This window comes from Streptomyces sp. NPDC052023 (genome assembly GCF_044548465.1).
Lineage (GTDB): Bacteria > Actinomycetota > Actinomycetes > Streptomycetales > Streptomycetaceae > Streptomyces.
Window position 1 is genome coordinate 112,218 of the sequence record NZ_JBIUBW010000007.1, and the last position, 85,923, is coordinate 198,140.

71 protein-coding genes, 1 tRNA gene and 5 pseudogenes are annotated in these 85,923 nt (G+C 72.1%); 47 read left to right on the forward strand and 30 right to left on the reverse strand.

From position 1 onward, the window contains the following. Positions 1-206: 206 nt before the first annotated feature. The 12 genes and pseudogenes from ACIHCM_RS17145 to ACIHCM_RS17200 form a co-directional block, all read left to right on the forward strand. Positions 207-847, forward strand: a pseudogene (locus ACIHCM_RS17145) (carbohydrate ABC transporter permease); the annotation flags it as partial. Beyond that, positions 848-1,473, forward strand: a pseudogene (locus ACIHCM_RS17150) (carbohydrate ABC transporter permease); the annotation flags it as partial. Between the two features lie 646 nt (positions 1,474-2,119). After that, a complete protein-coding gene (locus ACIHCM_RS17155; protein ID WP_399895892.1) occupies positions 2,120-4,024 on the forward strand; it encodes a BTAD domain-containing putative transcriptional regulator in 1,905 nt (634 codons plus the stop codon). Between the two features lie 99 nt (positions 4,025-4,123). Next, positions 4,124-6,328: a TOMM precursor leader peptide-binding protein gene (locus tag ACIHCM_RS17160; RefSeq protein ID WP_399895896.1), complete on the forward strand. Its 2,205-nt coding sequence runs from the start codon at positions 4,124-4,126 to the stop codon at positions 6,326-6,328. Then, positions 6,318-8,255, forward strand: a complete 1,938-nt coding sequence (locus tag ACIHCM_RS17165) for a TOMM precursor leader peptide-binding protein (RefSeq protein WP_399895899.1) — start codon at positions 6,318-6,320, stop codon at positions 8,253-8,255. Before ACIHCM_RS17160 ends, ACIHCM_RS17165 begins: the two co-directional genes overlap by 11 nt. A gap of 53 nt (positions 8,256-8,308) precedes the next feature. After that, entirely contained in the window at positions 8,309-9,898 is a 1,590-nt protein-coding gene (locus tag ACIHCM_RS17170; protein WP_399895902.1) for a nitroreductase family protein, read from the forward strand. A gap of 12 nt (positions 9,899-9,910) precedes the next feature. Continuing rightward, positions 9,911-12,631, forward strand: coding sequence for a lantibiotic dehydratase (locus ACIHCM_RS17175; RefSeq protein WP_399895905.1), 2,721 nt, complete (start codon positions 9,911-9,913; stop codon positions 12,629-12,631). Between the two features lie 26 nt (positions 12,632-12,657). Beyond that, a complete protein-coding gene (locus ACIHCM_RS17180; RefSeq protein ID WP_399896414.1) occupies positions 12,658-13,674 on the forward strand; it encodes a lantibiotic dehydratase C-terminal domain-containing protein in 1,017 nt (338 codons plus the stop codon). Continuing rightward, positions 13,671-14,783 (forward strand): peptidase M50, encoded by a 1,113-nt coding sequence (locus ACIHCM_RS17185; protein WP_399895908.1) that lies wholly within the window; start codon positions 13,671-13,673, stop codon positions 14,781-14,783. The genes ACIHCM_RS17180 and ACIHCM_RS17185 overlap by 4 nt, the downstream gene beginning before the upstream one ends. Before the next feature lie 24 nt (positions 14,784-14,807). Next, positions 14,808-15,827, forward strand: a complete 1,020-nt coding sequence (locus ACIHCM_RS17190) for an ABC transporter ATP-binding protein (protein ID WP_399895912.1) — start codon at positions 14,808-14,810, stop codon at positions 15,825-15,827. Next, the gene (locus tag ACIHCM_RS17195) at positions 15,824-16,579 is read left to right on the forward strand and encodes an ABC transporter permease (protein WP_399895914.1); all 756 of its coding nucleotides are present in this window, start codon (positions 15,824-15,826) and stop codon (positions 16,577-16,579) included. The genes ACIHCM_RS17190 and ACIHCM_RS17195 overlap by 4 nt, the downstream gene beginning before the upstream one ends. Next, positions 16,576-18,507 carry a TOMM precursor leader peptide-binding protein gene (locus ACIHCM_RS17200; protein WP_399895917.1) on the forward strand — a complete coding sequence of 644 codons (1,932 nt, stop codon included), beginning with the start codon at positions 16,576-16,578 and terminating at the stop codon, positions 18,505-18,507. Before ACIHCM_RS17195 ends, ACIHCM_RS17200 begins: the two co-directional genes overlap by 4 nt. A 113-nt stretch (positions 18,508-18,620) precedes the next feature. Here ACIHCM_RS17200 and ACIHCM_RS17205 read toward each other — a convergent pair whose 3' ends face one another. Then, complete coding sequence (locus tag ACIHCM_RS17205; protein ID WP_053760578.1) at positions 18,621-18,797, reverse strand: thiazolylpeptide-type bacteriocin; 177 nt, start codon at positions 18,795-18,797, stop codon at positions 18,621-18,623. Between the two features lie 167 nt (positions 18,798-18,964). Here ACIHCM_RS17205 and ACIHCM_RS17210 point away from each other — a divergent pair, with 167 nt between their 5' ends. Both ACIHCM_RS17210 and ACIHCM_RS17215 read left to right on the forward strand, forming a co-directional pair. Then, positions 18,965-20,278, forward strand: a complete 1,314-nt coding sequence (locus tag ACIHCM_RS17210; protein ID WP_399895922.1) for an amidohydrolase — start codon at positions 18,965-18,967, stop codon at positions 20,276-20,278. A gap of 311 nt (positions 20,279-20,589) precedes the next feature. Continuing rightward, positions 20,590-21,435 (forward strand): RNA polymerase sigma factor SigF, encoded by an 846-nt coding sequence (locus ACIHCM_RS17215; RefSeq protein WP_399896418.1) that lies wholly within the window; start codon positions 20,590-20,592, stop codon positions 21,433-21,435. A gap of 38 nt (positions 21,436-21,473) precedes the next feature. Here the strand turns inward: ACIHCM_RS17215 and ACIHCM_RS17220 are convergent, their stop codons facing one another. Both ACIHCM_RS17220 and ACIHCM_RS17225 read right to left on the reverse strand, forming a co-directional pair. Beyond that, positions 21,474-22,661 carry a phosphatidylserine/phosphatidylglycerophosphate/cardiolipin synthase family protein gene (locus ACIHCM_RS17220; protein WP_399895925.1) on the reverse strand — a complete coding sequence of 396 codons (1,188 nt, stop codon included), beginning with the start codon at positions 22,659-22,661 and terminating at the stop codon, positions 21,474-21,476. A 206-nt stretch (positions 22,662-22,867) separates the two neighbouring features. Next, positions 22,868-24,003 (reverse strand): annotated as a pseudogene (locus ACIHCM_RS17225) (FAD-dependent monooxygenase). 436 nt (positions 24,004-24,439) lie between these two features. Here ACIHCM_RS17225 and ACIHCM_RS17230 point away from each other — a divergent pair. From ACIHCM_RS17230 to ACIHCM_RS17240, 3 genes are all read left to right on the forward strand, one after another. Beyond that, positions 24,440-24,976: a hypothetical protein gene (locus ACIHCM_RS17230; RefSeq protein WP_399895928.1), complete on the forward strand. Its 537-nt coding sequence runs from the start codon at positions 24,440-24,442 to the stop codon at positions 24,974-24,976. A 110-nt stretch (positions 24,977-25,086) separates the two neighbouring features. Next, complete coding sequence (locus ACIHCM_RS17235) at positions 25,087-25,755, forward strand: class F sortase (protein ID WP_399895931.1); 669 nt, start codon at positions 25,087-25,089, stop codon at positions 25,753-25,755. A 216-nt stretch (positions 25,756-25,971) separates the two neighbouring features. Further along, complete coding sequence (locus ACIHCM_RS17240; protein WP_399895934.1) at positions 25,972-26,529, forward strand: snapalysin family zinc-dependent metalloprotease; 558 nt, start codon at positions 25,972-25,974, stop codon at positions 26,527-26,529. Positions 26,530-26,646: 117 nt separating this feature from the next. On the opposite strand, the gene ACIHCM_RS17245 is transcribed toward ACIHCM_RS17240, so the two are convergent. Then, positions 26,647-27,114 carry a winged helix-turn-helix transcriptional regulator gene (locus ACIHCM_RS17245; protein ID WP_399895937.1) on the reverse strand — a complete coding sequence of 156 codons (468 nt, stop codon included), beginning with the start codon at positions 27,112-27,114 and terminating at the stop codon, positions 26,647-26,649. A 111-nt stretch (positions 27,115-27,225) separates the two neighbouring features. Here ACIHCM_RS17245 and ACIHCM_RS17250 point away from each other — a divergent pair, with 111 nt between their 5' ends. Beyond that, on the forward strand, positions 27,226-27,720 hold the full coding sequence (locus ACIHCM_RS17250) for a PaaI family thioesterase (protein WP_399895940.1): 495 nt from the start codon (positions 27,226-27,228) through the stop codon (positions 27,718-27,720). A 79-nt stretch (positions 27,721-27,799) separates the two neighbouring features. Then, the gene (locus ACIHCM_RS17255; RefSeq protein WP_399895943.1) at positions 27,800-29,518 is read left to right on the forward strand and encodes an immunity 49 family protein; all 1,719 of its coding nucleotides are present in this window, start codon (positions 27,800-27,802) and stop codon (positions 29,516-29,518) included. Between the two features lie 68 nt (positions 29,519-29,586). Here ACIHCM_RS17255 and ACIHCM_RS17260 read toward each other — a convergent pair whose 3' ends face one another. After that, a complete protein-coding gene (locus tag ACIHCM_RS17260) occupies positions 29,587-30,594 on the reverse strand; it encodes a zinc-dependent alcohol dehydrogenase family protein (RefSeq protein WP_399895946.1) in 1,008 nt (335 codons plus the stop codon). 158 nt (positions 30,595-30,752) lie between these two features. Continuing rightward, positions 30,753-31,103: an ArsR/SmtB family transcription factor gene (locus tag ACIHCM_RS17265; RefSeq protein WP_399895949.1), complete on the reverse strand. Its 351-nt coding sequence runs from the start codon at positions 31,101-31,103 to the stop codon at positions 30,753-30,755. A gap of 230 nt (positions 31,104-31,333) precedes the next feature. Between ACIHCM_RS17265 and ACIHCM_RS17270 the strand changes: the two genes are divergently transcribed. Next, positions 31,334-32,743, forward strand: coding sequence for an MFS transporter (locus ACIHCM_RS17270; RefSeq protein WP_399895952.1), 1,410 nt, complete (start codon positions 31,334-31,336; stop codon positions 32,741-32,743). Here the strand turns inward: ACIHCM_RS17270 and ACIHCM_RS17275 are convergent, their stop codons facing one another. Both ACIHCM_RS17275 and ACIHCM_RS17280 read right to left on the reverse strand, forming a co-directional pair. Further along, positions 32,744-34,117 carry an APC family permease gene (locus ACIHCM_RS17275; protein WP_399895955.1) on the reverse strand — a complete coding sequence of 458 codons (1,374 nt, stop codon included), beginning with the start codon at positions 34,115-34,117 and terminating at the stop codon, positions 32,744-32,746. 128 nt (positions 34,118-34,245) lie between these two features. Beyond that, positions 34,246-34,986 (reverse strand): GntR family transcriptional regulator, encoded by a 741-nt coding sequence (locus ACIHCM_RS17280; protein ID WP_399895958.1) that lies wholly within the window; start codon positions 34,984-34,986, stop codon positions 34,246-34,248. A 247-nt stretch (positions 34,987-35,233) separates the two neighbouring features. Between ACIHCM_RS17280 and ACIHCM_RS17285 the strand changes: the two genes are divergently transcribed. From ACIHCM_RS17285 to ACIHCM_RS17305, 5 genes are read left to right on the forward strand one after another with little or no spacing between them, the layout of a single operon-like run. Continuing rightward, positions 35,234-36,391, forward strand: a complete 1,158-nt coding sequence (locus tag ACIHCM_RS17285) for an ABC transporter substrate-binding protein (RefSeq protein ID WP_399895961.1) — start codon at positions 35,234-35,236, stop codon at positions 36,389-36,391. After that, complete coding sequence (locus ACIHCM_RS17290) at positions 36,388-37,284, forward strand: ABC transporter permease (RefSeq protein WP_399895964.1); 897 nt, start codon at positions 36,388-36,390, stop codon at positions 37,282-37,284. The genes ACIHCM_RS17285 and ACIHCM_RS17290 overlap by 4 nt, the downstream gene beginning before the upstream one ends. After that, complete coding sequence (locus tag ACIHCM_RS17295; protein ID WP_399895967.1) at positions 37,272-38,120, forward strand: ABC transporter permease; 849 nt, start codon at positions 37,272-37,274, stop codon at positions 38,118-38,120. Before ACIHCM_RS17290 ends, ACIHCM_RS17295 begins: the two co-directional genes overlap by 13 nt. A gap of 3 nt (positions 38,121-38,123) precedes the next feature. Then, positions 38,124-39,218: an ABC transporter ATP-binding protein gene (locus ACIHCM_RS17300; RefSeq protein ID WP_399895970.1), complete on the forward strand. Its 1,095-nt coding sequence runs from the start codon at positions 38,124-38,126 to the stop codon at positions 39,216-39,218. 46 nt (positions 39,219-39,264) lie between these two features. Then, positions 39,265-40,926: an HAD-IA family hydrolase gene (locus ACIHCM_RS17305; protein WP_399895973.1), complete on the forward strand. Its 1,662-nt coding sequence runs from the start codon at positions 39,265-39,267 to the stop codon at positions 40,924-40,926. Positions 40,927-40,995: 69 nt separating this feature from the next. Here ACIHCM_RS17305 and ACIHCM_RS17310 read toward each other — a convergent pair whose 3' ends face one another. The 3 genes from ACIHCM_RS17310 to ACIHCM_RS17320 all read right to left on the reverse strand — a co-directional run bounded on the left by ACIHCM_RS17310 (position 40,996) and on the right by ACIHCM_RS17320 (position 42,278). After that, positions 40,996-41,208, reverse strand: coding sequence for a hypothetical protein (locus ACIHCM_RS17310; protein WP_399895976.1), 213 nt, complete (start codon positions 41,206-41,208; stop codon positions 40,996-40,998). 118 nt (positions 41,209-41,326) lie between these two features. Beyond that, positions 41,327-41,542: a hypothetical protein gene (locus ACIHCM_RS17315; RefSeq protein WP_399895979.1), complete on the reverse strand. Its 216-nt coding sequence runs from the start codon at positions 41,540-41,542 to the stop codon at positions 41,327-41,329. A 199-nt stretch (positions 41,543-41,741) separates the two neighbouring features. Further along, complete coding sequence (locus ACIHCM_RS17320) at positions 41,742-42,278, reverse strand: DUF2269 domain-containing protein (protein ID WP_399895982.1); 537 nt, start codon at positions 42,276-42,278, stop codon at positions 41,742-41,744. Between the two features lie 561 nt (positions 42,279-42,839). Here ACIHCM_RS17320 and ACIHCM_RS17325 point away from each other — a divergent pair. Next, positions 42,840-44,567, forward strand: coding sequence for an ATP-binding cassette domain-containing protein (locus ACIHCM_RS17325; RefSeq protein WP_399896420.1), 1,728 nt, complete (start codon positions 42,840-42,842; stop codon positions 44,565-44,567). A gap of 105 nt (positions 44,568-44,672) precedes the next feature. Here the strand turns inward: ACIHCM_RS17325 and ACIHCM_RS17330 are convergent, their stop codons facing one another. Further along, entirely contained in the window at positions 44,673-46,655 is a 1,983-nt protein-coding gene (locus tag ACIHCM_RS17330; RefSeq protein ID WP_399896424.1) for a DUF1996 domain-containing protein, read from the reverse strand. Between the two features lie 291 nt (positions 46,656-46,946). Here ACIHCM_RS17330 and ACIHCM_RS17335 point away from each other — a divergent pair, with 291 nt between their 5' ends. The 7 genes from ACIHCM_RS17335 (at position 46,947) to fdh (ending at position 56,486) form a co-directional block, all read left to right on the forward strand. Continuing rightward, the gene (locus ACIHCM_RS17335) at positions 46,947-47,828 is read left to right on the forward strand and encodes an SDR family oxidoreductase (protein WP_399895985.1); all 882 of its coding nucleotides are present in this window, start codon (positions 46,947-46,949) and stop codon (positions 47,826-47,828) included. 97 nt (positions 47,829-47,925) lie between these two features. Continuing rightward, the gene (locus tag ACIHCM_RS17340) at positions 47,926-48,387 is read left to right on the forward strand and encodes an MSMEG_6728 family protein (RefSeq protein ID WP_399895988.1); all 462 of its coding nucleotides are present in this window, start codon (positions 47,926-47,928) and stop codon (positions 48,385-48,387) included. A 346-nt stretch (positions 48,388-48,733) separates the two neighbouring features. Next, positions 48,734-49,591 carry an ANTAR domain-containing protein gene (locus ACIHCM_RS17345; protein ID WP_399895991.1) on the forward strand — a complete coding sequence of 286 codons (858 nt, stop codon included), beginning with the start codon at positions 48,734-48,736 and terminating at the stop codon, positions 49,589-49,591. 128 nt (positions 49,592-49,719) lie between these two features. Continuing rightward, positions 49,720-50,691, forward strand: coding sequence for an SDR family NAD(P)-dependent oxidoreductase (locus ACIHCM_RS17350; RefSeq protein WP_399895994.1), 972 nt, complete (start codon positions 49,720-49,722; stop codon positions 50,689-50,691). A gap of 291 nt (positions 50,692-50,982) precedes the next feature. Next, a complete protein-coding gene (locus ACIHCM_RS17355; protein WP_399895997.1) occupies positions 50,983-52,011 on the forward strand; it encodes a 4Fe-4S dicluster domain-containing protein in 1,029 nt (342 codons plus the stop codon). Positions 52,012-52,033: 22 nt separating this feature from the next. Next, on the forward strand, positions 52,034-53,077 hold the full coding sequence (gene nrfD, locus ACIHCM_RS17360) for an NrfD/PsrC family molybdoenzyme membrane anchor subunit (RefSeq protein ID WP_399896000.1): 1,044 nt from the start codon (positions 52,034-52,036) through the stop codon (positions 53,075-53,077). Positions 53,078-53,225: 148 nt separating this feature from the next. Continuing rightward, positions 53,226-56,486, forward strand: coding sequence for a formate dehydrogenase (gene fdh / locus ACIHCM_RS17365; RefSeq protein WP_399896003.1), 3,261 nt, complete (start codon positions 53,226-53,228; stop codon positions 56,484-56,486). 7 nt (positions 56,487-56,493) lie between these two features. Here fdh and selD read toward each other — a convergent pair whose 3' ends face one another. Beyond that, a complete protein-coding gene (gene selD / locus ACIHCM_RS17370; RefSeq protein WP_399896006.1) occupies positions 56,494-57,519 on the reverse strand; it encodes a selenide, water dikinase SelD in 1,026 nt (341 codons plus the stop codon). A gap of 52 nt (positions 57,520-57,571) precedes the next feature. On the opposite strand from selD, the gene ACIHCM_RS17375 reads away from it, so the two are divergent. Further along, a tRNA-Sec gene (locus ACIHCM_RS17375) sits at positions 57,572-57,664 on the forward strand. Between the two features lie 83 nt (positions 57,665-57,747). On the opposite strand, the pseudogene ACIHCM_RS17380 reads toward ACIHCM_RS17375, so the two are convergent. The 5 genes and pseudogenes from ACIHCM_RS17380 to ACIHCM_RS17400 all read right to left on the reverse strand — a co-directional run. Beyond that, positions 57,748-59,460, reverse strand: a pseudogene (locus ACIHCM_RS17380) (GTP-binding protein); the annotation flags it as partial. A 4-nt stretch (positions 59,461-59,464) separates the two neighbouring features. Continuing rightward, positions 59,465-60,730 carry an L-seryl-tRNA(Sec) selenium transferase gene (gene selA, locus ACIHCM_RS17385; protein ID WP_399896009.1) on the reverse strand — a complete coding sequence of 422 codons (1,266 nt, stop codon included), beginning with the start codon at positions 60,728-60,730 and terminating at the stop codon, positions 59,465-59,467. A gap of 250 nt (positions 60,731-60,980) precedes the next feature. After that, on the reverse strand, positions 60,981-61,583 hold the full coding sequence (locus ACIHCM_RS17390) for a DM13 domain-containing protein (RefSeq protein ID WP_399896013.1): 603 nt from the start codon (positions 61,581-61,583) through the stop codon (positions 60,981-60,983). A 139-nt stretch (positions 61,584-61,722) separates the two neighbouring features. Further along, positions 61,723-62,460 carry a flavodoxin family protein gene (locus ACIHCM_RS17395; RefSeq protein ID WP_399896016.1) on the reverse strand — a complete coding sequence of 246 codons (738 nt, stop codon included), beginning with the start codon at positions 62,458-62,460 and terminating at the stop codon, positions 61,723-61,725. Positions 62,461-62,871: 411 nt separating this feature from the next. Beyond that, positions 62,872-63,165, reverse strand: coding sequence for a DUF3040 domain-containing protein (locus tag ACIHCM_RS17400; protein ID WP_399896019.1), 294 nt, complete (start codon positions 63,163-63,165; stop codon positions 62,872-62,874). 226 nt (positions 63,166-63,391) lie between these two features. On the opposite strand from ACIHCM_RS17400, the pseudogene ACIHCM_RS17405 reads away from it, so the two are divergent. Then, positions 63,392-63,688: pseudogene (locus tag ACIHCM_RS17405) on the forward strand (LuxR C-terminal-related transcriptional regulator); the annotation flags it as partial. Positions 63,689-64,047: 359 nt separating this feature from the next. On the opposite strand, the gene trxB reads toward ACIHCM_RS17405, so the two are convergent. Continuing rightward, entirely contained in the window at positions 64,048-65,043 is a 996-nt protein-coding gene (gene trxB / locus ACIHCM_RS17410) for a thioredoxin-disulfide reductase (protein ID WP_399896023.1), read from the reverse strand. A 293-nt stretch (positions 65,044-65,336) separates the two neighbouring features. Here trxB and msrA point away from each other — a divergent pair, with 293 nt between their 5' ends. Continuing rightward, positions 65,337-65,849, forward strand: coding sequence for a peptide-methionine (S)-S-oxide reductase MsrA (gene msrA, locus ACIHCM_RS17415; protein ID WP_399896026.1), 513 nt, complete (start codon positions 65,337-65,339; stop codon positions 65,847-65,849). An 80-nt stretch (positions 65,850-65,929) separates the two neighbouring features. On the opposite strand, the gene ACIHCM_RS17420 is transcribed toward msrA, so the two are convergent. Then, positions 65,930-66,835, reverse strand: coding sequence for an NmrA family NAD(P)-binding protein (locus ACIHCM_RS17420; protein ID WP_399896029.1), 906 nt, complete (start codon positions 66,833-66,835; stop codon positions 65,930-65,932). A gap of 131 nt (positions 66,836-66,966) precedes the next feature. On the opposite strand from ACIHCM_RS17420, the gene ACIHCM_RS17425 reads away from it, so the two are divergent. Continuing rightward, complete coding sequence (locus tag ACIHCM_RS17425) at positions 66,967-67,419, forward strand: MarR family winged helix-turn-helix transcriptional regulator (RefSeq protein ID WP_399896032.1); 453 nt, start codon at positions 66,967-66,969, stop codon at positions 67,417-67,419. Positions 67,420-67,563: 144 nt separating this feature from the next. Here ACIHCM_RS17425 and ACIHCM_RS17430 read toward each other — a convergent pair whose 3' ends face one another. Beyond that, positions 67,564-68,037: a VOC family protein gene (locus ACIHCM_RS17430; RefSeq protein ID WP_399896035.1), complete on the reverse strand. Its 474-nt coding sequence runs from the start codon at positions 68,035-68,037 to the stop codon at positions 67,564-67,566. Positions 68,038-68,378: 341 nt separating this feature from the next. Between ACIHCM_RS17430 and ACIHCM_RS17435 the strand changes: the two genes are divergently transcribed. Further along, on the forward strand, positions 68,379-69,296 hold the full coding sequence (locus ACIHCM_RS17435) for an NADP-dependent oxidoreductase (protein WP_399896038.1): 918 nt from the start codon (positions 68,379-68,381) through the stop codon (positions 69,294-69,296). A gap of 76 nt (positions 69,297-69,372) precedes the next feature. Here the strand turns inward: ACIHCM_RS17435 and ACIHCM_RS17440 are convergent, their stop codons facing one another. From ACIHCM_RS17440 to ACIHCM_RS17455, 4 genes are all read right to left on the reverse strand, one after another. After that, entirely contained in the window at positions 69,373-70,032 is a 660-nt protein-coding gene (locus ACIHCM_RS17440) for an RraA family protein (RefSeq protein WP_399896041.1), read from the reverse strand. Between the two features lie 44 nt (positions 70,033-70,076). After that, on the reverse strand, positions 70,077-70,349 hold the full coding sequence (locus ACIHCM_RS17445; RefSeq protein WP_399896045.1) for a DUF6510 family protein: 273 nt from the start codon (positions 70,347-70,349) through the stop codon (positions 70,077-70,079). A 68-nt stretch (positions 70,350-70,417) separates the two neighbouring features. Continuing rightward, on the reverse strand, positions 70,418-71,170 hold the full coding sequence (locus tag ACIHCM_RS17450) for a ferredoxin reductase (protein ID WP_399896048.1): 753 nt from the start codon (positions 71,168-71,170) through the stop codon (positions 70,418-70,420). Then, positions 71,140-71,739 (reverse strand): sulfite oxidase-like oxidoreductase, encoded by a 600-nt coding sequence (locus tag ACIHCM_RS17455; RefSeq protein WP_399896051.1) that lies wholly within the window; start codon positions 71,737-71,739, stop codon positions 71,140-71,142. The genes ACIHCM_RS17450 and ACIHCM_RS17455 overlap by 31 nt, the downstream gene beginning before the upstream one ends. 165 nt (positions 71,740-71,904) lie before the next feature. On the opposite strand from ACIHCM_RS17455, the gene ACIHCM_RS17460 reads away from it, so the two are divergent. From ACIHCM_RS17460 to ACIHCM_RS17480, 5 genes are all read left to right on the forward strand, one after another. Next, positions 71,905-72,705: an alpha/beta fold hydrolase gene (locus ACIHCM_RS17460; protein WP_399896053.1), complete on the forward strand. Its 801-nt coding sequence runs from the start codon at positions 71,905-71,907 to the stop codon at positions 72,703-72,705. After that, entirely contained in the window at positions 72,705-74,045 is a 1,341-nt protein-coding gene (locus ACIHCM_RS17465; protein WP_399896056.1) for a PP2C family protein-serine/threonine phosphatase, read from the forward strand. Before ACIHCM_RS17460 ends, ACIHCM_RS17465 begins: the two co-directional genes overlap by 1 nt. Further along, positions 74,042-74,359: an STAS domain-containing protein gene (locus ACIHCM_RS17470; RefSeq protein ID WP_399896059.1), complete on the forward strand. Its 318-nt coding sequence runs from the start codon at positions 74,042-74,044 to the stop codon at positions 74,357-74,359. Before ACIHCM_RS17465 ends, ACIHCM_RS17470 begins: the two co-directional genes overlap by 4 nt. A 77-nt stretch (positions 74,360-74,436) precedes the next feature. Next, positions 74,437-75,327, forward strand: a complete 891-nt coding sequence (sigJ, locus tag ACIHCM_RS17475; RefSeq protein ID WP_399896062.1) for an RNA polymerase sigma factor SigJ — start codon at positions 74,437-74,439, stop codon at positions 75,325-75,327. 123 nt (positions 75,328-75,450) lie between these two features. Next, positions 75,451-75,909 (forward strand): carboxymuconolactone decarboxylase family protein, encoded by a 459-nt coding sequence (locus tag ACIHCM_RS17480; RefSeq protein ID WP_399896065.1) that lies wholly within the window; start codon positions 75,451-75,453, stop codon positions 75,907-75,909. 34 nt (positions 75,910-75,943) lie between these two features. Here the strand turns inward: ACIHCM_RS17480 and ACIHCM_RS17485 are convergent, their stop codons facing one another. The 4 genes from ACIHCM_RS17485 to ACIHCM_RS17500 all read right to left on the reverse strand — a co-directional run bounded on the left by ACIHCM_RS17485 (position 75,944) and on the right by ACIHCM_RS17500 (position 80,243). After that, positions 75,944-77,383, reverse strand: a complete 1,440-nt coding sequence (locus tag ACIHCM_RS17485; RefSeq protein WP_399896069.1) for a dihydrolipoyl dehydrogenase family protein — start codon at positions 77,381-77,383, stop codon at positions 75,944-75,946. A gap of 123 nt (positions 77,384-77,506) precedes the next feature. Then, the gene (locus ACIHCM_RS17490; protein ID WP_399896073.1) at positions 77,507-77,950 is read right to left on the reverse strand and encodes a VOC family protein; all 444 of its coding nucleotides are present in this window, start codon (positions 77,948-77,950) and stop codon (positions 77,507-77,509) included. 115 nt (positions 77,951-78,065) lie between these two features. Beyond that, positions 78,066-78,437, reverse strand: coding sequence for a RidA family protein (locus ACIHCM_RS17495; RefSeq protein ID WP_399896076.1), 372 nt, complete (start codon positions 78,435-78,437; stop codon positions 78,066-78,068). A 174-nt stretch (positions 78,438-78,611) separates the two neighbouring features. Continuing rightward, positions 78,612-80,243, reverse strand: a complete 1,632-nt coding sequence (locus ACIHCM_RS17500) for an FAD-binding oxidoreductase (RefSeq protein ID WP_399896080.1) — start codon at positions 80,241-80,243, stop codon at positions 78,612-78,614. Positions 80,244-80,302: 59 nt separating this feature from the next. On the opposite strand from ACIHCM_RS17500, the gene ACIHCM_RS17505 reads away from it, so the two are divergent. Then, positions 80,303-80,974, forward strand: a complete 672-nt coding sequence (locus ACIHCM_RS17505) for a TetR/AcrR family transcriptional regulator (RefSeq protein ID WP_399896083.1) — start codon at positions 80,303-80,305, stop codon at positions 80,972-80,974. Between the two features lie 150 nt (positions 80,975-81,124). Continuing rightward, positions 81,125-81,685, forward strand: coding sequence for a DinB family protein (locus ACIHCM_RS17510; protein WP_399896086.1), 561 nt, complete (start codon positions 81,125-81,127; stop codon positions 81,683-81,685). Between the two features lie 145 nt (positions 81,686-81,830). Here the strand turns inward: ACIHCM_RS17510 and ACIHCM_RS17515 are convergent, their stop codons facing one another. Continuing rightward, positions 81,831-83,021 (reverse strand): MFS transporter, encoded by a 1,191-nt coding sequence (locus ACIHCM_RS17515; protein WP_399896089.1) that lies wholly within the window; start codon positions 83,019-83,021, stop codon positions 81,831-81,833. A gap of 240 nt (positions 83,022-83,261) precedes the next feature. On the opposite strand from ACIHCM_RS17515, the gene ACIHCM_RS17520 reads away from it, so the two are divergent. Together ACIHCM_RS17520 and ACIHCM_RS17525 are read left to right on the forward strand one after the other, a co-directional pair. Beyond that, positions 83,262-83,600 (forward strand): hypothetical protein, encoded by a 339-nt coding sequence (locus ACIHCM_RS17520; protein ID WP_399896092.1) that lies wholly within the window; start codon positions 83,262-83,264, stop codon positions 83,598-83,600. Further along, the coding region (locus tag ACIHCM_RS17525) for an FUSC family protein (RefSeq protein WP_399896095.1) at positions 83,597-85,923 on the forward strand (2,327 nt) is incomplete at its 3' end. The genes ACIHCM_RS17520 and ACIHCM_RS17525, both read left to right, overlap by 4 nt.

An 85,923-nucleotide genomic window follows, 5' to 3' on the forward strand; every position in this document is an offset into this window, starting at 1 on the left:
ACACCGGCGCCCGTACCCGCCCCTCCCCCGCCAGACCCGCCGCCCGGACAAGGAGACGCCGTGTCGACCGCCCGCGCGCGGACCGCACCCCGCTCCACCACGCATCGCCCGGCCGGGCGGCGTAGCTCCGGGGCCCCCGGCCCGGCAGCGCCCCTCACGGGCCGACCCCCACCCACCGGCGCGACCGCGGCTCCCCCTGGACCTACCTGCTGATCGCGCGCCGGCTCATCCTCGGAGACGCCCAGTTCGTGGGGCTGCGCAACTACCGCACGCTGCTCGCCGACCCGGTTCTGGGAGGCCGTACGCCGCACCTTCGTGTTCATGGCGGTCGGCGTCGTCGCGATCATGGTCATCTCGACGCTGGTCGCGCTCGTGATCGAACGTCTGCAGGATCGGCCGGACCGCGGTCCTCGGCTCGCTGGTGCTGGTCCGGGCGGTGCCGGTGGTGGCCGCCACCACCGTCTTCCAGTGGCTGTTCCACTCCGAGTTCGGCATCGTCGACGAGGCGCTGACCGGCCTCGGCCTGCACTCCTTCGAGGGCTATCCCTGGTTCGCCCACGGCGGCGCCGCGTTCACCATCGTCGTCGTGCTCGTCGTCTGGCAGTCCGTACCCTTCGCGGCCATCACGCTGTACTCGGCTCTCACCACGGTGCCGGTGGAGCTGTACGAGTCGGCCCGCATGTACGGCGCCGGCACGGCCCGCGTCTTCGGCCCCGTGACCTTTCCTCTCCTCCGGCCGATCTTGATGCTCGTCCTGTCCCTGGAGGTCATCTGGACCTTCAAGGCCTTCGTCCAGCTCTGGGTGATGACCCGCGGCGGGCCCGGTGACGCCACCACCGTCCTGCCCTGGCGCAACAGCATCCTGGTCACCCTCAGCGCGGTCCTGCTCGCCCTGTCGTCGCCCTCGGCGCCGCCTACGCGGTGGCGCGGCTGCGATGGCGCGGCCGCCGGCAGTTCATGCTGGCGGTGTTCATCGCACAGATGGCTCCTTGGGAGTCGCTGATCATCCCCGTGTACCTCATCTCCCGCGACACCGGCATGCCCGACCGGCTGCCGACGCTCACCCTCGTCTACTTCATGATCACGCTGCCGTTCACCGTCGTGGTGCTGCGCGGGTTCATCGCCGGCATCCCCCCGGAGCTGGAGGAGGCCGCGCAGGTCGACGGCTGCACCCGGGTCGGCGCGTTTCGCAGGGTGGCGTTCCCGCTGCTGGCGCCCGGCCTGATGGCCACCTCGCTGTTCGGATTCATCACCGCCTGGAACGAGTTCACCTACGCCAACTTCCAGATCATCAAGCAGCAGGACAGCCGCACCCTGCCCGTCTGGCTCTCCTCCTTCCGGTCGACCTTCGGCACCGACTGGGGCGCCACGATGGCCGCCGCCACGCTCTTCGCCCTGCCCGCGCTGATCGTCTGCCTCGCGCTCCAGCGCCACGTCACCTCCGGCCTCGCCTCCGGAGGAGTGAAGGGGTGACACGTCCGCGCGCCGCACCGCGTCCTTTCCGACGCCCGCGCGACCGAAGGAATTAACGTCTCCTCCGCGACTCGTTCGCCGAAACAGGTAATAGCGTGAAACCATCACCGCGCCGGGCCAGCTTTGCTACTCCAAGTAACCCGCAAGGAATTCCTTCAGCGCAATGGCGCGGTACGAGCGAAGCGGCAATAAAGCAGAGACATATTCAGCTTCCCACCCCCCTGAGCCCTCGGGGCCGGCGCGATCCGCGACGGTCGGCAGGCGGGCCGGCACCCGGAACTCCCCACTCCAGCAAGGGACTTCACGACCACCGCGACAGGGTGGACAAACAGACCAAGTGCAGCATTCGAGGAATGCGACATAAATCCGGCGCCCGCTCAATTTTCCTGAACCGGGGATCGACGTAGCTCCTGGACATCACTTAAGGTACTCGCTGGCACCTGCACGAAAGACACCCCCCAAAAGGGGACCGGATGGCCGCTGCCACAGAGTCACCCCCGTTCCGCGTTTCCTTTCGGATCATCGAGCGTCAAAAAGCCGTCAGCACCCCCGGACCCTTTGCACTCGTATTCCTGTCGGTCCCGGCAGCGAGCTGGATCAGCCGCCCGCCGGTACCGTCAGCAGACAAGACGGAGCGAAAAACAGGATGCGGTTCCAGCTGTTAGGGCTGCTCAGCATCGCCGATGGCGAGCACGCCGCCGTGTTGCAGCCGTCCAAGCCGACGAGTCTGCTGGCGGCCCTGCTCATCCACTCCGGCGCGGCCGTGTCGACCGAGTACCTGGTGCGGGCCGTCTGGGACACCGAGCCCCCCGCCACCGCGCGGGCCGCCCTGCAGAGCTGCGTGCTGCGGCTGCGGCGGATCTTCGCGAAGTACGGGATCGCGAACGACGCGATCGAGGCCGTCCCGGGTGGATACCGGATGCGCATGGACCGCGAGACCCTCGATCTCGTCCGCTTTCGTGAACTGGTCCGCTCGGCGGACTCCGCCGGCGACGCCGAGACCGAGTCCCACGTACTCAGGGAGGCGCTCGCACTGTGGCACGGGCCGGTGCTGGCCAACGTGGCGTCGCACATGCTCCACCGCGACGAGGCGCCCCGGCTGACCGAGGAGCGCCTGCGGGCGCTGGAACGGCTCTGCGACATCGAGCTGGCACGCGGCCGATGTCGCGAGGTGCTCTCGGAAGTCTGGGACGCGGCCAGACGCCACCCGGAGAGGGAGCGGTTCTCCGAGCAGTTGATCGAGGCGCTCTGCCGAACCGGCCGCCAGACGGAGGCCCTTGCGGAGATCCGAGCCGTCAAGGAACGCCTCAAGGAGGAGTTCGGGATCGACCCGGGCGCCCCCCTGCAGCGCCTGGAGCTGATGATTCTTCGCGGTGAGGATCTCGGCGCCCCGCAGGCCCGCAGCATCGCCGCGATCGAGGCAGGGACCGCCTCCCTGCCGGCGCTCCCGTCGGGCACATCCGGCACGTCGCACACCACGTCGCCGCACCCCACGTCGCCGCACCCCACGTCGCCGGACGACGACCTGCTCCCGGTACCGCCCGCCGCGCCGGTACCACCCTCCGCTCCCCCTGCGCAGGCCCCTGTTACTCCCCCGGTCCCGGCGGTCCCGTCCACGATCGCCCCGGTGGCCCCCGTTCCCTGTTTCACCGGCCGTACCGCTCAACTCGCTTCTCTTCACAGCGCGTTGACCACCGGCGGTCCGGCAACCCGGCCGGTGGTGATCTCCGGAGCCCCGGGGATCGGCAAGACGGCTCTCGCCCTCCAGGCCGCCCACCTGGCTCAGGAGGCCTTTCCCGGCGGCTGTTTCACGGTCCGGATGACCCGTGCGGACGGCAGTCCGCTCGACGCCGCCGAGGCCCGGGCCCAGCTTCCGCCCCTGAACGAATGTGGACGTCGTCTGCTCGTCCTCGACGACGCGGTGAGCGCGGAGCAGATACGCCCCCTGCTCCCCTCCCCCGCCGAGGGCGTCGCCGTGGTGACCAGCCGGCGCGGCCTGGCCGGTCTGATCGCCACCCATGGCGGGGTCGTGCACCGCCTCGACACACTCGACCCGGAGGAGTCGCACCACCTGCTGATCAGCACGCTGGGCGCCGAACGGGTCGCAGCGGAACCCGAAGCCGCCCGTGAACTGGCCCGGATCTGCGGTCACTTCCCACTGAGCCTGCGGATCGCCGCTGCCCGGCTGCTCACGCGTCCCGGCCTCGGCATCGGCGACTGCGCCGGCTGGCTGGCCGCGGATCTGCCTGCCCGGCTCTCGCTGGCGGACGAGCCGCTCATGTCGGTGCCCGGCGTGTTCGGGGCGGCGCTGCGCCGGCTCAGTCCGGAGTTGCGGGAGGCGTTTGTGCTGCTGGCCACGGAGCGCGGGCACTCCCGCAGGACGCCCCCGGACGTGTCCGACGAGGTCCTCGAACGGCTGGCGGACGCCGGATTCGTCGAGGAAGGCCCGCCCAGGCCGTACCGCATCCACGAACTGCTCAAAATCTACGCGCGTCGGCACGAGACGGCCCCACCACGGCTGCGCATCGGTACCACGGCGACCCCCGGCTGACACAGCGACCACCCGCCGGCCGAGCTCTCACCCGGCCCCCTTCCGGGCGACCGCCCGGCCACCCCTCCCACCCGGCCCCCATCCAGAGGTGACATCAGCATGCCTTCCGCACGGTACGAAGCCGTCGCAGCGTCCCGCCCCCGCATCCGGCGCGACGTCCTGTTCACCGAGACCCCCGACGGTGTCCTCTTCCACAACGCCGACGGCGGCTTCCGCCTGACGGCCAAGTCGGCATACCGCTTTGCCACGCTGCTCGTGCCCCACCTCAACGGCGAACACACCGTCGCCGAGATCTGCACGGGGTTCGGCGACCGGCAGCGCGCGATGGTCGGTGAACTCGTCGGCACCCTGTACGAACGGGGCTTCGCCCGGTCCGTCCCGCCCAGACCCTCGCCGGAGGCCTTCGACGGGCCCGAACCGTCCGACGACGTGGCGCGTCGCTACGCCGCCCAGATCGCGTACGCCGACCACTACGCCGACGACGCCGCGCGGCGCTTCCAGCGCTTCCGCGACACTCGGGTGGCCGTCGTCGGCAGCGACCTGGTGGCGCGCTGGTGCGTCCTGAGCCTGCTCCGCAACGGCAGCGCCGCCATCGGCGTGCTGCCCGGGCTCGACCTGGACGGGATCACCGACGAGGCGACGGCCGCCGGCTCCGACGGCTGCCCCGTCGACATCCACGAACTCGACGCCTCCGCCCCGCTCACCTGGGCCGCCGTCGAGGGGTACGACGTCGTCGTCGTGACGGGCGGACCCGAGGCGCCGCGCGTCGTGTTCCCGCTGCTGCGCGCCGGAGTGCCCGCGGGCCGCACTCTCCTGCCGGCCTGGTCGTTCGGCCGGCACGCGGTGGTCGGTCCGTCGATGTCGGCGCAGACGACGGGATGCTGGGCGTGCGCCCTGCTGCGCCTGGGGGCGGGCGAGGGCGCGGCGCGTGCCGCCGACGTGTGGACTTCCCTCGCACTGGACCTGCCGGCCACCACGCAGGGCCCCGGCGCCCACCCCGGGCGGCCCCTTGCCGCGATGCTCGGCAACATGCTCGGCTACGAGGTGTTCAAGACGGCCACGGGGGCGCTGCCCGCCGAGACGGCGGGACAGCTGGTCATCCAGGACATGGAGTCGCTCGACGTCACCTCGGAGCCGCTGCTGCCCCACCCGCGGTGTCCCTGGTGCGCGGAGGACACGGAGGCGGAGTCCCCCGAGATCGATCTCGCGAGCCTGGACACCGGGGGCGGCGCACTCGCCCTGCCGGCCGTCGACACCGCCCGGGAGGCGGACGCCCTGGTGGAGGAGCTCAACCGCCGCTCGGTGCTGCTGCGGCCGCACGCCGGTGTGTTCTCGCGCTACGACGACGAGGACATCACACAGACACCGCTCAAGCTCAGCGTCGTGGAACTCCCCCTCGGCCACGGGCGTACCCGCCGTCTGGGCGCCGCCGACGTCCATCACGTGGCGGGGGCCCGGCTGCGCGCCCTGCACCGCGCCGCCGAGACCTACGCCGAACACGTCGTGCCCCACCGGCGCACCGGCGCGCCGATGCCGGCCGTCCGCCTGGCCCCGGCCGAGTTCGGGACGTGGACCGGCATCGGCGGCACGCAGGCCGACGTACACGGCTGGGCCGGGGCCACTTCCCTGCTCACCAAGGAGCGGTTCCTGGTGCCGGGTGAGGCGGTCCGTCCGTTCGGGGCCGGCAACCGCGACCGGCTCTTCGAGGCCACGGCGGCCGGGATGAGCGCGGGGGCGAGCGCGACCGACGCCGCCGCGCGGGGCATGCTGTCGGCCCTCGCGTACGACGCGCTGCAGCGGGCGTTGCGCGGTTCCGGCGTACCCGGTGTCACCGTGCCCGCCGACGCCGATGCCGAGCTCACCTTCCTGCTGCGCTCCGCCGCCAATCTGGGCGTCGAGGCGGAGCTGCTGGACCTCGGGGAGCGGGAGCGTTCCGGAGTGGCCGTGGTGCTGGCCCGGTCCGGGGCCCGCTGGGCGGTGGCGGCCGAACTGTCGTACCCGGCCGCGGCCTCGGCGGCGCTGCGTGACCTGCTGGGCGAGGTCCAGCTGGAGCAGCAGGGCCTCGCGGACGGGACCTCGTACGGGGATCCGCTGCTCGTCGACTTCGACCCGCGGGCGCTGCAGGTCACGGAAACCGTGAGCGCCGAGGAGACCGAGGCGCCGTCGTGGACGGACGTGCTGCGCCGGCTCGGCGAACAGCGCCGTGACGCCCTCGTGGTGTCCACGGGCTCCGCGGATCTGGAGCGTGCCGGGGTCCACGTGGTGCGCGTGCTGCTGACGTCGGAGGCCCGGCGTGTCGGTTAGCACCACGGACAGGCCGGCCGGCGCGCCGGCGGCCCCGGGGCCGAGTCCGGTGCGGCTGATGGCCGGCCTGCTGCGGACGGCCCTGGACGGGCAGGGCCACGGTGGCGTGGCCGTGACGGTGCGCGCGCTGGGCTTCGGCGACGCGTTCACCGAGGCCCCCGGCCCGTGCGAGCAGGGCTCGGTCCCCGTGCACCTGTACGCGCGGCAGGCTGTCGTCGGCCCCCTCACGGCCGACGGCGGGTCGCCGTGCCCGCAGTGCCTGACCAGGCGCTGGCAGGCGGTCCGTTCGGTGGCGCTGCGCGACGCACTCGAACTGGGCGGCGTCACGCACGAGTCGGGACCCTGGCCGTACGCCGTACCGTTCGCCGCCGAGGCACTCGCCTCACTGGTGGCACAGGCACAGACGTCACCGGCGGGCGAGCCCTTCCCGGACGTGCTCGTGCTGGACCTGGAAACGTTGTCGGTCCGCCGCTACCCCCTTGTCCCCGACCCCCGATGCCCGGCCTGCTCCCGGCCCCTGGCCGACACGCCCGAGGGCGCCGTCGTCACGCTCGCCTCCGCGCCGAAGCACGCGCCGGGGACCTTCCGGCTGCGGAGCATCGAGGCGTACGACATCGACGTCGCCGCCTTCGCGAACCCGGTGTGCGGTGCTCTTGGGCCGTCCGTCGTCCACGACGTCTCCTCCACGTCGACGTCCGCGACCATCGGCTGCTTCTCGATGCGCTCCGGGGAGTACCTGCGCGAGACGTTCTGGGGCGGACACGCGGGCTCGTTCGGCGCCTCGGCGCGCATCGGGGTCCTCGAAGGACTGGAGCGGTACGCGGGTATGCGGGCGCGCGGCAAGCGGACCACGGTGACCGGGACGCTCGACGAGTTCGGCGCCGACGCGGTCGACCCGAGGCGCGTGGGGCTCTACTCGGAGACCTTCCACCGGGAGAACCCGCATGTCGTGCCGTTCGCCCCGGACCGCGAGATCCCCTGGGTGTGGGGCTTCTCCCTGCGCGACCGGGAGCCCCGGCTGGTGCCCGAGATCCTGACGTACTATCACGCGCCGGGCCTGGAGAACCGGTTCGTGCAGGAGAGTTCGAACGGCTGTGCGTCGGGCGGCTGTGTGGAGGAGGCCGTCTACTTCGGTCTGATGGAAGTCGTCGAACGGGACGCCTTCCTGCTCGCCTGGTACGGACAGCAGCCGCTGCCGGAGATCGACCCCGCCACCAGTGCCCGCCCCGCCACCCGGCACATGGTGGACCGGCTGGCGATGTACGGCTACCGGGCCCGGTTCTTCGACACCCGCATCACGTTCCCGATCCCCGTCGTCACCGGCGTCGCGGAGCGGCTGGACGGCGGCCTGGGGCGGATGTGCTTCGGGGCGGGCGCCGGGCTGGATCCGGAGTCCGCGCTGGACGCGGCGCTGTGCGAGATCGCCACCGACGCGGTCAACCTGCGGGGCAGGTCCGAGCGCGACGAGGCCAGGCTGCGCGCCATGGCGGAGGACTTCTCGCGGGTGACCGCGCTGCACGACCACCCGCTGGTCTACGGCATTCCCGAGATGGGCGTCCACGCCGACTTCCTGCTGCGGGCCCCGGTCACCCGGGCTCCGCTCGCGGTCGCCGACCTCCGCTGGCCGGACGCCTCCGGCGCGGCTGCCTCGCCCGACCTGCGGGACGACCTGGAGCGCTGTGTCGCCGCCGTCTGCGCCGCCGGGTTCGACGTGGTGGTCGTCGACCAGACCCTGCCCGAGCAGCGGCTGCTGGGGCTGCACACCTTCAGCGTGCTCGTCCCCGGCCTGCTGCCGATCGACTTCGGCTGGTCGCGCCAGCGTGCCCTGGGCATGCCCCGGCTGCGCACCGCACTGCGCGAGGCGGGGCTGCGCGAGCGGGACCTGGAGGCGGCCGACCTCAACCCGGCCCCGCACCCCTTCCCGTGACCGCACCCGTCCGCACCACTGCCAGCCCCCACGCCACACAAGAGGAGACTTCCGTGGGCTACGCCCATGAATACGCGACGGCCATCATGCACCGGGGCCGCATCCCGATGGAGCCGGCCGACTTCGTGCCCGACTGGGCGGACCGCCCACGCAAGGCGAAGTACTACCCGGGTGCCGAGTCGTTCCCGCTGCCCGACACGCCGTATCCCGCGCACGCCACGGTCACGGCCGGCTGTCTGCCCGACGGCCACCCGGGCACGGCGGAGCCGTTCACGCTGCCCCTGCTCTCCGGCATGCTCCTGGACTCCTACGGCCTGGTGGGCAGGCGCCTCGGCGTCCAGGCCAACACCGACCTCGCGGCCCTGCCGCACTACCCGCAGGCCAACTGGTCCCGGGGCACCGCCTCCGGCGGCGGCCTGTACCCCGTGAGCGTCTACTGGGTCTCGGGCCCGTCCGGACCGCTCACCCCCGGCGTGCACTACTACGCACCGCCGCAGCACTCCATGCAGCGGCTGCTGGCGGGCGACGTGAGCGGAGAGGTGCGCGCGGCCCTCGGAGCGCACGGTGAGGCGACGGACCAGTACCTGGTGCTGGGCGTCAAGTACTGGCAGAACGCGTTCAAGTACAACAGCTTCTCGTTCCACGCCGTGAGCATGGACGTGGGGGCGCTGCTGCAGACCTGGCGGATCTGGGCGCGCGCCCGTGGGCTGCGGCTGGCGCCCGCCCTGTGGTTCGACGAGGCACGGCTGGCCGGCCTGCTGGGTCTGGGCGCGGACGAGGAAGGGCTGTTCGCCGTCGTACCGCTGCTCTGGGACACACCACCGGCCGCCTCGGACACCCCGGGGGGAGGCGGCGGCGCGGCCGTCCGCCGACGGGATGTCGAGCGCTCCCGGACCGTGCTCGACTTCGACACGCTGCACCGCATCCACCGCGCGACGGCGGAGCACGCGACCGCCCGTCCGGCGCCGGGCGCCCTCGGCACCTGCGCGCCGGCCACCCCGGCCGGCGTCGCGGAACCGGTCGCGCTGCCGCCCGCCGTGTTCCCCGAGGTCGATGTGCGCACGGCACTGCGCACCCGGCGCAGCAGCTTCGGCCGCTTCGACGCGACCGTCCCGCTGACCGCGGTGCAGCTGGCCACCGCTCTCGCCGCCTGCGCCGAGACCCGGCTCGGCAGCGACGCCGAACCCGACGGCACTCCACGGCAGGCACGGCTGTACGCCTTCGTCAACCATGTCGAGGGCGTCGAGCCCGGCGCGTACGCCTACGAACCCGAGACGCACACGCTGCGGCTGGTGGCGCCGGGCGCTCCGGGCTCGTTCCTCCAGCAGAACTACTTCCTGTCCAACTACAACCTCGAGCAGACCGGCGCGGTCCTCGTCCCCACCCTGCGCACGACGGCGGTGCTCGACGCCACCGGCGACCGGGGATACCGGCTGGTGAACGCGACCGTCGGGGCGATCGCGCAGACCTTCTACACCGCCTCGGCCGCGCTCGGGCTCGGCGCCGGCGTCGCCCTGGGCTTCGACAACATCTCCTACATCGAGCACCTGGGGCTCGAGGACACCGGGGAAGCGCCGCTGCTGATCATGCTGCTCGGCAACGAGCGACCCCACCCCGCCGACTTCCGCTCCGACATCGCCTGACCGGGAGCCGCCATGACACAGAGAACCAGTTGGCAGCCCGGCCGGCGCTTCCTCCTGCGGGTGGCCGGCCTGCCCGTCGAGACCGTCCGCGACCTGCGCTGCCCGGACAGCGTCCGCTGGGCCGACGACGTGCTGTGCGCCGAGGAGGAACTGCTGGAGCGGGGCCGGGAACTGAGCGACGTACTCCATGCGCTCGTACCGGCCGCCGAACGGGCCTTCCCGGATGACGAGGGCGGGCGACGACGGCACCTGCTCGCGTTGCGCCGGGACATCTTCAACAACCGGCTGCCCAAGGGGAGCGCGTCCGCACTCGGCCTGATCGAGGCGCTCGATGCGGCCGTGGCCGCGCGGACCCGGCAGTGGCTCGACGGCCGGCGCGCGCTGGACGACCTGCGCCACCGGGGAACCGCGCTGCTGGGCGGGGAACTCGCCCGCACGCGCACCGTGCTGCAGACCCTGCTGGACGAGGACCGGCTGCGCGACGGGCTCCTGCTGGCGTCGCCGACACTCGAGGCGCGCCTGGAGCCGTACATGCGCCTCGGCCCGGGGGTGCGTCCCGACAAGCGGCTGCGGAAGGTCGAGCGCTCGGTGCTGTCGTACTTGTACCGGACGGCGTGCAAGACCAGCCCGTTCAGCACGTTCACGGGCGTCGCCCTCGGCACGTTCGACGACGGCGACGACCCCTCCGTGCGCCTGCGCGCCGAGTGGCGGGGCCGGGTGCGGCTGAACGTCGTCGTGCTCGCCCGATTCGCCGAGCAGATCCTCGCCTCCCCCGCGCTCCGCGCCGACCTCCCGGTCCGGCTCGCCTCGGGCTGGGGCAGCGACGACCACCGCGTGCGCTACGTGCGCCGCTGGGTGACCACGGGCGACGACGACGCGGCGGTCACCTTCGACGCGGTCAAGGACCGGCTGTTCTTCCTGCGGCGCAGTGGGACGCTGGACCGGCTCATCGCGCTGCTGAGCGACCAGGACCTGCGCTACGGGGAGTTGGTGAGCTGGCTGTGCGCCGAGTACGGCGCGGACGCCCGGCTCGGTGAGACGTACGTGTCGGCGCTTCTGCAACTCGGCATGATCCGGGTCCCGTGCCTGGACACCGACGTGCACACGCCCGACCCGCTGCGCGCCTTCCAGGACGCCCTGCGGGCTCTGGAGCGGCCGTGGGCCGGCGAACTCGCCGGAGAGCTCGGCACCGCGGCCTCGCTGATCGACGCGTACCCGAACGCGAACACGGCGGGACGCGCGCACCTGCTGCGCCGGCTGCGGGTCTGTCTGGGCGACGCCCAGCGGCTGCTGGGCGCCCATGAGGTGTCCCTGCCGCAGACCCTGCTCTACGAGGACGCCGACGCGGGCGACGACGTCTCGTGCGGGCTGGGCGCGTGGACCGGCGCGGAGGGCGGGGCGCTGCGCTCCGTCGAGCGGATCCTGCCCGCGTTCGACCTCACGCTGCCGCAGCGGTTGACGTTCAAGGGCTTCTTCCTCGCCCGCTACGGCAAGGGCGGCCGGTGCGACGACCTGCTCGGTCTCGTCCACGACTTCCACGAGGACTTCTTCGACCAGTACCTCTCCTTCACGGCCAAGCGCGCCCCCTTCGACGCGAAGGGCGACTACGTGCCGGAGGAGAACTGGCTGGGTCTCGCGGAGATCAAGGCCCTGGACCGGGGCCGGCAGGCGTTCATCGGCCGGATGCGCGCGTTGTGGGCGGAGCACACCGGCGAGGCCGATGTCGTCCTCGAGGAGGGGCACCTCGACGAGGTCGCGGCCGAACTGGACGGACTCGACGCCCCGTTCACGCCGCAGAGCCACCACCTGCAGGTGACGTCCGAGGGCGGGGAGCCGCTGCTGGTGCTCAACCGCTCCTACGGCGGCCTGTCGTTCCCGTTCAGCCGCTTCACACACGTCTGGGACGGCGGCCCGGGCCCCGGTGTCTCGGACGCGCTGCGCGAGCAGGGCGTGCGTCTCACCCCGCCGGGAGCGGTCCTCGCGGAGCTCACCGGCGGCCCCGTGACCAGCAACCTCAACCTCCACGGACGCCTCACCGACTACCAGATCGTGTGTCCCGGTGAGGCGAGCAGTGTCCCCGAGGACCGCCGCATCCACCTGGACGATCTGCATCTGGAGCACGACGAGGCCCAGGACCGTCTGGTGCTGCGCTCCACGCGGCTCGGCTGCGAGGTCATCCCCGTGTACCTGGGCTACCTGGTGCCGCTCGCTCTGCCGGAGACCCCGCGCACTTTGCTGCTGCTGTCGCCGACGTCGATGGCGCCGCTGGACGTCTGGGCCGGGGTCCCGCACGGCCCGTCGCACCAGGGCGTCACCCGCCGCCCGCGCGTGCGGCACGGCAACCTCGTCCTCGCCCGGCGCGGCTGGTCCACCACCGCCGCGTCCCTCCCGGCCCGCCCCGCCGGTACCCCGGAGGACGAGGTCTTCCTGGCCTGGCGGCGCTGGCGCCGCGAACACGGCCTGCCCGCCCGGGTGTTCGCCACCGTCTCCAGCGGCCCCCGGGGCGGCGCGGGCGCCAAGCCGCAGTACGTCGACTTCGACAGCTTCCTGTCGCTGACCGCGTTCGAGGCGCTGGTCAAGTCGCCGGACGACCGGGTCGAGCTGCGCGAGATGCTGCCCGCCGAGAACGGTCTGCACGTCGTCTCCGAGCGCGGCAGCCATGTGGCCGAGCTCTCCGTCGAGACCTTCACCGCCACCCGACGCACCGAGGAGAACGCCCCGTGTCCGAGCTGAACCCCTCCCCCGGCGCGTGGCAGGCCATGCACATCTTCTACGCCGCCAACCCCCAGCCGCTGCTCGTGAAGTGCGTCGGTCCGCTGATCGCGGGGCTCAAGGACGACGGCCTGCTGGCCGGCCACTTCTTCATCAACTACTGGCTGGAGGGACCGCATGTGCGGCTCCGCCTGAAGCCGGCGAGCGAGGAGGCGACGCCCGAGGTGCGGCGCCGGGCCGAGGAGGCCGTCGACGCCTTCCTGCGCAGCCGGCCGGCGCTCTACGAGGTCGACTCCGGCTTCCTCAACGATTTCTACAACACGCTCTTCGAGATCGAGTTCCCCGAGGGCGACCGCGGCGACTTCATGGCGGAGGACGGCCGGATGCGGCTGCGTCCGAACAACTCCCGCTCCTACGAGCCGTACGAACCCGAGTACGGCAAGTACGGCGGTCCGGCGGGCGTCGCCCTGGCGGAGTGGCACTTCGCGCACTCCAGCGACCTCGTGATCGACGCCCTGGGAACCATGAACCTGCACCTGCGGACCGTGCTGCTGGGCACGTCGGCGCAGCTGATGATGGTCATGGCGGGCTGTTTCCTGCCCGACGACGACGAACTCGCCGGCTATCTGGAGAGCTACTACGAGTTCTGGCACCGTGCCTTCCCCGGCACCGGCTTCATCGGCTCGTCGGAGTACGACCGCAACTACGCCGAGATGGCGCCGCGCCTGGGCCGCCGCTTCGAGGAGATACGCCGGGCCGTCGCCGCGGACCGGCTGGACCGGTTGCCGGCCTTCCTGCGCGGCTGGGCGGCGCACTGTCTGGAGCTGCGGGAGAAGGCGGTCGCCCTGGCCGAGGCGGGCGAACTGGTCTTCCGCTCCTGGGACGGCACCCGTGACGAGCGGGTCACCGACCCGGCGGTCGCCCTCCCCCTGTTGCTGTCGCCGTACATGCACATGACCAACAACCGGTTGCATGTGACGATCCGCGACGAGGCGTACCTCTCGCACATCCTCGGGCGGGTCCTGCGCTCGGGCACCGCAAGCGCGACGGAGGCCGCCTCATGAGCCCGGAGCGGGCCGAGGTGTTCACCCACCGTCCCCGGCTGCGCCCGGACATCCTGCTCAGCCCGCCGCTGCTGCGCGGCCCGGCCACCGTGCACCTGATCAGGGACCCGGCGGACGGTTCCTCCTTCGAGGTCGGGCCGAAGGAGTACTTCCTCATCTCACGGCTGGACGGGGAGAGGAGCCTGGAGGAGATCGGCGGCGAGTACGCCTCCGCCTTCGGCCGGCGGCTGGGTGAGGCCAACTGGCGGCAGTTGCTGGGGCTGCTCGGCGCCAAACGCCTGCTCGCCGGCGCGCCACCGCGCGAGGTGCCGGCCGCGCCGCGCACACCGCCCCTCAGCGGCAACCTCTACCGGGGCAGCCTGCGTCTGGTCGCCGACGCGGACGCGACCACCGGGCGCCTGCACCGGTCGCTGCGCCCGCTGCTGCGCCCGCCGCTCCTGGTGCCCCTGCTGGTGCTCTGTCTGGCCATGGAGACCGTCCTGGCCGCAGCGCTCGGCACACTCGTGCGGGACACCTGGTGGCTCTTCCACCAACCGGTGGCGCTGCTCGGTGTGTTCACCCTGCTGTGGCTGAGCACCGGCGGCCACGAGCTGGCGCACGGGATCGCGGCCCGGCACCACGGCGGCACGGTGAGCGAGATCGGCCTGCGCTGGCGGCTGCCCGCCGCGATCATGTACTGCCGGGTGGACGACTACCGTTTCCTCGGCAGGCGCCGGCACCAGCTCGCGGTCGGCGCGGCCGGCGCTTTCGCGAACCTGCTGTTCCTGCTGCCCTTCGCCGTCTGGTGGGCGGCGCTGGCGCCGGGCGACCCCAACCGCCGGGTGCTGTCGGGACTGCTTCTGCTGGGCAGCGTTCAGGCACTGGTCAACCTTCTGCCACTGCCCCCGCTGGACGGATACACCATGCTCTCCCACGTGCTCGGTGTGTCCAACTACGCGCCCGAGAGCGGGCGCTACCTGCGACTACGGCTGCGCGACCGCAAGGCCGCGGCCGGCTACCCGCGCCGGGCGCGGGCTCTGTACATGGCATACGGGATCGGCTCGTCCGCTCTGGTCTGTCTGATCGCGGCCGCGGTGCTCACGGCCGTGTTTGTTCTGCTCGCCCCCTGACGGGCCTGTTTCGAGGAGCTGTTCATGACGGAGACGGAAACCGTGCCGGCGGACCCCGGCAACCGCGCGGCGGACGCCGCCATCGAGGTCGAGGGGGTGAGCAAGCGCTACGGCGGCCGCCAGGCACTGGACGGCGTGTCGCTGCGCGTCGCCCGGGGCGAGTTCTTCGGCCTGCTCGGACCCAACGGCGCGGGGAAGACCACCCTGGTGGAGATCATGGAGGGCCTGCGCGAGGCCGACTCCGGCACCGTCAGCGTGCTGGGCGGTTCCCCCTGGCCGCGCGATGTCGCGCTGCTTCCCCGGATCGGTGTCCAGACCCAGTCCTCGGCCTTCTTCGTCCGCCTGAAGGCACATGAGCACCTGGAGACCGTCGCCGCCCTGTACGGCGCGGACCGCGCGGCGGTCGAACGGACGCTGGAGGCCGTGGCACTGACGGAGCAGCGGGACACCCGCGTGGAGGACCTGTCCGGCGGCCAGCGCCAGCGGCTGGCCATCGCCTCCGCCCTCGTCCACGACCCCGAGCTGATCTTCCTGGACGAGCCCACCGCCGCGCTCGACCCGCAGGCCCGCCGCGACCTGTGGAACGTCCTGCGCGGGCTGAAGGAGGCGGGCCGGACCATCGTGTACACCACGCACCACCTGGACGAGGCGGAAGCCCTCTGCGACCGGGTGGCGATCCTGGTCGACGGCCGCCTCGCCGCGCTGGACTCCCCGCGCGGGCTGGTCGGCGCCGCGGGCGCGGCGACCTCGGTGCTGCTGCCGCCGGACCGGATGACCGTGGCGCAGGCGGAGGCGATCGAGGGCGTCGACCGCGCCGTGCTGAGCGGCGGCAGCCTCGTACTCGAGACGCGGGCGTCCGGAAGGGTGATGTCGGCACTCGACGCGCTCGGTGGCCTGGACGGCGTGCAGACGCGCTCGGCCACCCTCGAGGACGTCTACCTCCGGCTCACCTCCGCCGCCGGCGAAGGGAACGCCCCGCACACGCCGCACACCCAGAACACCCAGAACACCCAGAACAGCGAAGACACGGAGCACCAGGCATGAGCGCATACGGGGCACTGACGGCGGCCGGGTACCGGGCCCAGGTCCGGGACACCGCGGCACTCTTCTTCACCTTCGCCTTCCCGCTGGTCTTCCTGGTGGTCTTCGGACTGATCTTCAGCGGCCAGGAGGTGGAGGAGACCGGCCGGCCGTACATCTCGTACATCGCACCCGGCGTGATGTCGTGGGGCGTGGGCAACGCGGCGGTGTTCGGCATCGCGTTCACGCTGATGCAGTGGCGCCGCGACGACCTGCTGCGCCTGATCCGGATGACGCCCACGAGCCTGCCCACCGTGCTGGCCTCCCGCTACGTGCTGGCGCTCGCGATCGGCGTGGTGCAGGCCGTGGTGTTCGTCGCGGTGGCGCTGCTGCCGCTGTTCGGGCTGGAGCTGGACTCACGGTGGCCACTGGCACTGCCCGTGCTGCTGTTCGGCATCACCGCGTTCCTGTCGATCGGCGTGATCATCGGCTCCTACGCCGACACGCCCGAGGCGGTCGCCGCCATCGCGAACTTCCTGATGGTGCCGATGGCGTTCCTGTCCGGTTCGTTCCTGCCGCTGGACATGATGCCGTCCTGGCTGCAGACGCTCTCCCGGGTGCTGCCGCTGCGCTACTTCAACGACGCCGTCTCCGCGTCCCTGACCGGCAACGGCAGCCTCGGTGACGTGGCCGTCGGATGCGGCGCGCTCGCCGGCTTCACCGTCGTCTTCGCGGCCGTCGGCCTGAAGACCTTCCGCTGGAGCAACCGCACATGACGACCACCGCGGTACGGGAGGGCGTACCGCTTCAGGAGGCGGTACGCCGGCTGCGGTCGGCGCTGGCCGAACGGTGCGCCCCGGGTCCGGCCCCCCAGGTGGTGCCCCTGGGGGCCCGCGACGTGCGGGACGACCCGCACGCCGCGGTGCGGCCCGCGGCCCTGGTGCACCTCACCTCCCGCGAGGTGCTGGTCGGGCCCTGGGGCGGTGACGCGGACGCCCGGGCCTGCGGGACCTGTCTCGCGATGCGCTGGCAGCGGCTTCGGTCACGCACCGAGCGGGACGCCCTGGAGACGGGCACCCCGTGGAGCTTCGCCCCCCACTGGCCCGAACAGCCGGCGTTCGTCGCGGACGCCGTGCACGCCCTGTACGAGGCGGCCATCGGCTCCCCGGGACTCGTGCCGCCGGGGCGGACACCCGCCGACCGGGCGCTGACGCAGGTTTCCTGCCTGGATGTGGCGACCCTGACCGTGCGGACGTTCCCGCTGTACGCCGACCCGCTGTGCCCGCACTGCGGTCCCGGCGGCACGGACAGCCGCCAGGAGGGCGAACTCCCCCTGGCGAGCCGTCCGAAGCCTGCCGAGGACAGCTACCGGCTGCGGCCGGCGTCCTCCTACCCGCTCGCACCGGAGGGGCTCGCGAACCCGGTCACCGGCCTGCTGGGCGCCGGGACCTGGCTCAACGTCACCTCGCCGACCACGGCGCCGGTCGCGGGCAGCGTGTTCATGCGCGGCTACGCGGGTCTGACCGACGTGACCTGGAGCGGCCAGGCCAACGGCTTCGCCGCCAGCCGCGACCTGGCGTTCCTCGAGGGCCTGGAACGGTACGCCGGCACCCACAGGCGGCGCGGTGGCAAGCTGCTCAGCGCCTCGTACAACAGTCTGGGCGAGGACGCGCTCAACCCCGCCGACTGCGGCTTCTACGCTCCGGAGACCTACCGCGACGACCCGCTCGTCGACCCGTTCGACCCCGACCGGCCGATCCCCTGGGTGTGGGGCTACTCCCTGCGCGACCGGCGTCCCCTGCTGGTCCCGGCCCGCCTGGTGCACTACAGCGCGGGGGTCGCGGCGGACAACTTCGTCTTCGAGTGCTCCAACGGCTGCGCGATCGGCAGCTGTCTGGAGGAGGCGGTGCTCGGCGGGCTGCTCGAACTGATCGAGCGGGACGCCTTCCTGCTGGCCTGGTACGGCGGGACCCGGCTGACGGAGATCGACCTGGCCACGGTCGGCGACCCCACGGTCCGCGCCATGATCGACCGGGCCGCGCTCCAGGGGTACGACGTGCACGCCTTCGACAACCGGATCGACCTCGCCGTGCCGGTGGTGACCGGTCTCGCGGTGCGGCGGGACGGCGGACCGGGCCTGTACTCCTTCGGCGCCGGCGCCTCGCTGGACCCGGCGTCGGCGCTGGAGGGTGCCCTGTCGGAGGTGCTGACGTACATTCCGCATCTGCCGGGCCAGGTGCGCGAACGGCAGGGTGAACTGGAGGCGATGGCAGCCGACTTCACCAAGGTGCTGCACCTGAAGGACCACGCCCAGCTGTACGGCCTTCCCGGCATGGCGGCGCACGTGGCGCCGTACCACGAACCCAGGGCGGTGCGCCCGATGGCGGAGGTGTACGCGGCCTGGGAGACCACCGGGCGACCGCGTACCGGCGATATGGCGGACGACGTGGCCCTGTGCCGCGACGAGCTGGTGCGGGCCGGGCTCGATGTGATCGTCGTGGACCAGACCACCCCGGAGCAGCGGCGGATGGGGCTGCGCACGGTGTGCGTGCTGGCTCCCGGGCTGCTGCCGATCGACTTCGGCTGGTCGCGCCAGCGCGCGCTCGGGATGCCCCGGCTGCGGACGGCGGCCCGCCGCGGCGGGCTGCGCGACACGGACCTGGAGGGGTGGGAGATCCGCCGGGTTCCGCATCCGTTCCCCTGACCCGCCGGAAGGCGACGGCCGGGCCGCCGCCCGCCACTCCCGAGGGAGTGCGGGCGGCGACCCGGCCGTTTCGGCGTCCGGCCGGGCCGGACGCCGAGGTCTGCGGCCTGGGATCAGGCGCTGCAGGAGGTGGTGCTGGTGGTGGAGGAGCAGGTCGAGGTGGAGGAGCAGCTCGTGGAACCGGCGAGCACGACCTCGCTGGCGTCCGAGTAGTCCGAGATCTCGAAGGTCTCCGACTCCAGCTCCAGGATCTCGTCGGCGAGGGCGGCGAGGGTCGACTTGTCAGCCATGGTCACTCCTGAGGTGAGGACACCACCGGGCTCGTCCCGGGGCGTTCGGCTCCCTCATTGGATCGGTCTCCACTGACGCATCCGGCTGCCGTCCGCTGTCAGGGCGCTGTCGTCCGGTGACAGTGCCCTGACAGCGGACGGCAGCCCTCGTACCGGATCATGTCCGGGTGAGCACAGCGGCGAAGATTCCCTCGGGCAGGTACGCGTCCGTCCTGCGGCAACTGGACGCGGTCCAGCGTCCGCTCACCGTCTTCGCGATGGACCTCCACCAGAACCCGGAGCCGTCCGGCGAGGAAGCGCGTACCGCGGCCCGCCTCGCCGACGCCCTGGCCGCGGAGGGGTACGCGGTGACGCGGGGCGTCGGCGGCCACGGCGTGGTCGGCGTCCTCACCAACGGCGAGGGGCCGCGCCTCTGCTTGCGGGCCGAACTGGACGCCCTGCCGGTCCAGGAGCGGACCGGCCTGCCGTACGCCGCCCAGGGCCCCTTCATGCACGCCTGCGGCCATGACCTGCATGTGGCCGCGCTGCTCGGCACCGCGACACTGCTGGCCCGTGCGCTGCCGCACTGGCAGGGCACGGTGGTGGTGGTCGGTCAGCCGGCCGAGGAGACGCTGACCGGGGCGCGGGCCATGCTGGAGGACGGCCTGTACGCCCGCTTCGGCCGTCCCGACGCGGTGCTGGCCCAGCACACCGCGCCCCTCCTGAGCGGCATGGTGGCCCACGGCTACGGACAGCCCGTGCTCGCCGGCAGTGTCCAGCTGGACGTCACACTGCACGGCCGGGGCGGGCACGCGGGAGCGCCGCACCTGACGGTGGATCCGGTCCTGGCCGCGGCGGCGGTGGTCCTGCGCCTCCAGGGGATCGTGTCCCGGGAGAGCGCGCCCGCCGAACAGACCACCGTCACCGTCGGCCGGATCCACGCCGGCTCCCACAGCGGCGTCGTCCCGGACAGCGCCTCGCTCGGCATCACCGTGCGCGCGCTGTCCCCGGCGTCGCTGGACCGTGTCGTGACAGCCGTCGAGCGAGTCGTACGGGCCGAAGCGGCCGCGTCCGGCTGTCCCCGCGACCCGGAGATCACGGTCGTCTCGCGGTCCCCCGTCACACTCCCCGACGGGGAGGTGACCGCGGTGACGCGCGAGGCCCATCGCGAAGTGCTGGGCGCGGAGCGGGTCGTGCCGTGGGCGCCGTCGATGGCGACCGAGGACTTCGGTCTCTACGGCGACGCGGGCCTGGAGATCCACGGCTGCGCCGGGATCCCTCTGGGCTACTGGATGGTCGGGACGGTGGGCCCGCGCCAGTGGGCCGCCACGAGCGGCGCGAACGTCACGGAACGGCTCACGTCGCTGCCGTCGAACCATTCCCCCGAATTCGCGCCGCACCTGCCCCTCGCCCTGCCCTCGGCGACGAAGGCCCTGACCACGGCGGCGCTGGCGCACCTGAAGCCCGGCTCCGCGGACTCCCGGCCGCAGACGGAGAACTGATCCGGCGTCTCGTTCCGCCCGGCCGATGTCGCGCGGCCACGGGTCGGCGGTGCGGGGAGTCGGGCCGAGGAGCTTGCGGGCGGAGCGTGCGGCAGTGGTCGAGAACTCCGGTCCCGCACGGCGAGCCCGACGGCCCTCCGGGTGGGAAACCGCGCGCGTGGCAACCGCGCAGGACGCCCCTCGCATCAGCGGCGGGAAAATCCGTGTGCATGCTCTGCACGGCCAGGGGTAGACGCCGTGTCATCGACCCGCCGGTGCGCGGGTCAGGAGAGTCTGCCGAGGGAGGGACTGGAGCAATGACGGCGACCGCGATGTCAGGGGCCAAGACCGGCGTTGAGGAGACGGTCGGGGAGCTGCTGCCCGAGGTGGCGGACCCGGCCAAGGTTGCGCCGAAGGACGCGCGGTCGCTCTCGAAGCAGTTCTTCGAGCGGCTCGCCGTGCTGGAGGAGGGCACCCCCGAGTACCAGTACGCGCGCAACACACTGATCGAGATGAACACCTCACTCGTCCGCTACGCGGCCGGCCGTTTCCGCAGCCGCGGCGCGGACGAGATGGAGGACATCGTCCAGGTCGGCATCATCGGGCTGATCAAGGCGATCGACCGGTTCGAGCTGACGCGCGAGGTCGAGTTCACGTCCTTCGCCATCCCCTACATCGTCGGCGAGATCAAGCGGTTCTTCCGCGACACGTCCTGGGCCGTGCACGTGCCGCGCCGGCTGCAGGAGGCCCGGGTCGAACTGGCCCGGGCCACCGAGGAACTGCGCTCCCGCCTGGACCGTATGCCGACGGTCAAGGAGCTGGCCGAGTTGATGAACCTCTCCGAGGAGGAGGTCATCGAAGCCCGGATCGCCTCGAACGGATACAACTCTTCCTCGCTGGACGCCACGCTGAGCGGCACCGAGGAGGGCGAGGCGGTGCTGGCCGACTTCATCGGCACCGAGGACGCGGCAATGGAACTCGTGGAGGACTTCCACGCCCTCGCCCCGCTGATCGCCGACCTGGACGAGCGGTCCCGGCAGATCATCCACTGGCGGTTCGTCGAGGAACTCACCCAGGCCCAGATCGGCGAACGCCTCGGCTGCTCCCAGATGCACGTCTCCCGCCTGCTCTCGCGCACCATCAAGCGCCTGCGCGCAGGCATGCTGGCCACGAACTGACCGTCACCGGGGGCCGCGCCCGCGCGGCCCCCGTCCGGCTACAGGAACCGGCGTACGGGAAGGACCGCGGCCTCCCGCACGCGCTCCAGCATGGCGCGGCGTCTCCAGCGCGCCGGGTCCAAGGCGACGCTGCGTTCGAGGTCCGCGTCGAAGTCCCGGTCCAGGCCCGCGGTGAAGTCCTCGTCGAGGACGGCGAGCATGACCTCCTCGTCGTGGTCCATGGAGCGCCGGTTGAAGTTGGTGGAGCCGATCAGCGAGGCCACTCCGTCCACCGTGATGATCTTGGCGTGCAGCATGGTCGGCTGGTACTCGCAGATGGAGACGCCCGAGGCCATCAGCCGCTCGTAGTGATACCGGCCGGCGAGCTGGCACGCCCGCTGGTCGGTGTGCGGTCCGGGCAACAGGATCTCCACCGTCACACCCCGGCGCGCCGTCGCGCACAACAGGTCGACGAAGTAGGTGTCCGGGGCGAAATAGGCGGTGGCCAGACGGAAGCGTGACTCGGCGGAGGTGAGCATGACCCGGATCAGGGTCTGCATGTCCTGCCACCCGAAGCTGGCCGAGCCGCGCACGACCTGCACGACGGAGGTGCCGGGCTGCTCGTGCCCGGCGAAGCGGTCCCGGTCGTCGTAGAGCTCTTCGTGGCATTCGGCCCAGTTCTGTGCGAAGGCGGCGGCGACGCCGTCCACGGCCGGCCCCCGCAGTCTGACGTGCGTGTCCCGCCACTCGTCCGGGTTGCGGGCGTCGCCGCACCACTCCTGGGCGATGCCGACACCACCGGTGAACGCCGTGTGCTCGTCCACCACCAGCGCCTTGCGGTGACAGCGGTGGTTCTGCTTGAACGGCGACAGCCACAGGGGCTTGCGGAACCAGGCCACCTGCACACCGGCGGCATCCATCTCGTCCAGCAGGTCCCGCTCTATCTCCTTGGCGCCGAACCCGTCGAGCAGCAGCCGCACCCGCACCCCGGCCCGGGCACGTTCCGCGAGCGCGCCGGCGAAGTCACGGGCGATCCGGCCGCGCCAGTACACGAACGTCATCATGTCGATCGTGTGCTCGGCGGTCCGGATGGCGTCCAGCATCGCGGGGAAGATCTCGTCGCCGTTGCGCAGGGCGACAAGCTCGTTTCCCTCCGTCGCGGCCACCCCGATCAGCCGCTCCAGGCGACGGCGCAGCCGCAGGGCTCTTTCGGGAGCGGCACCGGGACGTTCTTCGGCGACCGTCATGCGCTCCTCCGGACCATGAGACCGGCACCCAGGAACCGGACCGGCACGGGCCCCACGGGGAGGTCCCCTGCGCCCGGTGACGACATCGCCGCCCATCCTCCCGGCTCCCTGTGCGGCGCCGAGACCAGCTGTGACATCGCCTTGCTCCCTCTCTCCGTCCTGCACGGCCAAGCGGGAAGCCTAAACCGCGCGACCCCGCACGTCCATCAGCGCCGAACGCCACGCGGACCCCCGGCGAGCGCACCGTCCCGGGCGCGGCCCCTCGCCGCGCCGAACCACCGCGACAACGCGCTGAGCAGGCCCTCCGGATCCTCACCGGCCCAGGCCACATGACCGTCCGGCCGCAGCAGCACGGCGGGCGCGTCCAGTTCCCCTCCGGGTCGGCGACGTGGCCGACCCGGTCCTCCCAGCCCCTCACCGAGAGCCTGCCGGTCCGCTCGAGGAGGAGCCCGCGACCGCCGCGCATCAGCTCGTACAGGCGCCCCCGCTTCAGCTTCATGTCCCGCAACCGCCGCCCCAGCAGCTCATGCCCCGCCCCGAAGTCGTAGCGGACCGCGATCGCAGTGATCTTCTCGATCAGGTAGCGGTTGACGTGCTCCAGGTCCATCAGTTCCGACACCAGCCGGCGCACCGCCCGCGCACCCGGCTCGGTGGACAGCAGTTCCCTCTGCGCGGAGGTGTTGTCGAGCACATCGGCGGCCACCGGGTGACGTTCGCTGTGGTAGCTGTCCAGCAGCCCCTCCGGCGCCCAGCCGAGGTTGAGCGCGTCCTGGATGCCCAGGTTGAGTCCCTGCCCGCCCATCGGCGGGTGGATGTGCGCCGCGTCACCGGCCGGCAGCACCCGGCCGGCCCGGTAGCGCTCGGCCAGCCGGGTCCCGTCGCCGGAACGGGAGAGCCAGCGCGGTGAGCGCACGCCCAGGCCGGTGTCCGCCAACACCCGCAGCTGCCGCACGATCTCCTCAAGGGTCGGCGGGACCGAGCAGTCCTCGGCCACCCCGTCGGCGGGTACGACCACGCGGTACATCCCGGAACCGAGGGGCATCGCGCCGAAGCGCAGCTGTGTCTTGCGGACTTCGGCCACCACGGCGGCGATCGTCTCCGGCGGCGCGGTCAGCTCGACCTCACCCAGCAGGGTGTCGGCCCGGCCCGGCTCGCCGGGAAAGCCGACGCCGAGGAGTTTGCGCACCGTCCTCGATGCTGCGCGCGTGCAGCCCGAGCGCGCGGACCACTCTGGCCGGCACCCTCTCCTTCTCCAGCACGACCACGTGCACGCCGTGCACCGCAACTCGCCTGCGAGCATCATGCCGGTCGGCCCACCGCCTGCGATGATCACGTCGATCACGAGATTCCCCCCGTGCGCGAAACTCCCCTTCGCCCGGACCCACAGGTCCTGGCTTCGGCCGGAGATTCCGCAGTGCGACCCGGGCCGTGCTGCAAGACCCCCCGTGGGCCATACGTTGACAGAGGCAGGGAGCGAATCTCTCCCTGCCTTTCTTGTTGTCCGCCGGCCGGTCAGCCCTTTTCTCGGCAACAGAACCGTTGGCCGCGTGAGTTGCGGGCCGTCTCCCCTCGGGGCGGATGCCGGTCGGGTGACGTCGAACTGCCCCGGCCGGGGGATGCGTCGGCGTGTCGCTGGGACAGACGGGTGGAGCCGTGACACGGCTGGGCGGCCCGGATGGTGCGCCGCAGGGGACTGACCGACGGTGGTTCGTGTCGAGACCGGGTCCACTCCAGTTGATGCCGTATCCACTGCCCGGTCACGGCGGAAGGACACCGATATGCGTTCTGCCCGCATTCTTCTCGCCACGGCGGCAACCTCCGCCGCGCTCGCCTTCGCCACGCCCGGTGCCGCGTTCGCCGCACCGGCCGAGGACTACGGAGGCCGCGACGACTCCTCGTACAGCAAGGAGCACGACAGCGACTCCGGCGGCGGCCACGACAAGGACTCCGACGAGTACGACAAGTCATACAGCAAGGACTACGACAAGGACAGCAACCACGACGGACCGCGTGGCGGAATGCACACCGGCGGCGGCGCGCTCGCCGCGGTGCAGGGTGGCGAGGACTGGGACTCGAGCCACGGCGACAGCAAGTACGAGGAGTCCTACAAGGACCAGGGTGGCAAGGAGGGCGGGCACGGCAAGGAAAGCTGGGGCGGCGGTGACGACCACGACAAGCCGCGCGGCGGTATGCACACCGGCGGCGGCGCCCTCGCCTCGCCCGGCGTCACCGCTGGTGGGCTGGCCATTCTCGGCGTAGGCGCCACCGGCATGTACGCGCTGCGCCGCAAGAAGGCCAACAGCCCGGCGTCCTGACCTCTCTTTCGCTCTCCAAGGCTGCGGCCGCCGCCGGCGCACACCGTGCCGGCGGCCCGCGCTCCCGAGCTCACCAGCCCGTGCCGCCGTGCCGAACGAGGTGATGTCCGATGGCAGCAGATCCCCCTTCCACCCCTCCCGCCGAGCGGGCGCCGGATGGGCAGTACCCCGGCCGCGGCGGACGGCTCACCCTGTGGGGTGTCGCGATCGTCATCATCGCCGTGAGTGTCTTCGGCGACCACCAGCAGCCGGACGGGGCCCCGCAGAACTCCCGCTCCGTGGGCTCGGCCCCCGCCCCCGCGGCCACACAGCAGGGAGCGCGGCCGTTGCCCCGCTCCACGCCGATCCGGCTGATCATCCCGAGCATCTCCGTGGACGCCCCCTTCACCCCTCTCTCCGTAGGGTCCTCGGGACAGCTCGAACCTCCGCCGGCGGCCGACACCAATCTCGTCGGCTGGTACGCCGGGGGCGTGTCGCCCGGCGAGCAGGGCACCTCGATCATCGCCGGGCATGTCGACACGGCCACCTCGGCGGCCGTCTTCGCCGGTCTCTACGAACTCCGGCCCGGCGACCGCTTCTCCGTCGACCGGGCCGACGGGCGCAAGGCGGAGTTCGTCGTGGACGACACGGAGACCTTCCCGAAGGACGACTTCCCCGACAAACGCGTGTACGCCGACACGGAACGCCCCGAGGTCCGGCTCATCACCTGCGCCGGGGACTACGACCACTCGGTGAAGGACTACACCGAGAACCTGGTGGTCTTCGCCCACCTCGTGTGACGGGCCGTCGGGCGGTGGCGGTGGGGCCGCGCATTCCGCGAGCCACCCGGGACGGCGGCCGGCCGGGGGACGGCTCCTCGCGCGTGGCCGCGGAGCCGCGATGCCCCGGCGCCGGGGACGCCGATTGAGGGATTGACGGTCGCGGGGCAGGGGCAGGGTGCCCAGCAGAGCGTGACATGAGCACGCCCAGCTCCTTTCCCCCACAGGAGGCCGACCTTGCACACACGCACGTTCGTCCCCATCCTCGCCGCGACCCTCGCGGCCACCCTGGCCGCCGCGGGCCAGGCGCACGCCGCGCCCACGGACACCGATGCGCCGGCCCTCGCGGCCCGCGTCGTCACCTACGACGCCGGCGCGTCCGCGGAGTTCCGCGCCGCCGTCGACCGAGGCGCGGCCATCTGGAACGAGAGCGTGGACAACGTCGAGCTGCGCCCGGCCGCAGCCGGACAACGCGCCAACATCCGGGTCCTGGCCGACAACGGCTGGCCCCGGGCCCTGACCACCTCACTGGGCAACGGAACCGTCTACATCGGCCGGCAGGCCGTCAACCAGGGTTACGACACGGTGCGGATATCGGCGCACGAGCTGGGGCACATCCTGGGGCTGCCGGACCGCAAGCCCGGCCCGTGCAGCAGCCTCATGTCGGGTTCCAGTGCGGGCGTTTCGTGCACGAACCCCTACCCCGACGCGGGCGAGAAGGCGGAGGTCGAGGACAACTTCGGACGTGCGCCCGCCCGTCCGGCAGAGGTCCGCGGCCGGCTGGTGGTCGACTGACACCACGAGGCGCGGGGGCGGCCCGGCCGCCCCCGCGCTCCTCGGCGTCGCCCGGCGCGATGCCGCCCGCCGGGCGACGCCGGGCGCCTTCGATGTCCGCTCCGACGGTGCCGTGCATCAGTTCGCGCGGCGGGCCGAGGCGCCGGGGCGGGTGTAGGCCTGCCGTGGGGTGAGCGTGCCGTGGCCGCCGCCGCAGACGATCACGGCCTCGACGTGTTCGCCGCAGTCACGGTGCCGGACCTCCAGGGGCGGGCCGCCCGGGTCCGCTGTGTAGTGGTCACCCCACTGCTTGAGGGCGATCATCACGGGCCACAGGTCCCATCCCTTACGGGTGAGCCGGTACTCGTGCCGGGTCCGGCTGCCGGGCTCGCGGTAGGGGACCGTCTCCAGGACCCCGCTGCCGACCAGCTTGCGCAGCCGGTCCGCGAGGACCGCCTCGGACAGCCCCACGTGGCGGCGGAAGTCGTCGAAGCGGCGCACGCCGTTCATGGCGTCCCGGAGCACCAACAGCGACCACTTCTCGCCGACGATGTCGAGTGCGCGCTGCACCGTGCAGTTCTCGGTACTGGTCTCCAGCCAGGTCATGCGCCCATCGTAGGCTGGCTTCGACATTGACAGCCAGAGGTACGGCTGGCTAACTTCGAATTTCAGAGTCAGTCCCGGATCCAGAGTCAGTACGCCCGGAAGGAACGCCCCATGGTCAGGTCTCGCACGTTCGAATGGGAGGACCCCCAGGTGTCCGCGGCCGCGGTCGGCCGGGCGAGCGGCCTGGAGTTCCTCCAGGACGTGCTGGCCGGGCGTCTGCCCGGACCGCCCATCGCCGCGACGCTCAACATCGCGCTGGAGGAGGTCGAGGCGGGCCGCGCGGTCTTCGTGATGGAACCCGGCGAGGAGCACTACAACCCCATCGGAAGCGTCCACGGCGGCGTCTACGCCACCCTGCTCGACTCCGCGGCGGGCTGCGCCGTGCAGTCGGTGCTGCCGGCCGGCATGGGCTACACCTCGCTCGACCTGAATCTGAAGTTCCTGCGTCCGATGTCGGTCGACACCGGCAAGGTCCGCGCCGTCGGCACCGTTCTCAGCCAGGGCCGCCGCACCGCCCTCGCACAAGCCCAACTGTTCGACGCCACAGACCGGCTCCTCGCCCACGCCACGAGCAGCTGCATGCTCATCCCTGTGCCTGCCCGCTGATTTGTTCGCGCCGGCCGGTGCCCGGGGCGGCCGGACGGCCCCGCGCCGGTGACCTCCGGTACTGATCTAGGGTGAAGTCATGATCAGCGGTAACGGGGAACGGCGCACGCGGACAGACACGCGGATAGAACGGCACACGGTCGACGACGCCGTGACGGCGGCGGCGAGTGAGGACTTCACCAACCGGATCGGCCGGACGGTGCACTCCATGCCGAAGGCCGGACCTGTCACCGGCAGCGACTGGTGGACGGTCGGCGAGGCGTTCCTCGACCGCCTCGGTGCGCTGTCCGTGCAGATCGCCGACCTGAACGTCCCGGAGGCCAAGGCGATCCTGCTCGACGCCGCCGAGGCTGCCGCCGGCAAGGTGGCGTTCACCGCCTACTACCCGGCCGCCCCCTTCGAGGTCTTCCTTCACTACGTCAACTTCGGCATGACCTACGACCGTAGGGACCCGGACGGTGAAGCGGAGTCCATCACCCCCGCCCGATGGATCGATGCCCTCTGCTTGGCAGTTCTCGCCGGGCGGGCCGAATGGCACGGGGAGGCGTTCCACTTCGCCCGCCGGAGGTGCCGGCCCGAGTGGACAGGACGCCCCGTGGGCGAACTGATCTCCGGTCTGATGGCCTATGTCTTCGGAGACCTCGACGACGACGACCAGAACTTCCCCCCGTCCCGGGCGGAGAAGCTCGCGTCGCTGGACGCCGCGCTCGGCCGGGCGCGCTCCGGCGACTCCGGCGACTCCGGCGACTCCGGCGACAGCCTCGACACCACCGCGCTGGCCGCCCTGCGCGCCCTGGCGGCCGACGACCGGGAGACCTTCACTGGCGCACTCACCACTCTGCTGACCCACCACAGCAGCGCGCACGGTCCCGGGGCCGCACCCCGTTCGCTGCTGCCGCTCGTTCCTCTGGCCCTGGCCGCGCTCGCCTACCGCCGGGAGGGCTGGCAGCCGCCGGTCGAATCCGGCTACCTGCCGCGGGCTCTGGTGACCGGGTTCGAGACGCCCGGACCGCGGGTCGCGGCGTACGGACGTGAGCGGCGCCCGGACGCGGTCGCGCAGCTCGGCGCCGGTCCCCTCGTCGTCGAGCGCCCCGAGAACCCGCGCCCGCTGCACCCGGAGAGCGAAGCCGTCTTCGAGCGGGGCACCCGTGCCCTCCTCGCCCGCGACGACGACCGGCCGGCGCCCGCCGCGGACGTGCTGGACGCCATGCGGGACCAGGAACTGTTGTTCAAGTTCCGCGCCACCCTCGGTGCCGACGTCAGCGACCAGCAGCTCGAGAACCTCGAACTGGCCTCCCGGTTCGCGGCGGCCGGCGCCTCCTCGATCGGGGCGGGCCAGTGGCTCACCGGCACGTACTTCGCTCTGATCACCGGCAGGCGCGAGCACCTGGCCCCTCTGGCCCTCGTCGACCCCCGAGTCCTCGCGGACGGGTCGGCCTACGAGTCGTACTACCAGGCGGTGCACGCCTACCTGCGCGACGACGATCCCGAACCCGCCATGGACCGCGCGCTGGCAGACCTGGACAAGGTGGCCAGGTGGGGCTTTCAGCTCCCGCCCGCCGTGCTGCTCTCGCAGCTCGTCGAGGGTGACGAGGAGAGCTTCAACCTGGCCCTCGCCGACGCTCTGGAGGCCCATCGCGACCACTTCGCCGTAGCCGACCGCGGGGACGATGCCGACGCGGCGATCGACCTGGGCGTCCTGGCGCTCGCCTGCCACGCCCGCCGCAGGGGCCTGCGGATCCGCGTCAGCTCCCCGTACCTGCCGCCCGCACTGCTGCGGGCGGCCGAGCCCCGGTAGCCGGCCGGTTCGGCGGGCACGGCCTCCTGGCCGAAGCCGCGCGGCGCCGCCGGTTCAGGAGGGATGTGTCAGGAGGCCGGGGCGTCGTGGGTGACCGTGACGACGATCTTGCCCACCTGCCCGTTGGCCTCCATGTAGCGGTGGGCTTCGGCGATGTCGGCGAGGTCGAAGGTGCGGTCCACGACCGGATCGAACGACCCTGACACCAGGCCCGCGTTGACGAACGCCACCGCGCGGCGCAGCCGCTCCGGGTCCGAGGTGATCTCGAGGAGGGTGTACGTCCTGGTGGTCAGCGCCGGGTAGGAGCGCGCGTGGGGCAGCGGGGTGGGGCGGGGGTCGAGAGCGCCGTAGACGACCAGGCTGCCGCCGGGAGCGATGCCTTGGGCGACGGGCTCGACACCGGGGCCCGCGATCGGGTCGAAGGCCAGGCGTACGCCCTCGCCGCCGGTGATCTCCTTGACGCGGGCGGGGAGGTCTTCCTCGTCGGTGACCACGACATGGGCCGCGCCGGCGTCCAGCAGACGCTGCTTCTTGCCGGTGCCGCGCGTGGTGGCGATCGGGACCGCGCCGAGATGGCGGGCGATCCGGATGGCGGCCAGACCGACGCTGCTGGACGCCGCGGTGATCAGGACGTGGTCGCCGGGACGCACCTGGCCGGACTCGGCGAGAGCGCCGTAGGCGGTGATGTAGGCCATCCACACCGCCGCGGCCTGCACCGGGCCGACGGCGGCCGGGCGGTGGACGACCGCGGCGGCGGGGACGATCACGTGGTCGCCGTAGGTGCCGTACTCGCTCTGCCGGAACGCGGGCACGACAGCGACGAGGTCACCCTCGCTGAAGCCGTCCACTCCCCCGCCGACCGCCTCGATCACGCCCGCGGCCTCGTAGCCCAGGGTGGAAGGGAATCGCGGGGTGTCGAAGTAGGTGCCCTCGCGGTACATGATCTCGGCCCGGTTCAGGCCGATCGCGTCGACGCGGATCCGGACCTCGCCGGCTTCCGGAGCGCCCACCTCCACGTCGCGCAAGGTCAGGACGTCGGGGCCGCCCAGCCGGTCGAACTGCACAAGCCTTGTCATGGTGGATCCGCTCCAGGAGCAGGTATCGCCGAGACGCACCGCGTCAGCACGGTGCCTGCGCCTGTCCTGACCCGAATTTCGATGGGCGTCAAACTTTGAGCTCATCGAAGTATGTGCCTGCCGTCCGCCGCCGGCAGGCCCGGACGCCGGAAGCGCCCTCAGGCCGCCCCCGCCTCCCCCTCCGCCACGGACGCGGCCACCACGGACGACAGCAGGCCGGGAAAACGCCCTTCCATCTCGTCCGCGCGCAGCGTGTTCATCTTCGTCGTGCCGACGTAGTACTGCCGGATCACACCGGCCTCCCGCAGCACGTTGAAGTGATGCGTCAAGGTAGACGCCGAGACGGGCGCCTCGAAGGTCCCGCAGCTCATGTCGCCGTCCGACCGGGCCAGCTGGGACACCAGCATCCGGCGCACCGGATCGCCGAGCGCCTCAAGAACCTGCTGCAGCGCGACTTCGGACGCGTCGGGGTGCGCCACGGTCCGGGCGGCGGCACGGGGGCGGGTCACGGCGACTCCTTGAGGTGACTCGGCACGGTGGTGCCATCGTACGACCACCGTCGAAGCTCCCGGAGACCGCGCGAGCGTGGTGTCTCATATCGTGGGATCGGTTTTCCGGAAAATAAGACACCTGAGAGCGTTGAGGTGCCTGCACGGCTCGCACCGTCTTCGGCGAGGGGGACGAGCGCGCGGCCGCGGGCCCCGGCGACCGAACTGCACCTCGCGTGAAAGACCGAGCAATGCCCGCACCAGCAACCGGCTCAGCCCGGACACCCGTCAACCCGAGGTCCCGCGTCCTCGTCGCCAGCCTCATGGGCACGACGATCGAGTTCTACGACTTCTACATCTACGCGACCGCCGCCGTGCTGGTCTTCCCCTCGCTCTTCTTCCCGAGCAGCGATCCCACCACGGCGCTGTTGTCGTCCTTCGCGGTCTTCGGCGCCGCGATGGTCGCGCGCCCGATCGGGGCCGTCTTCTTCGGGCACCTCGGCGATCGTCTCGGCCGTAAGCGGACCCTGGTGATCTCGCTGCTGACCATGGGCATCGCCACGTTCCTCATCGGCGTCCTGCCGACCTACGCGCAGGCCGGCTGGATCGCCACCGCACTGCTCGTGCTGATGCGGCTCGCCCAGGGCTTCGCACTCGGCGGCGAGTGGAGCGGTGCCGCGCTGGTCGCGACCGAGAACGCGCCCCGCGGCAAGCGCGCCCTGTACGGCACCTTCCCGCAGCTGGGCGCCCCGCTGGGGTTCATCATCGGCAACGGACTGTTCCTGATCATCGGGGCGCTGCTGCCGTCCGCGGCGGGCGCCGACCCGACGCAGCCCTCCGACGCCTTCGTCGACTGGGGCTGGCGCATCCCGTTCCTGTTCTCGGCCGTCATGGTCGTGATCGGCCTGTGGGTACGCTCGCGGCTCGTCGAGTCGGCGGTCTTCTCCAGGACGCGCGAGGCCGGGAAGGTACGGAAGCTGCCGCTTGCCACCGTGGTCCGCAGCCACTGGAAGCAGCTGATTCTCGGCACGTTCATCATGCTGGCGACGTACGTGCTCTTCTACCTGATGACCACCTTCTCGCTGAGCTACGGCCGCACCGCGAAGGACGCCGCCGTGCCCGGCCTGGGCTACAGCTACACCACGTTCGTCCTGATGATGATCTTCGGTGTGTTGTTCTTCGCCGTGTTCACGCTCGTGTCCGGACCGCTGGCCGACAGGTACGGACGGCGTACCACGCTGATCTGGGTCACCGCCGCGATCGTGGTCTTCGGGCTGGTCTGGGTGCCGCTGATCGACCTGGGCACGCTCGGCGTGGTGCTGTGGCTCGTGCTCGGTTTCACACTGATGGGCATGACGTTCGGCCCGATGGGCGCGCTCCTGCCCGAACTCTTCCCCACCAGCGTGCGCTACACCGGGTCCGGCATCTCGTACAACGTCAGCTCGATCCTCGGGGCGGCCGTCGCGCCGTTCATCGCGGTGGCCCTGTGGGAGACAGGTGACGGCTCGCCGTGGCTGGTCGGCGTCTACCTCTCCGCGATGGCGGTGCTGACGCTGACCGCGCTCCTGCTCGGCAAGGAGACCAAGGACATGTCCCTGGACGAGGGTGAGACCGCCCCCGCCGGACACGGCGCGCGTGCCCTGACGTCGGCCGCTCCCTGATCAGCCGGCTTCCGCCTCGCCCCGCGACCTCATCACCAGCTTGTTCAGCCCCCACAGCACGACGCCGAGGGCCAGCAGCACACCCGCCCGGATGTAGACGTCCGCGGAGCGGTCCGACAGAGGGCTGGCCAGGATCAGGCAGGTGATCGCGCCCAGCACCGGCAGCGCCGTCGGTGTGCGGAAGTGCTGGTGCTCGACGCGGTCGCGGCGCAGGACCAGGACGGCGATGTTGACGACGGCGAAGACGCACAGCAGCAGGAAGGCCGTGGTGTCGCCGAGGCCCGCGATCTCCCCGGTGGAGACCAGGCCGATGGCGAGCAGCGACACGAAGACGATGCCGACGACCGGGGTGCGGCGCTGCGGGAGGACACGGCCGAGGGCGCGCGGCAGGATGCGCTCGTTGGCCATGCCGTAGCAGAGCCGCGAGGCCATCATGATGTTGATCAGAGCCGAGTTGGTGACCGCGAACAGGGCGATCAGCGCGAAGAGTTTCGGCGGGAAGTCCAGACCGCCGGCCTTGACGACCTCCAGCAGCGGACCGCTGGAGCCCTCCAGCACGCGGTGGTCGACGAGCAGCGAGGAGACCAGGGCGACCAGGACGTAGATGGTCCCGGTGACGGCGACGCCGATGAAGATGGCCCGCGGGAAGGCGCGCACCGGATCCTTGGTCTCCTCGGCCATGTTGACGGAGTCCTCGAAGCCGACGAAGGCGAAGAAGCCGAGGGCGGTCGCGCCCAGCACGCTGGTGATCAGCGCGTACCCGCTGCCTTCCGCCTGGAACTCGCCGAGCCGGGACGGCTCGCCGTCGCCGCTCAGCACCGCCCACGCGCCGATCGCCAGGATGATGAGCAGGCCGGTCAGTTCCACCAGGGTGAGGACCATGTTGGTCTTCACCGACTCGGACACCCCGCGAAGCGCCAGAGCCGCGAGGGCGAGGATGAAGAGGATCGCGATGAGCGTGGGCGGGAAGAAGTCGGTGAACTCGGCGAAGTAGTCACCGCTGAAGGCACGTGCCGCCGCGCTCGCCGAGGAGAGGCCCGAGCACATGACCATGAAGGCGACGATGAAGGTCAGGAACGGCACCTTGAACGCCTTTTGGGTGTACAGCGCGGCCCCGGCCGCCTTCGGATACTTCCCGACGAGTTCGACGTACGAGGCCGCCGTCAGCAGCGCCACGACGAACCCGATGACGAAGGGCAGCCACAGGGCCCCACCGACCTTGCCGGCGACCTTTCCGGTGGTGGCGTAGATGCCGGTGCCGAGAATGTCGCCGATCACGAACAGCAGCAGCAGTTTGGGCCCGATGGCACGCCGTAGCGGAGTACCGTCCCCGCCCTCCGGTGAGGCGACTGGGTCACTTACCGATGCGGACACGCGGACTCCCCCTGAAGGTTCGGTTACGGAACAACGTCTCCTCTGCCCGGCATCCCTCAAAGGCATGCGAAGGAGGCGCCGTCAGGGTGATCCGTGGGTGGTGCCGGCTCCGTGACGTCCGCCGGACGTCAGTCCACGCTCTTGCGGGCGAGCGCGTTGTTCCCGATGGAGTTGTGCACGCTGAAGCTCACCGCGTCCGAGCGGTAGCGGTCGTCGGACCACTCCACCGGCCGCCCCTCGTGCGTCGTCGTCACCCGCCGCACCCGCAGCAGCGGGCTGGTACGGCGGATGCCGAGCAGCTCGGCGTCCTGCGCACCGGCGGCGACGGCGTCGATGACGTGCTCGCCGTAGGCGAAGACCAGGCCCGTGTCCTCGAAGAGCCGCTGGGTGACGGACGGGCAGTCGGGCTCGATCGACTCCACGGCGGGCGAGATCCAGTCGGCGTACACGGTCCGCTCCAGCAGTACCGGTTCGCCGTCCAGCCCGCGCACCCGCAGGACCTGCAACACTTCTGTTCCCGCGGGGAGTTGAAGACGTACCGCGTCCTCCGTGGTCGCCGGCCGGTACTCCTGCTCGACCACGCGCCCCGTCGCCTCCCGGCCCATCGCCCGCGCCCACTGGGCGAAGCTGCGCAGCTCGGCGAAGCTCTGGCTGCGGCGGCTGGCGAGCACCACCCGGCGCGCGCCCTGACGGGACCCGATGAGGCCCTCGGCGGTGAGGCTCGCGACGGCCTGACGGACGGTGCCGCGCGAGACGGCGTACTGCGCGGCGAGTTCCGTCTCGGAGGGCAGCCGGCCGCCGACCGCGTACTCCTCGCGGTCGATCGCACGCCGCAGCGCCTCGGCGATCTCCTCGTGTCGCGCCCTCATGCCGTCCCTCTGTGGTGGTGAGTGTGCACAGCTTGTGCAGCGTACGCAGCCTAATCGATGTCCTGCGTGATCCGTGACTGCTGGGATTGTGCAGGCAACTGGGGGCTGCGGTTCGGTTCACGTTCACTCTCAGGTCATTCACGACGGGCGTACTGAGGCCGACTTGTTCAGACAAGTTGTCGCCGCAGCTCGTCCTGCGGCACCTCACCCCGCAGCACCCACCCTTGTGCGCACCCCTGGAGAGACCGTGTCCGTGTCCCTGCCGCGATCAGCCGTTCTCGGCGGCTCCCTCACCGTCGTCGCCGTGCTCGCCCTGAGCGCCTGCGGCGCCGCTCCCGACAACGCCTCCACCACCGCGGACGGCAAGTCCGCCGCCACCGCCACCTCCGCCGCCGACTTCGGCGGTATGGACAAGCTGGTCGAAGCCGCGAAGAAGGAGGGCACGCTGCACGCCATCGCGTTGCCCCGCGACTGGGCCAACTACGGCGCCCTCATCGACGGCTTCCAGAAGAAGTACGGCATCAAGATCGAGGTCGAGAACCCCGACGGCTCCAGCCAGGACGAGATCAACGCCGTCACCTCCCGCAAAGGCCAGGACCGCGCGCCCGACGTCCTCGACCTCGGCTCCTCCTTCGCCATCAGCGCCGCCCAGCAGGGGCTGCTCGCACCGTACAAGGTGCAGGCGTTCGACGACATCCCCGAGGCGCAGCGAGACGCGCAGGCCCGCTGGTACAACGACTACGGCGGCTACATCTCCATCGGATGCGACGCGGGGCGCGTCAAGGAGTGCCCGACCACCTTCAAGGACCTGCTCGAGCCGCAGTACAAGGGCCAGGTCGCGCTCAACGGCAACCCCACCAAGTCCGGTTCGGCCTTCGGCGGGGTCTACGCCGCGGCCCTGGCCAGCGGCGGCTCGTTCGACGACATCCAGCCCGGCCTGGACTTCTTCGCCGAGCTGAAGAAGAACGGCAACTACACCCCCGTCGAGTCCACCCCGGCCACGGTCGAGAAGGGCGAGACGCCGATCAGCATCGACTGGGACTACCTCAACGCCGGCTACGCCGAGGAGTTCACGTCCAAGGGCGTCGACTGGAAGGTCGTGGTCCCGAGCGACGGGCAGTTCTCCCAGTACTACTCGCAGGCCGTCAACAAGGACGCCCCGCATCCGGCCGCCGCGCGGCTGTGGCAGGAGTACCTCTACAGCGCCGAGGGCCAGAACCTGTGGCTCAAGGGGTACGCCCGTCCCGCGCTGATGCCCGCCATGGAGAAGGCCGGCACCCTCGACAAGGCCGCCGCCGCCAAGCTGCCCGAGGTCACCGGCACGCCTGCCTTCCCGACCGAGGAGCAGCAGAACAAGGCCAAGACCGTGCTCGCCGAGGGCTGGGCCAAGGCCGTCTCCGGATGACCGCCACCCTCACGCGGGCGGACGTGGCGCCCGTCGCTTCCCCGAAGCGGCGGCGCCGCGCCCCCGGATGGCTCGCCGTCCTCCCGCTCCTCGTCTTCACCGCGATCGCGTTCGGACTGCCCGCCGTCGCCATGCTGAACGGCGCCTTCACCGTGAAGGACGCGACGACCGGGGCGACCTCCTACACCACCGGCAACCTGTCCGCGTCCCTCCAGGGCGCGTACCTCACGGCACTTCTCGGCAGCGTCAAGCTGTCGGCCGTCTCCGCCGCCCTCGGGGCCCTGCTGGGACTGCCGCTCGCCCAGGCCGTCGTGACCTCCCGGTTCCCCGCGCTGCGCGAGGCCGTACTCACCGCGTCCGGGGTACTCGCCAACTTCGGCGGCGTCCCGCTGGCCTTCGCGTTCGTCGCCACGCTCGGCAACGCCGGTGTGCTGACCCGGCACCTCGGCCTGGGCGGCACCGGCTGGGACCTGTACAGCTTCTGGGGACTCGTCCTGGTCTACCTGTACTTCCTGGTCCCGCTGATGGTCCTCACCATCACCCCGGCCCTGGACGGCCTGCGTTCCCAGTGGCGCGAGGCCGCCCACAACAACGGCGCCACCACCGTGCAGTACTGGCGGTACGTGGCCCTGCCCGTGCTGCTGCCCTCGCTGCTCGGCGGCCTGGTGCTGCTGTTCGGCAGTGCGTTCGCCGCGTACGCCACCGCCGCGGCCATGGTGGGCAGTTCCGTTCCCCTGGTCACCCTGCAGATCGCCGACGCCATCTCCGGCAACGTGCTGGTCGGCCAGGAGAACGTGGCTCTCGCCCTCAGCCTCGACATGGTCCTCGTCGCGGGCCTCGTCATGGCCGTGTATCTGCCCCTGCAACGCCGGAGTGCCCGATGGCTCGCCTGAACCCGGTGGCCCGCCCGCGCCCCCGTACCCGCCCGGCCCCGTGGCGGTGGGCCGTGCTCGCAGTCGCCGGTCTGTACTTCCTGGTCCCGATGGCCGCGTCCGTCGTCTTCACCCTCGACGTGCCGGGGCAGGGCGTCACCTTCGAGGCGTACACGCGGATCTTCTCCACCGCCGGATTCGTCTCCAGCCTGCTGCTCTCGCTGGGCCTGGCCGCCGCCACCATCGCCATCGTGCTGCTGCTGATGGTGCCCGCCATGGTCGCGCTGCGGCTCGGCGCGCCCCAGCTGCGGCCCCTCGTCGAGGTGGTCTGCTCGCTGCCGCTGGTGGTGCCGCCGATCGCGTTCGTCGCGGGCATCGGGACCGTACTGAAGTGGGGTCCCGAGCACCTGTCGCGTACGCCGCTGTTCCAGACGGTCGTCGCGATCCAGAACCCGGACTTCCCGTTCGTCCTCGTGCTGGCGTACGTCGTGATGGCGCTGCCCTTCGTCCACCGCGCGCTGGACGCCGGCTTGCGCGCGGTCGACGTGCCCACCCTCGTCGAGGCCGCGCGCTCCTGCGGCGCGGGCTGGCCGCAGGCGCTCCTGCGGGCCGTGCTGCCGAATCTGCGCGGGGCGCTGCTCAACGCCTCGTTCCTCACCCTCGCCCTGGTGCTCGGCGAGTTCACGGTCGCGCAACTGCTGGGCTTCCAGCCCTTCGCGGTGTGGATCGTGAACGTCAGCGGCTCCCAGGCACAGCTCTCCGTCGCCGTGTCCGTGCTCAGTCTGCTCGTGACATGGGTCCTGCTTCTCGCGCTCGCCGGTGCCGGCGGACGCACCCGTACCGCATCCCGGGGATGAACCATGACCGCCACCACCCTTGAGAACCCTGAGAAGGCCGCCGCAGCCCAGGCAGCCACCGTCGAATTCCGGGAACTGCGCCGGGAGTTCGGGACCACGGTCGCTCTCGACGGCCTCGATCTGACCGTCCGGCCCGGGGAGTTCCTCGCGCTGCTGGGCCCGTCCGGCTGTGGCAAGACCACGGCGCTGCGGATGCTCGCCGGATTCGAGCATCCCGATTCGGGCGCCGTACTGGTCGACGGCCGCGACGTCACCCGGATCCCCGCCCATCGCCGGGACGCCGGGATGGTCTTCCAGTCCTACAGCCTCTTCCCGCATCTGAGCGCGCTCGACAACGTGGCCTTCGGGCTGCGGATCGCCAAGGTACGCACGGCCGAACGCCGTGCCCGGGCCGCCGGATTGCTGGAACTGGTCGGGCTCGCCGACAAGGGTGAGCGGTTCCCGCACCAGCTCTCCGGCGGGCAGCAGCAGCGGATCGCGCTGGCCCGGGCACTCGCCCTGCGCCCCCGGGTGCTGCTGCTGGACGAGCCGCTGTCCGCGCTCGACGCCAAGGTGCGGCTGTCGCTGCGCGAGGAGATCCGCCGGCTCCAGCAGGAGCTGGGCATCACCACCCTGTTCGTGACGCACGACCAGGAGGAGGCGCTGTCCGTCGCCGACCGGGTGGCCGTCATGCGCGCCGGCCGGCTCGAACAGTGCGCCGAACCCGCCGAGTTGTACGGCCGCCCGGCGACCGCCTTCGTCGCCGAGTTCGTCGGCACGATGAGCCGGATCCCGGGCACGCTGCGAGGCGCGGACGTCGAGGTGCTGGGGCAGCGGCTGCCCGTCGACGGACCGGTGCCGGGCAGCGGCGTGACGGAGGTGGACGTGCTGGTGCGGCCCGAGTCCGTGCGCGTCGGCGCCGACGACAGCGGTACGGCACACATCGTCGCCACCGCGTTCCTGGGCGCCGTCGTCCGGGTGACCGTACGCCTCGCCGACGGCACCGAGGTGAAGGCCGACCTGCCCGCGCACGACGCCGCCGGGCTCGGCACCGGGTCCGCCGTCGGCGTGTCGCTGCCGGAGCGGGCCGTGCTGGTGGCGGAGCGCACGCAGAGTTGAGGCAACCCCCACCGGCAAGCGACCGCGGCAGAAAAGAGAACCACGCGTGACCCCCCACCCCCCGCTCCCCCTCCAGGCCGTTCTGTTCGACATGGACGGCACGCTCGTCGACACCGAGCGGCTGTGGTGGGAGGCGGTGGAACACGTGGCCGGGCGGCCGCTGACCGACGCGGACCGGCCCGAGGTGCTCGGCCGGACAGTCGACGACACGGCGGCCTGGCTGGCCGACACCACCGGCCGGCCCGTCGCCGATCTGTCCGCCACCCTGCACCGCGAGTTCGCCGAGCGCGTCCGCACCGGCATCGTGCCCCGCCCCGGCGCGCTCGACCTGCTGGACGCACTCGCCCGGGACGGCGTACCGACCGCGCTGGTCACCGCGTCGCCGAGGGCCGTCGCCGGTACCGTCCTCGACGCGCTCGGCGCCGAACGGTTCGCGGTCGCCGTCACCGCGGACGACACCGCCCTCAGCAAACCCGCCCCCGACCCCTATCTCGCCGCCTGCCACGCGCTCGGCGCCGAACCGGCCGCGTGCGTCGCCGTCGAGGACACCCAGACCGGCGTCACCTCCGCCGAGGCGGCCGGCTGCGCCGTCCTGGCGGTGCCCTCACTGGCGCCGATCGCGGCGGCACCGGGGCGGACCGTGCGGGCGAGTCTTGTGGGGGTGACCACGCAAGAGCTGAACGCGATGGTGGTGCGTGAGGCGATGGGGCCGGGGCCGGGAACCCCGGCCGCGGGTGGGTCCGGGGAGGTGGCTGCGCACGGGCCGAGGGCCACGACGACGGCGGAGCCCAGGATGACGACCGCGCCCGTCACCGGCGCCTCGTCCGTCCCTGGCGCGGCGCCTGTGGGCGAGCCGAAGGCGGCGGGTGTGCCCCGGCTGCGCGTGATGAGCTGGAACCTGTGGCTCGCAGGCTCGTACGTGGACGACCGTCGCGCCAAACAGATCAAGGTGGTCCGAGACACCGGCGCGGACGTCGTCGCGCTCCAGGAGACCGCCGGTACGGCGTCCCGCGAACTGGCCGAGGCCCTCGGCTGGCACCACCACACCGCGGGCGAGAACCTCGGCATCATCAGCCGCCATCCCGTCATCGCCCACCACGGCGACCCGGACGTCGCCTTCTACGGGGCGGCCGGCGCGCGGATCCTGGTCGGTCCCGGACGGGAGGTCGACGTATGGACGGCCCACCTGCACTGCACGCCGTACGGGCCGTACGAGTCCGCCTTCGACGGGCTCGGCGCCGACGAGTTGATCGCCCACGAGGAGGTCCGGCTCGGCCAGATGCGTGACGCACTGCGGCGGATCGCGGAGGCAGGCGACGACGGGGTACCCGTCGTGCTGGCCGGCGACTTCAACTGCCCCTCGCACCTCGACCGGCGGGACGTCGGCTGGCCGGTGACCCGCGCGGCCGAGGAGGCGGGCCTGCGTGACTCCTACCGTGAGGCGCACCCCGATCCCGTCACCGCCCCGGGCCACACCTGGTCTCCGATCCACCGACTGCACGAGGACGGCAGCGGCCGGCCCGAACCGCAGGACCGGATCGACTACGTCCTGCACCGCGGCCTGCGGGTGCTCGACTCGCGGACCTACGTCGCCGGGACCCCGCGGGTCTGGCCCGACGTCGCCGGCAACGACTGGCCGTCGGACCACGCGGCGGTCGTCACGACGTTCGCGCTGCCCGACGCTCCGCCGAGGTCCCTGTCAGCGTGAACGCCGCGAGTGACCTGGCGGTGGCCGGACACATGGGCGGGGAATCCCGGCTGACACACTGATGCGATCTCATCCCGAGACAGCGCGACCGGGCAGGAGCGACGGCGGCTGCTCGACGAGTGGGACCCGATCGGCGTCGCCGACGCCGTGCAGGACGAGTACGACTGCATGCTCGCCCCGCTGCTCCGGCGGCTCCGTGCCGGTGCCGACCGGACGGAGATCGGTGAGTTCCTGCGGTACGAGCTGGAGCATCACTTCGGACTCGACCCCCTGGGACTTCACCCCGACGCGATGGCCGGCCGAGTGATCACCTGGTGGACAGCTGCCGGCCAGGTCGGCAACCTCGGGTCCGGACGGGGAAGCGGAGCGGCCGGAGGCGGAGCCACAGGGAAGTAGCGTCCTATCCGGCTTCGCGCTCCATGACACGGCGGGCGGCCTCGGCTTCCGCCGCCCGGGGGGACAGCTCGTCGAGGGTGTCGAGTTCGTCGTCCGCTTCGAGCTCACGTTCCCAGGCTCCCGCGAGACGCTCCTGATCCTCGCGTGACCGGGCGCTGACCGCCTCCCGGTGCTCCGGGTCCAGAGCCGCCAGAAAACGTCCGACCGTATCCGTCGGCATGCCGTGCTCCTTGTCGGTGGGATGGGTGCCGCCGCTTTTGGCCCAGGATCGCGGCCCGGCCCCGCGCCGGACGCCCGACACGGCCTGCGACCACCCTGATGGCCCTGGACACCGCCGCGTCCACAGCCCCCGGCTCAGCGAACCCGGCGCCCGGCCGTCCACGGGTCCGGTGGATCGCAGGCGCTGCCGAACGGAGACGTCAGACCACCTCGGTCACACGACCGGCGGCTTCCGGCCTGCGGGCGGCGGCCCGGAGCCTGCGGCCCCGGCGAGTCAGCCCCCAGGGCTTGAGGATCGAGATCACGGTCATGAACAGGTAGGCGGACAGCGACACGATCGGTCCCATGAGGACGTCACCGGCGTCCGGCAGCCCGCCGCCGGCCGCCACACCGGCGACCGCGGCGTTCACCCCGGGCCGCAGGGCGAAGACCGTGGCGGTGGTCGTGGCCAGGGTCAGCCAGAACTTCGTGCAGACCCATCGGTGCCTGGCCAGCCCCCACGCCGTGCCCAGGGACAGCAGCAAGCCGCTGAAGAGACTGAGGAAGGCGACAGGAAGCAGGAGCCAGTCGGCGAAGAGCTTCATGGTCCGTACGGATGCCTCCACCGTCACCGCCGAGCCGGAGGTGGCCGCGGTGACGCCGAGTGCGAGCAGCCCGAGCGTGAGCCCGAGCCAGCCGGCGGAGGCGACGACATGGACGACGAGTGAGGCCCGGCGTGCGGGACGGCTGAGTTTCACGCCCACCACGGTGCCGCGCGGCAGGTGGGCGCCGCGTCCGACAGCGGGAGTAATCCGGCCTACTGGCCTCGGCGTACACAGGGGGTCCGGCATCTCGTACGCGCGGCGTCGGAGTTCGCGGTGAGCGGCGTCGCGACCGTCGCGGGGGCAGTCCCCGGCATCACTCGGCCCGGAAATCCCGCCCGTCACACAGGCATCCGACAACGGTGTGTCGGCCATGGGCGGATCGACGTGAATCCAGGCCGGACAACGGTCCGTGAGTGCTACATGCGCCGCGCGCCGCTCCATCCCGGGCTTCCGGGTCCGTCTCAAACACGCGTGTTCGATATCGGGGTCGGCGTCGTTGACCCCGATGTCGCCACGGCCGGCACGTCCGTCAACGAGGGAGGAACGCAGTTGAGCGCAACGGATTCACGCGAGAACAAGCAGGGGGGCACGGTTCCTCCCCCGCCACCGGCGGAGATCCGGTACACGGGGGAATACTCCGTGAACCCCCTCGGTGAGGCCTCCTTCCGCAAGCTCTGCGCCCAGGTCCCCAAGGTTCTGCGCAGCATCATCGGCATGTCATGGCGGATCGACCGTCGAGCCGTGCTGGTCCTGCTGGCCTGCCCGGTGGTCACCGGTGCCGCGGCTGCCGTGCTGCTCGCGGCGACCGCCGGTGCCATGCGACCGATCCTCGGCACCGGCAGCGTCACCGACCGGCTGCACGAGGCCCTGCCGTCCCTGGTCGTCGTGGGCACGGCCGCAGCTGCGACCCGGGTCGCCGGCACCGTCGCCACCTATGCGGAGCGCCGCATCACGCCCCGGCTCACCACCGAGACCGACACCGCGCTGGTGGCGGCGGTGTGCCGGGTCGAGGCGTCGGCGTACGCGGTGGACGGATTCTCCGACCGGCAGGAGGCCGCCGAGATGGGTGTCATCCGCACCCATGTGATGGTCACCGACGCCCAGCGCTTTCTGTCGGCGCTGGTCCGGATGGTCACCGCCGCCGGGGCGCTCAGCGTGCTCAACCCGCTGATGCTGCCGTTGCTCCTGCTCGCCGTCCTCCCGGCCGGCGTCGGCGCGGTGCTCACCGCACGCGTCGACTACGAGATCCACTACGCGAACATCGCCGACCGCAATGTCCGCGGCATGATGCGCTGGTGGTCGACGTCCCCCAAGTACGGCGACGAGGTCCGCGCCAACTCCATGACGGACTACCTGCTCTTCTGGTACCGCTCCCTGTCCGACCGTTGCGACCGGCGGACCCTGGCGGCGGCTCCCCGCACACTGCGGATCTCACTGGCCTCCTCGCTCGTCGCCGGCGTTTTCCTGGTCGCCACCTGGGGTGCGCTGACGTGGCTGGCCACCACCGGCCGCATCGCGCTCGCCCTCGCCGCGACGGCGGTCGTCGCGGTGCAGACCACGCTGGCCGCGCTCTCCCAGGTGATCGTCAACGGCGCCGCTCTCTTCCACACCAGCCTCTATCTGAGCGACATGCACGCGTTCCTGGACGACGCCGAGGTCCGCGCGCCCCGGCGGGGCCGCCTCGAAGTCTCCGCTCCGGTCAGGGAGATCCGCCTGGAGGAGATCGTCTACCAGTACCCCGGGAAGGACGCACCGGCCGTCGACGGCGTCTCCCTCACCCTGCGACGCGGCGAGATCCTCGCGATCGTCGGCGTCAACGGGTCGGGAAAGTCCACCCTCACGCGACTCATCACCGGGATCTACCTCGCCGACAAGGGCCGCGTCATCTGGAACGGCTCCGACCTGGCGGCGACCGACCCGGCCACGGTGTGGCGGCACACCGGCCTCGTCCCCCAGATCTTCGCCCAGTGGCCCCTGCGGGTCCGCGAGAACGTGACCCTCGGCCAGCCGCGCACCCACGACGACGAACCGGTGTGGGAGGCGGTCGACGCCGTCGGCATGCGCGAGGCGATCGGGGACCTCCCCGGCGGCCTCGACACACTTCTGGCCCGAGAGATCTTCGGCGGGGCGGAACTGTCGGGCGGCCAGTGGCAGCGTCTCGCCTGCTCCCGGGCCCTGTACCGCCGCCCGGAGCTGCTGATCCTGGACGAGCCCACCTCCCAGATGGACCCGCGCGGCGAGCACCAGATCTTCGAGCGGATCAAGGCCATCGCCGCCGACCGCATCACGATCGTCGTCACCCATCGCCTGGAGAACACCAAGGTCGCCGACCACATCGTGGTCATGGAGCACGGCAGGATCACCGAACAGGGCCGGTACGACGACCTGGTCCACGCCGGCGGCACCTTCGCCGAACTCCTCCGGCTGTCGCAGGACCGCTAGAACCCGTGCCGTGGGGGAGCCAGGTCGCCCCTCCCCCACGGCGCGTGCCCCGGCGCCGGCGCCGCGGGCGCCGTGCCGGGGCACGTCAGTGCTTGCGGGCCGGGCTCACATCTGGCGGCGCCGGGTCCGCACCAGGAGGAGCCCGCCTGCGATCAGCAGTGCGGAGCCTGCTGCGGCGGGCCACAGACGGGTCCCCGTCTCGGCCAGTCCGCCCTGGTTCCCCTGCGGAGCGGCGGCCTGCTGCCCGGCCGGCGACTCGGTGCCGGAGCCGCCGGCCCCCGCTTCGGCAACGGGCTCCTGGGACGTGGCCACCGGTGCCGGGGCGTTCGGGGTGCCGGCCGCCTTGGGCTCCGCGGGGCGCGGCGCGGTCGTCGCGGGAGCGTCGCCGGACGGGGCGCCGTCCGACGGGGCGGCGGGAGCGTCCTCGCCGGGGGCTCCGGTGGGCCCGGCACCGTCACCGGCACCCTTGCCGGGCTGGTCCGCACCTCCGTCACCAGGCTCGCCGGGCTGCTCGCCACCGCCGCCACCAGGCTCACCGGGCTGCTCGCCACCGCCGTCGCCGCCGCCGTCCTGCGGATCCTCGGGGGCAGCCGTCGGCTCCTCGTTGCCTCCGCCGTTGCCGCCGTCGCCGCCGTCGCCGCCTCCGGCGCCCGCCTCGCACTGCCGCCCGGAGTTGATGCAGTCGACCATCTCCGCCATCAGGCCCTCGTCGAAGACGTTGATGAAGTCACCGTGGTCCGTGACCGGCTTGTGGAGCTGCTCGGGGAAGGAGTCCACCGCGAACAGCGGCGTCGTACGGCCGCCGTCGTTCAGACTCGGCGCGTCGACGTCGTAGACGATCCGCTGCACCAGCTGCGGGATCGCGCGGAACCCGGCGGGGCAGTTCCCGGAGGCGTCGGCGAAGGCCACATGGGTGCGGTGGTTGGCGCTGTCGATGTTCAAACCGTCCCAGCAGCTCTGGAAGCGGAAGGTGCGGACCACGTCGCTGCCGGACGGGCACAGCGGGTACTTGTCCTTCAGCTGCCGGTCCTCGAAGCCGGTGCAGCTCCAGGAGGCGTTCGCGTTGCCGGGGCCGTTGACGAACGCCTTCGCGTCGCCGGTGATGATGCGCAGCAGCCGGGGCATCGCGGTGACCTCACCGAGCGGGCTGCCCACGAACGTCAGCGTGACCTCCTTCGGCGTCACGATCTCGCCGGCGTTGCCTTCCACTCCGCCACCGGGCGACTGGGCGTCCCGCTCCTGCGTGCCGTTCTGCAGACGCAGCACGGGCCAGTAGTACGACGACTTGTCGCCCTGGTCCACGCAACTGGTGTCGGCGGCGGCGAGGTCGTCGTCGCTGGCGAAGGCGTCGTTGGACTGGTTGCCGATGTAGTCGTGGAAGTGGTGCGCCCCGTTGCTGACGCCGGGGGCGACGATCACGTTGTCCGAGTTGAACAGGCCCTCGGCGTTGACACCGCAACTGGTCGTGAAGGTGCCGCGCGAAGCGGCTTCCGTCCGGGGCGGTGCGGGCACGTTGGGCTGGACGCCGGTGATGTCCGCGTAGTCCGCGGCGACAGGTCCGTTGCCGGCCTGGCCCCCGATGCCCCCTTGCCCGTCGCCACCCTGGCCCTCGTCGCCCGCCTGCCCGTCGTCCCCGGGCCCGCCGCCCTGCTCGCCCTCGGAGCCGTCCCCCGCCTCTTCCTCACCGGCGGTGCCCTGCGCGCCCTCGGCCTCCAGCAACGTGCACGCCGCCAGAGCCTCCAGCCCCTCCGGCCGCTCGCCCGCGGCGTCCAGGGCGACGGCGATGCGCTCGATCGTGGCCCCGCGTTGCTCCGTCAGAGGCTGCAGGACCGCGTCCGCAGCGGAACCGGCCTGCTGCTCCTGCACCTGCCGATAGGCGTCGGCGATCTGCTGGTCGAGCAGGGCGAGTTCCTTGTCGACCTCCGCCCGTGCCGCGTCCGGCACCGAGGTCAGCCGCTCGCCCACATCGGGGCAGTCGATCGTCGCGGCGCCCCACACGCTCGTGGTGTCACCGACGTCGCCGCCCGCACCGCTGCCGGTCGCGGAGGCGTACACGTTCACACCGACCAGTCCTCCGCCACCCAGCATCAGCGCGACGGCTGCGAATGTCGCGCGTCTCGCGCCGGTTGGGCGTCTGCGCGTGTTGCGTCCCACGGTTGTACTCCTACGCGTTGGTCGACCCGGGCATGAGTTCCCCCGGATGCCATACGCGGGATGGAGCCGGTGTGTTCAACCGGCTCACGAAATTCGCGGGAGTCGGGGACGGTCGCCCGGTGGTCGTCGGCCGACCGGAGGAAGAGCGTCTCCGGCGCATCCACCCGTGGCCGGAAGCGGGAAGTGATGCGCGGGGGCCTTGGTGGCCGGCAAGGAGGGCAGGCGATGCACAGCAGTCCGCTCGGCGACCGGACGGTCGTGGTGACCGGAGCCGCACGTGGGCTCGGCGCGGCGCTGGCGCGCGAGGCGGCGGCCCGGGGCGCGCGGGTGGCCCTGCTCGGGCACGAGAAGCCCCTCCTGGAGTCGGTGGCCGCGGGGCTGCCCACGACGGCGCTCGCCCTGGAGCTCGACGTCACCGACCCCGCCGCACTCGACGCGGCTGCGCGCACCGTACGTACCCGTCTGGGACCGGCCTCCGTCGTGATCGCGAACGCCGGCATCGCCGAGGGCGGTCCCTTCGTCACGTCGGACCCGGCCACCTGGCGGCGGGTCGTCGACGTGAACCTCGTCGGCAGCGCGCAGACGGCCCGTGCCTTCCTGCCCGACCTGATCGACACGGCGGGTCACTATCTTCAGGTGGCGTCCCTCGCGTCGCTTGGGGCGGCCCCGCTGATGAGCGCCTACTGCGCTTCCAAGGCCGGCGTCGAGGCCTTCGCCCACAGCCTCAGGGCCGAGGTGGCGCACCAAGGGGTCAGCGTGGGCATCGCCTACCTGAACTGGACCGGCACCGACATGGTCCACGACGCCAACCGGCACGCCGTACTGCGGCAGCTGCGCCTCCACATGCCGCCGCCCGCGCGGCGCGTGTACAGCGCGCAGGCGGTCGCCGGCCGGATCGTGCGCGGTCTGGAGCGCCGGCGCACGGCGGTCTACGCGCCCCCATGGCTGCGGCTGGTGCAGCCGGTGCGTGCCGCCCTCCCTCCCCTGGTCCTGCGCCTCGCCCGGCGCCGCCTGCCCCTCCTGGAGGCGGAGGAGCCCTTTCTGCCGACCGGGCTGCTCGGTGCCGGTGGCGAGGCCGACCGGGCGGCGACGGGAGGCGCGCCCTGAGTCAGGGGGGCACATTGGGTGGTGCCCGTCGTACCACCCCGGGCGAGCCGCCCCGGGCAGTGGCCCGTCCTCGGTTCCCCTCGTCAGGACGGCGATCATGCAGACGTTCCTGCCCGATCCGGACTTCCGGCGCTCCGCCCTGCTGCTCGACCGCCGCCGCCTGGGCAAGCAGCGGGTCGAGGCGCTCCAAGTACTACGGGGGCTGACCGTTCCGGGGTACGGCTGGCGCAGGCACCCGGCGGTACGCATGTGGACCGGCTACGAGGAGGCCCTGGTCCGGTACGGGCTGGAGGTCTGCCGGGTGTGGCGCGAGCAGGGCCACCAGGACAGCTGTGCCGCCTCGCTGGTCGCCGGATTCGCCGCGGGCCGTCCGGGCGCTCGCGTACGCAATCAGTCCGCTCTGGCCGCAGCGTCGGAACTGCCGCCCTGGCTCGGCGACGAGGCCTTCCACCTCAGCCATCGCTCCGCACTCGTACGCAAGGATCCCGAGACGTACACGGACGCGTTCCCGGGCGTGCCGGACGATCTGCCCTACGTGTGGCCGCGGTCCGACCGGTAGCGGGGGAAACGCGGCGGTCGCCGCAGGCGCCGGGCCCGGCTCAGGTGCGGGGTGGGAACCGCCGGTGCGCGGCCGGCGATCCGCGGGCGGGGGCACGAAACGGCCTCCGGCGGGCGCGGTCATGGGCAGCGGCTGTACGGGGCGAGGTCGTGAAGCGGGAGTCGCCCGCGGGCGGCCGTGGCCCCCAGGCGGTCTGGCGCTGCTGGTCAGTGACGTGTTTACAGTGGGGCGAGTGCTTGGGCAGCAGGCACACCCCCGCGATGTCCGTGAGCGCCCCTGGGCGTGACATGGAACGGCTATCCGGGCGGCGCCGTGATGCCAGCTGCCCGGGCGAGGAGACGATGCAGTGACAGAGCGCCCCGAAACGCCGGTGCCGGACGCCACCAGGAAGCCGGGCGACGGCCGGTGCCGGGACACCGAGGACCCGGAGCGGCAGGACGCGGTCGAAGCGCGGAACCGGCGCCTGGCGCACGCCGTGGTGGCAGGCGCGGAGGACGTTCTTCTCTCCCGCTACCGGCTCGAATCACGTCAGGAGGCGTTCCAGCTGCTGCGCTCCGCCTCCCAGCGCCACAACACCAAGCTGCACACCCTCGCCGACGCCACGCTGCGAAGTCCGGCCCCCGACCCGGCCGGCCGCAGATGGTTCTCCCGCCCCCACCGCCCAGCGCCGCCGCCACTGCCCGGCCTGGCGCTGAAGGGCGGCGCGAGCACCACGAGCGACGGCGCGGTGCTCAAGGCCGCGATGGGGCGGGTCCTGCACATCAACGACACCAGCATGGGCAACGTGCAGATCGTGGAGAACGGCATGCTGCGCATGGAGAAGCACACCGGGCTGAACCGGCGCTTCACCGACTTCTTCGCGTTCATCGAGTCCACGACGACCTCTTGCGCGCAGGCGGCCGAACAGAACCGGCAGGTCACCGTCAAGGACGTGGCGGCCTCGGACACCTTCGACGAGGCCTCCCGGGAAGTGATCCTGCAGTCCGGCAGCCGCGCCTGCCACAGTGTGCCCCTGACCACGCCGAGAGGCACCGTGCTGGGCATGATCTCCTCCCACCACGAGCAGGCCCTGAACGAACTCAGCGGCGCGCAGCTCAGCGCGCTGCACCACCTGGGCGCCCATGTCGGCCGATGGCTGGTATGGCACCGCAACACCGTCGTCCTCGACGCCCTGGAGGACCTGCACGCCACGGCCAGGCAGTAGACGACGCCGCGGCCGGGCCTCAGCGGTGCGCCCGTCCGCGCCCTGTCGCTGCCTCGTTCGCGGCGCGTGGGGCCACGGCCGCGGGCCGCGCTTGACTTCGAGGGCACTCGCATTCGTAGCGTGCGGTCATGAGCGACAGCACCACACCACAGCACAGGATCGGTTCGGGTTTCGGCGCCCGGAGCACCGCCGACGACGTCCTCGCGGGCATCGATCTGACCGGTCGGCTCGCCCTGGTGACGGGTGGCTACTCCGGCATCGGCCTGGAGACCGTCCGCGCCCTGACGAAGGCCGGCGCCCAGGTCGTGGTCCCGGCCCGCCGGACCGGCACGGCGCGGGAGAACCTGGCCGGCATCGACGGCATCGAGGTCGGCGAACTGGACCTCGGCGACCTGGACAGCGTGCGTGCCTTCGCCGACCGGTTCCTCGCGTCGGGCCGGACCCTCGACATCGTCATCGACAGCGCGGCCGTGATGGCCTGCCCCGAGACCCGGGTCGGGCCGGGCTGGGAGGCGCAGTTCGCCACCAACCACCTCGGGCACTTCGCCCTCGTCAACCGTCTGTGGCCGGCGATCGAGCCGGGCGGCGCCCGCGTCGTCTCGGTCTCCTCCACCGGCCACCACGCCTCCCCCGTCCGCTGGGACGACGTCCACTGGCGGCACGGCTACGACAAGTGGGAGGCGTACGGCCAGGCCAAGACGGCGAACGCGCTGTTCGCCGTGCATCTCGACCGGCTCGGCCGGGAGCGGGGCGTGCGCTCCTTCTCGCTGCACCCCGGTGGCATCCTCACCCCCCTTCAGCGGCATCTGCCGAAGCAGGAGATGGTCGAACGGGGCTGGATCGACGAGGACGGCAACCTGGTCCACCCCGAGGCGTTCAAGACGCCGCAGCAGGGCGCCGCCACGCAGGTGTGGGCGGCGACCTCCCCCCAGCTGAACGGCATGGGCGGCGTCTACCTGGAGGACTGCGACATCGCCGAGCCCGCCCCGGCGGACGGTACCCGGGCCGGCGTCAAGGACTGGGCGACGGACCCGGAGCAGGCAGCCCGGCTGTGGGCCCTGTCCGCCGAGCTGACCGGCGTCGACGCGTTCGCCGGCTGAGACCCGGGCCGTCCTGGACGTGCGGGGCTTGCGCAGTCCCCACGCCGCCGAACGGGTGCGTCCGGGCTGCGGACGACGGGCCGTCGGCGTCTGCTGGAAGACAGGCGGGCCACGGACGGACCGCGAGGACCGGCCGGCGGCGGTCATCGGCAGGCGGGTGCACCGCGTGCGTGACCAGTCGCCGCCAGGGGCACACGGACGGGGGTGCGGCGCACAGGTCCGTGAGCACCGCCTCGGTTACCGGTTCAGCCACGGGCAGGCCGGCGAGTCATGAGCGAGGAGGTCCCTGGCATGACGGAGGACAGCACCGCCGCAGGGGATGGGACGGGCAAGGAGGCGGCCCAGGGCGGCCTGCTGTCCGGTCCGCAGCCCGACGTGGCGGGAGCGGCCGGGTACACCGGCCACCCGCCGCGCATGGGCTTCTTCACCGACAGCTCCGTGTGCATCGGCTGCAAGGCGTGCGAGGTGGCGTGCAAGGAGTGGAACGCGATCCCCGAGGACGGTCTGGAACTGACCGGCATGTCCTACGACAACACCCAGGGACTCGGCGCCAGCACCTGGCGGCATGTGGCCTTCATCGAGCAGCGCAAGCCGCTGGGCGGTCAGGAGCCCGGCGTCGGGCACGAGAACGTCGACGTCTTCACCGCCGCCACGAACCTGGGCCTGTCCCCATCGCCCCCCGGCCCGGGCGCCACGTCCCCGGAGCCCGGCTCGGCCGGGGCGATCTCCCCCGTCGCGCCCGACGGACGTACCGAACTGCGCTGGCTGATGTCCTCCGACGTGTGCAAGCACTGCACGCACGCGGCCTGCCTCGACGTCTGCCCGACCGGGTCGCTCTTCCGCACCGAGTTCGGCACGGTGGTCGTCCAGGAGGACATCTGCAACGGCTGCGGCTACTGCATTCCGGCCTGCCCGTACGGCGTCATCGACCAGCGCCCCGGCGACGGCCGCGCCTGGAAGTGCACCATGTGCTACGACCGTCTGGGCGTCGGCATGGAACCCGCCTGCGCCAAGGCGTGCCCGACCGACTCCATCCAGTTCGGTCCCCTGGAGGAGTTGCGGGAGCGGGCGGCGGCCCGGGTCACGCAACTGCACGCGGCCGGCGTGACGGACGCGCGCCTGTACGGCGAGGACCCGGGGGACGGGGTCGGCGGCGACGGCGCGTTCTTCCTGCTGCTGGACGAACCGGAGGTCTACGGGCTGCCGCCCGACCCGGTCGTCACCACCCGCGATCTGCCCTCGATGTGGCGGCACGCGGCGGCCGCCGCCGCGTCGCTCGCCGCGCTGGCCGCCGTCAGTTTCGCCAGGAGGCCACGATGACCAGTTCCGTCAGGAGGCCGCGATGAGCGGGTCCGACGTCACCCGGAACGGGGTGGAGGGCGCGCGCCCTGGTCGCGACGCCATGACGGGGGCCCGGACCGGACGCCGGCGGCGGCGTCGAGGAGGCGGCGAACGGGCGATGGTGCCCGACGTGGAGTTCTCCTCGTACTACGGCAAGCCGATCCTCAACCGGCCGACATGGAAGCCGCTGGACGTCGCGGGCTACCTCTGCCTCGGCGGACTCGCCGGGGCCTCCTCCCTGCTGGCCGCGGGCGGCCACGTCACGGGCCGCCCGGGCCTGGCCCGCGCCGCGAAGCTCGGCGCGGCCGGAGCGATCTCGCTGTCGCTGGCGGCGCTGGTGCACGACCTGGGCCGTCCCGCCCGCTTCCTCCACATGCTGCGCGTCTTCAAGCCCACCTCCCCCCTCAACCTGGGGTCGTGGCTGCTGGCGAGCTACGCCCCGCTCACGATGGCCGCCGCTGCCGCCGATGTCGCGGGCCGCCACCGGATCGTCGGTGGCGCCGCCACGGCGGGCGCCGCCGCGCTCGGCCCGGCCGTCGCCACCTACACCGCCGTGCTGCTCTCCGACACCGCGGTCCCCTCGTGGCACGAGGGCCACCGCGAGATGCCGTTCGTCTTCGCCGGTTCGGCCGCCACCGCGGCCGCGGGTCTCGCCCTGACCTGCGCGCCACTGCGGGAGGCCGGCCCGGCACGCCGTATGGCGTTGCTCGGCGCGGGACTGGAGCTGGGCGCTTTCCAGCTGATGAAACGGCGTATGGGCCTGGCCGCCGAGCCGTACGAACTGGGCAAGCAGCGGTGGCAGTTGCGCTCGGCCGAGGTGCTCACGGCCGGCGGCGCCGCGCTGGCGGCCTACGCGGGCCGCGACGGCGCGGGCGGGCGGGCCCGGCTGCTCACCGCGACGGCCGGCACGGCGCTGCTGGCCGGTTCGGCGGCCCTGCGGTTCGGCGTGTTCCACGCGGGTGTGGCCTCGGCGGAGGACCCGAAGTACACCGTCGTACCGCAGCGGGAACGTCTGGAGGCGCGGGCACGCTCCGACGGTCACTGACCGGTCGCCCCGGCCCCGTTGCGACGCCGGACTGCCGGGTACCCCGCGCCGTGCCGTGACCGCGCGGACGGCGTGAGCAGCGGATGCCGAGCCCGCCCGGCTGCGGGAGAATCGGCCGGGGAGGACGTGGAGGAAGAGGGCAGACGACATGGGCGTGCGCACCTGGATCGACTCCTGGCCGGTCTACCGCCAGCTCACGGGGACGGATCCGCTGGGCCGCGGGGCCGCCGCAAAGAGCGGCGCCAGCGCGCGGCTCACCCCCCGCGTCGCCTCGGCGGACCGCGTGGTGAAGTCGATCTGCCCGTACTGCGCCGTGGGCTGCGGCCAGAACGTGTACGTCCAGGACGAACAGGTCACGCAGATCGAGGGGGATCCCGACTCCCCCATCTCCCGGGGGCGCCTGTGCCCCAAAGGCTCGGCCAGCCTTCAGCTGACCACCGGCGACGCCCGCGAGCACCATGTCCTGTACCGGCGCCCGCACGGCACCGAGTGGGAGCGGCTCGACCTCGGCACGGCCATGAACATGATCGCCGACCGGGTCATCGAGGCGCGCCGGGCAGGCTGGCAGTGGGAGGTCGACGGCACCCGCACCCGGCGCACCCTCGGCATCGCGAGCCTGGGCGGGGCCACGCTGGACAACGAGGAGAACTACCTCATCAAGAAGTTGTTCACCGCCCTGGGAGCAGTGCAGATCGAGAACCAGGCGCGTGTTTGACACTCCTCCACCGTTCCCGGTCTGGGAACCTCGTTCGGCCGCGGCGGCGCGACCACCTTCCAACAGGACCTGCAGAACTCCGACTGCATCGTCATCCAGGGCTCGAACATGGCCGAGTGCCATCCGGTCGGGTTCCAGTGGGTGATGGAGGCGAAGGCCCGGGGCGCGAAGGTGATCCACGTGGACCCGCGGTTCACCCGGACCAGTGCGCTGGCCGACCTCCACGTGCCGCTGCGCGCGGGCTCGGACATCGTCTTCCTCGGCGGGATCATCAACCATGTCCTGAGCAACGACAAGTACTTCCGTGACTACGTGGTGGCCTACACCAACGGGCCCGTCGTGCTGCGCGAGGACTTCCGCGACACCGAGGACCTCGACGGCGTCTTCTCCGGGCTCGATCCCGAGACCCGCAGCTACGACAACACCAGCTGGCAGTACGCCGGTACGGAGGTCCAGACGGCGTCGGGCGAGCGTGACCAGGAGTACGGCAAGCGCACGGGCGACAGCAGTGCGGTGACGGAGGCGGCGCGCGGCGAGGCCCATGGCGCGGGCGGCGCGGACGTCGGCGCGGGCACGCCCCGACGCGACGAGACGCTCTCCCATCCGCGCTGCGTGTTCCAGGTCCTCAAGCGGCACTACGCCCGCTACACGCCCCGGATGGTGGAGGAGATCTGCGGCGTTCCGCAGGACCTGTTCCGCCAGGTGTGCGAACTGGTCACCGACAACTCCGGGCGCGATCGCACCACCGCGTTCGCCTACGCGGTCGGCTGGACGCAGCACACCGTCGGCGTCCAGTACATCCGCGCGGCGGCCGTGCTGCAGAGTCTGCTCGGCAACATCGGCCGGCCCGGCGGCGGCATCCTCGCCCTGCGCGGCCACGCCTCCATCCAGGGCTCGACGGACATTCCCACACTGTTCAACCTGCTGCCCGGCTACATTCCGATGCCGCACGCCCACCAGCAGCAGGACCTGAACTCGTTCGTCCAGGCCGACGCGGCCCGCAAGGGCTACTGGGGCAACATGCGTGCGTACCTGGTCAGCCTGCTCAAGGCGTACTGGGGTGAGGCCGCGACCGCCGAGAACGACTTCTGCTTCGACTACCTGCCGCGCCTGACCGGCTCGCACTCCACCTACGAGACGGTCATGTCGCAGCTCCACGGCACCTGCAGGGGCTACTTCCTCATGGGGGAGAACCCCGCGGTGGGGTCCGCCGACGCCAAGATGCAGCGCCTGGGCATGGCCAACCTGGACTGGCTCGTCGTACGGGACTTCTCCCTCATCGAGTCGGCCACCTGGTGGCGGGACGGCCCGGAGATCGAGACGGGTGAGCTGTGCACCGAGGACATCCGCACCGAGGTGTTCTTCCTGCCGGCCGCCGCGCACACCGAGAAGGACGGCAGTTTCACCAACACCCAGCGCCTGCTGCAATGGCACCACCAGGCCGTCGAACCGCCCGGCGAGGCCCGCAGCGACCTGTGGTTCACCTACCATCTCGGGCGGATCGTCCGGGAGAAGCTCGCCGCCTCGACCGACGCCATGGACCGGCCCGTGCTGGACCTCGCCTGGGACTACCCGACGAAGGGCGAGCTTGCCGAGCCGGAGGCCGAGGCCGTCCTCGCCGAGATCAACGGCCATGACGCCGAGGGAAACCCGCTCGCCTCGTACGAGGATCTGCGCGACGACGGCTCCACGGCGTGCGGCTGCTGGATCTACTGCGGCGTCCGCGCCGGCGGCGTCAACCAGGCGGCCCGCCGCAAGCCGGGCGAGCAGCAGAACTGGGTGGCGAACGAGTGGGGCTGGGCGTGGCCCGCCAACCGGCGCATCCTGTACAACCGCGCCTCCGCCGATCCGGACGGCAAGCCGTGGAGCGAACGCAAGGCACTGGTCTGGTGGGACGCGGAACGCGGCGAGTGGACCGGTCACGACGTGGCCGACTTCAAGAGGGACAAGTCGCCCGGTTACCTCCCGCCGCGCGGCGCGACCGGGCCCGAGGCCCTGTCGGGCACCGACCCGTTCATCATGCAGGGCGACGGCAAGGCCTGGCTGTACGTGCCGTCCGGCCTCACCGACGGCCCGTTGCCCACGCACTACGAGCCGCAGGACTCGCCGTTCCCGAACCTGCTGTACGGCCGGCAGCGCAACCCGGTACGGCATCTGCTGCCACCACATCCGGACAACCGCTACCAGCCCAGCGGCACCGAGCCCGGTTCGGAGGTGTTCCCGTACGTGGCCACCACCTACCGGCTGACCGAACACCACACCGCGGGTGGCATGTCGCGCTGGCAGCCCTACCTGGCGGAGCTGCAACCCGAGTTCTTCTGCGAGGTCTCCCCCGAACTCGCCGCCGAGCGAGGGCTGGAACACACGGGCTGGGCGACGATCGTCAGCGCCCGGAACGTGATCGAGGCACGGGTGCTGGTCACGGACCGCGTGCCGCCCCTGACCGTGCACGGCCGCCCGCTGCACCAGGTCGGCCTGCCCTACCACTGGGGACCTAACGGCTACAGCACCGGGGACGCCGCCAACGAGTTGCTGCACATGGCCCTCGACCCCAACACCCACATCCAGGAGACCAAGGCGTTCGCCGTCGACATCAGGCCGGGGCGCCGGCCCAGGGGCCCCGCGGCCGTGCGGCTGGTGCGCGACTACCGGGACCGGGCCGGCATCGACGACCGGACGGGCACGGATCCCTGACCGGACCTCAGGTGAGGACCACGGAGTGCTCCCGCAGCGGCACGAGTTCTCCGACCACCGGCGCGCCAGGGATCTCCCCCGCCACGAGCAGCCCGCCGGAGGTCTGCGCGTCGGCCAGGAGCAGCCGGGTGTCCTCGTCCGCGTGCCCGAAGTCCGTGAACGGCGCGACCCAGTCCAGATTCCTCCGGGTGCCGCCGCTGACGTAGCCGTCCCGGACGGCTTCCCGCGCCCCGTCGAGATACGGCACGGCCGCGGTGTCGACCATCGCGGTCACGCCCGAGGCGCGGGCCAGCTTGTGCAGGTGGCCGAGGAAGCCGAACCCGGTGACATCGGTGGCGCACGTCGCGCCCGCGCGCAGGGCCGCGGCCGACGCGTCGCGGTTGAGCGCCACCATCGTGGCCACCGCCTGCCCGAACCGTTCGCCGGTGGCCTTGTGACGGTTGTTCAGTACGCCCAGACCCAGGGGCTTGGTCAGCGACAGCGGCATGCCCGGCCGGCCCGCGTCGTTGCGCAGCAGACGCGCCGGATCGGCCAGGCCGGTGACGGCCATGCCGTACTTGGGCTCGGGGTCGTCCACGCTGTGCCCACCGCCCACATGACAGCCCGCCTCGGTGGCGATGTCGAGCCCGCCGCGCAGCACCTCGCGTGCCAGGTCGAACGGCAGCACATCGCGCGGCCAGGCCAGGAGATTGACGGCGAGAAGCGGACGGCCGCCCATCGCGTACACGTCGGAGAGCGCGTTGGCCGCGGCGATGCGCCCCCAGTCGTACGGGTCGTCCACGACCGGGGTGAAGAAGTCGGCCGTGGCGACCACCGCCCCCTCCGGCGCGCCGGCCGCGTCGGGCAGGGTGACGACGGCCGCGTCGTCACCGGTGGCCAGACCGACCAGGAGCGTGCTGTCACTCGCGGTCGTCGCCGGCCCGGCCAGCCCCCGCAGGACGTCCTCCAGCTCGCCCGGCGGGATCTTGCAGGCGCAGCCGCCGCCGTGCGCGAACTGCGTGAGACGTACGGGTGTTTCACGTGTGGTGGTCATGCCGGGTCCTCCGGGTCGTGGGTCTGGCCCTCCGGTAGCCTGGGCGGGCGAGGGAGGCGTGTGGGTGCCTGGTGGCCCTCCCGGTCTTCAAAACCGAGGTGTCCGAGGATCTCGGGCAGGCGGGTTCGATTCCCGTCCGCCTCCGCTCTCCGCGTCCGGCCGGCAACGCCGGCGCTGGTCGTCCACGCGTTCCGTGTGCCCCTGGGCGTCCAGGAACTCCAGCAGCGGTACGGCGACCCGGCGTGTGGTGCCGAGGGCGCGGCGGGCCTCGCTGAGCGTGAACGGCTGCGGCAGTTGCCGCAGTACGGCGCTCGCGCGCACGTCCGCGTCCGGGAGCAGCACGATTCCGTCGCCGACCCGCAGCAGGGCGCCCGCCGCGACCGCGGCGGCCAGGGTCTTGCGGGTCAGCCCCAGCTCGGCCAGCCGGCCCGCCTCCGGGGCACGGAACGGCGCCCGCGCCAGCTCCCGCCGCAGCGCCTCGACGGCTGCCTGGACGGACGGCGGCAGCGTCGGCCGGAGGTCTCCGGGGCCGTACAACCGTCCCTGACTGCCGCGCAGCTTGCCCGATGTCCGGGCGAGTGCGTCGACCAGTGACCTGTCGGGCAGGCCGAGCAACCGGCGGGCCGCCTCGGTGGGCAGGCCGGGCTCCAGCGGGTGCTCGGCGCCATGGCGTTCTACCGCGGTCTCCAGGCGGTCCCGCAGCGCCGCCCAGTGGTCCGGGTCGGCCAGCCAGTCGCCGGTGACCGGCGCACCGGGGGCGGGGACGCCCATCGCCGCCAGTTCGCGGCCGCGGACGAGTCCACGCCGCCGCAGTTCCGCCGCGCCGTCCGGACGGCCCGTCAGGTCCGCGAGTTCGGCCGCCCTGGCGCGGGCTGCTCCCCGCCGGGCCAGCCGGGGCGGCCGTACGTCCAGGACGGTCGCCCCGCACGGCGTGCGCCCGCCGCCCGGTTCCCGCAGTACAGCCCGGTCGCCGACCCGCAGGGGCAGCGCGCGGGTCAGCGTCAGCCTGGCCGTGTCCGGGCCGAACGGGCGGACGCTGACCGGCACCGCGGCCGTCCCGATGTGCAGGCTGAGCGTCCGGGGCAGCTCCTCGACCGGCGCTCCGCAGACCCGGACGTCGATCAGATCGGTGAGCAGCCAGCGGTCCGGAGTCAGCAGCACCTGCCCCCGCTTCAGCAGGCCGTCGACGGTGCCGTGCACGTTGACCGCCACGCGGGCCACGCCGCTGACCGCGGAGACGTCCTCGTGCAGGCACTGCAGGCCGCGCACCCTGAGCAGGGTCGCGCCGTCCCCCGCGACCAGCCGGTCCCCCACGCGCAGGGTGCCCTCACCCAGGGTGCCGGTGACGACCGTGCCGTGACCGCGCACGGTGAAGGCGCGGTCCAGCCACAGCCGTACGTCCGCATCGGCGGATGGGGCGGGCAGTGCGCGGCCCAGCTTGGCCAGCTCCCGGCGGAGTTGATCCAGTCCGGCACCGGTCGGGGCACTCACCGCGACGGACGGCACAGTGCCGAGCGAGGTGGCGGCCATGCGGGCGACGGCGTCCGCGCGCACCGGCTCGGGGTCGGCGAGGTCGCTGCGGCTCACCGCGAGCACGGCGTGCCGCACTCCGAGCGCGTCCAGGATCTCCAGGTGTTCCTGCGACTGCGGCTGCCATCCCTGGTCGGCGGCCACCACGAACAGCACGGCGGGCACGGGCCCGACGCCGGCCAGCATGGTGGCGACGAACCGCTCGTGTCCGGGCACGTCCACGAAGGCGAGGTGCTCCCCGGCCGAGCCGCCGGACGCCTCCGGGTCGAGCCGCGTCCATACGAACCCGAGATCGAGGGTGAGCCCCCGGCGCCGCTCCTCCTCGAAACGGTCGGGTTCCATTCCCGTCAGCGCCCGCACCAGGGCGGACTTCCCGTGGTCGACGTGCCCGGCGGTGGCCAGTACCCGCATGGGGCTACCTTTCCGCGGCCGGGTCCGTGACCGACCGCACGGCCTCGGCCAGCCGCTCGTCGTCCTCCGGCGGCACCGCCCGCAGGTCCAGCAGGCACCGGCCCGCCTCCAGCCGCCCCACCACGGGGACCGGCCCGGTCCGCAGGGCGGCGGCGTACCGCTCGGGCAGCGACAGCGCGGCGCTGGGCAGTGTCACTCCGGGGGCACCGCCACCGCCCACCGTCGCGACGCTCCCTACGACCACGACGTCGACGCCGTCGGCGTCCAGGGCGCAGGCGAGCCGCTCGGCACGGCCGGCGAGGCCCGCCGCTGTGGCGGCCAGGGCCTCCGCGGTCGGTGTCGCGGGCCCGGTCAGCGTGGCCTCCAGGGCCGCCAGGGTGAGCTTGTCCACGCGCAGCGCACGGGCCAGCGGGTGCCGGGACACGGTCCGCACCAGCGCCTCGTCGCCGAGGAGCAGGCCGCACTGCGGGCCGCCGAGGAGTTTGTCGCCGCTCGCGGTGACCAGGGAAGCACCGGCCCGCAGCTGGGTCTCGGCGTCGGGTTCGTCCGGCAGCACGGGGTGCGGGCCGAGCAGGCCGGAGCCGATGTCGACGACCACCGGAACGCCGAGGGACGTCAGTTCCCCCGCGTCGGCGGTCCGGGTGAATCCGGTGATTCGGAAGTTGGAGGGATGCACCTTCAGTACGAAGGCCGTCTCGGGACCGACCGCGGCGGCGTAGTCGGCCACGGTGGTGCGGTTCGTGGTGCCCACCTCGCGCAGCCGGGCTCCGGTGGACACCAGCAGGTCCGGCAGGCGGAAACCGTCCCCGATCTCCACCATCTCCCCCCGGCTGATCACGATCTCCTTCCCGGCGGCGAGCGCGGTTGCCACCAGGACGAGGGCGGCGGCGCCGTTGTTCACGACGTGCGCGGCCGCGGCCGACGGCACCCGCTCACGCAGTGCGGCGAGGGCCGTCCGGCCGCGGCGGGCACGGACGCCGGTGCGCAGGTCCAGTTCGACGTCCGTGGGACCGGCGGCCTCCTGCACCGCCCGGCGGGCCGCCGCGGACAGCGGCGCCCGGCCGAGGTTGGTGTGCAGCACCACGCCGGTGGCGTTGACGACCGGCCGCAGCCCGCCTGCCGTGCGCGGCAGCAGGGCGACCGCCGTGTCCGCCACGTCCTCCGGCGCGACGGAGCCGGTGCGCGCCTGCTCCTGGGCCTGCCGGACGGCCGCCTTGACCACCGCGCCGCCCAGCCGCCGGGCCGCCTCCGACAGGCGTGTGTCTCGCATCAGCGTGTCGGTGCGGGGAACCCGCCGCCGTACGTCCGTCGTGCCGGGGTGCGGGCGGGACCGGCCGGTCCCGCCCCCTTCGGGGTCGTTCGCGCTGCCGACTGGGGCAGCAGCCGCCCGCTGGTCCACGCGGCCCCTCCCTCTCCGCTCGATTCCAGGGCTGCTGGGGAACGCCCATCGTCTCCCACTGCCCCGCACCGGCGACACGACACGCCCGGCGGCGGTTGCCCACCCCGGCTTCCCGGCGTCGTCAGGCGCGAGCCAGCTCGGCGGCGCCGAACGAGACGTCGAAGCGGTCGCACCAGATGGACACGCTGCTGTAGCCCGACGGGTCCACGTCACCAGGAAGGACGTAGTTCTGGTTGCCCTTGTTGCCCTTGAGTGCGCCGAGGCTGACGTACTTGCCGTCGTCGAAGACGTGCCACCCGGCCGTGCCCTGCTTCACGGGCGCGTCGGTCAGCCAGACGCGCAGGTCCGGCCCGCTGCTGGTCGCGAGGTTCTCCAGCCGCAGCACGTGGGAGCCGTCCGCCAGTTGCACGAGCTTCACCGTGCCCGATGTCTCGTGCTCATGACTGATCAGTTCACCGCTCGCCAGCGTCCGCGGCCCGGCGGCCGGGGAGGGCTGCCCTGAGGACCGTTCCGGGGACGCCGAGGCGGAGGGCGCCGCGGCGGAGGGTTCCGACGTGGCGGGTGCCGAGGTCTCCACGACCCCGGGCAGGGCCTCTTCGACGGTCTTGTCCTGCCACAGCTTCCACGGCGCGAACCAGTACAGCCCGAAGCCGGCTCCGCCGACCGCCACCACCAGCACCGCGATGACCAACGGCCTCGTCAGTACCTTGCGCACGCGCGCCATCTCCGCCTCTTCTCCTGGGAGTTCCCTTGTTGCCCTCCCATTCAACGCAAGCGGGGGCCGTCCCGTACCCCGCAGGTCATGACGAAACCCTTACGCCGGACCGGCCGCGCACGGGCGGGAGCACCGGACAGCCGTCCGCTCAGCGGTGCTCGGGGTTGTCCGCCCCCGGCCGGCAGCCCGCGTCCCACTCCGAGCGCTGGTTGCCGTGGGCCGGGATGCCGCCGGCGCGCTTGAGCATCGCCGCCAGGTGCATCAGGTTCCAGGTCATGAACGTGGTGTTGCGGTTGGTGAAGTCGTTCTCCGGGCCGCCCGAGCCCGGGTCCAGGTACGAGGGTCCGGGCCCGGCCGGACCGATCCAGCCCGCGTCGGCCTGCGGCGGGACGGTGTAGCCGAGGTGCTGCAGGCTGTAGAGGACGTTCATGGCGCAGTGCTTGACGCCGTCCTCGTTGCCGGTGATCAGGCATCCGCCGACGCGCCCGTAGTAGGCGTACTGACCCTGCGAGTTCAGCAGGCTGGAGCAGCTGTACAGGCGCTCGATGACCTGCTTGGTGACCGAGCTGTTGTCGCCCAGCCAGATGGGTCCGGCCAGGACGAGGATGTCCGCGGCGAGCACCCGCTCGTACAACGCCGGCCAGGCGTCGGTGGCGAATCCGTGGTCCGTCATGTCCGGATAGACGCCCGGCGCGATGTCCTCGTCGACGGCACGGACGAGCTCCGTGGTCACCCCGTGGGCGTTCATGATCCCCCGGCTCTTGTCGATCAGCCCCTGGGTATGGCTGAGCTGGGGGGACGGCTTCAGCGTGCAGTTGATGAAGAGCGCACGCAGGTCGTCGAAGCGGTAACCGGCCCCGGCGGACGGGACGGACGGTGCTGCCATGGCGGACTCCGGGGAGAAGCGGGAGGGATGTGGGGCGGGGCGCCCCCGGCAGCGTCTCGCGGACGGCGCGCGCTGTCCCCCTGCGACGCACCGCCACATGGTGGTTTTCGGGCGCACCGCCGACCCGTCTCGCGCTCGCCCGGGCCGGTGGGTGCCTGTCCGGCCGCCGTCTTACGGAGTCGTGACGTGGCGGGCGCGGTCCGCGGTGCGGGGGATCTGCCGTCCTAGTGTGAGCACGTCACGCATCGCGCCGCCCGGGATGCGCGGGACGTAGGCCTCGATGGACCGGTGGTGCCGCCCGCTTTCAGGAAGCGGCCGCGGGCGGCACCACCTCCGGGAGGACGACGGGGATCGGTCGCACTCATGATCCTTCAGTCGCACCGGCGGGGTCCCGAACCGGGCGGCCCTCCCTCAGTGCGGTCGGCGTGGGCACCGTCGGGGGCGGGGGCGGGGGCGGTGGGGGTCGAACAGCTGGGCGCCCATGCCGGCCAGGATCAGGCCGGTGGCGATGAGCAGTCCATCGGCCACGGCTGTGCCGGTGACCAGGACGGCCACGGCCACTGCCACGGTCCACCACGCCCGTCCATGCCGGTACTCGCGCGGCCGGACGGGACGGCCCGCTCCCAGCGCGCGGGTGAATCGCGGATCGTCGCGCTCGCACCGCGCTGCGAGAGCGACCAGGCGTTCTTCGTCGGACTGAGGCATGGCGCCTCCCCCTTCTCGGCTCACGCCCTCGCCGAAACGTCCGGCGGTCACGCCCCTGGCACACGGCAGGACGCCGGCGTCGGACCGCCCCGCCCGGACTCCAGCCTTCCGCCCCGTGGCTGCCGCCCGCCATCCGCGGCGACCTATCCCGTCGAACGGCCGGCCCGGTACGACGCCGCTGCCGCGGTCCCCCCTCGGCAGCACATGGGTGCTGTCACGGATGGCGGCGACCATGCGCGGCGAATCGTTCCTCTATCCCGGCGCCGTCAACGCCCTGATGCGCAACTACCTCGACCGCCTCCGGGAAGGGCGCGCCCTGCCGGCCAAGGCGATCACCCATCGCGAGGAGGAGATCCTCAAGCTCGTCGCCGAGGGCCACACCTCGCAGGAGATCGCCCGCCTGCTCGTCATCAGCCCCAAGACGGTGGAGCGCCACCGCGCCAACCTGCTTCAGAAGCTGGGCCTGAAGGACCGCCTCGAACTCACCCGGTACGCGATCCGCGTGGGGTTGATCGAGCCCTGAGCGCCCGCGTCCTCGCCCCTGGGCCCGCTCTCAGCGCTCCGCCTCGACAGGCAGCGCCGACGGAGCACGCTCGTCCGCGGGCAGGGGCTCCTCGTCGTCGCTCCCCGCGGCCCGCGGTGCCGCTCTCCCGGCCGGAGACCAGCGGGCGGGCGGACCGCAGGGCACGGGCAAGCAGATGCGCACGCCCGGCGACGCCGGGCGCGGTCACCATCGGTGACGGCCCTCACACGTGCAGGTGCGTGGCACCCAGCACATGAGTCAGGTGCGGGTGTCGTCAGCCGGTGCGGGGTGTCGTCAGCGAGTGCGGGTGCCGCGCCTGCGCGCGCCGGGGCCACCCCGGTGATCAGCGCCCACGCGGGTCAGTGCACGAGTTCGGCCACCGCCATCGCCTCGAGTCGGGCTTCGTCGGCGGTCACGCAGTCGTCGAGCGCCGTGAGGTAGCGCTCGGCCTCCAGAGCCGCCGCGCAGCCGGTCCCGGCGGCGGTGATCGCCTGCCGGTACTCGTGGTCGACGACATCGCCGCATGCGAAGACGCCGTTGAGGTTGGTGCGCGTCGACCGGCCCTCCACGGCGATGTAGCCGGCGTGGTCCAGGGACACCTGGTCCCTGACGAGCTCGACGCGCGGATCGTGGCCGATCGCGATGAAGACCCCGGTCACCGCCAGGTCGGTCTCCTCCCCGGAGGTCACGTCACGCGCGCGTACACCGCTGACCTTGTCCTGGCCCAGAACGTCGATCACCTCGTGGTTCCACAGGAACCTGACCTTCTCGTTGCGGCGGGTCCGCTCCTGCATGATCTTCGAGGCGCGAAGCCTGTCACGGCGGTGCACGACGGTGACCGAGCGGGCGAACTTCGTGAGGAAATTGGCTTCCTCCAGTGCGGAGTCACCGCCGCCGACGACCACGACGTCCTGGTCCCGGTAGAAGAAGCCGTCACAGGTGGCACACCAGCTCACGCCGCGCCCGGACAGCCTCTTCTCGTTCTCCAGCCCCAGCTCCCGGTAGCTGGACCCGGTGGCAAGGATGATCGCCCTCGCGCGGTGCGTCTGCCCCGCGCTGTCGACGACCTCCTTGACCTCCCCGCCCAGACGGGCTTCCACGATGTCGTCGGGGACCAGCTCGGCGCCGAACTGCTGAGCCTGGGTTCTCATCCTGTCCATCAGGTCGGGGCCCAGCACCGCCTCGGGGAAACCCGGATAGTTCTCCACATCGGTGGTGTTCATCAACGCGCCGCCGGCGGAGACGGAGCCCTCGAAGACCAGCGGGCGCAGCAGTGCGCGGGCTCCGTAGAGCGCCGCGGTGTAGCCGGCGGGGCCGGAGCCGACGATGATCACTTGCCGGACGGTCTCATTCATTTCGATCACCTACCTCGGCGAGGCTGCCGAACACCCGCCGTGGTGAGGCCTCGGCGGTCGGCTGCGCGGTAGCGGTCGAGGGCTGAGCCCGTGCCACCGGCAGGCGTGGTCCCGGCAGCAGACCAATCCACCATGCACCGGTCAGGATCGGCCCGCATCCCGTCGGCGTCGGCCTTGACCCGTCGCCGTACTCTGGGGCTGAAGCGCCGCTGCGCCGATGGCCGGTGAACCGGCCTCCGGCGGGCGCCTCCCCCACGCAGGAAACCCACGACGACGCTACGCGGAGGACCGACATGACAGAGCAGGCACAGAGGGCGGTTCTCGCAGGGGGGTGCTTCTGGGGCATGCAGGACCTGATCCGGCGCCTTCCCGGGGTGCTGTCGACCCGCGTCGGCTACACGGGCGGCGACGTGCCCAACGCCACGTACCGCAACCACGGGACTCACGCCGAGGCGATCGAGATCACCTACGATCCCGACCGGACCGACTTCCGCACGCTCCTCGAGTTCTTCTTCCAGATCCACGATCCGACGACGAAGAACCGGCAGGGCAACGACATCGGCCTCAGCTACCGCTCGGCGATCTACTACGTGGATGCCGAGCAGAAGGCGACAGCCGAGGACACGATCGCCGACGTCGACGCCTCCGGCCTGTGGCCGGGCAAGGTCGTGACGGAGGTCGAACCCGTCGGCCCCTTCTGGGAGGCCGAACCCGAGCACCAGGACTACCTGGAGCGCTACCCCGAGGGATACACCTGCCACTTCGTCCGTCCGGGCTGGCGGCTTCCCGCCCGTGCGAAGGACTGACAGCAACAGCCCGAGCGGTCGCGTCGTGCCTTCACCGCGGGACGGCGTGGCCGCAGAGCTGTGTGGCGCGGCACCGCGCGCTAGCCCAGGTAGAAGTCCCGGCGTGCGGCGACGAACACCTCGACCGACTGGGCGGGGATGCCGGTGACGCGTTCGACGTCGTGAGTGGATCGGTCGTAGCGGTTCTCGCGGTGCAGCCGGGCCATGGTGAGGATGTGCTGTTCGGTGTGCGGGGGCAGGCCCAGCTTGGCGAGCACCTCGGCCCGCCACCGCTCAGGCGGCATGTCCACGTAGGACACCGGTCGTCCCAGGGCCCGCGAGAACTCCTCGGCCATCCCGGTCATGTCCATGATGCGGGGGCCCGTCAGCTCGTAGACCTGTCCCACGTGCGGAGCGGGATCCCGGAGCACGGTCGCGACCACCCGGGCGACGTCGGACACGGCGACCGGCGAGGTGCGTCCGGAGCCGAAGGGCAGCGCGAGGGTGCCGTTCTCGCGGATCGAGAGTGCCGGCAACGCCGTGAACAGCGGGTTGTCCAGGAATGCCGTCGGCCGGATGTGCACCACGGGCAGACCGGACCAGTTCAGTACCTGCTCGGCCAGCCAGTGCAGCCGCTGCTGATGCGACTCGGCCGTACTGGTGGCGGTCATCTGGGACACCGTCATCTGCGACATGCCGACCAGCCCGTCCAGCTGCGCGCACTCGCGCGCCACGCTGGCCACCACGGTTGCCGCCAGCAGATGATCCGGCGACACGGGCATGGCGAAGTACATCCGCGCGACGCCCTCCAGGGCGGCCGCGACCTTCTCGGGCCGGGTCAGATCTCCTACGACGACCTCCGCGCCGAGCGCGCGCAGCTCGGCCGCGCGTTCGTCGTCCCGGCGGACCATCGCGCGCACGGGCACTTCCTGCGCGCGCAGCCCCTCCAGAACCGTACGGCCGACGCCGCCGGTGTGTGCGATGAGTACGAGATCGCTGGTCACCATGCCCCCGATCTTCCCCTCACCGATCGCGCCGGCGCGTCAACACACGCGCGCGTGGTGCGAAGGGTGCCCGGGTGCCCTTGGCATATAGGAGCATGTGCTCTTACTGTGGATGGGAAGCTTGGGAGGAACTCATGACGCCTGCGCCGACGAACTCTGTCGATCCCTGCAACAACCTGGCCCTGCGCAAGGCGGCCCGGTACATCGGTGCGTCGTACGACAAGGCCCTGGCCCCCGTCGGCCTGCGCGGCACCCAGCTGAGCATCCTCCAGAAGCTGAGCGAGCACGGTGAGACGACCATCTCCGCGCTAGCCGACATGATCGCCATGGACCGCACGACGATGGCCTCGAACCTCAAGCCGCTCGCCCGGGAGGGCCTCGTGACCGTCGAACAGTCGGCCAGGGACCGCCGCGCACGGATCGTCACGATCACGCCGGACGGACGCTCCCGGCTGAAGGCCGCGCTGCCGCACTGGCAGTCCGTGCAGGACCAGTTCGAGGAAAGCTTCGGCGCCGAAGAGGCCGCCCGGCTGCGGGCCACCCTGGAAGCCGTCCTTCACACCGGCTTCCACCCCTGGGCCGAGTAGGCGGGCGACGCCCCTCCCCGACGTTCCTTGCCACCGTCCCACCCCCGGCGATCAACCCCGGGGGCCCACGTACTGCCGGCCCCTTGGGCGCGGGCTTCTCCGCACCCAGGGGTCCGGTGCCGGTCATGGGGCCAGGTGCGGTGATCAGCGGCCGGGGGCGCGCCGCGTGACCTCCTGGAGCACCCAGCCGTTGCCGTCCGGGTCGCTGAAGGTGGCGAAGGAGCCGTATGAGGCGCGCTCAGGGTGCGGACCCGCCAGGCGCTCCTGGCCCGCACCGTCATGGACGACGTCCCCATCGGCGTGGCTGTGGTAGATGATGCCTGCGGCGTCGTGGAAGACCTCGCTCACCTCGACTCCGCGGGCGACGAGTTCCGCACGGGCGGCCTGGATGTCGGTGACGACCAGATAGAGACCCTGGACCGAGCCCGGCGCGGCGGAGGTGATCCCCTTGCCGATGAGGATCGAGCACTCCGAGCCGGGCGGCGTGAAGTGCGCGACGTGCCAGTTCTCACTGACAGCCTTCTCGAGATCCAGACGGAATCCCGCCGTCTCGTAGAAGGCCTTGGCCCGGCCGACGTCGGAGACGGGCAGCACCAGAAGTTCGAGCTTGAGATCCACGGAATTGCCCTTTCTTTCCTGCTTGGGTCGCATTGCTGCGAGAAGCCGCCGGTAGCGGTCCGGCGGCTCGAACAGTTAGGAGCATATGCTCGTATTTACTGGGAGGCAAGAAAGCCAGTCATGGCTGCGCAGTGCTCGACAGCGCCAGTTGGCCGATCAGCGTTTACCTGCCGCAATCCGGCCACACCCCTTCACCGGACCGCACGATCTCCCGAAGCATCATGTGTCCGACTGCGAACACCTTCGTGGAGACGTCGCGCGACGTCCCGAATCGCCTCGCGGGCGGCATCCGCTCATCCTGGAAAGGAGGGGCCAGCTTGGGGCAGCCGGAGGGAGCGTCGATGAAGGCAGTACGGACGCACGACCGTGACGCGGCCGCGGACGGCCTGGTCCTGGAGGAGGCACCGTACCCGTACGCCGGCGAGGGCGACGTCATCGTGCGCGTGCGCGCGGCCTCCTTCACCCCGGACGAGCTGTCCTGGCCGGCCTCTTGGGTCGAGCGGAGCGGCCGTGACCGGGCCCCTGTCATTCCGGGGCACGAGGTGTCGGGTGAGGTCGCCGAGGTCTCGGTGGGCACCACCGGGCTGTCGGTCGGTCAGCGTGTCATCGGGCTGACCGACTGGAACCGGGACGGCGCCCTCGCGGAGTACGTGGCGGTGGAGGCACGCAATCTGGCCCCGCTGCCTGCGGGAATCGACCATGTGCAGGCGGCGGCCCTGCCGATGCCGGGACTCACCGCCTGGCAGGGCCTCTTCGTCCACGGAAGGCTTCAGGCCGGGCAGAGCGTGCTGGTGCACGGTGCGGGCGGAGGCGTGGGGATGGCCACGACGCAGCTGGCCCACGCCGCGGGGGCACGAGTGATCGGGTCGGGGCGTGCGGGCAGCCGGGGCCGGGTGCTGGAACTCGGCGCGGAGGAATTCCTCGACCTCGGCCAACCGGGGTGGCAGGAAGCCGCAGGCCACGTCGATCTCGTCTTCGACGCGCTGGGCGGGGAGGTGCTCGATCAGTCGGCCGCCGTGGTCGGTCCCGGTGGCACCTTGGTGAGCATCGCCCAGCCGCCGCGCGTGCGGCCGGAGGACGGCCGGGCCATGTACTTCATCGTCGAACCCGATCGCGGTCACCTTCTGGAGGTCATTCGCACCTACGTGGAGGGGCGGCTGCGCCCCTTGGTCGGTGCCGTGCACCCGCTGGAGCACGCGCCGGAGGCGTTCCGTGCCAAGAAGGGAACCGCCGGCAAGACAGTCATCCGCGTCGCCTGAGCACCGGACAGCCGGGCCGCGCCAGGCTCGGAGGTCACGCACCGCGCCCCAGTCGCTGAGCGGTGGGCCGGCTCCGCTAGTACCCGGAGCCGTTGCCGGTGGGGTCGTCGTCACGGACGCGTTCGGCGAAAGCCTCCTCGGTCTGCGCGATCCTGGCGGCCTCCTCGAACACGGCGACGACCTGCGCGGCGGGGACGACAACGGCGCCGGACACGTCGGCGAACACGCAGTCGCCCGGCCGGACGGTCACACCGGACACGACGACCGGCCGGTCGATCTCGTACGGCGTGACGACGTCGCCGCCCCACTTGGAGGTCTGACCGAGACAGTAGACGGCGAGCTCATAGGCCGCGATCTCGACGAAGTCCCGGAGCCGGCCGTCGGCCAGGACACCCGCGAGCCCCTGTGCGGCCACCAGCGAGAGCTTCGTTCCGCCACCGAGCGACACGTCGGGATGCCCGTTGCCGGCGAGCACCAGGACCCGGCCCCGCGCGCCGTCCTCGACGGCGTCGTGGAACAGCCGGGTGAAGGTGAACCGCTCAGGTGGGAGGGACTCGGCGCACGACGGCAGGTACGAGATCGTCAGCGCGCGGCCCAGGAGGACCCGGCCCGGGGTGGGGGTCACCAAGTTGTCGATGTGACACCGGTGGCGGTGCATGCGTCCCATGGCATCGACCACGTCAGGGGTCCGCACGCGCGACGCGAGCTCTTTCAGGCGGTCGTCCATCTCTGCCATGAGGTCTCCCGACCCGACGTGCCGCGGTGTCACGTCGTACGTCGTCATCCGGATGTGGGCACCCTGAGGTGGTCCAGTCCGCTCGCGTCCAGCCAGGTCTGGGTGGGAGAGCGGACCATGCGAAGCAGAACGCCCTCGCAGCCAGGACAGCGCAGCACCGTCCCAGGCCCGTCGAGGTAGGCGTGGGTCTGGGCGAGCATCATCTGCTCGCCGCAGCCGCGGCAGCGCCCCCAGGCGGTCGTCATGTCGGTCCCGAACAGGGCTTGGAGATCGCCGGCGGCGGCATTGCCGTCGAGGAAAACAGGCGTCGAGGTCATGGGGATTCATTTCCCTTCGATCCGGCGGGCCAGGTGCGACCCGGCTCCGCCAGGGCAGCGGTCCAGCGCTAGCCACCGGGTCCGAAACGCTCGGTCCGGATGCGGCCGGGCTCGTGGCCCAGGGCCACCAGCAGGCCGGCGGCCCATTCGACGAAGCCGGTGGAACCGCAGACGTAGCAGGTGGGTTCGAAGTCCGGTGGCCACCCCGCGCCGGACAGATCCGAGGCCGTCAAGTGCCCGGGGGCCCGCGGCCATTGTGGCGGGGTGGAGCGGGTGTAGAGGTATGTCCTGTCCAGGCCCGGGTCGCCCTGCCTCAACTCCGCGGCGAACAGCTGGTACTCGGGGCTGCGCACGGAGTAGACCAACCGGAAGGGCGTACGGCTGCCCACCGCACGTCGGGTGCGGATCATCGCCATCAGCGGCACCAGGCCGGAGCCGCCGCCGACGAGGAGAACGGGCTCCTTCTGCTCGGGCCGCCACACGAACCAGCCGCCCACCGGTCCGCGCAACTCCACCGCGTCCCCCACGGCGAGGTCGTCCGTAAGGTACGGCGACACCTCGCCGTCATCGACGCGCTGCACGGTCAGCTCCACGCTCTCGCCGTCTGGTGCGGAAGCCAGCGAGTAGCTGCGCTGCGTGCTGTAGCCGTCCTCCGCGGTGAGCCGCATGTCCACGTGCTGCCCGGCCTGATGGCCCGGCCAGTCGGGCACCTCGAACACGAGGGTGCGGGCCACCGCCGACTCGACGCGCCGATCGACAAGACGGGCCGTCTTCCAGCGCAGCCGGTCGCCTAGTCGCCTTGATACCGCTGCTCCCGCCATGGGTCCCCATAGTCGTGGTAGCCGATGGTCTCCCAGAAGCCGAGCTCTTCCTCGTCGAGCAGCTGGATGCCGCGAACCCACTTGGCGGACTTCCAGAAGTACAGGTGCGGCACCAGCAGCCGCGCTGGGCCGCCGTGTTCGGGCGCGAGTTCATCGCCGTCGAAGCGGTACGCGATCCACGCCTGCCCGTCGAGGAGGTCTGCCAGGGGCAGGTTGGTGGTGTAGTCGCCGTAGGAGCGCACGAGCGCGTAGTCGGCACCGGTCTCCACGTCCTCCAGCAGCAGGTCCAGGGAGACTCCCTGCCATTCCGTGTCGAACTTCGACCACTTGGTGACGCAGTGCAGATCGACGGTGGGCGTCTGACTCGGCAGTGCCAGGAGCTCTGCCCAGTTCCAGCTGTGCCGCGCGCCTGTCTCCGTGCGGAGGGTGAATTCCCATGCGTCACGGTCCAGCACGGGCGTCGGGCCTGCCGACAGTACGGGGAAGTCGCCGGTCTCGTACTGCCCAGGGGGCAGTTTGTGCCGCGCGTCGCGCGCTCGGCCGTGGAATCCGCGGGAAATGACGGGCATGCCGTGCCCCCGTTCTGCGATGTGGCCTATCCCATTCTTCAGGACACCGCCCGGCACAGCATCTCGGCGGCGAAGCCCCGGGAGGACGCCACTCCCGCGCGGCCGGTGACCCTGTGCCGTGACCGGCGTCAGGGCGGGCCCGGACCGGATGGCAGGATGAGCGGCATGGATGTGCGCAGCAGGAACAATGTCGTGGTGACCGGCCGCCCGGACGGCCCCGTGGTGGTGCTGGCGCACGGGTTCGGCTGCGACCAGAACATGTGGCGTCTGGTCGTTCCCGCTCTGGCCGAGAACTACCGGGTGGTGCTCTTCGACTACGTCGGTTCCGGCGGTTCGGACCTGTCCGCCTGGAGCGAGGAGCGTTACGCGTCGCTGGACGGCTACGCCCAGGACGTGGTGGACGTCTGTGCGGAGCTGGATCTTCGCCGGGCGGTCCTCGTGGGGCACTCGGTCAGCGCCATGGTCGGTGTGCTGGCCGCACAGGCGGCGCCGGAGCGGATCGGGGCGCTGGTGATGGTGGCCCCCTCTCCCCGCTACATCGACGACGAGGGCTACCGCGGCGGGTTCACCGCCGGGGACATCGACGAGCTGCTGCAGTCGCTGGAGTCGAACTATCTGGGCTGGTCCTCGGCGATGGCTCCCGTCATCATGGGCAATCCTGAGCGTCCCGGGCTCGGGCAGGAGCTGACCGACAGCTTCTGCGCGACCGACCCGGACGTCGCGCGGGTCTTCGCGCGGACCACGTTCCTGTCCGACAGCCGCGAGGACCTGAAGAGCGTGCGCGTGCCGACGCTGGTGCTCGAGTGCGTCGAGGACGTCATCGCCCCGCGCGAGGTCGGCGCATACGTGCACGCCGCGATCCCCTCCTCAAGCCTGGTCACCCTGAACGCGACCGGCCACTGCCCGCAGCTCAGCGCACCGGAAGCCACCGCTGAGGCGATCCTCGGCTTCCTGCGGTCCCTGTGATGGGCCGGGCCGACCAGGATCCTGACCCCTCCGGCACCGGGGACGAGACGGACATCAGCGCGGTGTTCACGTCGCTGATGGAGGACAGCGCCGAGGAGCTGTACGAATCCGCCCCGTGCGGATACCTGTCGACCCTCATGGACGGCACCATCGCCAGGATCAACGGCACGCTGCTGGGCTGGCTCGGCATGGAACGTGAGGCGGTGGTGGGCCGGCTGCGCTTCACGGATCTGCTGACCGTCGGCGGCAAGCTCTACCACGAGACGCACTTCGCACCCCTGCTCCGGATGCAGGGCGAGATCACCGGCATCGCCCTGGAACTGAAGGTCACGGACGGTGGCCGGTTGCCGGTGCTGGTCTCCTCCGTGCTGAAGCGGAGCGGCGACGGCGAACCGCTGCTGATACGCACCACCGTCTTCGACGCCACGGACCGCCGCGCGTACGAAGCCGAACTCCTGCACCGCAAGCAGCAGGCCGAACAGGCCCGGGCCGAGGCCGAGCAGGCGCGCGCGGAGGCGGAAGAGGCACGTCGGCAGGCCGAGGCCGACCGGACGCGGCTGGCCGACGCGTTGTCCGTGCTGCAACAGTCGCTGCTGCCGACCTCGCTGCCCATCGTGCCCGGCATGGACACGGCCGTCTACTACCACGCCGCCTCCGCCTACCAACTCGGCGGCGACTTCTACGACCTGTTCCCCATCGACGGCACCCGCTGGGGCTTCTTCCTCGGCGACGTGTGCGGCAAGGGCCCGCAGGCCGCGGCCCTGACATCACTGACCCGCTACACCCTGCGTGCCGCCGCGCTGCACGACCCGGACCCGGTCACCGCCCTGGCCACGCTCAACGCCGTCCTGCACGACCGGTACACCGCGGGCGGTGACCCCCGCTACTGCACCGCCGTCTTCGGCGTCGTCGACACCGGCACCGGCGACGCCCCCACCATCCGCGTCGCCTCCGGCGGCCACCCCCCGGCCCTGGTCCTGCGGTCCACGGGGGAAGTCGAGTCCCTGGCCACCCCGGGTGGCCTGCTCGTCGGCGTGCTGCCCGCCGCGCCCTTCGCCACCGCCGGGGCCACGCTCGGGCCCGGCGACACCCTGCTGCTGTACACCGACGGCCTGACCGAGGCGCGTACCGGCCCCGGCCGTGACAGCCTGTACGGCGAAGACGCCCTGCACGCCTTCGCCGCCGCCCACGCCCCTGCCACCGCGCAGGAACTCGTCACCGCGTTGACGGGGCTGCTCAACGGCTTCGGCTCCGGCCTCGACGACGACACCGCTCTGCTCGCCCTCGGCGTTCCCGCCGTCCGTCCGCATCCCCGACCGGCAACGAGCCACGATCGATGACACCGCTGAACATCACCGAACGCATCATCGCCACCGGACCCGTCCTGGAGGTCGCCGGCGACCTCGACCACGCACACGCCGGGGCCCTGCGCCAACGGGTCGAGTCCTTGACCCTGCGGCCTGGCCAGCGCCTCGTCATCGACCTGACCGGTCTGACCTTCTGCGACTCCAGCGGCATCACCGCCTTTCTCGCCGCCCGCCAGCAAGCCGTGGCCGCGGGAGCGGACATCGTCCTGTCCGGCGTCCCGGTCAACACGTTGCGGGTCCTGACCATGGTCGGCCTCGACCAGGTCTTCACCATCAACCCCGCCTGACGACCGGTTCACCACCGGCGGAGGTGCCGGCCCCGGACGGCTAGGCTGGAACCACAGGCTGACAAGGATGCGATGCGATGGGTGACGGGCGCGCGCCTGGACCGTCCCACCAGGACGAACTGCTCGCAGCCGCGTGGGAGACGCACCGGCCCGCCGTGTTCGGCGTGGCCTACCGGCTGCTGGCCAGCGTGGCCGACGCCGAGGACGTGACCCAGGACGTGTGGCTGCGGGCGGCGGGAGCAGATCTGCGCGACGTCCGCGATCTGCGGGCCTGGCTGGTGACGGTGGCGGCGCGCCGGTCATACGACATCCTCAGGAGCGCTCGCCTGCGCCGGGAGACCTACGTCGGCCCGTGGCTGCCGGAACCACTGCTGACGGGGCCGGACGCGGCCGAGCCCGTGCTCGTCGACGAGTCCGTGGGTTCGGCGATGCTCCTGATCATGGAGGAGCTGAGCCCGCCGGAGCGGGTGGCCTTCGTGCTGCACGATGTCTTCGGGCTCGAGTTCGCCAGGATCGCGGAAGTGCTGGACGTCTCCGTGCCCGGTGCCCGGCAGCTCGCCTCGCGGGCCCGGCGGCGGGTGGCCCGGGCGAAGCAGTCCGTGCCACAGGCGCCGAGGGCGGAACGGGAGCGGGTGCTGGCGGCGTTCCGTGCGGCCTACGAGGCGGGGGATCTCGCGGGACTGATCAGGCTTCTGCATCCGGACGCCGTCTTCGTCACCGACGGCGGCGGCGAGTTCCCCGCGGCGCGCAAGCCCATCCTCGGGGGTGTGCGGGTCGCCGAGGTGATGGTCCGGCTGGTGCGTCAGTGGCGTCCCGACCGCATCCAGGTCGTCGAGGTCGGCGGTGAGCTCGCACTGCTGTTCCGCCGCGAGGGGCGGGTCCACTCCGTCGACACGGCGCAGATCACGGACGGCCTGATCACCGCGTACCGCAGGGTGCTCAATCCGCGGAAACTTCCCCACGTCTGAGCCGTCACACCCCGAGGTGCTGCCTCGTCTCCCTGGTGACAGCGCGGCGTGCGACGACGAGCCGCCGCCCGCCGCGCCACCGAGACGGCCCGCGACGCGGGCCACCGACGAAGCGAAGGAACCATGACCGAAACCCAGCGCGTCAACATGGGCAAGCAGCACCCGGCCCCCTACAAGGCCCTCATGGCCCTGTCGGCGGAGGCCGAAGGCGCGGCCGCCGCGGCGGGCCTCGACCCGCTCCTGGTCGAAATGCTGAAGATCCGCACCTCCCAGATCAACGGCTGCGCGTTCTGCATGCGCTTGCACACCCGTGACGCTCTGAAGAAGGGCGAGAGCCCCGACCGGATCGCCGTACTGCCCGCCTGGGCGGAGACCGGCTACTTCTCCGAGACCGACCGCGCCGCCCTGCGGCTGACGGAAGCGATCACGGGCGTGGCGGACGGACACGTGAGCGACGAGGACTACGACGCCGCCGCGGCCGTACTCACAGCGGACCAGGTGTCTGCGGTGGCATGGCTGGCCACGGTGATGAACGCCTTCAACCGTGTCGCGATCACCAGCCGGTACCCCGTCCGGGGCTGACCTCGGCCCGTGAGCCTTCGGGACCCGGCCCCGCCTACCCGCGGTACGCCTCCATCAGGCGCAGCCACACCTCGCTGATCGTCGGGAACGCGGGAACGGCGTGCCACAGCCGCTCGACGGGAACCTCGCTGACGACCGCGATGGTCGCGGACTGCAGCAGCTCCCCGATGCCGGGTCCCACGAAGGTGACGCCGATCACGGTGCCACGGTCGAGGTCGACCACCATGCGGGCCTGGCCGCGGAATCCCTCCGCGTACTGGGCCGCGCCTGCCACGCTCTGGAAGTCGTTGTCGACCACCTGGATCCGGCGCCCGGCGCGTTCCGCCTCCTGTGCGGTCAGGCCGACGAAGGCGACCTCGGGATCGGTGAAGACGACCTGGGGCACGGCTTCGCTGTCGGCGGTCGTGACGTGGGCGCCCCACTTGCCGTCGTCGAGCGGTTCGCCGTGGACGCGCGCGCCGATGACGGCGCCCGCGATCCGGGCCTGGTACTTGCCCTGATGTGTCATCAGGACGCGGTGGTTGACGTCGCCGACGGCGTACAGCCAGCCGTCCTCCACGGCAGTCACCCTGCAGGTGCCGTCGGCACGCAGCCAGTCGCCCGGGGTGAGGCCGATGGTCTCCAGACCGATGTCGTCCGTACGCGGCGCCCGTCCGGTCGCGAACAGGATCTCGTCGGCGACGAGTTGGTCGCCGTCCGCCAGGGTGATGCGCGCCTCGCCGTCGGGTCCGTCCTCGCGCGCCACGGACGTGACGGAGGCGCCGAAGCGTACGTCCACGCCCGCCTCGCGCAGCCCCTCGGCGACCAGTTCCCCGGCGAACGGCTCCCGGCCCGCGAGCAGACCGCTGCCACGGACCAGCTGAGTGACCTCGGACCCGAGCGCACGCCAGGCAGTGGCCATCTCGACCGCCACCACTCCCCCGCCGACCACGACGAGACGCCCCGGCACGGCGGAGGAACTGGTGGCCTCACGACTGGTCCAGACACGTACCCCGTCCAGACCCGGGAGGTCGGGCAGCGCGGCGCGGGTGCCGGTGCAGACGGCCACCACGTGCCGGGCGGTGAGGCGTACGGTGCCACCGTCGGGGGTGGTCACCACGACCTGGCGGGGGCCGTCAAGGCGGCCATGGCCTCGCACGATGTCGACGGCGACCGAGTTGAGCCATTCGACCTGACCGTCGTCCTGCCAGTGGAAGACGATGTCGTCGCGGTGCGCCAGGACCGCCGGCACGTCCAGTGGTCCGGCCACCGCCTTCCTCAGCCCGGGTACGCGGCGGGCGTCCGCCCGCGCCAGAACCGGCCGGAGCAGCGCCTTGCTGGGCTCGCAGGCATAGTACGAACACTCGCCACCGAGCAGCTCGCTCTCCACGATCACTGTGCTGAGCCCGGCCGCCTTGGTCCTGTCGGCCACGTTCTCACCGACGGGACCCGCGCCGATGACGACGACGTCGTAGGTACGGGAGGTGTCGTCCACTGCTGCTCCTGCGTCTCTCGTCCGCTTTCGCGGGTCCGTGTCACGGGGCGCGCACCACCGAAGGCACCCGGCGACGGCGGTCCGGCGGAGCGGACGGCCGTCCTGCGGGCCGGCGCCCGCGGGTCACCGTCCGGGGAGCCGTTGCGTGACTTCCTGGAGCACCCATCCGTTGCCGTCCGGGTCGCTGAACGAGGCGAACGATCCGTAACTCTGGCGCTCGGGCTCGGGGCCGCTGACCCGTCCCACTTCCCCGGCGTGGTGGAACACACCGCCGGCGTCGTGGAACACCTCGCTCATGTCGGCTCCCCGTTCGTGCAGTTCGGACCGGGCCGCCACGATGTCGTCGACGATCAGATGCAGTCCCTCGACCGAGCCGGGCTCCGCGTTCGTCACCCCGTTGCCGAACAGAAGCGAACAGTGCGATCCCGGGGGCGTCAGATGCACCACCCGGAACCCCTCGTCGTCCGAGTGGCCGACGTCCAGGCGGAAGCCCAGACCCTCGTAGAAGGCCTTGGCCCGGTCGACGTCGGAAACGGGTAGCACGACGACTTCGAACTTCAGATCCATCTGGCATCACCTTCCCTCGAGCTCCGGCCGCGCGCCCGCAACTGCGGGCCGGGGTCGGCTCCTTGACGACCGCCCCGTGCGACCCTGGTCGCGCGTCGCCGCGGGGAGTTGCCGACTACGTCTCCAGGTCGAGGCGCACGACGGCACCGATCTCGACGAGTTGTTCCGGCAGCGCGAGGGCGACCACGCCCATCACGGTGCTCGTGGGGCGGTGCTCGGCGAAGTACTCAGCGTGGAGACGGGCGAGCGCGTCGAAGTTCCGCCGGAGGTCGACGATCAGCACGGTGGACTCGACGACCTGGTTGCGGGACGCCCCGAACTCCCGCAGCACCCTGTCCAGGTTGGCGAACGTCGTCCTGACCTGGAGTTCGAAGTCGTCGGCGCCGACGAACGCACCGGCCTCGTCGTGGGACAGCTGCCCCGAGATGTACAGGGTCTCACCTGCCTGGAGTGCCTGGCTGAAGCCGAAGAGGGATTCCCAGGGCACGCCGAAACCGTACTTTTGAGCCTGGACAGTCATTGACATCTCCATCGATCCAGGTACTGCCGCAAGGCATTTCCGCGGCGCGGCGTGCCGGAGCCGCACGACCGCCCTTGATCCGGCGCCCGGCCGGAGGCTCCCACGGCAGAGCGCCATTCACTCGATCAGGCCAATTCGAGCCTAGCAACACATGTCGCCGGGTGCCTTTCGGCTGTCCACCAGCACACCGGGGTTGAGGACCCCACCGGGATCCAGGACCTCCTTCGCTGCGCGCAGGACCCGGGCGAAGAGTTCCGGGCGCTGGAGGTCGTAGTGAGGCCGGTGATCGCGACCCACGGCGTGGTGGTGGGTGACGGTGGCCCGGTGACGATGCAGGACGTCGCCCGCGACGGCCTTGAGGTCGTCCCAGACGGCCACCTCGTCGCCGGGCCGTCCTGCGGCGATCACGGTGAAGTAGGGTGCCGCGCCGTCGGGATAGACGTGTGTGAGGCGGCAGTTGACGATCGCCGGGTGCCCCGTCGCCTTGAACGCGGCCGCGCCCACTTCCGTGCGGACGGCGTCGATCAGCGCGGGCAGCCGGTCCCACGTGGTGGCCGTCTCGAAGGTCTCCGTGACGGCGCCCATCCGGGCGAGGCCGTCCCGCAGGTAGGGCATGCGCAGGAAGGCGGAGCGCCATGCCCCGACAGCCTCGTCGGCAGGCGCTCCCGGACCCGTGGCGCCGGCCCCGGTCCGGCCGCCGTGGGCGCGGGCCAGTTCCAGGGCCTGGTCGAGACGGCCCTCCACGGGACCGGTCGACGACTCGAAGCCCAGGACGAGCACCGCGCTGCCGTCCTCGGCGGCACCGGAGAGCGCGGCCTCTCCGGGATCGAGCAGCCGGCAGTTGGCGGGTGCGAGGTCGGACTGGGCAAGGGCGCGCACCGCGCCGAGCGCGGTACGGAACTCGGCGAAGGACACCGAGGCGGACGCCTTGTGGCGAGGGCGTTCCTGCAGACGCATCCACGCCTCGGTGATGACGCCCAGGGAGCCTTCGGACCCGAGGAAGAGGCGGTCTGGTGAGGGGCCGGCTCCGGATGCGGGCAGCCGCCAGGACGCGCTGGTGCCGGCGGGGGTGACGACACGGAGCGACTGCGCGAAGTCGTCGATGTGGGTGCGCACCGTGGCGTAGTGCCCACCGGCCCGGGTGGCCAGCCAGCCGCCGAGGGTGGAGAACTCGAAGCTCTGCGGGAAGTGGCGCAGGGTCAGCCCGTGCGGTCGCAGCTGCCCCTCCAGATCGGGGCCGAGGACACCGGCCTGGATGCGGGCGGCACGGCTGTCGGTGTCGATCTCCAGCACCTGGTTCATGGCGGTCAGGTCCAGGGACATCACCGCGCGGTGTTCCCCGCCCCGGTATTCGACGCCGCCGACGACCGAGGAGCCACCGCCGTAAGGGATGACGGCCACCTGCTGCTCACCGGCCCATTCCAGCAGGTCGGCGACGTCCTGGTCACGGGCCGGACAGGCGACCAGGTCGGGGATCCGGCCCGGCCGGCCCCGCAGGGCGCGCGTGACATCGCGATAGGCCTTGCCCCTCGCGTGGGCGGCGCGGGCCTCGGGGTCGTATGTCACCAAGTGCGCGAGGCTGCGCGGCGCGTCGACGGCCGGGCTGCCGATGCGCAGGCCGGCCACCTCGGGCAGGGGGAGCGGACGCGCGAGGGTGCCGGGGACGAGGGCGCCCAGCGCCATGCACTCCGCGTCGTCCGGGTGGGAGTCCACCCACCCCCATCCCCACCAGGAACGGGTTCGGGACGTACGCGCCACGGTCTCGTCGGGCATGGGCCGGCTCCTTCATCGAACTTACCAGAAGGTAAATTACCTAGTGGTAAATTACCTTCATGGCAACCCCTTCCGCGCGAGCGGGCACCAAAGGCGTCCCCCGGGCACAGCGTGAGCAGCAGATCATCGCCGCGGCCACGCGGGAGTTCGGCCGCCGCGGCTACGAGGGCACCTCACTCGCGACCGTCGCCGCCCGGGTCGGAGTCACCAAGACGCTGCTCCACCAGTACTTCGGCGCCAAGCAGGACCTGTACCTCGCCTGCCTGATCCCGGTCGGCGACCGGATCCTGTCGGCCATCCGGGCCGCCATGGAGGACACCGCCGGTGCCGGCACCGAGGAGCTGAAGGGCGGCGCGGGCGAGAAGGCCGGCGCGAAGGCGTCGCACACACCGCTGCGAGTGCTGCACGGCCTGTTCACCGCACTGGAAGGGCAGCGGGAGGCATGGTTCGTCCTCTACGACACCTCACTGCCGGAGGGCAGCGAGGCCGCCCGTCGCGCACGGCGCTACCGGACCGCCGTCGACGAGTGTGCGGCACGTGGTACGGCCGATGTGCTGCTGGCAGCCGGCTCCTTCGACTCCCTGGACGCCGACGCTCTTCGGTACGCCTGGCAGGGTCTGGCCACGGCCCTCGTCCGCTGGTGGATCAACCATCCCGACGAGTCGGCGGATGCCATGGCCGAACGCTGCGCCCGCCTGTTCACCACGGCTCGCGGCGCACTCGGCGCATAGTCGCGGGCGGTCGCGGGCGGTCGCCGGCGGGACGCCTCAGGACGTGCGCCGGCGCGACGGGCCGAGGCGAACCTGACGGCCGTGCCGCGCCCGTCGGCGTACCTGAATATTCGCTTGCGTGTCCGGCAACTGCTCGGCACCGTGGAGCCGGTGAGCGACAAACCCGAGCGATGGACAAAGGCAAGCGTCTACCCCGACATGTGGGTCGACCCCGACGACGACCCTCGCAACAGCGAGGGGGCAAGCCCGGACGGCGAGTTGGCGACCCTGCAGGATTTCCTCACCGGATACCGCATGACGCTGAGGATGAAGTGCGACGGGTTGGCTCCGCAGGACCTGGCGCGCCGGTCGGTGCCCCCGTCGACCATGTCCCTGCTGGGCCTGGTCCGTCATCTCGCCGAGGTGGAGCGGGACTGGCGCAACTGGATCCGCCCGGAGGACCCGGCACCGAAACTGTACGGAGCGCGCGACGCGGACTTCGAGGGCGCCGTGGCGGAACAAGCCGTGGTCGAGGCCGCGTTCACCGACCTCGCTCGTGAACAGGCGGAGACCGACGCGGCGTTGGCCGAGTACGCGGATCTTGGCACCCGGGTGGGCAAGGACGGCACGGTCGTCCGGGAGCTGTGGGTTCACCGCATCGAGGAGTACGCCCGCCACTGCGGGCACGCCGATCTGCTGCGCGAGTGCATCGACGGCCGGGTGGGTCAGTAGGCGCTGGGGGGCGTGCGCGCCACGGCCGGCCGGCAGGCCGAGCGGAATCCGCGCGCGGGGCGTGGGTGGTCATCGCGGGCCGTCCGACGGCCCGCGCAGCCGAACTCCGGCTTCCTCGAAGGCCCCTTCACGGCTGCCCCGGCGCTCACGCCTCATCCGGAACCGGCCGTCGCAGCAGGTACGCGGCGGCCGACGAGACGAGGACGACCATGCACCCGATGAACACCAGCCCCGCCCCCTCCAGGCCGACCGGGTCCGTCAGCGCCCCCACACCGATCACCGGCACCGAGATGCCCGCGTAGGCCACCACGAACAGCGTGGAGATCACCTCCGCCCGGCGGTCCGCGGGTGACGCCTGGGCCACCGCTGCCAGCGCCGCGCGGAACGTCAGCCCCTGCCCGGTTCCGCCGACGAGCGCGCTCAGCACCACCAGCAGGATCAGGTCCCAGTGCAGTGCGCCCGCGAGCAGCGCGAGCCCGGCGAAGAGCCCGGCGCACCCCAGCGGCAGTGAACGACGCACCCCGATCCGGCCGACAGCCAGCTGCCCGGCGGTCGAGGAGAAGAAGGCGAGGGCGACGACCAGCCCGCTCACGGCGTGATCGCGCAGGTCCAGGGACTGAGCGAGGAACGCGGGACTGACCGAGGTGAACACCCCGAACAGCGCGAAGCCCACGAACGAGGCGATCGCCGCGGGTCCGAACACCGCCCGCACCTGAGCGGGCAGGGCGGGCCACTGCGGCCGTACGGTGCTCAGCGGCGTCCGCTCCCGTACGGTCTCCGGAAGACGCAGCAGTACCGCGACCGAGGCCGCCACCAGCGCGAGGTGCACGGCGAAGGGCAGGTACAGCGGCCAGGCGGCGTACTCCGCGAGCACTCCGGCGAGCAACGGACCGCAGCCGAGTCCGCCCATGTTGGCCGCCGTCGCGACGAACGTCGCCCGCGAGGCGCCCCCGTGCGGCGCAAGCTCCATCACGTACGCGGTGGCCGCGCCGGTGAACAGACCGGCCGACAGCCCTGACAACAGCCGCCCCGCGTACATCCAGTCCAGCCCCGTGGCGCACAGGAAGCACACGGCGCTCGCTGCCGCGAACCCCAGCCCCCACAGCAGCACCGGACGCCGCCCCGCCGCGTCGGAGACGTTGCCCGCCAGCAGCAGCACGCCGATGACCCCGAAGGCGTACACGGCGTAGACGACGGTCACCGTGAACTCGGAGAACCCGAACTTCTCCTGATAGAGGGGATACAGAGGAGTCGGCAGCGTGGTGCCGGCCATGCACACGGCGAAGACCGCCCCCGCGAGCACACACTCACGCCACCCTCGGCGCACGCCGTCCATGCCGCCGAAGGTAACCCCGGGCCCCGAACCGGACCCGCCCCGGCACGCCACCACCACAGGAGAGCGGACGGGAGACCCACTGAACAGCGGAGTCGCCGGCGAGCCGCGCGCGGACACCGCGAACGGCCCAGGTGCGGGCTCCGCCGGGCTGCGGTCCGTTCGGCGGCGGCCGACAATGGGGAGCGGGTCGCATGTCCGCCCGCCCACGAGACCGCGGCGCCGCCCGAGAGGAGCGTGCTCATGCGCGCTGAGTCTTCGCCGGCCGCGCGCAGGGGAGCCCTCATCGCGGTCGCTGCCGCCCCCTTCTGCCTCCAGCTCGACTTCTTCTTCGCGCTGAACCCGGCCCTCCCCGGCGGCGCCAGGGAATTCGCCGTGCCGCGGCGTGGGGGCGCCGGGTCCGTTGACGGCGGCGTCTTCACCGAGGGGCCGGAGGCGGCGTACGACGCGATCCCGCGCGTCGGCGAGGCGGTGATGCCGGCGGCGTCCGCGGACGTGACGGTCGGACCTCACCGGCAGGGGGCTCCCGCCGGTGCGGCGCCCCTCGCGCCGCGTGCGCCACATGACGGGCGCCTGCCGTGACGGGCGGACTGCGGCGTACCGAGATTCTGCACCGTTCGGTGCGGGTGTCCCTCTCCGCGTCCGCAGGCTTCTATCCCTTCCTGTACGGCGTCGACCAGCCGGTGGTGGCGCTGTACGCGCTGTTCGCGCCGATCTCCCTCGGTCTGCTGTCCTCGATTCCCGGGTCGGGGCGTCAGCGGGCCGAGGTGATGCTGAAGGCGCTGCCGGTGGGTCTGCTGCTGGTGGCGCTGGGGACCGTGCTGGCGGTGCAGACCTGGGCGGCGGTGCTGGGGATGCTCGTCGTGGGGTTCCTCCTGGCCTTCGCGGCCATCGCGGGCCCGCGTCCGGCCGGGGCGGCGCCGGGACTCCAGCTCTTCTACATCCTGGCCTGCTTCCCGCCGTACGAGCCGGAGACCCTGTGGCTGCGGCTGGCCGGGCTCAGCTACGGCGTGGTGGTGCTCGCGCTGTGCGAGCTGTTCCTGCTGCCGCAGCCGCCCGGCCCGACCTACCGGGCGGCGCTCGCGCAGGCCCTGTCGACCGCCGGTGACACCATCGCGGGACGCACCCACCTCTCCCCCGCCGACCTGCGGGCGGCCGGTGCGCGGCTGCGGCTGTCCGACACCCCGCCCGCGGAACGCCCGGCCGCCCCGGGACGTGCCGCCCGTGGCCTGGCCCAGGCGGGGTCCGCCACGCGACGGCTGCTCGAACAGCTGGCTCATCTGACCGAGTCCGGCGAACTGCGCGAGCTGGTCCGGGACGGCACCGGCGAGGGTGCCGGCGCCAGGACCGGCCAGGGTGTCTGCGATGTGGCGTCCGGGTCGCTGCTGCCGCAGGTGGCCACGTTGTGCCAGGAGACGGCAGCCGCCCTGCGGTCCGGCCGGGCCGCCCCGGGCCCGCAGCGGATGAACGCGGCGATCGACGGCTTCCAGCAGTTGCGCATCCGCCAGGTGACCGGCCCGGCGGCCGAGGTTCCTCCGGTGGCGGTGCTGCGCCGGCAGGCGGCGCTGCTGGCCGTCGCCGAGTCGGTACGGGTCCTGGAGATCTCCGTACGGGTCGCCCTCGACGGACGGCGCACCCCACCCATCGAGCCACGGGAGTTGTTCTGGTACACGCAGGCCTCCACGCCCTCCCTGTGGGTGCGCCGGATCGTGGGCAACATGACGCTGCGCTCCGTGCAGTTCCAGAACGCCCTGCGGATCGCGCTGGCCCTCGCCGCCGCACGGCTCGTCGCCGGTTCGCTCGACCTCACCCACGGCTTCTGGGTGCTGCTGGCGGTACTGACGCTGAGCCGCACCACCGTGGGAGAGACCTGGGCCGCCATCCGCAAGGCCGTCGCGGGCAACCTCGTCGGCGCCGTCGCGGCCGGGGCCCTGCTCATCGGCCTCGGGCAGCACACCGAGGCGTACGCCGCGCTCCTCGCGCCGGGCATGCTCGTCGCGTTCGCGCTCGGGCCCCTGCTCGGCATCGCCTGGGCCCAGGGGCTCTTCACCCTCGTGGTCGCCACCGCGTTCGCCCAGATCGCCCCCGCGTCGTGGCACCTGGCAGCGGCACGGATCGTGGACGTCGTCGCCGGCAGCGCCATCGGCCTGCTGTGCGCCATGCTCGCCTGGCCGTCGGGTGCCCGGCGGGAGGTCCGCCGGACCATGGCCGGGCTGCTGCGGGAATGCGGCCCGCTGGTCAAGGGCACCGTGGCGACGCTGACCGCCATGCCGCCCCGCTCGGCCCCCGCTCCGCCGACGCTCCCCGCCCTGCACCGGCTGCGCCTCGCCGAATCCGCCTACGCCCAGTACCGCAGCGAGCCCGCGGGCAGCGCGTCCAGCAGCATGGACTGGCATGCCGTGCTCATCGCCGCCCACCACATCCTGCTCGGCGCCCAGTGGCTGCCCCGCGTCGACCTGCCCGCCAAGGCCCTTTCCGAGGACGCCGCCGAGCAGGCCCGATCCGGCGCCCGCGCACTGGCGAACACCATCGACCGCCTCGCCGCCCTGTGCGCCGGCGACCCGCCCCAGCCGGAGCGGGCCGGGGCGTCGGGCACACGGTCGGGGTCGGCCGTCCCGCCGCCGGGCGGGACACGCGCGGACACCGCGGAACCGGCGGCATCCCGCCCGGACACCCCCGAGACCCCGCCCGGACGGCCGGCCGAACGGCGCCCACCCCCACAACCGTCCGGGACACGTGCGGACATCGGGGAGCCGGCCGAGTCCCGCTCGGACACGGCGCAGCCACCGCCTGGGCAGCCGACCGTAGAGCGCCCACCCCCACAACCGTCCGGGACACGTGCGGACATCGGGGAGCCGGCCGAGTCCCGCTCGGACACGGCGCAGCCACCGCCTGGGCAGCCGAC

What these genes read in the sequence shown, in the direction of transcription:
- ACIHCM_RS17155 (WP_399895892.1), top strand. Translation starts at nt 2,120, where the DNA reads ATGCGGTTCCAGCTGTTAGGGCTGCTCAGCATCGCCGATGGCGAGCAC.
- ACIHCM_RS17160 (WP_399895896.1), top strand. Translation starts at nt 4,124, where the DNA reads ATGCCTTCCGCACGGTACGAAGCCGTCGCAGCGTCCCGCCCCCGCATC.
- ACIHCM_RS17175 (WP_399895905.1), top strand. Translation starts at nt 9,911, where the DNA reads ATGACACAGAGAACCAGTTGGCAGCCCGGCCGGCGCTTCCTCCTGCGG.
- ACIHCM_RS17180 (WP_399896414.1), top strand. Translation starts at nt 12,658, where the DNA reads ATGCACATCTTCTACGCCGCCAACCCCCAGCCGCTGCTCGTGAAGTGC.
- ACIHCM_RS17185 (WP_399895908.1), top strand. Translation starts at nt 13,671, where the DNA reads ATGAGCCCGGAGCGGGCCGAGGTGTTCACCCACCGTCCCCGGCTGCGC.
- ACIHCM_RS17190 (WP_399895912.1), top strand. Translation starts at nt 14,808, where the DNA reads ATGACGGAGACGGAAACCGTGCCGGCGGACCCCGGCAACCGCGCGGCG.
- ACIHCM_RS17195 (WP_399895914.1), top strand. Translation starts at nt 15,824, where the DNA reads ATGAGCGCATACGGGGCACTGACGGCGGCCGGGTACCGGGCCCAGGTC.
- ACIHCM_RS17200 (WP_399895917.1), top strand. Translation starts at nt 16,576, where the DNA reads ATGACGACCACCGCGGTACGGGAGGGCGTACCGCTTCAGGAGGCGGTA.
- ACIHCM_RS17205 (WP_053760578.1), bottom strand. Translation starts at nt 18,797, where the DNA reads ATGGCTGACAAGTCGACCCTCGCCGCCCTCGCCGACGAGATCCTGGAG.
- ACIHCM_RS17215 (WP_399896418.1), top strand. Translation starts at nt 20,590, where the DNA reads ATGTCAGGGGCCAAGACCGGCGTTGAGGAGACGGTCGGGGAGCTGCTG.
- ACIHCM_RS17220 (WP_399895925.1), bottom strand. Translation starts at nt 22,661, where the DNA reads ATGACGGTCGCCGAAGAACGTCCCGGTGCCGCTCCCGAAAGAGCCCTG.
- ACIHCM_RS17230 (WP_399895928.1), top strand. Translation starts at nt 24,440, where the DNA reads ATGCGTTCTGCCCGCATTCTTCTCGCCACGGCGGCAACCTCCGCCGCG.
- ACIHCM_RS17235 (WP_399895931.1), top strand. Translation starts at nt 25,087, where the DNA reads ATGGCAGCAGATCCCCCTTCCACCCCTCCCGCCGAGCGGGCGCCGGAT.
- ACIHCM_RS17245 (WP_399895937.1), bottom strand. Translation starts at nt 27,114, where the DNA reads ATGACCTGGCTGGAGACCAGTACCGAGAACTGCACGGTGCAGCGCGCA.
- ACIHCM_RS17250 (WP_399895940.1), top strand. Translation starts at nt 27,226, where the DNA reads ATGGTCAGGTCTCGCACGTTCGAATGGGAGGACCCCCAGGTGTCCGCG.
- ACIHCM_RS17255 (WP_399895943.1), top strand. Translation starts at nt 27,800, where the DNA reads ATGATCAGCGGTAACGGGGAACGGCGCACGCGGACAGACACGCGGATA.
- ACIHCM_RS17260 (WP_399895946.1), bottom strand. Translation starts at nt 30,594, where the DNA reads ATGACAAGGCTTGTGCAGTTCGACCGGCTGGGCGGCCCCGACGTCCTG.
- ACIHCM_RS17270 (WP_399895952.1), top strand. Translation starts at nt 31,334, where the DNA reads ATGCCCGCACCAGCAACCGGCTCAGCCCGGACACCCGTCAACCCGAGG.
- ACIHCM_RS17280 (WP_399895958.1), bottom strand. Translation starts at nt 34,986, where the DNA reads ATGAGGGCGCGACACGAGGAGATCGCCGAGGCGCTGCGGCGTGCGATC.
- ACIHCM_RS17290 (WP_399895964.1), top strand. Translation starts at nt 36,388, where the DNA reads ATGACCGCCACCCTCACGCGGGCGGACGTGGCGCCCGTCGCTTCCCCG.
- ACIHCM_RS17295 (WP_399895967.1), top strand. Translation starts at nt 37,272, where the DNA reads ATGGCTCGCCTGAACCCGGTGGCCCGCCCGCGCCCCCGTACCCGCCCG.
- ACIHCM_RS17300 (WP_399895970.1), top strand. Translation starts at nt 38,124, where the DNA reads ATGACCGCCACCACCCTTGAGAACCCTGAGAAGGCCGCCGCAGCCCAG.
- ACIHCM_RS17315 (WP_399895979.1), bottom strand. Translation starts at nt 41,542, where the DNA reads ATGCCGACGGATACGGTCGGACGTTTTCTGGCGGCTCTGGACCCGGAG.
- ACIHCM_RS17325 (WP_399896420.1), top strand. Translation starts at nt 42,840, where the DNA reads ATGTCATGGCGGATCGACCGTCGAGCCGTGCTGGTCCTGCTGGCCTGC.
- ACIHCM_RS17330 (WP_399896424.1), bottom strand. Translation starts at nt 46,655, where the DNA reads ATGCTGGGTGGCGGAGGACTGGTCGGTGTGAACGTGTACGCCTCCGCG.
- ACIHCM_RS17335 (WP_399895985.1), top strand. Translation starts at nt 46,947, where the DNA reads ATGCACAGCAGTCCGCTCGGCGACCGGACGGTCGTGGTGACCGGAGCC.
- ACIHCM_RS17340 (WP_399895988.1), top strand. Translation starts at nt 47,926, where the DNA reads ATGCAGACGTTCCTGCCCGATCCGGACTTCCGGCGCTCCGCCCTGCTG.
- ACIHCM_RS17350 (WP_399895994.1), top strand. Translation starts at nt 49,720, where the DNA reads ATGAGCGACAGCACCACACCACAGCACAGGATCGGTTCGGGTTTCGGC.
- ACIHCM_RS17355 (WP_399895997.1), top strand. Translation starts at nt 50,983, where the DNA reads ATGACGGAGGACAGCACCGCCGCAGGGGATGGGACGGGCAAGGAGGCG.
- nrfD (WP_399896000.1), top strand. Translation starts at nt 52,034, where the DNA reads ATGAGCGGGTCCGACGTCACCCGGAACGGGGTGGAGGGCGCGCGCCCT.
- selD (WP_399896006.1), bottom strand. Translation starts at nt 57,519, where the DNA reads ATGACCACCACACGTGAAACACCCGTACGTCTCACGCAGTTCGCGCAC.
- selA (WP_399896009.1), bottom strand. Translation starts at nt 60,730, where the DNA reads ATGCGAGACACACGCCTGTCGGAGGCGGCCCGGCGGCTGGGCGGCGCG.
- ACIHCM_RS17390 (WP_399896013.1), bottom strand. Translation starts at nt 61,583, where the DNA reads ATGGCGCGCGTGCGCAAGGTACTGACGAGGCCGTTGGTCATCGCGGTG.
- ACIHCM_RS17395 (WP_399896016.1), bottom strand. Translation starts at nt 62,460, where the DNA reads ATGGCAGCACCGTCCGTCCCGTCCGCCGGGGCCGGTTACCGCTTCGAC.
- ACIHCM_RS17400 (WP_399896019.1), bottom strand. Translation starts at nt 63,165, where the DNA reads ATGCCTCAGTCCGACGAAGAACGCCTGGTCGCTCTCGCAGCGCGGTGC.
- trxB (WP_399896023.1), bottom strand. Translation starts at nt 65,043, where the DNA reads ATGAATGAGACCGTCCGGCAAGTGATCATCGTCGGCTCCGGCCCCGCC.
- msrA (WP_399896026.1), top strand. Translation starts at nt 65,337, where the DNA reads ATGACAGAGCAGGCACAGAGGGCGGTTCTCGCAGGGGGGTGCTTCTGG.
- ACIHCM_RS17420 (WP_399896029.1), bottom strand. Translation starts at nt 66,835, where the DNA reads ATGGTGACCAGCGATCTCGTACTCATCGCACACACCGGCGGCGTCGGC.
- ACIHCM_RS17425 (WP_399896032.1), top strand. Translation starts at nt 66,967, where the DNA reads ATGACGCCTGCGCCGACGAACTCTGTCGATCCCTGCAACAACCTGGCC.
- ACIHCM_RS17435 (WP_399896038.1), top strand. Translation starts at nt 68,379, where the DNA reads ATGAAGGCAGTACGGACGCACGACCGTGACGCGGCCGCGGACGGCCTG.
- ACIHCM_RS17440 (WP_399896041.1), bottom strand. Translation starts at nt 70,032, where the DNA reads ATGGCAGAGATGGACGACCGCCTGAAAGAGCTCGCGTCGCGCGTGCGG.
- ACIHCM_RS17445 (WP_399896045.1), bottom strand. Translation starts at nt 70,349, where the DNA reads ATGACCTCGACGCCTGTTTTCCTCGACGGCAATGCCGCCGCCGGCGAT.
- ACIHCM_RS17450 (WP_399896048.1), bottom strand. Translation starts at nt 71,170, where the DNA reads ATGGCGGGAGCAGCGGTATCAAGGCGACTAGGCGACCGGCTGCGCTGG.
- ACIHCM_RS17455 (WP_399896051.1), bottom strand. Translation starts at nt 71,739, where the DNA reads ATGCCCGTCATTTCCCGCGGATTCCACGGCCGAGCGCGCGACGCGCGG.
- ACIHCM_RS17460 (WP_399896053.1), top strand. Translation starts at nt 71,905, where the DNA reads ATGGATGTGCGCAGCAGGAACAATGTCGTGGTGACCGGCCGCCCGGAC.
- ACIHCM_RS17465 (WP_399896056.1), top strand. Translation starts at nt 72,705, where the DNA reads ATGGGCCGGGCCGACCAGGATCCTGACCCCTCCGGCACCGGGGACGAG.
- ACIHCM_RS17470 (WP_399896059.1), top strand. Translation starts at nt 74,042, where the DNA reads ATGACACCGCTGAACATCACCGAACGCATCATCGCCACCGGACCCGTC.
- sigJ (WP_399896062.1), top strand. Translation starts at nt 74,437, where the DNA reads ATGGGTGACGGGCGCGCGCCTGGACCGTCCCACCAGGACGAACTGCTC.
- ACIHCM_RS17480 (WP_399896065.1), top strand. Translation starts at nt 75,451, where the DNA reads ATGACCGAAACCCAGCGCGTCAACATGGGCAAGCAGCACCCGGCCCCC.
- ACIHCM_RS17490 (WP_399896073.1), bottom strand. Translation starts at nt 77,950, where the DNA reads ATGGATCTGAAGTTCGAAGTCGTCGTGCTACCCGTTTCCGACGTCGAC.
- ACIHCM_RS17500 (WP_399896080.1), bottom strand. Translation starts at nt 80,243, where the DNA reads ATGCCCGACGAGACCGTGGCGCGTACGTCCCGAACCCGTTCCTGGTGG.
- ACIHCM_RS17505 (WP_399896083.1), top strand. Translation starts at nt 80,303, where the DNA reads ATGGCAACCCCTTCCGCGCGAGCGGGCACCAAAGGCGTCCCCCGGGCA.
- ACIHCM_RS17515 (WP_399896089.1), bottom strand. Translation starts at nt 83,021, where the DNA reads ATGGACGGCGTGCGCCGAGGGTGGCGTGAGTGTGTGCTCGCGGGGGCG.
- ACIHCM_RS17520 (WP_399896092.1), top strand. Translation starts at nt 83,262, where the DNA reads ATGCGCGCTGAGTCTTCGCCGGCCGCGCGCAGGGGAGCCCTCATCGCG.